At 64.2% G+C, this 111,854-nt stretch carries 111 protein-coding genes (1 of these 111 cut by a window edge); 65 read left to right on the forward strand and 46 right to left on the reverse strand.

The features are described 5' to 3' along the window. The first annotated feature begins 757 nt into the window (after window positions 1-757). Window positions 758-1,537: a mechanosensitive ion channel family protein gene (locus AB7532_RS17955; protein WP_441236095.1), complete on the forward strand. Its 780-nt coding sequence runs from the start codon at window positions 758-760 to the stop codon at window positions 1,535-1,537. 63 nt (window positions 1,538-1,600) lie between these two features. After that, complete coding sequence (locus AB7532_RS17960) at window positions 1,601-2,026, forward strand: GFA family protein (RefSeq protein ID WP_441236096.1); 426 nt, start codon at window positions 1,601-1,603, stop codon at window positions 2,024-2,026. An 18-nt stretch (window positions 2,027-2,044) separates the two neighbouring features. On the opposite strand, the gene AB7532_RS17965 is transcribed toward AB7532_RS17960, so the two are convergent. Both AB7532_RS17965 and AB7532_RS17970 read right to left on the reverse strand, forming a co-directional pair. Beyond that, the gene (locus AB7532_RS17965) at window positions 2,045-2,656 is read right to left on the reverse strand and encodes a CinA family protein (protein WP_441236097.1); all 612 of its coding nucleotides are present in this window, start codon (window positions 2,654-2,656) and stop codon (window positions 2,045-2,047) included. A 3-nt stretch (window positions 2,657-2,659) separates the two neighbouring features. Further along, on the reverse strand, window positions 2,660-3,841 hold the full coding sequence (locus tag AB7532_RS17970; RefSeq protein WP_441236098.1) for a bifunctional 2-C-methyl-D-erythritol 4-phosphate cytidylyltransferase/2-C-methyl-D-erythritol 2,4-cyclodiphosphate synthase: 1,182 nt from the start codon (window positions 3,839-3,841) through the stop codon (window positions 2,660-2,662). A 282-nt stretch (window positions 3,842-4,123) separates the two neighbouring features. On the opposite strand from AB7532_RS17970, the gene dusB reads away from it, so the two are divergent. From dusB to ntrC, 3 genes are read left to right on the forward strand one after another with little or no spacing between them, the layout of a single operon-like run. After that, window positions 4,124-5,125, forward strand: a complete 1,002-nt coding sequence (dusB, locus tag AB7532_RS17975; RefSeq protein WP_441236099.1) for a tRNA dihydrouridine synthase DusB — start codon at window positions 4,124-4,126, stop codon at window positions 5,123-5,125. Beyond that, window positions 5,122-6,297 (forward strand): two-component system sensor histidine kinase NtrB, encoded by a 1,176-nt coding sequence (locus AB7532_RS17980; protein ID WP_441236100.1) that lies wholly within the window; start codon window positions 5,122-5,124, stop codon window positions 6,295-6,297. Before dusB ends, AB7532_RS17980 begins: the two co-directional genes overlap by 4 nt. 9 nt (window positions 6,298-6,306) lie before the next feature. Then, window positions 6,307-7,749: a nitrogen regulation protein NR(I) gene (gene ntrC, locus AB7532_RS17985; RefSeq protein ID WP_008133472.1), complete on the forward strand. Its 1,443-nt coding sequence runs from the start codon at window positions 6,307-6,309 to the stop codon at window positions 7,747-7,749. Window positions 7,750-7,921: 172 nt separating this feature from the next. On the opposite strand, the gene AB7532_RS17990 is transcribed toward ntrC, so the two are convergent. The 8 genes from AB7532_RS17990 to AB7532_RS18025 form a co-directional block, all read right to left on the reverse strand. Continuing rightward, window positions 7,922-8,068: a hypothetical protein gene (locus AB7532_RS17990; protein WP_441236101.1), complete on the reverse strand. Its 147-nt coding sequence runs from the start codon at window positions 8,066-8,068 to the stop codon at window positions 7,922-7,924. Between the two features lie 153 nt (window positions 8,069-8,221). Beyond that, a complete protein-coding gene (locus AB7532_RS17995; RefSeq protein ID WP_441236102.1) occupies window positions 8,222-8,731 on the reverse strand; it encodes an Lrp/AsnC family transcriptional regulator in 510 nt (169 codons plus the stop codon). A gap of 46 nt (window positions 8,732-8,777) precedes the next feature. Continuing rightward, a complete protein-coding gene (locus AB7532_RS18000; protein WP_441236103.1) occupies window positions 8,778-8,930 on the reverse strand; it encodes a hypothetical protein in 153 nt (50 codons plus the stop codon). A 208-nt stretch (window positions 8,931-9,138) separates the two neighbouring features. Further along, window positions 9,139-9,465 (reverse strand): hypothetical protein, encoded by a 327-nt coding sequence (locus AB7532_RS18005; RefSeq protein WP_441236104.1) that lies wholly within the window; start codon window positions 9,463-9,465, stop codon window positions 9,139-9,141. Window positions 9,466-9,474: 9 nt separating this feature from the next. Further along, window positions 9,475-10,290 (reverse strand): MetQ/NlpA family ABC transporter substrate-binding protein, encoded by an 816-nt coding sequence (locus tag AB7532_RS18010; protein WP_441236105.1) that lies wholly within the window; start codon window positions 10,288-10,290, stop codon window positions 9,475-9,477. A gap of 45 nt (window positions 10,291-10,335) precedes the next feature. Beyond that, window positions 10,336-11,679: an LLM class flavin-dependent oxidoreductase gene (locus tag AB7532_RS18015; RefSeq protein WP_441236106.1), complete on the reverse strand. Its 1,344-nt coding sequence runs from the start codon at window positions 11,677-11,679 to the stop codon at window positions 10,336-10,338. Between the two features lie 58 nt (window positions 11,680-11,737). Then, window positions 11,738-12,553, reverse strand: coding sequence for a class I SAM-dependent methyltransferase (locus tag AB7532_RS18020; protein ID WP_441236107.1), 816 nt, complete (start codon window positions 12,551-12,553; stop codon window positions 11,738-11,740). Window positions 12,554-12,674: 121 nt separating this feature from the next. Continuing rightward, window positions 12,675-12,899, reverse strand: a complete 225-nt coding sequence (locus AB7532_RS18025) for a hypothetical protein (RefSeq protein ID WP_441236108.1) — start codon at window positions 12,897-12,899, stop codon at window positions 12,675-12,677. A 26-nt stretch (window positions 12,900-12,925) separates the two neighbouring features. On the opposite strand from AB7532_RS18025, the gene AB7532_RS18030 reads away from it, so the two are divergent. The 5 genes from AB7532_RS18030 (at window position 12,926) to AB7532_RS18050 (ending at window position 18,389) form a co-directional block, all read left to right on the forward strand. After that, the gene (locus tag AB7532_RS18030) at window positions 12,926-14,365 is read left to right on the forward strand and encodes an FAD-dependent oxidoreductase (protein WP_441236109.1); all 1,440 of its coding nucleotides are present in this window, start codon (window positions 12,926-12,928) and stop codon (window positions 14,363-14,365) included. A gap of 300 nt (window positions 14,366-14,665) precedes the next feature. Next, entirely contained in the window at window positions 14,666-15,592 is a 927-nt protein-coding gene (locus AB7532_RS18035) for a TauD/TfdA dioxygenase family protein (RefSeq protein WP_441236110.1), read from the forward strand. Window positions 15,593-15,614: 22 nt separating this feature from the next. Further along, the gene (locus AB7532_RS18040; protein WP_441236111.1) at window positions 15,615-16,673 is read left to right on the forward strand and encodes an ABC transporter substrate-binding protein; all 1,059 of its coding nucleotides are present in this window, start codon (window positions 15,615-15,617) and stop codon (window positions 16,671-16,673) included. Continuing rightward, window positions 16,670-17,530 (forward strand): ABC transporter ATP-binding protein, encoded by an 861-nt coding sequence (locus AB7532_RS18045; protein WP_441236112.1) that lies wholly within the window; start codon window positions 16,670-16,672, stop codon window positions 17,528-17,530. The genes AB7532_RS18040 and AB7532_RS18045 overlap by 4 nt, the downstream gene beginning before the upstream one ends. Next, window positions 17,523-18,389 carry an ABC transporter permease gene (locus AB7532_RS18050; RefSeq protein ID WP_441236113.1) on the forward strand — a complete coding sequence of 289 codons (867 nt, stop codon included), beginning with the start codon at window positions 17,523-17,525 and terminating at the stop codon, window positions 18,387-18,389. Before AB7532_RS18045 ends, AB7532_RS18050 begins: the two co-directional genes overlap by 8 nt. On the opposite strand, the gene epsC is transcribed toward AB7532_RS18050, so the two are convergent. From epsC to AB7532_RS18080, 6 genes are read right to left on the reverse strand one after another with little or no spacing between them, the layout of a single operon-like run. Then, a complete protein-coding gene (epsC, locus tag AB7532_RS18055; RefSeq protein ID WP_441236114.1) occupies window positions 18,386-19,336 on the reverse strand; it encodes a serine O-acetyltransferase EpsC in 951 nt (316 codons plus the stop codon). The genes AB7532_RS18050 and epsC overlap by 4 nt on opposite strands. Before the next feature lie 39 nt (window positions 19,337-19,375). Then, complete coding sequence (locus AB7532_RS18060) at window positions 19,376-19,948, reverse strand: flavin reductase family protein (RefSeq protein ID WP_441236115.1); 573 nt, start codon at window positions 19,946-19,948, stop codon at window positions 19,376-19,378. Between the two features lie 47 nt (window positions 19,949-19,995). Continuing rightward, a complete protein-coding gene (locus AB7532_RS18065; RefSeq protein WP_441236116.1) occupies window positions 19,996-21,228 on the reverse strand; it encodes an acyl-CoA dehydrogenase in 1,233 nt (410 codons plus the stop codon). Window positions 21,229-21,251: 23 nt separating this feature from the next. Next, the gene (locus AB7532_RS18070) at window positions 21,252-22,256 is read right to left on the reverse strand and encodes an NrtA/SsuA/CpmA family ABC transporter substrate-binding protein (RefSeq protein WP_441236117.1); all 1,005 of its coding nucleotides are present in this window, start codon (window positions 22,254-22,256) and stop codon (window positions 21,252-21,254) included. An 11-nt stretch (window positions 22,257-22,267) separates the two neighbouring features. After that, on the reverse strand, window positions 22,268-22,996 hold the full coding sequence (locus AB7532_RS18075) for an ABC transporter ATP-binding protein (protein ID WP_441236118.1): 729 nt from the start codon (window positions 22,994-22,996) through the stop codon (window positions 22,268-22,270). Beyond that, complete coding sequence (locus tag AB7532_RS18080; protein WP_441239302.1) at window positions 22,993-23,739, reverse strand: ABC transporter permease subunit; 747 nt, start codon at window positions 23,737-23,739, stop codon at window positions 22,993-22,995. Before AB7532_RS18080 ends, AB7532_RS18075 begins: the two co-directional genes overlap by 4 nt. Window positions 23,740-24,131: 392 nt before the next feature. Here AB7532_RS18080 and AB7532_RS18085 point away from each other — a divergent pair, with 392 nt between their 5' ends. Then, window positions 24,132-25,223: an LLM class flavin-dependent oxidoreductase gene (locus AB7532_RS18085; protein ID WP_441239303.1), complete on the forward strand. Its 1,092-nt coding sequence runs from the start codon at window positions 24,132-24,134 to the stop codon at window positions 25,221-25,223. A gap of 1 nt (window position 25,224) precedes the next feature. Here the strand turns inward: AB7532_RS18085 and AB7532_RS18090 are convergent, their stop codons facing one another. Beyond that, on the reverse strand, window positions 25,225-26,565 hold the full coding sequence (locus tag AB7532_RS18090) for an LLM class flavin-dependent oxidoreductase (protein ID WP_441236119.1): 1,341 nt from the start codon (window positions 26,563-26,565) through the stop codon (window positions 25,225-25,227). Window positions 26,566-26,633: 68 nt separating this feature from the next. Between AB7532_RS18090 and AB7532_RS18095 the strand changes: the two genes are divergently transcribed. The 5 genes from AB7532_RS18095 to nikE are packed head-to-tail and all read left to right on the forward strand — an operon-like array spanning window position 26,634 to window position 32,029. Then, window positions 26,634-26,900 (forward strand): hypothetical protein, encoded by a 267-nt coding sequence (locus AB7532_RS18095; RefSeq protein ID WP_441236120.1) that lies wholly within the window; start codon window positions 26,634-26,636, stop codon window positions 26,898-26,900. Beyond that, window positions 26,887-28,497: an ABC transporter substrate-binding protein gene (locus AB7532_RS18100; protein WP_441236121.1), complete on the forward strand. Its 1,611-nt coding sequence runs from the start codon at window positions 26,887-26,889 to the stop codon at window positions 28,495-28,497. Before AB7532_RS18095 ends, AB7532_RS18100 begins: the two co-directional genes overlap by 14 nt. Before the next feature lie 3 nt (window positions 28,498-28,500). Next, the gene (locus AB7532_RS18105) at window positions 28,501-29,418 is read left to right on the forward strand and encodes an ABC transporter permease (protein ID WP_441236122.1); all 918 of its coding nucleotides are present in this window, start codon (window positions 28,501-28,503) and stop codon (window positions 29,416-29,418) included. Further along, complete coding sequence (locus AB7532_RS18110; protein WP_441236123.1) at window positions 29,415-30,323, forward strand: ABC transporter permease; 909 nt, start codon at window positions 29,415-29,417, stop codon at window positions 30,321-30,323. The genes AB7532_RS18105 and AB7532_RS18110 overlap by 4 nt, the downstream gene beginning before the upstream one ends. After that, window positions 30,320-32,029: a nickel ABC transporter ATP-binding protein NikE gene (gene nikE / locus AB7532_RS18115; protein ID WP_441236124.1), complete on the forward strand. Its 1,710-nt coding sequence runs from the start codon at window positions 30,320-30,322 to the stop codon at window positions 32,027-32,029. The genes AB7532_RS18110 and nikE overlap by 4 nt, the downstream gene beginning before the upstream one ends. Window positions 32,030-32,037: 8 nt before the next feature. Here the strand turns inward: nikE and AB7532_RS18120 are convergent, their stop codons facing one another. Further along, window positions 32,038-32,991 carry an aliphatic sulfonate ABC transporter substrate-binding protein gene (locus tag AB7532_RS18120; protein ID WP_441239304.1) on the reverse strand — a complete coding sequence of 318 codons (954 nt, stop codon included), beginning with the start codon at window positions 32,989-32,991 and terminating at the stop codon, window positions 32,038-32,040. 237 nt (window positions 32,992-33,228) lie between these two features. Then, on the reverse strand, window positions 33,229-34,086 hold the full coding sequence (locus tag AB7532_RS18125) for a LysR family transcriptional regulator (protein WP_441236125.1): 858 nt from the start codon (window positions 34,084-34,086) through the stop codon (window positions 33,229-33,231). A gap of 111 nt (window positions 34,087-34,197) precedes the next feature. Here AB7532_RS18125 and AB7532_RS18130 point away from each other — a divergent pair, with 111 nt between their 5' ends. Beyond that, window positions 34,198-34,779 (forward strand): DUF4865 family protein, encoded by a 582-nt coding sequence (locus AB7532_RS18130; protein ID WP_441236126.1) that lies wholly within the window; start codon window positions 34,198-34,200, stop codon window positions 34,777-34,779. Next, on the forward strand, window positions 34,776-35,597 hold the full coding sequence (locus AB7532_RS18135) for an acetoacetate decarboxylase family protein (protein WP_441236127.1): 822 nt from the start codon (window positions 34,776-34,778) through the stop codon (window positions 35,595-35,597). Before AB7532_RS18130 ends, AB7532_RS18135 begins: the two co-directional genes overlap by 4 nt. A 57-nt stretch (window positions 35,598-35,654) precedes the next feature. On the opposite strand, the gene AB7532_RS18140 is transcribed toward AB7532_RS18135, so the two are convergent. Further along, a complete protein-coding gene (locus AB7532_RS18140; protein WP_441236128.1) occupies window positions 35,655-37,067 on the reverse strand; it encodes an LLM class flavin-dependent oxidoreductase in 1,413 nt (470 codons plus the stop codon). A 254-nt stretch (window positions 37,068-37,321) separates the two neighbouring features. Between AB7532_RS18140 and AB7532_RS18145 the strand changes: the two genes are divergently transcribed. From AB7532_RS18145 to AB7532_RS18180, 8 genes are all read left to right on the forward strand, one after another. Next, window positions 37,322-38,641: an O-acetylhomoserine aminocarboxypropyltransferase/cysteine synthase family protein gene (locus AB7532_RS18145; RefSeq protein ID WP_441236129.1), complete on the forward strand. Its 1,320-nt coding sequence runs from the start codon at window positions 37,322-37,324 to the stop codon at window positions 38,639-38,641. A 36-nt stretch (window positions 38,642-38,677) separates the two neighbouring features. Next, window positions 38,678-39,475, forward strand: coding sequence for a MetQ/NlpA family ABC transporter substrate-binding protein (locus AB7532_RS18150; RefSeq protein WP_441236130.1), 798 nt, complete (start codon window positions 38,678-38,680; stop codon window positions 39,473-39,475). A gap of 28 nt (window positions 39,476-39,503) precedes the next feature. Further along, on the forward strand, window positions 39,504-39,755 hold the full coding sequence (locus AB7532_RS18155) for a hypothetical protein (RefSeq protein ID WP_441236131.1): 252 nt from the start codon (window positions 39,504-39,506) through the stop codon (window positions 39,753-39,755). 43 nt (window positions 39,756-39,798) lie between these two features. Beyond that, window positions 39,799-40,581: a MetQ/NlpA family ABC transporter substrate-binding protein gene (locus tag AB7532_RS18160; protein ID WP_441236132.1), complete on the forward strand. Its 783-nt coding sequence runs from the start codon at window positions 39,799-39,801 to the stop codon at window positions 40,579-40,581. A gap of 24 nt (window positions 40,582-40,605) precedes the next feature. Then, window positions 40,606-42,234, forward strand: a complete 1,629-nt coding sequence (locus tag AB7532_RS18165) for an FAD-dependent oxidoreductase (protein ID WP_441236133.1) — start codon at window positions 40,606-40,608, stop codon at window positions 42,232-42,234. Beyond that, on the forward strand, window positions 42,231-42,551 hold the full coding sequence (locus AB7532_RS18170; RefSeq protein WP_441236134.1) for a 4Fe-4S binding protein: 321 nt from the start codon (window positions 42,231-42,233) through the stop codon (window positions 42,549-42,551). Before AB7532_RS18165 ends, AB7532_RS18170 begins: the two co-directional genes overlap by 4 nt. A gap of 28 nt (window positions 42,552-42,579) precedes the next feature. After that, entirely contained in the window at window positions 42,580-42,927 is a 348-nt protein-coding gene (locus AB7532_RS18175) for a DUF3088 domain-containing protein (RefSeq protein WP_441236135.1), read from the forward strand. A 129-nt stretch (window positions 42,928-43,056) separates the two neighbouring features. Next, window positions 43,057-43,923 (forward strand): NADPH-dependent oxidoreductase, encoded by an 867-nt coding sequence (locus tag AB7532_RS18180; RefSeq protein WP_441236136.1) that lies wholly within the window; start codon window positions 43,057-43,059, stop codon window positions 43,921-43,923. A gap of 20 nt (window positions 43,924-43,943) precedes the next feature. Here the strand turns inward: AB7532_RS18180 and AB7532_RS18185 are convergent, their stop codons facing one another. From AB7532_RS18185 to AB7532_RS18200, 4 genes are all read right to left on the reverse strand, one after another. Next, window positions 43,944-44,768, reverse strand: coding sequence for an ABC transporter permease (locus tag AB7532_RS18185; RefSeq protein ID WP_441236137.1), 825 nt, complete (start codon window positions 44,766-44,768; stop codon window positions 43,944-43,946). Further along, window positions 44,761-45,576, reverse strand: a complete 816-nt coding sequence (locus tag AB7532_RS18190) for an ABC transporter ATP-binding protein (protein ID WP_441236138.1) — start codon at window positions 45,574-45,576, stop codon at window positions 44,761-44,763. The genes AB7532_RS18185 and AB7532_RS18190 overlap by 8 nt, the downstream gene beginning before the upstream one ends. Window position 45,577: 1 nt before the next feature. Then, window positions 45,578-46,585 (reverse strand): ABC transporter substrate-binding protein, encoded by a 1,008-nt coding sequence (locus tag AB7532_RS18195; RefSeq protein WP_441236139.1) that lies wholly within the window; start codon window positions 46,583-46,585, stop codon window positions 45,578-45,580. 498 nt (window positions 46,586-47,083) lie between these two features. Further along, entirely contained in the window at window positions 47,084-47,266 is a 183-nt protein-coding gene (locus AB7532_RS18200) for a hypothetical protein (protein ID WP_441236140.1), read from the reverse strand. Here AB7532_RS18200 and AB7532_RS18205 point away from each other — a divergent pair. The 6 genes from AB7532_RS18205 (at window position 47,252) to AB7532_RS18230 (ending at window position 52,610) form a co-directional block, all read left to right on the forward strand. Further along, a complete protein-coding gene (locus AB7532_RS18205) occupies window positions 47,252-47,875 on the forward strand; it encodes a helix-turn-helix domain-containing protein (RefSeq protein WP_441236141.1) in 624 nt (207 codons plus the stop codon). The two genes, AB7532_RS18200 and AB7532_RS18205, sit on opposite strands and share 15 nt — an antisense overlap. Then, entirely contained in the window at window positions 47,872-48,294 is a 423-nt protein-coding gene (locus AB7532_RS18210) for a hypothetical protein (RefSeq protein WP_441236142.1), read from the forward strand. Before AB7532_RS18205 ends, AB7532_RS18210 begins: the two co-directional genes overlap by 4 nt. Before the next feature lie 397 nt (window positions 48,295-48,691). Beyond that, window positions 48,692-50,296, forward strand: a complete 1,605-nt coding sequence (locus AB7532_RS18215) for an FAD-dependent oxidoreductase (RefSeq protein ID WP_441236143.1) — start codon at window positions 48,692-48,694, stop codon at window positions 50,294-50,296. Further along, a complete protein-coding gene (locus AB7532_RS18220) occupies window positions 50,293-50,676 on the forward strand; it encodes a 4Fe-4S dicluster domain-containing protein (protein WP_441236144.1) in 384 nt (127 codons plus the stop codon). Before AB7532_RS18215 ends, AB7532_RS18220 begins: the two co-directional genes overlap by 4 nt. A 183-nt stretch (window positions 50,677-50,859) precedes the next feature. Then, window positions 50,860-51,810 (forward strand): NAD(P)-dependent oxidoreductase, encoded by a 951-nt coding sequence (locus AB7532_RS18225; protein WP_441236145.1) that lies wholly within the window; start codon window positions 50,860-50,862, stop codon window positions 51,808-51,810. Between the two features lie 17 nt (window positions 51,811-51,827). Next, window positions 51,828-52,610 carry a class II aldolase/adducin family protein gene (locus AB7532_RS18230; protein WP_441236146.1) on the forward strand — a complete coding sequence of 261 codons (783 nt, stop codon included), beginning with the start codon at window positions 51,828-51,830 and terminating at the stop codon, window positions 52,608-52,610. Here AB7532_RS18230 and AB7532_RS18235 read toward each other — a convergent pair. Together AB7532_RS18235 and AB7532_RS18240 are read right to left on the reverse strand one after the other, a co-directional pair. Continuing rightward, entirely contained in the window at window positions 52,607-53,959 is a 1,353-nt protein-coding gene (locus AB7532_RS18235; protein WP_441236147.1) for an FAD/NAD(P)-binding protein, read from the reverse strand. The two genes, AB7532_RS18230 and AB7532_RS18235, sit on opposite strands and share 4 nt — an antisense overlap. A 156-nt stretch (window positions 53,960-54,115) precedes the next feature. Continuing rightward, window positions 54,116-55,144, reverse strand: coding sequence for a DJ-1/PfpI family protein (locus AB7532_RS18240; protein ID WP_441236148.1), 1,029 nt, complete (start codon window positions 55,142-55,144; stop codon window positions 54,116-54,118). Window positions 55,145-55,211: 67 nt separating this feature from the next. Between AB7532_RS18240 and AB7532_RS18245 the strand changes: the two genes are divergently transcribed. The 4 genes from AB7532_RS18245 (at window position 55,212) to AB7532_RS18260 (ending at window position 58,844) form a co-directional block, all read left to right on the forward strand. Beyond that, window positions 55,212-55,838, forward strand: coding sequence for an MSMEG_1061 family FMN-dependent PPOX-type flavoprotein (locus AB7532_RS18245; RefSeq protein ID WP_441236149.1), 627 nt, complete (start codon window positions 55,212-55,214; stop codon window positions 55,836-55,838). An 11-nt stretch (window positions 55,839-55,849) separates the two neighbouring features. Beyond that, entirely contained in the window at window positions 55,850-56,614 is a 765-nt protein-coding gene (locus AB7532_RS18250) for an MBL fold metallo-hydrolase (RefSeq protein WP_441236150.1), read from the forward strand. 258 nt (window positions 56,615-56,872) lie between these two features. After that, on the forward strand, window positions 56,873-57,826 hold the full coding sequence (locus AB7532_RS18255; RefSeq protein WP_441236151.1) for an aliphatic sulfonate ABC transporter substrate-binding protein: 954 nt from the start codon (window positions 56,873-56,875) through the stop codon (window positions 57,824-57,826). Window positions 57,827-57,881: 55 nt separating this feature from the next. After that, window positions 57,882-58,844 (forward strand): aliphatic sulfonate ABC transporter substrate-binding protein, encoded by a 963-nt coding sequence (locus AB7532_RS18260; RefSeq protein ID WP_441236152.1) that lies wholly within the window; start codon window positions 57,882-57,884, stop codon window positions 58,842-58,844. Between the two features lie 14 nt (window positions 58,845-58,858). Here AB7532_RS18260 and AB7532_RS18265 read toward each other — a convergent pair whose 3' ends face one another. Further along, entirely contained in the window at window positions 58,859-59,773 is a 915-nt protein-coding gene (locus AB7532_RS18265; RefSeq protein WP_441236153.1) for a LysR substrate-binding domain-containing protein, read from the reverse strand. An 89-nt stretch (window positions 59,774-59,862) separates the two neighbouring features. On the opposite strand from AB7532_RS18265, the gene AB7532_RS18270 reads away from it, so the two are divergent. After that, window positions 59,863-60,786: a hypothetical protein gene (locus AB7532_RS18270; RefSeq protein ID WP_441236154.1), complete on the forward strand. Its 924-nt coding sequence runs from the start codon at window positions 59,863-59,865 to the stop codon at window positions 60,784-60,786. Then, window positions 60,783-61,796, forward strand: a complete 1,014-nt coding sequence (locus tag AB7532_RS18275) for a DUF2891 domain-containing protein (protein WP_441236155.1) — start codon at window positions 60,783-60,785, stop codon at window positions 61,794-61,796. Before AB7532_RS18270 ends, AB7532_RS18275 begins: the two co-directional genes overlap by 4 nt. A 19-nt stretch (window positions 61,797-61,815) precedes the next feature. Here AB7532_RS18275 and AB7532_RS18280 read toward each other — a convergent pair whose 3' ends face one another. The 4 genes from AB7532_RS18280 to AB7532_RS18295 are packed head-to-tail and all read right to left on the reverse strand — an operon-like array spanning window position 61,816 to window position 67,050. Beyond that, complete coding sequence (locus tag AB7532_RS18280; RefSeq protein ID WP_441236156.1) at window positions 61,816-63,531, reverse strand: ABC transporter ATP-binding protein; 1,716 nt, start codon at window positions 63,529-63,531, stop codon at window positions 61,816-61,818. Further along, on the reverse strand, window positions 63,510-64,352 hold the full coding sequence (locus AB7532_RS18285) for an ABC transporter permease (protein ID WP_441236157.1): 843 nt from the start codon (window positions 64,350-64,352) through the stop codon (window positions 63,510-63,512). Before AB7532_RS18285 ends, AB7532_RS18280 begins: the two co-directional genes overlap by 22 nt. Beyond that, window positions 64,349-65,359, reverse strand: coding sequence for an ABC transporter permease (locus AB7532_RS18290; protein WP_441236158.1), 1,011 nt, complete (start codon window positions 65,357-65,359; stop codon window positions 64,349-64,351). Before AB7532_RS18290 ends, AB7532_RS18285 begins: the two co-directional genes overlap by 4 nt. A gap of 38 nt (window positions 65,360-65,397) precedes the next feature. Then, complete coding sequence (locus tag AB7532_RS18295; RefSeq protein ID WP_441236159.1) at window positions 65,398-67,050, reverse strand: ABC transporter substrate-binding protein; 1,653 nt, start codon at window positions 67,048-67,050, stop codon at window positions 65,398-65,400. A 451-nt stretch (window positions 67,051-67,501) separates the two neighbouring features. Here AB7532_RS18295 and AB7532_RS18300 point away from each other — a divergent pair, with 451 nt between their 5' ends. The 9 genes from AB7532_RS18300 to hflX all read left to right on the forward strand — a co-directional run bounded on the left by AB7532_RS18300 (window position 67,502) and on the right by hflX (window position 78,430). Beyond that, window positions 67,502-68,431, forward strand: coding sequence for an ABC transporter permease subunit (locus tag AB7532_RS18300; protein ID WP_441236160.1), 930 nt, complete (start codon window positions 67,502-67,504; stop codon window positions 68,429-68,431). Continuing rightward, window positions 68,428-69,156: an ABC transporter ATP-binding protein gene (locus AB7532_RS18305; protein WP_441236161.1), complete on the forward strand. Its 729-nt coding sequence runs from the start codon at window positions 68,428-68,430 to the stop codon at window positions 69,154-69,156. The genes AB7532_RS18300 and AB7532_RS18305 overlap by 4 nt, the downstream gene beginning before the upstream one ends. A gap of 20 nt (window positions 69,157-69,176) precedes the next feature. Further along, on the forward strand, window positions 69,177-70,259 hold the full coding sequence (locus AB7532_RS18310) for an ABC transporter substrate-binding protein (RefSeq protein WP_441236162.1): 1,083 nt from the start codon (window positions 69,177-69,179) through the stop codon (window positions 70,257-70,259). 35 nt (window positions 70,260-70,294) lie between these two features. Further along, window positions 70,295-70,720, forward strand: a complete 426-nt coding sequence (locus tag AB7532_RS18315; RefSeq protein WP_441236163.1) for an OsmC family protein — start codon at window positions 70,295-70,297, stop codon at window positions 70,718-70,720. Between the two features lie 3 nt (window positions 70,721-70,723). Beyond that, entirely contained in the window at window positions 70,724-72,055 is a 1,332-nt protein-coding gene (locus AB7532_RS18320) for an LLM class flavin-dependent oxidoreductase (RefSeq protein WP_441236164.1), read from the forward strand. A gap of 554 nt (window positions 72,056-72,609) precedes the next feature. Further along, the gene (locus tag AB7532_RS18325; protein ID WP_441236165.1) at window positions 72,610-75,039 is read left to right on the forward strand and encodes an ATP-binding protein; all 2,430 of its coding nucleotides are present in this window, start codon (window positions 72,610-72,612) and stop codon (window positions 75,037-75,039) included. 17 nt (window positions 75,040-75,056) lie between these two features. Beyond that, window positions 75,057-76,427 carry a nitrogen assimilation response regulator NtrX gene (gene ntrX / locus AB7532_RS18330; protein WP_441236166.1) on the forward strand — a complete coding sequence of 457 codons (1,371 nt, stop codon included), beginning with the start codon at window positions 75,057-75,059 and terminating at the stop codon, window positions 76,425-76,427. A gap of 348 nt (window positions 76,428-76,775) precedes the next feature. Beyond that, window positions 76,776-77,024, forward strand: coding sequence for an RNA chaperone Hfq (gene hfq / locus AB7532_RS18335; protein WP_007591126.1), 249 nt, complete (start codon window positions 76,776-76,778; stop codon window positions 77,022-77,024). Window positions 77,025-77,035: 11 nt separating this feature from the next. Further along, the gene (hflX, locus tag AB7532_RS18340; RefSeq protein WP_441236167.1) at window positions 77,036-78,430 is read left to right on the forward strand and encodes a GTPase HflX; all 1,395 of its coding nucleotides are present in this window, start codon (window positions 77,036-77,038) and stop codon (window positions 78,428-78,430) included. A gap of 23 nt (window positions 78,431-78,453) precedes the next feature. Here the strand turns inward: hflX and AB7532_RS18345 are convergent, their stop codons facing one another. Both AB7532_RS18345 and mazG read right to left on the reverse strand, forming a co-directional pair. Next, entirely contained in the window at window positions 78,454-78,954 is a 501-nt protein-coding gene (locus AB7532_RS18345) for a GNAT family N-acetyltransferase (RefSeq protein WP_441236168.1), read from the reverse strand. Continuing rightward, the gene (gene mazG / locus AB7532_RS18350) at window positions 78,927-79,745 is read right to left on the reverse strand and encodes a nucleoside triphosphate pyrophosphohydrolase (RefSeq protein ID WP_441236169.1); all 819 of its coding nucleotides are present in this window, start codon (window positions 79,743-79,745) and stop codon (window positions 78,927-78,929) included. The genes AB7532_RS18345 and mazG overlap by 28 nt, the downstream gene beginning before the upstream one ends. 124 nt (window positions 79,746-79,869) lie before the next feature. Here mazG and queC point away from each other — a divergent pair, with 124 nt between their 5' ends. Further along, a complete protein-coding gene (queC, locus tag AB7532_RS18355) occupies window positions 79,870-80,586 on the forward strand; it encodes a 7-cyano-7-deazaguanine synthase QueC (protein ID WP_441236170.1) in 717 nt (238 codons plus the stop codon). Window positions 80,587-80,777: 191 nt separating this feature from the next. Here the strand turns inward: queC and AB7532_RS18360 are convergent, their stop codons facing one another. Genes AB7532_RS18360 through nthA form a run of 3 tightly spaced genes read right to left on the reverse strand, consistent with a single transcriptional unit; the run spans window position 80,778 to window position 82,446 of the window. Beyond that, window positions 80,778-81,155, reverse strand: coding sequence for a nitrile hydratase accessory protein (locus tag AB7532_RS18360; RefSeq protein WP_441236171.1), 378 nt, complete (start codon window positions 81,153-81,155; stop codon window positions 80,778-80,780). After that, the gene (nthB, locus tag AB7532_RS18365; protein WP_441236172.1) at window positions 81,155-81,814 is read right to left on the reverse strand and encodes a nitrile hydratase subunit beta; all 660 of its coding nucleotides are present in this window, start codon (window positions 81,812-81,814) and stop codon (window positions 81,155-81,157) included. Before nthB ends, AB7532_RS18360 begins: the two co-directional genes overlap by 1 nt. Continuing rightward, window positions 81,811-82,446: a nitrile hydratase subunit alpha gene (gene nthA, locus AB7532_RS18370; protein ID WP_441236173.1), complete on the reverse strand. Its 636-nt coding sequence runs from the start codon at window positions 82,444-82,446 to the stop codon at window positions 81,811-81,813. The genes nthB and nthA overlap by 4 nt, the downstream gene beginning before the upstream one ends. Before the next feature lie 121 nt (window positions 82,447-82,567). On the opposite strand from nthA, the gene AB7532_RS18375 reads away from it, so the two are divergent. The 5 genes from AB7532_RS18375 to AB7532_RS18395 all read left to right on the forward strand — a co-directional run bounded on the left by AB7532_RS18375 (window position 82,568) and on the right by AB7532_RS18395 (window position 87,780). Beyond that, complete coding sequence (locus AB7532_RS18375; RefSeq protein ID WP_441236174.1) at window positions 82,568-83,374, forward strand: enoyl-CoA hydratase/isomerase family protein; 807 nt, start codon at window positions 82,568-82,570, stop codon at window positions 83,372-83,374. A gap of 103 nt (window positions 83,375-83,477) precedes the next feature. Further along, entirely contained in the window at window positions 83,478-84,953 is a 1,476-nt protein-coding gene (locus tag AB7532_RS18380) for a DASS family sodium-coupled anion symporter (RefSeq protein ID WP_441236175.1), read from the forward strand. A gap of 230 nt (window positions 84,954-85,183) precedes the next feature. After that, complete coding sequence (locus tag AB7532_RS18385) at window positions 85,184-86,323, forward strand: methionine ABC transporter ATP-binding protein (protein ID WP_441236176.1); 1,140 nt, start codon at window positions 85,184-85,186, stop codon at window positions 86,321-86,323. Then, entirely contained in the window at window positions 86,313-86,978 is a 666-nt protein-coding gene (locus tag AB7532_RS18390) for a methionine ABC transporter permease (protein ID WP_441236177.1), read from the forward strand. The genes AB7532_RS18385 and AB7532_RS18390 overlap by 11 nt, the downstream gene beginning before the upstream one ends. A 28-nt stretch (window positions 86,979-87,006) precedes the next feature. Then, entirely contained in the window at window positions 87,007-87,780 is a 774-nt protein-coding gene (locus tag AB7532_RS18395; RefSeq protein ID WP_441236178.1) for a MetQ/NlpA family ABC transporter substrate-binding protein, read from the forward strand. Between the two features lie 182 nt (window positions 87,781-87,962). Here AB7532_RS18395 and AB7532_RS18400 read toward each other — a convergent pair whose 3' ends face one another. Further along, window positions 87,963-88,946 (reverse strand): helix-turn-helix domain-containing protein, encoded by a 984-nt coding sequence (locus AB7532_RS18400; protein WP_441236179.1) that lies wholly within the window; start codon window positions 88,944-88,946, stop codon window positions 87,963-87,965. Between the two features lie 183 nt (window positions 88,947-89,129). Here AB7532_RS18400 and AB7532_RS18405 point away from each other — a divergent pair, with 183 nt between their 5' ends. Next, window positions 89,130-90,320, forward strand: coding sequence for a serine hydrolase domain-containing protein (locus tag AB7532_RS18405; RefSeq protein ID WP_441236180.1), 1,191 nt, complete (start codon window positions 89,130-89,132; stop codon window positions 90,318-90,320). Window positions 90,321-90,341: 21 nt separating this feature from the next. Then, window positions 90,342-92,330, forward strand: coding sequence for a primary-amine oxidase (locus AB7532_RS18410; protein ID WP_441236181.1), 1,989 nt, complete (start codon window positions 90,342-90,344; stop codon window positions 92,328-92,330). On the opposite strand, the gene AB7532_RS18415 is transcribed toward AB7532_RS18410, so the two are convergent. The 6 genes from AB7532_RS18415 to AB7532_RS18440 all read right to left on the reverse strand — a co-directional run bounded on the left by AB7532_RS18415 (window position 92,327) and on the right by AB7532_RS18440 (window position 98,844). Continuing rightward, entirely contained in the window at window positions 92,327-92,719 is a 393-nt protein-coding gene (locus AB7532_RS18415) for a cupin domain-containing protein (RefSeq protein WP_441236182.1), read from the reverse strand. The two genes, AB7532_RS18410 and AB7532_RS18415, sit on opposite strands and share 4 nt — an antisense overlap. Before the next feature lie 70 nt (window positions 92,720-92,789). Continuing rightward, the gene (locus AB7532_RS18420; RefSeq protein WP_441236183.1) at window positions 92,790-94,241 is read right to left on the reverse strand and encodes an aldehyde dehydrogenase; all 1,452 of its coding nucleotides are present in this window, start codon (window positions 94,239-94,241) and stop codon (window positions 92,790-92,792) included. Between the two features lie 23 nt (window positions 94,242-94,264). Further along, window positions 94,265-94,996: an ABC transporter ATP-binding protein gene (locus AB7532_RS18425; protein WP_441236184.1), complete on the reverse strand. Its 732-nt coding sequence runs from the start codon at window positions 94,994-94,996 to the stop codon at window positions 94,265-94,267. Continuing rightward, window positions 94,989-96,671 (reverse strand): branched-chain amino acid ABC transporter ATP-binding protein/permease, encoded by a 1,683-nt coding sequence (locus tag AB7532_RS18430; RefSeq protein WP_441236185.1) that lies wholly within the window; start codon window positions 96,669-96,671, stop codon window positions 94,989-94,991. The genes AB7532_RS18425 and AB7532_RS18430 overlap by 8 nt, the downstream gene beginning before the upstream one ends. Then, on the reverse strand, window positions 96,668-97,543 hold the full coding sequence (locus AB7532_RS18435) for a branched-chain amino acid ABC transporter permease (protein WP_441236186.1): 876 nt from the start codon (window positions 97,541-97,543) through the stop codon (window positions 96,668-96,670). The genes AB7532_RS18430 and AB7532_RS18435 overlap by 4 nt, the downstream gene beginning before the upstream one ends. A gap of 80 nt (window positions 97,544-97,623) precedes the next feature. Beyond that, entirely contained in the window at window positions 97,624-98,844 is a 1,221-nt protein-coding gene (locus tag AB7532_RS18440; RefSeq protein ID WP_441236187.1) for an amino acid ABC transporter substrate-binding protein, read from the reverse strand. A gap of 201 nt (window positions 98,845-99,045) precedes the next feature. Here AB7532_RS18440 and AB7532_RS18445 point away from each other — a divergent pair, with 201 nt between their 5' ends. The 3 genes from AB7532_RS18445 to fsrB all read left to right on the forward strand — a co-directional run bounded on the left by AB7532_RS18445 (window position 99,046) and on the right by fsrB (window position 103,862). Next, window positions 99,046-99,978 carry a helix-turn-helix domain-containing protein gene (locus AB7532_RS18445; protein WP_441236188.1) on the forward strand — a complete coding sequence of 311 codons (933 nt, stop codon included), beginning with the start codon at window positions 99,046-99,048 and terminating at the stop codon, window positions 99,976-99,978. A gap of 215 nt (window positions 99,979-100,193) precedes the next feature. After that, window positions 100,194-102,509 (forward strand): TonB-dependent siderophore receptor, encoded by a 2,316-nt coding sequence (locus tag AB7532_RS18450; RefSeq protein WP_441236189.1) that lies wholly within the window; start codon window positions 100,194-100,196, stop codon window positions 102,507-102,509. 60 nt (window positions 102,510-102,569) lie between these two features. Further along, window positions 102,570-103,862, forward strand: a complete 1,293-nt coding sequence (gene fsrB, locus AB7532_RS18455) for a siderophore utilization protein FsrB (protein ID WP_441236190.1) — start codon at window positions 102,570-102,572, stop codon at window positions 103,860-103,862. Here the strand turns inward: fsrB and AB7532_RS18460 are convergent. From AB7532_RS18460 to AB7532_RS18470, 3 genes are read right to left on the reverse strand one after another with little or no spacing between them, the layout of a single operon-like run. Beyond that, window positions 103,846-104,766: an SMP-30/gluconolactonase/LRE family protein gene (locus tag AB7532_RS18460; protein ID WP_441236191.1), complete on the reverse strand. Its 921-nt coding sequence runs from the start codon at window positions 104,764-104,766 to the stop codon at window positions 103,846-103,848. The two genes, fsrB and AB7532_RS18460, sit on opposite strands and share 17 nt — an antisense overlap. Next, window positions 104,763-105,935, reverse strand: a complete 1,173-nt coding sequence (locus AB7532_RS18465; protein ID WP_441236192.1) for a M24 family metallopeptidase — start codon at window positions 105,933-105,935, stop codon at window positions 104,763-104,765. Before AB7532_RS18465 ends, AB7532_RS18460 begins: the two co-directional genes overlap by 4 nt. A 50-nt stretch (window positions 105,936-105,985) precedes the next feature. After that, window positions 105,986-106,645, reverse strand: a complete 660-nt coding sequence (locus tag AB7532_RS18470; RefSeq protein WP_441236193.1) for a GntR family transcriptional regulator — start codon at window positions 106,643-106,645, stop codon at window positions 105,986-105,988. Between the two features lie 229 nt (window positions 106,646-106,874). Here AB7532_RS18470 and AB7532_RS18475 point away from each other — a divergent pair, with 229 nt between their 5' ends. From AB7532_RS18475 to AB7532_RS18505, 7 genes are all read left to right on the forward strand, one after another. Beyond that, window positions 106,875-107,894: a TRAP transporter substrate-binding protein gene (locus AB7532_RS18475; RefSeq protein ID WP_441236194.1), complete on the forward strand. Its 1,020-nt coding sequence runs from the start codon at window positions 106,875-106,877 to the stop codon at window positions 107,892-107,894. Between the two features lie 75 nt (window positions 107,895-107,969). Beyond that, window positions 107,970-108,479 carry a TRAP transporter small permease gene (locus tag AB7532_RS18480; RefSeq protein ID WP_441236195.1) on the forward strand — a complete coding sequence of 170 codons (510 nt, stop codon included), beginning with the start codon at window positions 107,970-107,972 and terminating at the stop codon, window positions 108,477-108,479. Between the two features lie 55 nt (window positions 108,480-108,534). Then, entirely contained in the window at window positions 108,535-109,815 is a 1,281-nt protein-coding gene (locus tag AB7532_RS18485) for a TRAP transporter large permease subunit (protein WP_441236196.1), read from the forward strand. A 36-nt stretch (window positions 109,816-109,851) separates the two neighbouring features. Further along, the gene (locus AB7532_RS18490) at window positions 109,852-110,346 is read left to right on the forward strand and encodes a type II 3-dehydroquinate dehydratase (protein WP_441236197.1); all 495 of its coding nucleotides are present in this window, start codon (window positions 109,852-109,854) and stop codon (window positions 110,344-110,346) included. Window positions 110,347-110,361: 15 nt separating this feature from the next. Continuing rightward, window positions 110,362-111,018 carry a hypothetical protein gene (locus AB7532_RS18495; protein ID WP_441236198.1) on the forward strand — a complete coding sequence of 219 codons (657 nt, stop codon included), beginning with the start codon at window positions 110,362-110,364 and terminating at the stop codon, window positions 111,016-111,018. Window positions 111,019-111,047: 29 nt separating this feature from the next. Continuing rightward, the gene (locus tag AB7532_RS18500; protein ID WP_441236199.1) at window positions 111,048-111,836 is read left to right on the forward strand and encodes a sugar phosphate isomerase/epimerase family protein; all 789 of its coding nucleotides are present in this window, start codon (window positions 111,048-111,050) and stop codon (window positions 111,834-111,836) included. A gap of 14 nt (window positions 111,837-111,850) precedes the next feature. Beyond that, on the forward strand, window positions 111,851-111,854 hold the start of the coding sequence (locus tag AB7532_RS18505; RefSeq protein ID WP_441236200.1) for an FAD-dependent oxidoreductase. It continues 1,715 nt past the right edge of the window; 4 of the gene's 1,719 nt are visible here — the first part of the coding sequence; the start codon lies at window positions 111,851-111,853; its stop codon lies off the right edge, out of view.

The following is a 111,854-nucleotide window of genomic DNA, read 5'->3' on the forward strand; positions in this document are numbered from 1 at the left end:
GCCGGCCGCCGCTCACGGTTGCCCGCCCTGCGATGCCCTTCGCGCCGATGCTGCCTGCGTCCACCACGGCTCACCCCGCGTTCGTGACGATCGCGATACGCCCCTCTGACAAGGGGTGAGGTGGCGGGAGAGTGCGGTAAACCAGAATTTCTGTAAAGGCGAATATTTTTGAGCGCACGGGTTGCCCCATGGCTTGGGTGTTTCGCCCGACGGGCAGCACAAGCGCTTGGGATGTGAAGGCATCTGCAAGCAGGCGCATAGCCGATTATTTCAGCGCAGATCGCACGACGGTGACAAGTGCAGTTTGTGCCAAAATGCGCCGAGCTGACGGAACACCCCTGACCGCAAGCGAGACACCTGCAAGGGCTGCATATCATGTCCTATTCAACTACGCTTCGAGTCGGGCGGGGGACGTGTGGAGCGAGATCAGGACAGATGGCACGCTGGAAGCAATCGTGGAGCGAGGACGACCTCAACCGGCTCCGAAAGCTCGCAGGAACCAAGCCGATCACAATAATTGCGAAAGAGCTCGGACGGACCACGGGCACGGTGCTCGCGAAGGCCATTGAGCAGAAACTTCCCGTGATTCATCGCATCGAGCGAACAACGCAGGGGTCGCATTTGCGGTGAATGATTTTGGCGGTTGATCTCCGGCCTTTGCGTCTGCTGCTACCCACGGGCCTGCGACGAGAGGTTCCCTGAGGGATCATTTCGCGCTGCGGCGAGTTCTCTCGGGATTGTCCGGCTTGGAGACCTCATGACCGTCAATTTCGACACTCTGCGCGCATCGCTCATTCTCTATGGGCTGAACGCGATCTACGCGATCCTGCTGCTGGCCGTGGGCTGGTATCTGTCCGGCGCCATGCAGCGCTTCGTCACGCGCGTGCTGAATGTCGGCCACCGGATCGATCCGCTCGTGACCTTGTTCATCTCCAGCGTCACGCGTTATGGCGTGCTCGCGGTGGTCGGCATCGCCGTGCTTCAGTTGTTCGGCATCCAGACCGCAAGTCTCGTCGCCGTATTGGGCGCGACATCACTCGCCATTGGCCTCGCGCTACAGGGCACGCTGTCCAATCTCGCCGCGGGCGTGATGCTGCTGCTGTTCCGCCCCTTCCACATCGGCGACGACGTCGAGGTCGGCGGCAAGGCCGGGAAGGTGAAGTCGCTGTCGTTGTTCATGACCGAACTGGTGGCGCCCGACAATACGCAGATCCTGCTTCCGAACGGGCAGGTCTGGGGCGCGGCCATCATCAATCGCAGCGCCTATCCCGGCACGGGCGAAATCAAGGTGACGTTTCCGGTCAGGGCCGGATCGGCCAACACGCTCGCCGGCCAGATCCTCAAGGAGCTGCGCGACGACCCGCGCATCGACGAACGCGCCGCGCCGTCGGTCAACGTGTCGAAGGTGATCGACGCCGCCGATCCCGCAGCGCCCATTGTGGAGCTGACCGTGAGTGCCAAGGTCAATCCGTCCGATGCCGCGGCAGTCAAGCAGCGCGTGCTCGACCATGCGAGTGCGCTGCTCGCGGCGGCGTGAGGGGGGCTTGGTGATCCTGCGCGGGATATCGTAGAAGTGCCCCGAACAGGAGACACGCGCAACATGGTGGACGACACGAACGTTCGGGCGGGCCAATGCCATTGCGGCGCGGTGCGCTTTGAGGCGACGCTCAGCGACGGCTTCAATTCGATCCGCCGCTGCACCTGCTCCTACTGCCGCATGCGAGGTGCCGTCGTCGTCATGGCGGCAATGGGCGGGATCACGTTCCTCGAGGGCGAGGAAGCGCTCACGAGCTACCGCTTCCACACCGGATCAGCGGAGCACTTCTTCTGCTCCCGCTGCGGAATCTACACGCACCACCAGCGACGATCCGACCAATCTCTCTATGCCGTCAACGTCGCTTGCCTGGATGGGGTAAGCCCGTTCGATTTCGCCGAGGTGCCGGTCATGGACGGCATCAATCACACCAACGACACCGGCAAGCCGACGCGCCGGGCCGGCACGCTCCGCTTCATTCCGTCGGACTGACGATCGTTATGGCCTGACCTAGCTTCGCGGCGACCGCGGCGTCCTGCGCTTCACGGCGTGACGTCGCGGCGAGCGGGTCACGCGGGGACGCAGGCGCGTTGCGGCAGCGGCGCGGCGCGGCTTGGTCTGGGCCTGCGGACCACGCGCGAGATCCATCAGCATGCGCAGTGCCTCGATCACCGAGCGCTGGCGCACGGCGGTCCGGCCGATCGCGCCGAAACGGTGCTCGCGATGGACGATGCGGCCATCGCGGGCTGCAACGGCGAAGTGGACGAGACCGACCGGCTTGCCGGGCGTCGCACCGCCGGGACCGGCAATGCCGGTAATGGCAACCGCGAGATCGACATCGGCACGCTCCAGCGCACCGACCGCCATCGCGGTCGCGGTTTCCTTGCTAACGGCGCCGAAATTGGTGAGCGTGCCGGCTTCGACGCCCAGCATCGCGCGCTTCGCATCATTCGAATAGGTGACGAAGCCGCGATCGATCACGTCGGAGGAGCCGGGGATGTCGGTCAGCGCGCCCGCGACGAGCCCGCCGGTGCAGGACTCGGCGGTGGCGATCGTCAGCTTGCGCATCCGGCACAGATCGAGCAGCGAGCGGGAGAGGGCGCGTGCGTCGCTGCCGGCCATGGCCTAGGCGCTCCAGGGAAGACGGATGGTGGCGCTCGCGGTGGCCGCGATGCCTTCCTCGCGGCCGGTGAAGCCGAGCCGCTCGCTGGTGGTCGCCTTCACCGCGACGCGCGAGATGTCGACGCCGGAGATCTCGGCGATGCGCGCGCGCATGACGTCGCGCAAGGGGCCGATCTTCGGCCGCTCGCAGATCATCGTCACTTCGAGATTGGCAACACGGCCGCCGCGCGCCGTGACACGCTCGATCGCGTATTTCAAAAACTGGTCGGAGGAGGCGCCCTTCCACTTCGCGTCGCTCGGCGGGAAGTGCGAGCCGATGTCGCCGTCGGCGAGCGCGCCGAGGATGGCATCCACCAGCGCATGCAGGCCGACATCGCCGTCGGAATGGGCCAGGAAGCCTTTGGTGTGCGGCACGCGCACGCCGCAGAGCATGAGATGATCGCCTTCGCCGAAAGCATGCACGTCGTAGCCCGTGCCGGTCCTGATGTCGCCGAGCAGGCTGGCCAGGCGCGCTTCCTCGCGGACGAAGTCTTCGGGAGTGGTGAGCTTCATATTGGCAACATCGCCTTCAAAGGTTGCAACCGTCAATCCCGCCCATTCGGCAATCGCGGCATCGTCGGTGAAATCGCTGCGCCCGTCCTTTGCCGCGCGACGATGCGCTTCGAGGATGATTTCGAAGCGAAAGGATTGCGGCGTCTGTGCGATTCGCAGGCGCGCGCGATCCGGCGTGTCCTCGACGTTGCCGTTCTCGCCGGTGACCTTGATGGTGTCGGTGACGGCAATTGCGGGAATCGCAGCGCCGGTGCGGCTCGCCGCCTCGATCGCGCGCGAGATCACGCCTGCCGAGACGAAGGGACGGGCGGCGTCGTGGATCAGGACGATGTCGGGCTTGTGCTTGACGAGCGCTTCCAGACCGGCGAGCACGGAGGCCTGCCGCGTCGCGCCGCCGCTGGTCGGTGCCTCGTGTTTGAGACCTACGACCGCTGCCGTGAACATCGCGCTGTCGTCGGGGTTCACGACCGGCTGCACCGCAAACACATCGGGGTGCTGGCTGAACGCTTCCATGGCGCGATAGATCACAGGCACGCCGCCGATCTCGCGATATTGCTTGGGTCCGCCGGCGCCGGCACGCAGGCCGCGGCCGGCCGCGACGAGAACGACTGCGGTGCGCTGTGATTTCGCCATAGGACTCAAATACTCAGTTGGTGATGATGGAGTCGGGGAGGGTGCAAATTGTTGGAATGCCTCTAGCACGGCAGGCCCGCAAAAAAAGGGGGTTTCCCCGGATTGCGGGATTCAGCATTTTGCTGCACTGCACTTGAAAGATTTGCAGAACTGTCTAAACTGTAGGCATGACGCTTGACTGCACAAGAATTGTGCGCAAGATAGGTCATGGCAGGCGCGATGAGGCCCTGCCTACGCAACGGGACCCCTGTGACCGGCTCGGCAGTATCAGGCTCTAAGCCGTTGAAAATAGGCGATATTGAAATCGCCACCCCGGTCTTCCTGGCACCGATGTCGGGGGTGACGGACTCGCCCGTCCGCAAGCTCGCGGCCGAGCTCGGGGCCGGTCTGGTCGTCTCCGAAATGACGGCCAGCGATGAACTCGCCAATGGCCGCAAGATGTCCCGGTTGCGCTGCGAAGCGACGGGCGTAGGGCCGCATGTGGTCCAGCTCGCTGGTTGCGAGGCTCACTGGATGGCCGAAGGCGCCCGGATCGCGGAAGCGGAAGGCGCCGACATCATCGATATCAACATGGGCTGTCCGGCCCGCCATGTGACCGGCGGCCAGTCCGGCTCGGCCCTGATGCGCGATCTCGACCATGCCGTCAGCCTGATCGAGGCGACGATCGCCGCGGTGAACGTTCCGGTGACGCTGAAGATGCGGCTCGGCTGGGACGACCTCACCCGCAACGCGCCGGAGCTGGCGCGCCGCGCCGAGGCCGCCGGCATCAAGCTCGTGACCGTGCACGGCCGCACCCGCTGCCAGTTCTACAAGGGCGAGGCCGATTGGGACGCGATCCGCGCCGTGCGCGAGGCCATCTCCATTCCGCTCGTCGTCAATGGCGACATCACCACCTACGAGAAGGCGCTCGCGGCGCTGGAGGCCTCCGGCGCCGATGCCGTGATGATCGGCCGCGGCGCGAACGGTCAGCCCTGGCTGCCCGGCGAGATCGGCCGGCGTCTGAAGGGCGGAGCGGCGGAAGCCACGCCGTCGCTCGAGACCCAGCTGCATTATGTCCGCACGCTCTATGACGGCGTCTGTGCGCTCTACGGCCTGCGCGTCGGCCTCAGGCACGCCCGCAAGCATCTCGGCTGGGCGCTCGATGTCGCGGCCGAGACGAGCGGCGTGCCGGTCGAGACGCTGAAGGGCTGGCGCCAGAAGATCCTGACCTCCGAGGATCCGGGCCTCGTCCACCGGTCGCTGCAAGATGCCTTCGACGATTTTGCATGGAGCGCTGCTGCATGAGCTCAGCTGCTGAACATCGCCGGCCGGTTCCGTCCGACAGCGACGCGATCCTGGATGCCTTGCCCAATCCCGTGCTCATGATCGGGCCGGACGGCAAGATCGTCGCCGCCAATATCGCGACCGAAGCCTTTTTCGATATCTCCACGCAGTTCCTCAAGCGGCAGTCGCTGAAGGAGCTGGTGCCGTTCGGCAGCCCGTTGCTGGCGCTGATCGATCAGGTGCGTTCGTCGAACGCGCCGGTGAACGAATACAAGGTCGATCTCGGCACGCCGCGCATGGGCGGCGACCGCCAGGTCGATCTGCATGTGGCTCCGTTGACGGAGCGGCCCGGCCATATCGTGGTGATGCTCCAGGAGCGCTCCATCGCCGACAAGATGGATCGCCAGCTCACCCATCGCAGCGCCGCGCGCTCCGTGATCGCGCTGGCCGCGATGCTGGCGCATGAGATCAAGAACCCGCTCTCGGGCATCCGCGGCGCGGCGCAGCTGCTGGAGCAGCAGGCCTCGTCCGAGGATCGCATGCTGACACGGCTGATCTGCGACGAGGCCGATCGCATCGTGACGCTGGTCGACCGCATGGAGGTGTTCGGCGACGAACGCCCCGTGGTACGCGGCCCCGTCAACATCCATTCCGTGCTCGATCACGTGAAGCGGCTGGCGCAGTCGGGCTTTGCCCGCAACATCCGCTTCGTCGAGGATTACGATCCCTCGCTGCCGCCGGTGCTGGCGAACCAGGATCAGCTGATCCAGGTGTTCCTCAACCTCGTGAAGAACGCCGCCGAAGCGTTGATCGACGTTCCCGATGGCGAGATCCAGCTCACCACCGCGTTCCGCCCTGGCGTGCGCCTGTCAGTCCCCGGTCAAAAAACCCGTGTATCCCTGCCGCTCGAGTTCTGCGTGAGGGACAACGGACCAGGCGTGCCGGACGATCTTCTGCCCAATCTGTTCGATCCCTTCGTGACCACCAAGCAGACCGGCTCGGGCCTCGGTCTGGCGCTTGTCGCCAAGATCGTCGGCGATCACGGGGGCATCATCGAATGCGAGTCTCAGCCGCGCAAGACCACCTTTCGCGTGCTGATGCCGATGTATTCCACATCGGCGAAACATGCCGATCACAGCAGTCGCGACGGCTCTGCCGGGAAGTCGTCGTCTGCATCTCAGGGGGCAAAATGAGGATTAACGATGCCCGCAGGTAGCATTCTCGTTGCTGATGACGATACCGCCATCCGCACGGTTCTCAATCAGGCACTATCCCGTGCCGGCTATGAAGTCCGGCTCACCGGCAACGCCGCAACGTTGTGGCGATGGGTCAGCCAGGGAGAGGGCGATCTCGTCATCACCGACGTGGTGATGCCCGACGAGAACGCGTTCGACCTGCTGCCGCGGATCAAGAAGATGCGGCCGAATTTGCCGGTCATCGTGATGAGCGCGCAGAACACCTTCATGACGGCGATCCGCGCCTCGGAACGGGGGGCGTATGAATATCTGCCAAAGCCCTTCGACCTGAAGGAGCTGATCGCCATCGTCGGCCGCGCGCTGGCCGAGCCGAAGGAGCGGGTCTCGACGCCGGACGAGGACGCCGAGATGGAGGCGATCCCACTGGTCGGCCGCTCGCCGGCGATGCAGGAAATCTACCGCGTGCTGGCGCGCCTGATGCAGACCGACCTCACCGTGATGATCACGGGCGAGTCCGGGACCGGCAAGGAACTGGTGGCGCGCGCGCTGCACGATTACGGCAAGCGCCGCAACGGCCCGTTCGTCGCGGTCAACATGGCCGCGATCCCGCGCGACCTGATCGAATCCGAGCTGTTCGGCCATGAGCGCGGCGCCTTCACCGGCGCCAACACCCGCGCCTCCGGCCGGTTCGAGCAGGCTGAGGGCGGCACGCTGTTCCTCGACGAAATCGGCGACATGCCGATGGAGGCGCAGACCCGCTTGCTGCGCGTGCTCCAGCAGGGCGAATACACCACAGTCGGCGGCCGCACGCCGATCAAGACCGACGTGCGCATCGTCGCCGCGTCGAACAAGGATCTGCGCGTTCTGATCCAGCAGGGCCTGTTCCGCGAGGATCTGTTCTTCCGCCTCAACGTCGTGCCGTTGCGACTGCCGCCCTTGCGCGAGCGCATCGAGGATCTGCCGGATCTGGTGCGGCACTTCTTCACGCTGGCCGAGAAGGACGGCCTGCCGCCGAAGAAGCTCGACACGCTGGCGCTGGAGCGGATGAAGCAGCATCGCTGGCCCGGCAACGTGCGCGAGCTCGAAAACCTCGCCCGCCGCCTGGCCGCGCTCTATCCGCAGGACGTGATCACGGGCTCCGTCATCGACGGTGAGCTCGCGCCGCCCACGGTCAGTCCCGGTGCGGCGGTCCAGCAGGGCGTCGACAATCTCGGCGGGGCTGTCGAAGCGTATCTGTCCTCGCACTTCCAGGGCTTCCCGAACGGCGTGCCGCCGCCGGGCCTCTATCATCGCATTCTCAAGGAGATCGAGGTGCCGCTGCTGACGGCCGCGCTCGCCGCCACCCGCGGCAACCAGATCCGCGCCGCCGACCTGCTCGGCCTCAACCGCAACACGCTGCGGAAGAAGATTCGGGATCTCGATATCCAGGTCTATCGGAGCGGGGGCTAGTCTTCGCTGAAACGGACGGTGGCTCAGCTCCCCCCTACCAAAGTGGGAGCTGAGCCTGTCCGGATCGCGCCGGCCTTTTTGGTCCGCGCGGTGAGCAGAAGTCCGCATCAGGGCGAAATGTTCCGATGGAACATAAGAATTGCTCAGTCGGGCGCCGGGCGTAGTGTCGCACTCACCTGACGAGGCGCGTTGAGACCGGCATCGCGTTGGCGATGTTCGAGAGCGGCGGCTGTACGCCGAGACCATTGACCAACAGATCTGCGGCCACGATCAGCAGCAGCACGGCCGACACCATCATTGCGAGAAAGAACCTATCCATGCCGGTTCAAGCCGGCAGGCCCCGATTCTGTTCCGGGATACCTCGCATCCGCACCGCCCGTGGATGCGTCGGTGCATCGCGGTGGAGGCGCCGCGGAATTGTCGCAATTCGGCAAATTTTACGGGTTTAGAGCAAATTCAACGGCTGCCGCGCCTATCCCGCCGCAATGACCGGGATAGGCAGCGCCGTGATCGACTTGATCTTCTCCATCGCAAAGCGGGAGGTGACGTTCTTGAGCGGAACGGCGTGGATCAGCTTCTTGTAGAACACGTCGTAGCTCTGCATGTCCGGAATGACGACGCGCAGCATGTAGTCGACATCGCCGGCCATCCGGTAGAATTCCAACACCTCGGGCATGGCCCTGACGGCGTCGGCAAAGCGTTTCAGCCAGGCATCCGAGTGATCGGAGCTCTCCACAGAGACGAACACCGAAAGGCCAAGCCCGATCTTGTTCTGGTCGACCAATGCAACCCGTCTCAGGATCACGCTGTCGGCTTCCAGTCTCTGGATTCGCTTCCAGCACGGTGTCGAGGACAAGCCGACGCGGTCCCCGATTTCCGCAACCGAGAGCGACGCGTCTTCCTGGAGAACCGCCAGGATCTTGCGGTCGATGGCGTCGAGACGGCGGCCGGTCTCGGCGAGCTGCAACGCAGCGTCGGTCATGTGCAAAACCTCGGTGTGATGGGTAGTCAGGCGCTCTTGACCGGCGTCAGCCGTGAGGCCCGAACAGGAATATCTCGTAGAGATCGTCCTGCGTGTTGTCCGGGCCATCCGGCCGGGGCTGCAGCGAGCGCTGGAACCATCCGCGTGCCTGTTCGACCAAACGAGCGAATCCTGAATGCAGCGAGATGACGTAGCTCATGTTCACTCCGGACAACGGTGTAGGGCGAGAACCGGCAAAAGCTATCATGGCAGGGATGGCGTTGAACATTGCTACACGCTCGTCGGGATCAGTTTGGTTGAATCGTACTGGCGTCGTCACAAGTGCGCGCGGAAAATTCCACGGCAACTGACGGCGATGGACGATTTTGTTGCCCGTCGCTGGGCGAAAAGCATCGAATGCATTGCTTCTAGTCGGCTGCCAGCAGCGCGAGCACGTCGGCCTGCCTGAGCTGCGGCAGGGAACCGAGGTTCGACGGCCTGCGACAGGACTCGGATGCGGGGTAGAGCATGGGCATGCCCATGCCTCCGGACACGAGATAGGGCAAAACGTGATTGGCTCGTCCGTTCAAATGGGCTCCTGTCGTGATGCCCAGTGCGAACAGGAAGATGATCAGAAAAGCCAGCGAGAGGACGAAACCCTCGTGGAAACGAACCTGGTCCGTCACCGCTCGCGCGTCGATCGCGCGCTCGGAGACGGAGCGGCGGCTGGCCCATTCGAGCGTGAAATCGAACATGCGCTCCACTCACTTCATGTAATCAGGCAGCGTGAACCCGTCATAGAACCGGTCGGCCTTGATCGCTGCCTTGAAGGCGGGCGACTTGTAGCCGGCGACGATGTCCTGGGCCCATTCTGCGTTGGCATTCGCCTTCTTCACGGCGAGGACATTGATGTATGGCGTCGTCATCTTCTCCAGTGCAAAAGCGTTGGTCAGCTTCAGGCCGCTGAAGATCGCGAAATTGCCCTGGACGGCGGCGAAGTCGACATCGTCCAGCGCCCGCGGGGCCTGCGCGGCCTCGAGCGGCACGATCTTGATGCCGCCGGGATTCTTGATGACGTCGAGTTCGGTGACATCGATCGGTTTGCTGTCGCGGATCTCGATCAGGCCGAGATCACGCAGCACCCACAACGCACGCTGCAGATTGACTGGATCGTTCGGCACCGCGACACTGGAACCCGGCTTGATCGGTGTGCCCAGCGGGTGCTTCTTCGAGTAGAGACCCATCGGTGGGGTGGGGACGTGGACGATGCCAGCGAGATCGGTCTTTTGGCGCTCGTTGTAGGAATCGAGGAAGATCGTGTGCTGCATCACATTGGCATCGATCTCGGACTTGAACACGGCGTTGTTGGCCTCGAGCCCAGTCGAAAATTCGACGTAGCGGATCTTGTAGCCCTTCTTCTTCAGCTCCGGTTCGACGCCAATCTTGAATTCGTCGATGTAAGGGCCTGGCACGAAGCCGACCCGCAACTCCGGCTTCGCGGGTTGTTGTGCCGAGACACCTCCGGCGGTGAAGGAGGAGAGAGCCAAGAGTCCGGAGAGGAGAAACAATGCTGTCTTCATATTCACTTGCTGAGCTTGAGTTTTGATAGGTTTGCGGAGGTGGTCTCAGGCGATCGCCTTGACCGCGTTCGAATAGACGCTCGCCGGACGGGCGAGGCCGTAATGCTCGCGCAGCGTCGTGCCGGTGTAGTCCTCGCGGAACAGGCCGCGCCTGCGCAGGATCGGGACGACCTGTTCGGCGAACGCATCGAAGCCGCCGGGCAGCCAGGGCGGCATCACGTTGAAGCCGTCCGCCGCGCCGTTCTCGAACCAGGTCTGGATGTCGTCTGCGATCTTTTCCGGTGTGCCGGCGATGACCCAGTGGCCGCGCGCACCGGCGAGCCGCTGCACGAGCTGGCGTATGGTCGGCTTCTCGCGATCGACGATATCGACCACGAGCTTGAAGCGGCTGGCGACGCCGCGCGCGCTCGCGGTGTCGATGAGGTCGCGGGGGACCGGACCGTCGAGATCGTAACCCGTGAGGTCGAGGCCGATCATCTGACGCAACTGCGTCAGCGAATATTCGGGCTGGATCAGTTCGTTGAACTCGTCCTGAAGCCGGTCCGCCTCGGCCTGCGTGCTGCCGATGAAGGGGCTGATCCCGGGCAGGATCTTGATTTCGTCGGGACCGCGGTCGAAGGCGCGGGCCTGGCGCTTGATGTCGGTATAGAACGCCTTCGCCGAGTCCAGGGTTTGATGCGCGGTAAAGATCGCCTCCGCATACCGGGCGGCGAAGGCGCGGCCATCGTCGGAGGCGCCGGCCTGCACATAGACGGGCCGGCCTTGTGGGACGCGCGAGATATTCAGCGGACCGCGAACGCGGAAATGCTTGCCGACATGGTCGAGCGTATGAATCTTGCTTGTATCGGCGAAGATGCCGGAAGCGGGGTCGTTGACCAACGCGTCGTCCTCCCAGCTATCCCAGAGGCGCGAGATCACGTCGAGATATTCGCGGGCGCGCTCGTAGCGCTCTTGGTGTGGTGGATGTTCGGGGAGCCCAAAATTCTGCGCGGCCTGCGGCGCGCTGGTGGTGACGATGTTCCAGCCGGCACGGCCCCGGCTGAGATGATCGAGCGAGGCAAACAGGCGCGCCAGATTGTATGGTTCGGTATAAGTCGTGGATGCCGTGGCGATCAGCCCGATGCGGCTGGTGACGGCGGCAATCGCAGCCAGCCAGGTGATCGGCTCGAAGCGAAAGCGCTGGGCGTAGCGAACGTTGTCGGCCAGCGCCGGGCCGTCGGCAAAGAAAATGGCGTCGAACTTGCTCGCCTCGGCGCGCTGCGCCAGCTCCTGATAGAAGCTAATGTCGAGAATGCGCTCGGCTGACGATCCCTTGTAGCGCCAAGCCGCCTCGTGATGGCCGCCGGGATAAATGAAGAGGTTGAGAACGAGCTGGCGTTGATTGCTCATGATGCGAAGGTCCGGATGCGATGGGCGAGGGTGAAGCGGCTATTGGAGCAGGGACGTCCTACGATGCTGGCTTGCGCGCGAACGCGAAGCGCAGGTAACGTTCCAGCCGGAGGCCCTCCGGTGTGCGGTTGGCCTCAACCAGCGTGGCGAAGGCGCCCCGGACTGCCGCACGTTCGGCGGAAGAAAAGCCGTCGAGGAAGTTGCCGAAGGCGCTTGCCTCGGACCAGCCGAGCACGGAATCGACAGTGTCGTGCAGATCGACCAGCGAGCGCAGATCGCTTCGGTAATCGGTCAAGCCGGCTCCAGCGAACAGTGCCTCGAGCTCTTCGTCTGTCGCTCCCAATACCCGGAACGACTCGTTGCTTCGATCTGCGAACCCGGCCTGCTCGATTGCCTCGCGCAGCAATGTGCGCGATTGATGCGGTTTCGAGGGATCCTGGATGTTCAGACCGAGCCTGCCGCCTCGCTTCAGGACGCGATGAATCTCCCGCAGGGCGCGCGGTTTGTCCGCGATCCAGTGGAAGACGCTGTTGAGATAGACCACGTCGAACGCCGCATTATCAAAGCGAGCGAGATCTTCGGCGCGACCGACGTCGAAGCTCAAAGTCGTCGTCTCGCGCAGGCGCGCGATGGCGATCCGGTTGTCCAGGGGATCGATGCCGATCACGCGGCCGTCGGGGCCGACAAGCCCGGCGACGAATTCGGTGAGGCGGCCGGTGCCGGCTCCGATATCAAGCACGTGATCGCCGGATCTGATGGCGAGCGGGCCGATCAGGAACTTGCCGTGGTGAAATTGAAGGACGCCAGCCTGCTCGTAGGTGCGTGCAAGCTCAGGTGTATCCTTTTCGAGGCTGATGACGCCAGGCGTCGACATGTGCGTTCCAGAATAGCCAGCAGACAGCAAGTGATGCTCGGTCAGGCCGGACTCTATGTCGCGGACATCGCGAATGTCGATGAAATGAATTTACGTTGTTCGCAGCGATGCGAGCATGAATCTAGCGATCGCGCTGCGGAATGGAGATGAAGCCGCAACGGCGTTGCTCCGTCGCGCCGCTGCGGAAATCGAGTTGCGGTGCGTGTTGACGAATGTCGCATCGAGCCGTCAGCGCGAACGTTTCAACGCGCGGTAACGCTGCGACGAATTCGTTGCGCGGACGGTCAAACAAAGCCAATTCCATTTCATTGACGAAATGCCGATCGCTCTTACGATTTGACAGCATCTGACGCGCTCAACTCCAGGTGCACCATGTTTCAATCGGATATCGACCAACCCGCTCGCGATACCCTGCGCCTGATCGGCCCCGATCCGCAGAATTGGGTCCCGGATCGCGAAGGGATCGATCACAACGTCGCCGTGATCGGAGGCGGGCAATCCGGCAGCGCCTTTGCCTTTGCGCTCCGTCGCGCCGGCATCGGCAAGGTCGCCGTCATCGACGCTGCCAGTGATGCCGCTTCGACCGGTCCCTGGCTCAGCAGCGCGCGCATGCAGAAGCTTCGCACCCCGAAAGGGCTGGCTGGACCCGAGCTTGGCCTGCCCGGGTTGAGTTTTCAGGCCTGGTACGAATCCCGCCACGGCAGAGCAGCCTATGACGCGATTGATCGTATCTCGCGGGTCGACTGGGCCGCTTATCTCGACTGGTACCGCAAGACGCTTGGCATCGAGGTGCGCTACCGGACGCGACTAGTCCGGATCGAACCGGCGGGCGACCATTTTCGGATTCATCTCGACATTGATGGCAGGCAGACGACGGAAACGGCTCGCAAGGTCATTCTCGCCAGCGGTTTCCCGAGCAACGGCGGCCCGATCATTCCCGAGGTGCTCTCGGAAAACCTGCCCAGGGAGCTGTATGCCCATACGCTTGAGCCCATTGATTTCGAAAAGCTGCGGGACAAGTCGGTCGCCGTGATCGGAAGCGCTGCCTCCGCATTTGATGCAGCAGCTGTGGCGCTCGAAGGCGGCGCGCGCGAGGTGCATCTGTTCGCGCGGCGCAACCGGCTTGCCTCGGAGCCGGTCATCAGGACGCGCGGCTATCCCGGTGCCTATGACAATTATGGAGCGCTGCCCGACGCCGTTCGCTGGCATCAAGCCATCCGCTTCCGCCGTGCCGGCTCGACGCCGCCACCTGACGCGGTTACGCGCGCCGTCAAATTTCCGAACTTCAATCTGCATCTCGGAGCCTCGTGGACGTCGGCCAGACCGTTCGGACGACGGCTTCTGGCGACCACAACGGATGGCGATATTGCGTTCGACTTCGTCATCGCGGGCACGGGCTATCAGGTCGACCTTGCCGGGCGGCCGGAGCTCACCGGTTTCGCGGACGAGATATTGCTCTGGCGGGACCGCTTCTCGCCGCCATCCGATCAATCGGATGAAAATCTTGGAGCCCATCCTTATCTCGGCGCTGGACACGAGTTCCTGGAGAAAGAGCCCGGGCGCGCGCCGTACCTGCGCAACATCCATGTCTTCAACCCTGCCGCGTTCGTCAGCTTCGGCCTGCCGATCGGCGACGTTCCGAGCTTCAAGCGGGATATCCAGGGTGTCGTCGCGCGGATCAGCAGGGACCTGTTCCAGGACGATCTGCCGGCACACGAGGCCCGCATCAACGCGTCGATCGCCGATGATTTCGAGCCCGCGCTTTATGCCTCAGCGATCTGGCGTTCGCCGAGCACCGTCGCGGCAGAGTAGGGCAAAGCGCAGATAACAACCGAAGACGTCGTGAAGACAGGTGCAACTGTTTTCCGCGTCGCTCCAACTTTGGAAGCCCTTTCCGAAGACCTTGGGTTAGCATCCTGCGACTGAATACGCGGCTGCACTGATGCAGCCGCCACGGAACATCCCGCCAGACGGGGCCGCCGCCAGAGCTGACTGCGGTCCCGCAAGAGGATCGACTACCATCATCAACCTGTTTTCACTCCGCCATCGCATCAGCGATCGGCGAATGGCGGAGCCTTGTCCAAATCGGATCGCGGTCTTGGGGTAGATGACATGACGGACGCAATCACCATCGACAACGTCATTCCGCGCGCGGACATCGTCAAGCGGTCGGCGCGGATCGGTGCAGAGATCAGGAACATCAGGCTTTCGGGCGATCTGCCGGACCAGACGATCGCGGCGATCAACCAGGTGCTGCTCGAGCACAAGGTGATCTTCTTCCGAGATCAAAATCATCTCGACGATGCCGAGCAGGAGCGCTTCGCGCATCGGCTCGGCAAGCTGGTGCCGCATCCGACCGTCGGGGCGACCAGGGGCACCGCCTCGATTCTCGAGCTCGATTCCGGGCGGGGCGGCGGCCGGGCCGACCAATGGCACACCGACGTCACCTTCGTCGATGCCTATCCGAAGATCTCGGTTCTGCGCGGCGTCGTGATCCCGGAGTTTGGCGGCGACACGATCTGGTCGAACACGGCCACCTCATACCTCGATCTGCCGGCTCCGCTGCGCAAGCTCGCAGACGAGTTGTGGGCCGTGCACAGCAATGCCTACGACTACGCGGTCAAGGCCCGCGCGAGCGAAGCCGACCGGAAGCAGTTCGAGGAGGTCTTCACAGCGACTGTCTACGAAACCGAGCATCCCGTCGTTCGCGTCCATCCCGAGACCGGTGAACGGACGCTGGTGCTCGGCAATTTTGTCCAGCGCTTCGTCGGCCTGTCGAAATACGACAGCCAGAAGCTGTTCGACCTGTTCCAGTCGCACATCACCGCGCCCGAGAACACCGTACGCTGGAGCTGGCGGCAAGGTGACGTGGTGATCTGGGACAATCGCGCGACCCAACATTACGCCGTGAACGATTACGGCGATCAGCACCGCGTGGTCCGGCGCGCCACCATCGACGGCGAGGTGCCGGTCAGCATCGACGGCCGCAGCAGCGTCACCCGCGTCAAAGCGGCGAAGCCCCAGGCGAAGGCCGCCTGAAGCGAGCAATGGAGTGAACACAATGAAGATCACGATCTCAATGTTGCGCCGTCTGGTGGCCGGCCTGCGAGCAAGAGGGCGGCAAGTTGGCCAGGCTGCCATCGGGCTGACGGCTCTTGCCGGCAGTGCCATGGCCGAGCCGCAGCTCGAAAAGACCGAGATCCGCTACCAGGGTTGGGCCGGGCAGGTGACGTTCGTCGAGCTCGCCGACGATCTCGGTTATCTCGCCCCGCTCAAGCTGAAATGGATCGGCAACACCATCAGCGGTCCGCAGGACATCCAGACCGTCGTCACCGGCGATATCGACATCGGCGGTGCCTTCTACGGCGCGATCATCAAGCTGATCGCCGCCAAGGCGCCGATCAAGGCGGTGGTCGGCTATTACGGCTCGGACGACAACACCTACAACGGCTACTACGTCAAGGAAGATAGTCCGATCAAGACCGCGCGAGACCTGATCGGGAAGAAGGTCGCGGTCAATACGCTGGGCGCGCATCTCGAATTCGTGCTGCGCGAGTATCTGGCCCGCAACGGTTTGACGCCGGCGGAAGCCAAGCAGGTGACGCTGGTTGCGATTCCGCCCGTCACCGGCGAGCAAGCCTTGCGGCAGGGGCAGGTCGAGGTGAGCACGCTGAACGGCGTGCTGCGCGACAAGGCGCTCGAGCGTGGCGGCATCCGCAGGCTGTTTGCGGACTCGGACATCTTCGGGAACTTCACCGGAGGCTCCTATGTGCTGCGAGACAAGTTCATCAAGGACAATCCCAACACGTCCCGCAAGCTGATCGAGGGCGTCTCGCGTGCCATCGCCTGGGCGCAGACGACGCCGCCCGAGGAGGTCCGCGCCCGCTTCGAGCGCATCATCGCCGATCGCAAGCGCAACGAGGACGCCACCCCGATCAAGTACTGGAAGAGCACGGGTGTCGCGACCAAGGGCGGCGTGATCAGCGATGCCGAGCTTCAGGTCTGGGTCGACTGGCTGGTCAAGGACGGCCTCCTGAAGCCCGATCAGCTCAAGCCGTCGGATATCTACACCAACGAATTCAACTATTTTCGTCCCGGCAAGACCGCGGAGGCCAAATGACCTTGGCCAAGATCCGCTTCGAGCATGTCCGCAAGGAGTTCCTGGTCCGCGGCAAGGATGGCGGGCCGGCGCAGAGCTTTACTGCGCTTGACGATATCACGCTGGATGTTCGTGCCGGCGAATTCCTGGCCCTGGTCGGGCCGAGCGGCTGCGGCAAGTCGACCTTGCTGGATCTGCTCGGCGGCCTGACGGCGCCAAGCAGCGGACGCATCCTGCTCGATGGCAAGGCCATCGAGGGGCCGGCGCGCGATCGCGGTATCGTGTTCCAGCAATACGCGCTGTTTCCCTGGCGGACGGCCGCGCAGAACGTCGAGTTTGGGCTCGACATTGCCGGCCTGAAGGCGAGGGAACGGCGGGAGAGGGCGCTGCACTATCTCGATCTCGTGAGTCTGTCCGGCTTTGCCGACCGCTACCCTCACGAGCTGTCGGGCGGCATGAAGCAACGCGTCGCGATCGCACGAAGCCTTGCCTACGATCCGGAGGTGCTCCTGATGGACGAGCCCTTTGCCGCGCTCGACGCCCAGACGCGCGAGACGCTGCAAGGCGAGCTGCTGCGAATCTGGCGCAGCACCGGGAAGACCATTCTCTTCATCACCCATGGCATCGACGAGGCCGTCGTGCTCGGTCAGCGCGTGGCCGTGATGACCTCGCGCCCCGGCCGGATCAAGCAGATTGTCGACATTCCCGCCGAGCTGCACAGCGAGACCGAGGACGTTCGCTCGCTGCCCGAATTTGGGCGCGTGCGGCACGAGGTGTGGTCCTTGCTGCGCGATGAAGTGTTGAAGGCGCAAGGCTCCCAAGCGGCGACATCGGGTGGCGAGTGGATCGCCAAGGCGAAGGAGTTGGCCCATGTCTAATCTGGAAATCCTGACGCTGCTGGAGCTGGCCGAGGGGAGTCCGAAAGATCGGGCCAGACAACGTGCCGGTGCGGTCGCGACCGCGACAGGCAGCCTGTTGCGATGGTCCGGCGTCATCGGGCAACGATACCTGTTACTGCTGTTGTTCCTGGCCCTCTGGGAGACGGCGCCGCGCCTGGGTCTCATTGACGTGACCTTCCTGCCGCCGTTCTCCGAGGTGGTCGCCGCTGGCTGGCATCTCGCGCAGACCGGGGAGCTCTATGACGATGTCGGCGCCAGCCTGCTTCGAGCCCTGAGCGGCTTCCTGATTGCCATTGCTCTGTTTGTGCCGTTAGGGGTCTTGACGGGATGGTACGCCCGGCTCGGCGACCTCCTGAACCAGACCATCGAGATCGCGCGCAACACGGCGCCGCTGGCGCTGCTGCCGGTCTTCATCCTGCTGCTGGGGATCGGCGAACTCTCCAAAGTCACCATGGTGGTCTACAGCTGCGCCTGGCCGTTGCTGCTGAACACGATCGCTGCCGTTCGCCAGGTCGATCCGCTCTTGATCAAGTCGGCACGGACGATGGGCGCGACGCCGAGCCAGTTGTTCCGGAAAGTGATCCTGCCGGCGTCGCTGCCGACGATTTTCGTCGGCATTCGGTTGGCGAGCGCCTCGGCAATGCTGGTGCTGGTGGCGTCCGAGATGGTTGGCGCGAAGTCGGGGCTCGGCTATCTCATCATCAACAGCCAGTACAGCTTCCTGATCCCGCAGATGTACTTTGGCATTCTCGGGATCACCGTGATCGGTCTCGCCTTCAACGCGATCCTCGAGGCGCTGGAGCGCCGCCTGATGCGGTGGAAGGCGCCGGCCGTCTAAGCCTGCTTGTTGCGGGCAGTAGCCTGCGTCACGATACTGTTCGGCGGCACGTCCTGGGTCACCCAGACGTTGCCGCCGATCGTCGCTCCCCGGCCGATGGTGATGCGGCCGAGGATGGTCGCGCCGGCGTAGATCACGACGTCGTCCTCGACGATCGGATGCCGGGCGTCGCCCTTGATCAGATGGCCCTCGTCGTCGGTCGGGAAATGGCGCGCGCCGAGCGTCACGGCCTGATAGATGCGGACATTGTCGCCGATGATCGCGGTCTCGCCGATCACGACGCCGGTGCCGTGGTCGATGAAGAAGCCGGAGCCGATGCTGGCGCCGGGATGAATGTCGATGCCGGTGCGCGTGTGGGCGATCTCGGCCACCAGCCGCGCGATCAGCCGCGCGCCGAGCTGATGGAGAATATGGGCCAGCCGGTGGTGGATGATCGCGGTCATGCCGGGATAACCGATCAGGATCTCCGGAAAGTTTCTGGCGGCGGGATCGCCAACGAAGGCGGCGCGGAGATCGCTGATGATCAGGCCGCGCACGTCAGGCAGCTGCGAGGCAAATTTGCGCGTCAGTTCGACCGCATCGTCACGGCGAAAGCCGGCCGTGAGCTCGTCACCGATGAAGAGCGCGGCGCGGTGGACTTGGTCACAGAGGCCGTCAAGCGCGGCGCTGAGACGATTACCGACGAAATAGTCGATATTCTCGCCGTCGAGATCGAACTGGCCGTAATGGCGCGGGAACAGCGCCTCGGTCAGTCCGTCCAGGATCGCCTGGAGTGCTTCGCGTGAAGGAGCGCGGCGGGCCTCGCCGTCACGACGGATGCTATGGGTCTCCTCCCGGGAGACACGGAGCGCGGCGACGAGCCTGCCGAGGTGCCAGCGATTCTGCACCGGGCTATCGGAGTTGCGGGTCTCGTCGTCGGACGGTTCGCGGGGGATCTCGTGTTTCATGCCGCCTCAACCCATCGGATGGAATGCCGAACGATGATGTCACCTGACATGGGCCAGGGGAATACTGATCTCGGCGAGCAGGTCCAGGTCGAAATCGTGCTTGATCTCGATGTATTGGCCGTTCCAGTACACCAGCCCGGACAGCTCGTGCGACAGGTCGAAGCTCAACAGACTGCCGACGATGATCCCGTGCGAATAGCGCTCGATGATCTCCTCGACCCGGCATTCGATGGTTGCGAGCGAGTTGCCGAGCAGCGGGACGCCGGACGTGCCGACAGCCCACGGCACGCCTTCGAAGCGCTGTGGGCCCTTCAGGCGGCTGTTGCTGAAGCGATCGGCCTGTTCCTGCTGGTCGGAGCCCAGGATATTCACGCCGAACACGCCAAAACGTTCGATCAGCGCGAAGGATGACGCCTGCCGGTTGACGCTGATCAGCACCCGCGGCGGGCTCGCGCTCAGCGACGTCAGGGATGTGACGGTCATCCCCGTGATGTCCTCGTCGCGCCCGGCCGTGATGACGCTGACGCCGCCGGCGAGGCGGCGCATCACGGCGCGGAACTGGTGTTCGAGCTCGTTGCTGTCAGTGACGAGATGGACGTCCGACCTTCCCATGCCTGTCTCTCCTTGCGTCGGACCGCCGAATGACGGCGTCTTCCTGTCTAGAAGAAGCCCTTCGCCGGCAATAGCGTGCCGTTGATCTCGTGTTCGCCGATCGAACGCGCCTTGTAGGTGGTGGGATTGTGCGACGAGAGCGTCCGCGCGTTGCGCCAGTGGCGGTCGAAGTTGGTGACCTTCTTGGTGGCCGATGCGCCGCCGACGTCGAACAGGAGGCTGCCGCCGCGGATGGCGAAATCATCGGCGATGATCTTGGCCTTGGCCGAAAGAAGCGCAGCAGTGTGCGCGGCTTCCTCAGCGTTTGCCGCGCCGGCGTCGAAGGCATCGGTCGCGACGTCCAGCGCCTCGGCGGCCGCCAGCACCACCGTCTCGGCCGCAAACGCGCCGCTGGCGATCTGGCCGACGGTCTGCTGAAGCAGCGGATCGTCGGTCGGGATTTCAGTCGGCGCGTAATAGAACGTGCGCTTGCGCGAGCGCACCAGCGCGGTGGCGTCCCGCAAGGTCGCGCGCGCGATGCCCGCCACCACCGCGGTCAGGAACAGCTGGGCGAACGTATTGGAGTAGGGCACGCCATAGCCGGAGCCGGGCTCATCGAAGACCACCTCCTGGCGCCTGACTTTCACGTTGTGGAAGTGCGTCGTGCCGGTCGCCGTGAGCCGTTGCCCGAGGCCGTCCCAATCGTCGACCAGCTCGATGCCTTCGCGCTTGATCGGAACGATCGTGGCGCCGGTCGCTCCGGACGGGTCAGCTGCGCGGACAAGGACGTAGTCGGAGTACAGCGTGCCGGTGCTGTAATATTTGGTGCCGTTCAACAGATAGTCGCCGTTGCCGTCGGGCGTGAACGTCGTGCCCGGCGTGACATTGCCGACGCGCGGGCTTTCAAGCTCGGTGGTGGCGAGCCCGATGATCGCGCCTTCCGCGACAGCCTTTTGCCAATCGCGGCTCTGCTCGTCCTTGGGCGTGCGCACCAGCCGTTCCACCACGCTGAAATGATTGCGCAGGATATGCGCGACATTGGCGTCGGCCTCGCCGAGACGGATGACGAAAGCAAAGAGATCACGGATCGAGCTGCCGGCGCCGCCGGCATTGACGGGAAGCCGCAGCGCGCCGAGGCGGGCGCGGCGAATGAGATCGATGACGTCGAAGGGCAATACGCGATCGCGCTCCCGCGCGCTCGCGCCTTCCGCGATCTGGCTGAGCAGCGCCTCCAGTTCCGGCGAGCCGGTCTTGATCGGTTCGGATGCGTTCAGGGAGGGGGCGGATACGGTTTTGTTCATTGTCTTGGCCTGTTGAGGTGGTCTCAGAGCTGCGCGAGATGATCGGTCACCTTGACCGGCTCGGGCAGAACCTTGCGGGCGACGAGCCAGTCGGCCGCCTTTTGCAGCTCGCTGACGAAGCGCTCGTCGTTGACAGCGAAATAGCGATACTGGCGCTTCAGCGCGATGAACTGGTCGCGGATTTCGTCGCTGTACTTGCCCGCCTTCTGGGCGATGTATTCGGCGTCCTTGCCGTTCTCGGAAATCCACTTCCCTTCGGCGCGGAACGCATCGTTCACGGCGCGCACCAGCGCGGGATTGTCGGTCGCGAATTTACGGGTGGTGAGGTAGGAGGTGTAGTCGATCTGGAATTCGAGATCGCGGCCTTCCAGGAAGATGTCGTGCGCCTTGTATTCGCGCCGGGCGATGTCGACGCCGGGGCTCCACATCGACCATGCGTCGACCTTGCCGGAGGCGAGCGCGGGCGCCGCATCGGGCGGATTGAGATAGACGAACTTGACCTTTGACCGGTCGACGTTGTGCTTCTCGAGCGCCGCGACCAGCAGGAATTCGCCGAGGCCGGAGCGGTTGACCGCGACGGACTTGCCGACGAGATCCTCGATCTTGTCGATGCCGGAACCGTCCTTGGTGATGATCGCCGTGGTGCGCGGCTCGTAGACGACGAACTGCGTGAACACCAGCGGCGAGCCGGCGATGATCGCGGCCAATGCCGGGGTGGTGCTGCCGCCGAAGCTGAAATCGGCGCTGCCGCCGGTGACAGCCTGCAGGGTGGGAGCGTGGTTCGGGAAGGGCCCGAGCCACTCGACCTTGATGCCATCCTTGGCTAGCAGCTTCTCGAACTCGCCGCGTTCCTTGGCGATCAGGTTGAGGCCACTGAGGCCCCAGGTCAGGCGGACAGTATCGGTGGTGCGGCCTGTCGCCGCCTCGGCGAAATCGCCAATGTTCATGCCGGCGAGGGCGCCAATACCGAAGGCCGCGGTGCCAAGGAAGCCGCGCCGGGAGGGTTTGGCGATGGGAGAGTCAGACATAGTGGCCTTACCTAGTGGGAGAAATGAGAATTCACGCCAAGCTCACCGAGGAGCTCGGCACGTGAAATGGGTGTCGAACCGTCGCGCCCGACGCGGTGCTCGAAGGCAATGGCGCCGTTCCGCATCACCAGGATGCGGTCGGCCAGCGCGATGGCTTCGTCGACGTCGTGGGTGACGAGCAGAACGCCTGGCTGATGATTGGCGACCAGTTCGCGAACGAGTTCGTGCATGCGGATGCGCGTGAGCGCATCCAGTGCGGCAAAGGGCTCGTCGAGGAGCAGCAGCTCGGGCTGCTGAACCAGCGCACGGGCAAGTGCGACGCGCTGGGCCTGTCCGCCGGAGAGATTGCGCGGCCAGTCGTCGAGCCGATCGCCGAGGCCGACCTCGGTCAGCGCTTCGGCAGCGCGTTGGCGCGCGTCCGGCGCCTGCAGGCCAAGCGAGACATTTCGCCAGAGGCTGTCCCACGGCAGCAGCCGGTGCTCCTGGAACACCACGGCTGGGCGCCGCGGTGCGACGATGCGACCGCCCTGGATGGAATCGAGGCCTGCCAGCGCCCGCAACAGCGTGGTCTTGCCGCAGCCGCTCTCTCCGAGCAGGGCGACGAATTCACCGCGCTCGATGCGCAGGTTCAGCTTTTCGATGACGACGCGGTTGCCGTAGCGCCGAATGAGATTACTGACGACGACGGCCGGTCCGGTTTCGAACGAGGCGGGCGCCAGCGGAGCGGTGTGAACGTTCATCGTGCCACTCCGTAGTTCGGATGCCAGGCGAGCAGGCGCCGTTCGAGGAAGCGCGCAATACCGTCAGCCGCAACACCGATCAGCGCGTAGATCACGATCGTCAGCACGATCACGTCGGTGCGCAGGAATTCGCGTGCGTCCATGGCAAGAAAGCCGATGCCGGACTGCGCGCCGATGGTCTCGGCTACGACCAGCGCGAGCCACGCTGTTGCCAACGCATAGCGGACGCCGGTCAGGATCGACGGCAATGCGCCGGGGAGGATGATTCGTCGGATCAGCTGAAGCGCGCCCAAGCCCTGGACGCGGCCGAGCTCGAGCAGCTTGGGGTCGACTTGCCGGATGCCGAGCACGGTGTTGATGTAAATCGGGAAGGTGACGCCGAGTGCGACAAGGAAGACCTTCTGCGTCTCGCCGACGCCGAGCCACACGATCACCAGGGGCAGGACCGCGAGGAAGGGGATGGCCCTGATCATCTGTACGCTGCGGTCGATTGCGGCTTCAGCGATCTTCGAGAATCCGACGAGAATGCCAAGCGCAGCGCCAACCGCCGCGCCGATCACGAAGCCCGAGGCAGCACGGAGCAGGCTGACGCCGAGATCGTTCAGGAGTGTTCCGGTGGTCGCAAGCTTGAACGCGGTGCGCATCACCTTGCTGGGTGCCGGAAGCACGTGCGGGGACAGCCATCCGGCTTGCGCAAGCCATTCCCACACGACGACCAGCACGACCGGGGCGAGCCATGACAGGAGCTGAAGGCCGCGCGGGCCAAGCTTGCTGTTTAGCGTTGCCGGAGCGTCCGTACTTTCGCTGCTTTGCGACGACCGCTTGTTGTCGGCGCCAATCGCGGCGCGGTCGATGTCGCTCAGTTCGATATTGCTCAAGACAACAGACCTCGTTTCACGCAACTGCACTTGATGCAGGCGGAGTGACGCCAATGAGTTGCCGTCCCTGCAAAATGTCCCACGAAATCGGGCCGACAGAAATAGAGCGCTATTTCAATTGTGGTTCGCTTCGGAGTGATCCGCTGTCGTTGCAGCGTCGCTGCGCGACAAAGAAAATCTTTTGATACTGGTCTGCTTGATCTTGCGTCAGCCATTGGCGAGAACGCTTGGAGTTGAGAGAGTTACGGGAGAACATGATGACGGTTGCACCGCTCCGCTTCGGCATTTGGGCGCTGGTGCATGGGCCACGTGCCGCGCATCAGGATCCGGAAGAACCTTATGATGCCTCCTGGGAGCGCAATCGGGACCTCATCCTTGCGGCCGAGGAACTTGGTTACGATTCGACGCTGATCGCGCAGCACACGATCAATCCGCATCAGGAGGATCTCGATCAGCTCGAAGCGTGGAGCGCCGCCGCTGCCGTTGCCGCACTGACGAAGCGCATCGAGATCATCGCTGCAATCAAGCCGTATCTCTATCACCCCGTGGTGCTCGCCAAGCTGGCGCTCGGGATCGAGAACATCAGCCGTGGCCGGTTCGCCATCAATCTGGTCAATGCCTGGAACCGTCCCGAGCTGGAGAAGGCCGGGATCGGCTTTCCCGAGCATGATGCGCGCTATGCCTATGGCAAGGAGTGGATCTCCGTCGTGTCCCGTCTGATGGAGGGTGAACGTCTCAGTTTCAGTGGCGATCACTTCAACGTCTCGGATTATGCGCTGCGTCCGACCAGCCTCTACCGCAAGCGGCCTGCCATCTATGTCGGCGGGGAATCCGAACCGGCGCGGGATCTGGTTGCCGCCCATGGCGATGTCTGGTTCATCAATGGCCAGCCGCTCGACGACGTCGCCGGCCTGATTGCCGATGTCGCGTCCCGCCCGCGCGGTTCGGCGCCGCCATTGCGTTTCGGTTTGTCCGCCTTTGTCGTCGCACGCGAAACCCGCGAGCAGGCACAGGCCGCCCATGAGCGGCTGCTCAGCCTTGCTGCCAAGGATGCGCCGATGAAGGCGATTCAGAAGCAGAACACGGACCCGAAAGTCGTGATGATGCAGACCATGCAGAAGACGCCGCGGGTCGGCAGCAATGGCGGCACGGCTGCGGGGTTGGTCGGCAGTTACGACGAGGTCGCAGCACGCATCGAGGCGTTCCATGCGGCGGGGATCGAGCTGTTCATGCTGCAATTCCAGCCTTTCGAGTCCGAGATGCGGCGCTTTGCGGAGGAGATTATCCCCCGCGTCCGGGCGAGACAGTCGACCGGGCCTTCCGAGAAAGTGGCCGGGGCCCAAGGATAAGTCAGGCCGACGCGACTTCCGGCGCTTGCTTTGCGAAGCGGCTCGCCGGCCGAGCCAGACCAAAATGGTCGCGCAACGTCGTGCCCGTGTATTCGGTTCGGAACAATCCGCGCTTTTGCAGAATCGGCACGACGGTATCGACGAAGGTCTCCAGCCCCGTCGGGAGAACGTCCGGCATCAGGTTGAAGCCGTCCGCTGCACCGGCCCTGAACCAGGTCTCGATATCGTCCGCGATCTGCTCCGGCGTGCCCACGATGATGCGATGACCAACGCCGCCGCCGAGGGCGCGGATCAATTGGCGGACGGTGAGATTGCCGCGGCGGGCGATGTTGACGGTCCCCTGGAACATGGTGTGATTGGCGTTGGCCGGAAGTGGCAACGGATCGGGGAGTGGTTTGTCGAGTTCGAGCAGGGCAGGGTCGATCTGGAGCGTACCGGCGAGACGCGCCAGGCTGTATTCGATCGGGACCAGCTCCCAGAGCTCATCCTGCCGCCGCTTCGCCTCGGCCTCGGTGCTGCCGATGACCGTGGCAAGTCCGGGCAGGGTGACGATGGAATCGCCGGAACGCCCATAAGCCGCAGCCCGCGTGCGCAGATCGCGCGCATAGGCGACGCCTTCCTCGATCGACTGCGCCAGCGTGAACACGGCTTCGGCATAGGCCGCGGCGAAGTCGCGTCCGTCATTGGAGCCGCCGGCCTGCACCGTCACCGGCCGTCCCTGCGGCGAGCGCGGGACGTTCAACGGCCCGGCCACCGTATAATGCGGGCCGCGATGCGCGATCGGGTGCACCTTCGACGTGTCGACAAATCGCGCGCTCGCCTTGTCGCCGACGAAAGCGTCGTCCTCCCAGCTGTCGAACAGCGCGTGCACCACCTCCGTGAATTCCTTGGCGCGCTCGTAGCGGGCCTTGTGCTCCAGCGCACCGGTGAGGCCGAAGTTGCGGCTTGAAGCGGCATCTGCGGTGGTGACCGCGTTCCATCCGGAACGGCCGCCGCTGGCATGGTCGAGCGTCACGAAGCGGCGCGCAATGTTGTAAGGCTCGTTATAGGTCGTCGACACCGTTCCGATCAGTCCGACATGCTTCGTCGCGGCCGCCACCGTCGCCAGGATGATGGTCGGCTCCAGCGAGGTGAACGACCGATAGTCGATACGATCGTTCACGGCCGGAGAGTCAGCCAGAAAGATCGCATCCAGTTTCCCGCGTTCTGCGATCTGGGCCACCCGCACATAATGACCGAGATCGTAGAAGGCGCGTGGATCGCTCTCCGGCAGTCGCCAGGCCGACGGATAGACGCCGGAGTGAAGCAGATTGACGTTCAAGCGCAGTTGGCGTGGTGACATGGTGATTCCGGCGTCAGCGTGGGTGTCGATCGCGGTGCGTAACGAGCGGGCAGCATTGAATTGTCTGATTGGCGTTCGACGTCGTCGATTTCATCCACCGCCGGCGCAAGTTATCGAACAATTTTTCAAACTTCATGTGCAGCCGTCGTCGCCATCGTTTGCGTGTTGCGTTTGCGCGCGACGACGAATTACATCGCGATGCAACAAGAGATAACGCCTCGTGCAGATCGGATGAAAGCGCAAACGAACGTCATCCTTCAATTGGTGATGTTCGATGCGTCGATTGCACGGCAGCAGCAGAAACGATTGCGAGTGACGCGGATGAAGAAGAATAATTTGCTGGCGAGCGGCATGGCGATTGCCTTGCTTGCGTCGAATGCGGCGTATGCCGAAGACAAGCCGGTGGCGGGAGGGGCGCTGCGGTGGGGCGTGACGACCGAACCGTCATGCTTCGATCCGCATTACTCGTCACAGCAGGCCGCGTTCTTCGTGTCCCGCAACTACATCGACTCGCTGATCGCCAAAAAGGCGGACGGCACCTTTGCGCCGTGGCTTGCGACCGAGTGGTCGATCTCGGCCGACGGCAAGGAATACACCTACAAGCTCAGGGAAGACGTCGTCTTCCACGACGGCGAGAAGTTCGACGCCGCCGCTGTCAAGGCCAATTACGATTTCGTCAAGAAGCCCGAGAACGCCGTCACTGCTGTGTCGCTGCTCCAGGCCTACGATCATGCCGAGGTGGTCTCGCCCTATGTGGTCAAGCTGCTGCTGGCGACCCCGGATTCGAGCTTCCTGGAATCGACCTCGAACGTGAAGCTTGGCTTGATCTCCCCGAAATCGCTGGCGAAGGGCGATCTCTGCGGCGGTGGACGCGGATTGGCCGGCACCGGACCGTTCGTGTTCGAGAGCTACACGCGCGGTCAGTCCGCGGTGTTCGCGCGGAATGCGGCGTATAATTGGGCGCCTGGCAATGCGGCACATAGCGGCCCTGCTTATCTGGATCGCGTGACGTTCCGCTTCCTGCCGGAATACGCCGTTCGCACCGGCGCATTGACGTCAGGTCAGGTGGACCTGATCGAGGGCGTGCAGCCGACCGATGCGCCGCTGTTCGCGGAGCAGCCGGGTTTCAAGCTGCTGACCGGTCCGTCCGGCGCCAGCACGTCTTTCACCTTCAACATCAACTATACACGGCCGCCTGCAGACGACGTCCGCGTGCGCCGCGCGCTCCGTGACGGCTTCGATCTGGAGCCGATCGTCAAGCAGGTCTATCTCGGCACCGTGCCACGCGCCTGGTCGATCATCGGCCCGGCCAACCCGGCCTACAACAAGGCGCTGGTCGGCTCCTGGGGCAATGACATCGCCGGCGCCAACAAGCTGCTGGATGAGGCCGGCTGGACCGGCCGCGATTCCGATGGCTTCCGTACCAAGGACGGCAAGCGCCTCTCGATCGAAGTCGGCTATCCCCAGCCTTACGTGCGCGACAGCCGCGACATTCTCATCCAGGGTGTCCAGGCCGCGCTGCGCAAGAATGTCGGTCTCGACCTGAACTTGCGCCTTATCACCGCCGGTGAATATGCCAAGAACAACGCCAACGGCACCTGGGTGATTTATCCCAACACGGACAATCCGTCCGATCCTGCCCGTGAACTCTGGGACATGCTGGGATCGAAGGGCTTCCTCTACTCCAACATTCCCAATCCTGACCAGGAGATCACGAGCCAGATCGACGAGTCGCTGCGCACGACCGATCCGGTCCGCAAGCGGCAGCTCACCGATGCGATCCAGAAGCGCGGTGTCGATCAGGCCTTCATCGTGCCGCTGTTCGCGCCGAGCTGGTTCCTAGCGGCGAAGGGCAACGTCAATGGTCTGGGATTCGAGGCCGGCCTCGACTCGCCATCCAGCGCCTATGACTTCTGGATCGCGAAGAAGTAGCCCATGTGGTCCCGCATCATCTCCAGGCTGTTGACCAGCCTGGTGGTGGCCTGGGCGAGCGTGACAGCGACGTTTCTGGCGTTGCACGCTTTACCCGGCCGCATTCAGGATATCCTCGCAGGCGATGTCGAATATCCAGGCTTGCGTGAGGCGATCGCGGCCGAATGGGGGCTCGATAAGAGCCTGCCGATGCAATACTTCGACTTCCTGTCCCGGATCCTGCGCGGCGATTTCGGCACGTCCTATGTGCTGCGCCAGCCCGTGATCGAGGTGGTGGGATCGCAGCTTCTGCCGACGATCGAGCTCGCGCTCTCCGCCGGCGTCCTGGCGATCGTGATTGCCGGACTCATCGCGCTGCTGACCGCAGGGCGAGGGCGGTTCTCGCGGGAGCTGGCCTCGTTCGTGGAGCTGGTGTTCGCCTCGACCCCGGTGTTCTGGCTCGGCATTCTCCTGCTGATGGCGTTCTCGTTCAATCTGCGCTGGTTTCCTGTATCAGGCGCGGAAGGGTGGAATTCGCTCGTCCTGCCGGTGATCACCCTGGCGCTGCCCACCGCCGGCCTGCTGACGCAAGTGCTGCGCGAAGCCATGGAGAAGACGCTCGACCAGCCCTTCGTGACGACCGTGCGGTCGCGCGGCGTCGGCGAGTTCGTCATTCGCTGGCGGCACGTGTTGCGGCATGCCTTGTTGCCGGCGGTAACATTGGGCGGCTGGCTGATTGGCGGCCTGCTCGGCGGTGCGGTCATCACCGAGAAGGTGTTCGGGCGGCCGGGCCTCGGCACGGTGACGCTCGGTGCGGTGCTGACCCACGATGTGCCGGTCGTGCTCACCGTCGTGCTGCTCGCGGCCTTCATTCACGTCGCCGCATCCACGCTGCTCGACATCCTCTATGTGCTGATCGATCCGAGATTGAGGGCTCAATGACCGCGCCGTCGCATCGCTCCTTCGACGCGGCCGTGCCGCTCGAGGCGCCGCAGGACCTCGTCGGCCTCGAGACGCCGCACGTCGCGATCGGCGTTCGCCGCCGGCCGCCGTTCGGGCTCATTCTGTCCGGCGTCTTCGTCGCGCTCCTGATCGCGGCCTCGATCGCGCCCGTGTTGTTCACGCATTTCGATCCGCTCGTCGGCGATTTCAGCGAGGGCCTGAAGCCGCCGGGCTGGGCGCATCTGTTCGGGACCGACCGGCTCGGCCGCGACGTCTTCGCACGCACCGTTTTCGGGACGCGCTACTCGCTCCTGATCGGGTTCGGCGGCGTCGCGGTCGGGCTCGGAGCTGGCATTGTCCTCGGTATCATCGCAGGGCAACGTAATCGCATTCTGGATGAGGCCGTGTCGCGCCTGTTCGACATGCTGTCGTCGTTTCCCGGCGTGCTGCTCGCCATGCTGATCGTGACCTTCCTCGGCCAGGGCATGCTCAACATCGCCATCGCGGTCGGCATCGCCGGCATCCCCAAATTCGGCCGCGTGGTACGGGCGCAGACTCAGCTGATCCGCGATGCCGACTACGTGACGCAGGCCGCAATCTACGGCTTGAGCCGTTGGCAGGTGTTCATCCGGCACGTCCTGCCCAACGTTCTCGTCGCAATTCCGATCATCGCCACCGTCTATATCGGCTCTACGATCCTGATCGTGTCGGGTTTGAGCTTCCTCGGACTAGGACCGCAGCCGCCGACGCCGGAATGGGGCGTGATGCTGGCGGAGAGCCGGGATGTACTACGGGTCGCCTGGTGGCCCGGCGTCTTCCCGGGCCTGGCCATCACTGCGACGGTGATCGCCTTCAGCGTCATCGGCAACCATCTGCAACAGCGATTTGAAGGGCGGCTCGCATGAGCGGCGTAGGTTCGCAGAGCGATTTGACAGCTCCGATCGTGGAGGTCCAGGGGCTGAGCATCGGCTTCGCCGGCGCCAATGGTGGCAGACCGATTGTTACCGATTTCGATCTCACCATAAGGCCCGGCGAATGCGTGGCGCTGGTCGGTGAGTCCGGCTCGGGCAAGAGCATCACCGCGCGCAGCCTGCTCAATCTCGCCGGCGACGGCGCGAGGACGGCCGCGCACCGGTTCGAGATCAAGGGACGTGACGCACGCAGCTTCGGCGAAGCCGACTGGCGCAAGCTGCGTGGGACCGTGACCGGGCTGGTCATGCAGGACGCCCTGGTCTCGCTTGACCCCTTGCGGACGATCGGCCAGGAGGTCGCCGAGGTCATTTCAAGCCATCGCATCCTCACCGATCCCGGCGCGATCCGCGACCGGACGCTGGAAACGCTCGGCAAGGTCGGCATTCCCAACCCGGCCGACCGGGCCCTGCAATATGCGCATCAATTGTCGGGCGGCCTGCGCCAGCGCGCGCTGATTGCGTCAGCCATTGCGGCTGGTCCCGATCTGATCATCGCGGACGAGCCGACGACATCGCTCGATGTCACGGTCCAGGCCCAGGTCCTTCAGGTCCTGGCCGAGCGGATCCGAGAGGGAGCGGGCCTTCTGCTGATCAGTCACGATCTCGCCGTCGTCGCCGGCATCGCCGACCGTGTCATCGTGATGCGCGACGGTCGGGTGGTCGACAGCGGGCCGACCCGCGATGTCCTCACCCGTCCGCGCCATCCCTATACGCGGCAGTTGATCGCAGCGGTTCCGTCGGGGGAGTCGCGCGGATCCAGGCTCGCGTCGGCGAGGTTCGACTCCGGCGCTGCCGATGCAACAACGATCGCCATCGTGCGGGAGCCCCTGCCGCAGCGACAGGCGGCAGGCGAGGTCGTGCTCGAAGTCAAGCAGATCTCGAAGAGTTTCATCGCGCCGAAAGCCGCCGGACGAGCGAAGTCGGTGGTCCTGCAGGATATCAGCTTCGACGTCAGGGCGGGCGAGGTCGTCGGCATTGTCGGCGAATCCGGCTCGGGAAAATCGACCTGCGCCAAGATCGTGCTCGGCCTGCTTCCGCCTGACGACGGCGAGGTCAAATTGCTCGGAGAGCCCTGGTCTTCGGTCGCGGAATCCGGACGCCGCCGGCTTCGCCGCAAGCTGCAATACATCCCGCAGGACGCCCTCAGCAGCTTCGATCCACGCTATCGCGTGAAGGACATCATTGCGGAAAATCTTCCGGGCGCCGACAGCCGCGTCGCGCGCCTGGACCGGATCGTGTCGCTGCTCGAACTGGTCGGCCTGAGTGCCGATCATATCGACCGCGTGCCGCGATCGTTGTCCGGCGGTCAGCGTCAGCGGGTGTCGATCGCGCGGGCGCTGGCGGCTGAGCCGGCCGTCATCGTGTGCGACGAGCCGGTTTCAGCGCTCGACATCTGCATTCAGGCCCAGGTGCTCGATCTTCTCGCCGAGCTCCAATCGCGGCTCGGCACGGCGCTGCTCTTCATCTCGCATGACCTTGGTGTCATCGAGCATCTCTGCGATCGGGTGCTGGTCTTCCAGAACGGCCGCATCGTCGAGCACGGCGCCGCCGAGGCCGTGCTGCGGAATCCGCAGCACGCCTACACGCAGAGCCTGTTGGCGTCCGTACCGGACATCCAGCGCGGGCTGAGTGCGGCTTAAGCCGGAGATCAGGAGCCCTTTGGCGACCAGATCTTGATCGCCGTGGTGTCGATCTTCACGGGGATCAGCCCCTCCGCATGGAACGCATCGGCAATGCGCTGCTGCTCCGACAGGCCCGGGCCGGTGACGGCACCGACCTGATAGGAGCGGTGGCTATTGGCTTCCTCGACGGTTGCGGCGTCGATACCCCAGAGCCCGGCGAGCAATGTGGCGGCATCCTTTGGCTGCGCCTTCACCCATTTTCCCGTCGCGGCGAGCTTTGCGAAGATCACGTTGAGGACCTGATCGTGCTTGTCCGCATAGGCGGCCGATGCGAGGTAATAGCGCTTGTAGCTTGCGAGGCCGTTGCTGCCGTCCGACAGGATCTGGCCCTTTGTCTGATGCAGAGCACTGGTCAGGAAGGGATCCCAAGCGACCCAGGCGTCCACATTGTTGCTGACAAAGGCCGCGCGGCCGTCGGCCGGCGTCAAATAGGCAGGGGTGATATCCTTGAAGCTCAGCCCCGATTTGGCCAGCGCCGCAAGCAGCAGATAGTGGCTGCCCGCGCCCTTGGTCACCGCGATCTTCTTGCCCTTCAGCTCCGCGACGGTCTTGATCGTTGACGATTGCGGAATGACGATCGCCTGCGCTGCCGGCGAGGCCGCTTCCTCCGCGATGTAGGCGAGCTTGGCGCCCGCAGCCTGTGCGAAGATTGGCACTGTGTCGGCGACGTCGGCACCGAAATCGATGCTGCCGATGTTGATGGCTTCCAGCAGCGGCAGGCCGCTGGTGAATTCGTGCCAGGAGATCGTGACGCCGAGCGGAGCCAGCGCCTTCTCCAGTTCGCCGTTGGTCTTCAGGATCGCGGTCAGCGTCGAGGACTTTTGATAGCCGATGCGGATTTCCTCGGACATTGCGGGCCGAGCGGCCGCCAAAGCGAAGAGGCCGAGCGCGGCCGCGGCGAGGACCCGCAGGTGGGACATGAGATGATGCATTTCGGGTATCCTGTTCGCGAAGCTGCCATGTCGTCTCGACCGCGATGGGGGAGGCTGACCATTTGCAATGTGCCGATGAACGGGGACGCCTGGCAATTCCGGAATATGGCGCGGAACGGAACGAACATTCTCCCGTGCGCCGCGAATTAAGAATGGCGTTGTCTTTGCGTCAAGATATCGGGATCATGGGCGCGGGCGTGTTGTGACGCCGCCGCTCGATAGCAATTAATGCTTGGCCGCAGTGGCCCGGATCGCAGCTGCCAGTGTCCTCAATGAATGCTTGGTTGGCTGGTCCCCGGGGCTTGCGTGCATCACGACGTCCCGCGGCGGGAGCGGCGGCAAGCCCAATTGGGAGCCGACATCGATCGTGTCCGCAGGGGCGACGCGGCGCCCGAGCGCTGCGACGGCGAGACCCGCCGAGATCGCCGCGCCGATGGTGGCAACGCCGCCGCCGACGAAGACCTCGGTCCAGGCGATGCCGGACTTGTTGAGGGCGTCGACGGCCATGCTGCGCACGCTGCACGGATCGGCCTGCGTGGCGATCCGCAGAGGCTCTCCGCGGTGGTGCTCAAAATCCGCCGAGGCCATCCAGCCGAAAGTCTCCTTCAGGATGACCTCGCCGCCCCGCCGGCGATTGTCGTGGCGCAGCACGATCGCGGCATCGATCGCACCACGGTCGAACTCGTCGAGCACCTGGCGCGAGGTCGATACGCGGATCTCGAGCACGAGGCGCGGTTCTGCGCTCTTCATTCGGCGTAGCAGGATTGGCAGCTCCGCGCCGACGATGTGATGGCTGATGCCGACGACGAGACGGCGCCGCTCCAGTCCGAAGCTGCCGAGTGCGCCATGGTGTGCGGCAAGCAGCGTGCGCGCGGGGGCAAGGAAGGCATCACCATCTGCGGACAGGCGCACCAGGCGAGGCGTGCGATCGAGCAGCCTTCGCCCGAGTTCATCCTCGAGCCGCTTGATCTTCAGGCTGATCGCCGACTGCGTCGTGTCCATCGCTTCGGCGGCGCGGGTAAAGCTCTTCAGATCGGCAGTCAGCACGAAGGCCTGCACCGCTTCGATGTCCAAGGTCTTCATCTCAGTCATTCCAAATATCAATCACTGAAACATCATTTCATATCGTTTTTGAATGATCAACCAGCGGCTATCTATTCTCCCGGGCTGAAGTTCAACGAAGAGACATGCCAGATGACGATCGCTCACTACATCCATCGCCTGCCTGCCGATTACGACATCGGAATCATCCGCAGCCGCGCCAGAGACCGCGGAGCGCTGTGGAACGACGTGCCCGACTTGCACTTCAAGGGCTTCCTGCTCCGCGAGCGCGGCCGCTTCGGCGCGATCGCAAGCAGCTATTCGTCACTCTATCTCTGGCGAACCGATGAAGCCTTCCGCAATTTCCTGGTGAACGGCCGTTACAAGATCGTCACCGACAGCTTCGGCAGGGCCGACATTCAGACGCGCTTCTCGCTCGACGCGCGGCGCGGCCGCGCCAGCGACGCCCGCTTCATCACCAGGCAGGAGTTGAGCATTCCGCTTGATGCCGATCTGACCGCGGCCTTCGCTGCCGAGATTGCGCGTAATCGCGAGGTGGCCGGGCGGCCTGGAACGGTGGCCGCCATCGTCGGCGTCGATCCGCAGAGCTGGACGTTCACGCGTATCCAGCTGTCCGAGCGTGAACCGACCGGGGAGGGCGATGCCGTCGCCTATGAAGTCTTGCACCTGGCAAGGCCGCTGCTGGACTCGCTGCCGTCGGCGGGGGCTCGATGAGCTATCGGTTCGAACCCGGACGCATCTACCGGATGCCGACCCATTTCGGGCCGGCACCCGGGCCTCGCCAGTTGCCGGCCGGCGTTGTCGGGGATCGAACGAAGAGCCCGCGCCGGCTCTCGGTTGCGGCGAGCTTCCTGACTGACGAGGCGATGCTGCAGCGACATTTGCCGGAGGGCTTTTCGCTCGTCGGCGATCCCGTCGTCACGGTGGAATTCCACTATATGACGGAGATCGATTGGCTTGCAGGTCGCGGCTACACCATGATCCATGTCAGCTGGCCTGCGCGCTTCGACGGCATGCGGGACCATGCGGCGGGCCGTTTCCTGGCCGTCGTCTGGGAGAGCCTCGCCGATCCCATCATCACGGGGCGTGACGAGATCGGGCATCCCAAACTCTATGCCGAGGTCGACGCTCCCCGGCAAAGCGAGGGTGTCCAGCTCTGCACCGCCGGGTGGATGGGGTTTCGCTTCCTAGAACTCTCTGTGGCCGATCTGCGCCCTGCGACTGCCGCGCAGGCGCCAGCCCCATCCGATGGGACGTTGATGTTGAAATATGTGCCGCGCGCGGGCGCCTGGGGCGAGCATGAACTCTGCCAGGTGACCCTGACGCCGTCTGAAGACCCCGACTACGTTATTGAAGCACGGCAGCTCGGGCACGGTGCCGTGCGTTTCCATCGCGCCGCTTGGCGTGATCTGCCGACCATGTATCACGTCGTGAACGCATTGGCAGAACTGCCTGTCATCGAGCCGCGCGGCGGCCGGGTGCAACATTCGCGGGGCGGAAAGCCGTACCTTGACCAGAGGATATTGTCGTAGAGAACCGCTTCGATTGCGGCACGCGATGCCAAACAACGCCGCGCGTCGATCGGACGGCTACCCGGCCGCGTCGACCTGGCGAAGATCTGCGGTCCTGGACGGCAAATGCCGGAAGCCCGCACCGGGATGCGTGCGGTGTAGCCGCGGGCCACGTCCCGCGAACAGCTTTTCGCGCAGCGTTCCCTCACGATAGGCGGTCTTATACACGCCGCGTGATTGCAGCTCGGGTACCACGAGATCGACGAACGCATTGAGCGATTCCGGCGCGACCAGGCGGAACAGGTTGAAGCCGTCGACATCGGTCTCGTCCGCCCAGGCGATCAGCTCGTCAGCAACGTCCTGCGGCGAGCCGACCACGAAGGGGGACCGGGCGCCGGCGCGGCTCAGCCTTGCGAGGTCGCGGACATTGACCGGCCGGTCGCTCCGCACCGTGAAATTCTCGACCATCGATTGAATGGCGTTGCTCTCGACGTATTCGATCGGCTGATCCGGCCGGTAGGTCGAGAAGTCAATGCCGGTCCAGCCTGACAACAGAGCGAGCTGGCCGGTCTGGTCGACATGGCGCGCGTAGTCGTCGAGCAGATCGTTGGCCTCGGCACGCGTCGGTGCCACGATCACGGTCGCGCCGGCAAACAGGCGGATATCGTAGGGATCGCGGCCGAAGCCCTTGGCCGCTTCCCGTATCTCGCGCACGGCGCGCGCAAGGATCGGCCTGGTCTGGCCGTTGAGAAAGATCGCCTCCGAATGTTGGGCCGCGAAAGCGCGGCCGCGCCGCGATGTGCCGGCCTGGTACAGAAGCGGCGTCCGTTGCGGCGAAGGTTCTGCGAGATGGATGCCGTCGACCTTGAAGTAGGGGCCCTCGTGCAGCACGCGGTGGAGCTTCGCGGGATCGGTGAAAATACGGCTGCCGCGATCGCGGCGGACAGCGTCGTCCTCCCAGCTTCCTTCCCATAGCTTGTAGGTCGCGGTGAGAAAATCTTCGGCCGCATCATAGCGATCATCGTGGGCGCGGCCGGCCGGAAGCCCCATGCCGCGCGCGCCGCTGTCGAGATAGCCGGTGACGATATTCCAGCCGATCCTGCCATTGGTGAGGTGGTCGAGCGTCGAGAACGTGCGGGCCAGTTGATAGGGATGCTCGAACGTCAGGTTCGACGTGATGCCGAAGCCGAGATGCTTTGTGACCAGCGCCATGGCCGACACGAGCAATGTCGGGTCTGCGTTCGGGAGTTGAACGGCGTGCAGGACGGCGGCATCGGCGTTGCCGCCATACACGTCATACACGCCGAACACATCCGCCAGGAAAATGCCGTCGAGCAGTCCGCGCTCCGCGGTTCTGGCGTAGTCGACCCAATAGTCGAGCGTGTTGTAGTCGATGGACGCATCGCGCGGATGCGACCAAAGGCCCGCCCAATTGTGGCTCGGCGCCGTCATGTTGAAAGCGTTGAAGCGCAGCTCGCGCGGTCTCGTCATGGTCCGGTCCGATCGTTCATTGCGGAGTACATTCGCTCCGCGCGGCGAGTTTTTAACATTTTGCGCTAGCGAGTTTGTTTCCAATTCAGCGAAGGACTGGAAAGAAACGCGTCGCGAAGCCGTGACGATGCAGCACGCGTATCGCTATTTTCCTGAAGCGCTCGACAGCGGCAGAATCCGACCGCATCATTTTCGTCGACAAGCACGGCTTGCCGCGTATCACGCGCGCTCTCGATATCGAAAGGGAATTGCAGATGGCGTTGGAGACCCGGAATTTCGAGACGCTGGCGTTACACGGCGGGTCGTACCGCACCGATCCCGCCACGGGCGCGGTGGCCGTTCCGATCTACCAGACCACGTCATTTCAGTTCGAAAACACCGATCACGCCTCGCGCCTGTTCGCGCTCGAGCAGCTGGGTCCGATCTATACGCGCATCGGCAATCCGACGCAGGACGCGTTCGAGACCAGGCTTGCCGCATTGGAGGGCGGGGTAGCGGCACTTGCAGTCGCCTCAGGGCAAACCGCTTCGGCGTTTGCGCTCTTCAACGTCGCGCAAGCCGGCGACAACATCGTGTCCTCGACTGATCTCTATGGTGGAACCTGGACGTTGCTGTCGCAGACCCTGAAGCAGTTCGGCATTGAGGTTCGGTTCGTCGATCCCGCCGATCCCGAGAACTTTCGCCGCGCGACCGACGCCAAGACGCGGGCCTATTTCGGCGAAACGCTCCCGAACCCCAAGCTGAATGTATTTCCCATCAAGGAGGTCGCGGATATCGGCCGCTCGCTCGGCGTGCCGCTGATCCTTGACAACACGGCTTCGCCGCTGATCGCGCGCCCGTTCGAACACGGCGCCGCGGTGGTGGTCTATTCGACGACAAAGTACATCGGCGGCCACGGCACCGCGATCGGTGGCGCCATCGTCGATGGCGGCAATTTCGACTGGGCGGCGCATGCCGAGCGCTTCCCGCTGCTGAACGAGCCCGACGAGGCCTATCACGGCGCGATCTGGACCGAGGCGGCAAAACCGCTCGGCCCGATCGCCTACATCCTGCGCGCGCGCGTCAAGCTGCTGCGCGATCTCGGCGCGTCGATTGCACCGCAAAACGCTTTCCAGTTCATCCAGGGCCTTGAGACCCTGCCGCTGCGCATCCGGCAGCACAATGAGAACGCGGGGAAGGTTGCGAATTTCCTGGCCAAGCACGCATCGGTCTCAAACGTGATCTTCCCCGGCCTGCAAAGCGGGGAGAACCGCCGCAGGGCCGACGCCTATTTGAAGGGCGGGTATGGCGGGCTGGTCGGCTTCGAGCTCAAGGGGGGCATCGAAGCCGGCCGGCGCTTCATTGACGCGCTGAAGCTGTTCTATCACGTCGCCAATATCGGCGACGCCCGTTCGCTGGCCATCCACCCGGCCTCGACGACGCATCAGCAGTTGACCGCGGCCGAGCAGCTCGCCGCTGGCGTCACGCCCGGCTACGTCCGACTGTCGGTCGGCATCGAGCACCCCGACGACATCCTGGCCGATCTCGGTCAGGCGTTGGCACAGGCCGACGCCGGCGCGCGCAAAGCCGCGTGAGACACATCCTCTGATTTGAAACGGGAACTTGAGACAATGAGAATCCTTCGTCGTACCGCCCAGGCCGCAGGTCTCTGGCTTGCATTCGCCGCGGCGGCCTTCGCCGGCGAACCGCTGAAGATCGCGACCAGTGCCGGCCCGGTTGGGCAACTGGCCGCTTTTGCCGCCAAGCTCGCCAAGGAGAAAGGGCAGGACGTCAAGATCGTCGAGCTCTCGGACTGGGTGGCATTGAATGAGGTCGTGAACAGCGGCGAGGTCGACGCCAATCTGTTCCAGCATGCGACCTATCTTGCGCTTCAGAACAAGCAGCGCGGCTTCAACCTGGTGCAGGCCGACAAGGTCGGCGTGATCGCACCGGTCGGCCTGTTCTCGAAGAAGATCAAGAAGCTCGACGAGATCAAGTCGGGCGACAGCGTCGCCATTCCGAACGAGCCGCTCAACGGCGCGCGCGGGCTGATCCTGCTGGAGCGCGCCGGGCTGATCAAGCTCGCGCCCGGCAAGGGCTTTTCGGTCAGCAAGTTCGACATCACCGACAATCCCAAGAACCTGAAAATTGTCGAGCTGGATCCCGCGCAGACCTATCGCTCACTCGACGACGTGACGCTGGCGCTGGTCAACATCACCTATCTCATTCCGGCCGGCGGCGATCCCAAGTCCGCACTGATCATCGACCGCACTGTCGACGAAGGTCTCGTGCTGCGCTTCACGGCCAGGCTGGACAAGAAGGACGATCCCCGCCTGAAGGCCTTCATCCAGGTGTTCAATTCGCCTGAGGTGAAGCAGTTCATCGAGGAGAAAATTCCGGCGTTCATTCCGGCGGGGTTCGGCAGCTAGGTCAGCGCTGGCGCAAGGACATGATGCCATGATCTATGTCGTCGACGTCGATCACATAAGCCTTGCGTTTGCCGCTCGTAGCGAGACGCAGGCGGCAGAAATTGCTGGCTCGCGACAGTTTGCTCGCGCGATCGGACGGCCTTGCACGGACCGACAAGGCGTGAGGGCGTCAACCCATCAGTTGCGCGTGGCGACCGCTCAGGAACAGGGCGTCTTCCACGACATGTCCGCCGAGTTCGCAGATGCCCAGGCGGATATCCTGGTTGCCCGTGTCGGGTAGCCGTCCCAATCAGACATTCCGCTTGAACAGGAGAACGTAGATCATGAAGCGCCGCTTGTTGCCGTTGATGGCCGCCCTTGCTCTGTTTGCCGCGCCGGCTTCCGCGGATCAGAAGATCAAGGTCGGGATATCGGGCGGCGATGCCGAGATCATCTGGGCCAAGGTCAAGGAGATCGCCGCCAAGGACGGTCTCGATGTTCAGGTCGTCGTCTTCAACGACTACCTCTTGCCAAATGCCGCACTGGACGTCGGCGATCTCGACGCGAACGCTTTCCAGCACAAGCCGTTCCTGGACAATCAGATCAAGGCGAGAGGATACAGGATCGTCGCCGTCGGCGAGACAATCGTGGCGCCGATCGGTCTTTACTCGCGGAAGGCCAAATCGGTTGCCGAGATCAAGGACGGCGCCTCGATCGGCATCCCAAATGATCCGTCGAACGGCGGCCGTGCCCTGCGACTGCTTCAGGCGGAGAAACTGATTGAGCTCAAGGACGGCGTAGGAATCCTGCCGACCGCGCTCGATGTGACCGGAAATCCCAGGAAGCTGAAGATTCGTGAAATCGATGCCGCTCAGCTGCCGCGCAGCCTCGACGATGTCGATGCCGCCGTCATCAACACGAACTATGCCGTTCCGGCCGGCCTCATTCCGGGCAAGGATTCCATTGCGATCGAATCCTCGGTCAACAATCCATACAACAACTTCATCGCCGTTCGCGAGAAGGACAAGGATACTCCCTGGGTCGCGAAGCTGGTGCGCGCCTATCAGAACGATACGGTCCGCCAGCTCATCAAGGACAAATTGCCAGGACAGATACCGGCGTTCTGAACAGCTTCAATCCGGAGACGAGCGATGACGAATCCATCTGGCCGTGCCGAAAAACTGTCGAGCTCGGCAGGATCGATTGTGTTCGACGCCGACGTATTGGTGCTCGGCGGCGGACCGGCGGGTACCTGGGCCGCAATCAGCGCCGCCGAGCACGGCGCCCGCGTCGTGTTGGTGGACAAGGGCTTTTGCGGTACGTCCGGCGCCACCGCGGCGGCCGGCACCGGCGTGTGGTATGTCGACCCCGTTCCCGAACGCCGCGAGGCTGCGATGGCCAGCCGCGAGAAGCTCGGCGGTTATCTCCAGGACCGCCGCTGGATGACACGCGTGCTGGACCGGACCTACGTCCAGAGCAACCGGCTTTCCGATTGGGGTTATCCTTATCCTGCCGATGAGGACGGCAAGCCGCAGCGGAATTCGCTCCAGGGCCCCGAATATATGCGGCTGATGCGCAAGCGGACCAAGCAAGCCGGCGTCACCATCCTCGATCATTCGCCGGCGCTCGAGCTGCTGGTTGATGGCGACGGCGTGGTTGCCGGCGCCGCGGGCCTGCGTCGCCAGAAGGGGGATCGTTGGGCGGTGAACGCCAAGGCGGTGGTGATCGCCACCGGCGGATGCGCCTTCCTCAGCAAGACGCTTGGCTCGAATGTGCTGACCGGCGACGGCTATCTCCTCGCCGCCGAGGCGGGCGCGGAATTCACCAGCATGGAGTTCTCCAACGCCTATGCGATCTCGCCGGCGTTCGGCTCCGTGACCAAGACCCTGTTCTACAGCTGGGCAAGCTTCACCGACGAGCAAGGCAGCGTCATTCCAGGTGCGTCCTCGAAGGGTGGTCGTTCCGTGATCGCACGCGCGCTTCGCCAGGGCCCCGTATATGCCCAGCTCGACGAGGCCGATGCAGACACCCAGCAGCACATGCGCGTGTCCCAGCCGAACTTCTTCCTTCCGTTCGACCGCACCGGTATCGATCCCTTCACGCAACGTTTCCCAATCACGCTGCGACTCGAGGGGACGGTTCGTGGCACGGGTGGTCTGCGGATTGTCGACGACAGTTGCGCGACCACCGTGCCGGGTCTCTATGCGGCCGGAGATGCGGCAACCCGCGAGCTGATTTGCGGCGGCTTCACCGGTGGCGGCAGCCATAACGCCGCCTGGGCGATGTCGTCAGGGTATTGGGCGGGTGAGGGCGCCGCCGAGTTTGCGCGCCAGCTGGGCACCACTGTCGGGCGATCGGCTTTCCGGCGCGGCACCGTTGGACTGCGCTCAGGCAATGGTCGACCGTTGCAGGGCGGAGCGCTTGCGCGGAGCGTTCAAGACGAGGTGTTTCCTTACGAGCTGAATTATTTCCGCGAGGCCGGGCGCCTGGGCGGGGCACTCGGTCGGCTGGATGCATTGTGGGCAGAAGCGTCGAATGCGGATGCTCCTGACGAGCAGGAGTTGCTGCGTGGGCGCGAAGCGGCCGCCATGCTCGCGACAGCGCGCTGGATGTATCGCAGCGCGCTGGCGCGCCAGGAAAGCCGGGGAATGCATCGCCGCGACGATTACCCCGAGCAGGACGACCGCCACCTCCATTTGGTGACGACCGGCGGGCTCGACGACGTCTGGACATCGGCGCGTCCGCTGGCGTCTGCACAATATTCGGAGGCTGCGGAATGATCGAGGTCATCGACGCCGAGAGCTGCACGGCGTGCGATATCTGCGTCAGCGTGTGCCCGACGAATGTCTTCGACAAGACCGACGGCATCCCGACGATCGCCCGCCAGGGCGATTGCCAGACCTGCTTCCTGTGCGAGCTCTATTGCCCCGAGGATGCGCTGTTCGTCTCGCCGTTTGCCGATGCGCCGCAAGCGGTCGACGTGGCGGCGCTGAAGGAAGCCGCCGTGTTGGGAAGCTATCGGCGTGCCGTCGGCTGGGTCGACGAGAGCCGGCACTTGCGGGCGGCCGATCGAAGCTATCGGCTGTTCGGCCACTAGAAGATTATGTCGGCTCCGGAGAACGACCATGAGTGGAGATCGCCTGTTCCTGCTCAAGCCGGGATTTGAAGATCCGGAGCAGCCGGGACGCTTCTTCGTCTGCCCGCATTGCAATGCGATCGAGGGATTGCTGGCGTCGTTTCCCGGGCTCGCAACACAGATCGAGGTGCATCGTTTGCCGTTTGCGCGCCCGCGAGCAGAACTCGTCGAAATCCTGGGCGAGCAGCATCAAACGCTTCCGATTCTGGTCTTCGACGAAAGCCGGCCGGTGCCTGAGGACGCGGACGTCGCCAACGGTCGGCGTTTCATCGATTCGTCGGAGCGAATCCTCCGCTATCTCGCCGATCGCTATGCATTCCCGCATGTCCACCAATAGAAGACTTCCATGAGATCGCCATCGATCTGAAGCGTGCTACCATCATCAGGTCCATTACTGATCCGGCAAAGTTCGCCGATCATGTGGTGGTCGATGTCGAAGCGTGATGCCGGTTGACAGGAGAAGTTCGTGAGTGACGCCAAGTCCAGCCTGAAAGTGGTCCCCGGACCGTCCAGGATCGATGCCGTGACGCAGGCGTTGCGGGCGCGGTACGGCAACGATGGGCCCGAGATCGGCGATGCGTGGAACGGCGTGCTGGCAAACCTGCTCGCGCATCGCTCGGTTCGGGCCTATCGTCCCGATCCGGTGCCACCGCGCACGGTGGAAACTCTGGTGGCGGCCGCTCAATCGGCCCCGTCCTCGTCGAACCTCCAGACCTGGAGCGTCGTCGTGGTGGAAGACCAGGCTCGCAAAGCGCGTCTCGCCGAGTTCGCGGGCGGTCAGAAGCATATTGTCGAGGCCCCGCTGTTCCTGGTCTGGCTGGCCGACCTCTCGCGGGCCGAGCGGCTGGCGAAACGATCTGAACATCCGGACGATGGCTTGCCGTTTCTCGAGACGTTCCTGGTGGCCGTCATCGACGCCGCGCTGGCCGCGCAGAACGCGGTTGTTGCCGCCGAGTCGCTCGGCCTTGGGTCGGTCTATATCGGCGCGATACGCAACAAGCCCGGTGCGGTCGCCGAAGAGCTGGGATTGCCCCCGAATGTGGTCGCTGCCTTCGGCCTGTGCATCGGTTATCCCGACGCGGCAAGGCCCGCGCAGGTCAAGCCGCGCCTGCGTCAGGATGTCGTGATCCATCACGAGCGCTATTCCGATGCGGGCGACGAGACCGGCATCGCGGCCTACGACGCGACGATCCGCGGCTTTCAAGCCGGCGAAGGCCTGCCTGCGATCGGCTGGGTCGAGGCCGTGCTGAAGCGGCTCGGCTCGGTCCGCTCGCTGAATGGCCGGGATCGCCTCGTGGAAGAGGTGCGCGCGCTGGGATTTCCGCTCAAATGAGCTGAGAGGTCAGCCGCGCCCTAGGTTTGCACCTGGCCCCAGCGCTGCACCGTGATCCGCGTGAGAGTTCGAAAGATCACGCCCTCGACGAGGAGACCGATCAGGATCACCGTGAGCAATCCGGCGAAGACGCTCGCGGTCTCCAATTGCGCGCGGTTGGTGTAGATGAACCAGCCAATTCCGCCGGAGCGCGCGCTGACGCCGAACACGAGCTCGGCCGCGATCAGTGTGCGCCAGGCGAAGGCCCAGCCGATCCGCAGGCCCGACAGGATCTGCGGGAACGCCGCAGGTACAAGAATCTCCGCGACGAACCGCCCGCCCGACAGGCCGAGATTGCGGCCGGCCATGCGCAGGGTCGGCGGCACCGCGAGGAAGCCGCCATAGCAGGCGAGGGCCACCGGCCATAGAACCGAATGCACGATGACGAAAACGAGGCTGGGCGTTCCCACTCCGAACCACAGCAGCGCGATGGGAAGCAGCGCGATGGCGGGAAGCGGGTTGAACATCGATGTCAAAAGGCCAAGGGCCTCGTTCCCCCAACGCGACAGGGCCGCAAGCGTGGTGAGTATTGCCGCGATCGCGACGCCGATCGCGTAGCCGGTGACGAGAACCCGCAACGACGTCAATGTCCGATTGGGTAGCTCGCCCGAAAGGATCGCCGACCAGAGCGCCGACAGGGTCGCGCCAACGGTGGGCAGCAGGAGCGCGTTGTCGAGCCAGCGCGCATAGAGTTCCCAGGCCAGCGCAAAGCCGGCGAGGATGACGACACGCCGCCAGGGCGTTCCTTCAAATGCACGCCGCAGCGCCGGCGAGCGAACGAGTTTTGGGGCTGCGATGTCAGACATGGTCGACTTTCGGAGCAGAAAACACGGTCTCCTGGATTTGCCGTTCCAGTTCAGCGAAAGCTGCGGTGCCGCGAACACGGACCTCCGGCTGAACGCCGAACGTGGCGGCTAGACGTCCCGGGTGCGGCGTCAGGGCCAGGATGCGGGTGCCGACGCGGATGGCCTCGTCGATGCCATGGGTGACGAACAGGGCGGTGTTTCCGGTTTCCTCGCACAGCTTCAGCAGTTCGTCCTGCATCTGCCGCCGCGTCAATGCGTCGAGCGCGGCGAAGGGCTCGTCCATCAGCAGCAGCGCCGGCTCCAGCGCGAAGGCGCGCGCGATCGCGACGCGCTGCTTCATTCCGCCTGATAGTGTGTGCGGAAAGGCATCGACGAAATTCTTCAATCCGACGCGCTCGAGCCAGCGACGCGCGATGCCCTCCGCGTCCCGCCGCGACGATGATTTTCCCCGCTCCAGGGCATAGCGGACATTGCCGAGCACCGTGCGCCACGGCAGCAACTGGTCGAATTCCTGAAATACGGTCATGCGGTCGGGGCCAGGCGCCCCGATCCGTCGGCCATTCATCCGAAGCTCGCCGGCACTCGGCTTGAGGAAGCCGCCGACGGCACGCAGCAGCGTGGACTTGCCGCAGCCCGACGGACCCAGCAGCACCAGCCGTTCGCCGGCCGAGATCGTGAAGCTGACGTCCTCGACCGCAGTGAGAACGCCGTCCGGGGTTGGATAGCTGATGCTGACGTGATCGAGTTCGAGCAACGCCGACGATGCGCCGCCGTCGACGAGGCCGGTCAGCCGCGGAGCGACGTTCATGTCAGCTTCCGGGCTTTTCTCCGAGGCCGGACCAGAACAGATCCCGCCACGATGCCGGTGCCTGTTTGATCAGGCCGACCTTGGCCTCGAAATCCGCGAACTTCTGGGCGCCTTCCGGAGCCGTCGTGAAGTTGACGTCCTTGTCGCGAATGATTGCCTCGACGAAGTCAGGCGCGAGCTTCGAACCTTCGGCCTTGATGTAAAGCGCGGCGGCTTCCTTCGGATTGGCCTTGATCCATTCGTTGGCGCGGTCGAGACCGCGGACAAACGCCTGGATCGTCTTGGGATTGTCATTGACGAATTTCGAGGTGGAATAGACCACGTTGAAGGTGTGGGGACCGCCGAGCACGTCGTAGCTGTTCAGGACCTGATGCACCTTGCCGCTGGCCAGTTGCTGTTGCGAGAACGGCGGCGAGGTGAAGTGGGCGGTGATCTCGGAGCGTCCCGACAGGATCTGCGCCGTCGCGTCGGGGTGAGGCATGCTGACGGTGAGCTCGTCGAGCTTGTCGTATTTGCCGAATGCCTTGTCCGCCGCCATCTGCAGGACGATCGGCTGGAAGCCGACCTTGACCGAGGGAAGTGCGATCCGGTCTTTCTCGGTGAAATCCGCCAGCGTCTTGATGTCAGGGTTGTTGGTGGTCAGGATATTGGCCATCGAGCCCAGCGCGGCGATGCCGATGATCTTGGCGGTGGTTCGGGTCTTGTCCCAGGTGAGGATCATCGGCGTGATGCCGGCTGTCGCAAAATCCAGGCCGCCCGAGATCAGCGCTTCATTCATCGCCGCCGCACCGGAGAGCCGTAGCCATTCGATCTTCGGCGGCGTGATCCCGAGCGCCTTGGCTTCCTCCTCGATCAGTCCCTTTTCGCTGGCAACGATGAGCGGAAGATAGGCAATGCCGAATTGCTGGGCGATGCGAAGCTGGTCCGTCTCGGCGCGAGCCGCGTTGACGCTGCTTGTCGCGACGATCAACGCGAGCGCGGCCACAAAAAAGGGCTTGGAAGTCATCATTCTGTGTCTCTCGAGTTCACATTCTGTCGGCCGCCGCATGAGATCGTTCCGGCCGTTTGAGGTCACATGTCAGGAATTCCGACAGCCGGTCCAGTGAACTGATGTCACGGCGCGATCTTCGAAAGAAATGCGCTGAGCTGGCGGCGTTTCGCAGGCGTCCTGTTCTCCCATCGTCTTGCGAATGAGGACGTGTTTTCTCGGGCTGACAATGTGATTCCCGCCATTTGGAGCGCGCCTTGAAGCCGCGGGAGCAAGGGCGCATGGAGCGATCAATCGTGCGACCGCCATACGTACAGGGAAAGGAGCTCGGCGCTAAAGGATGCGCGAATTCGAGAAGCCTTTGCTACACGGCCGCGCTTGACAGGCCTCGTGTTGTTTTGTTCGGCGACAGCTTGCCGGATGCCATGACGGAACTAGGATGTTGCGCATCGCAATCGAACGCGGATCAGACAAGGTGACAGAGCCCACGAGTTCAGCACGGATTATCGATCTGGCTGCCTATCGATCGGAGCGGAGCAGGCAACAGGCTGCAGCTTCGAGCACGCCGTTGCCGAGCTTCGGCATGAGCCCCTTCGCGACAGGAGCTCCCATGCCGCTCTGCTGGTTCTGGCCGACCTGGGTCTGGATGCCGGTGCCGGTCATGTCGCCAGTGCGGTGGGATGCTTCATGAGCGGCGGACACGTCGCCTCGTCACCGGACACGAACGCATCATCCTCCAACGACCTTGATCTGCCGGTCGTCCTCGGCCGCAATCTGCGGCGCCTGCGGACCAGCCAGGGGCATTCGCTCGAGCGGCTCGCCAAGCAATCCGGGGTGAGCCGGGCGATGCTCGGCCAGATCGAGACCGGGAAGAGCGTTCCCACGATCGCGCTGCTGTGGAAAGTCGCAAGCGCACTTCACGTCCCCTTCGCCAATTTGCTCCAGACTGAGGCGCCCCGCGGGCCAAAGGTCCTGCGTCGCAGCGATGCAAAGCTGCTGACGTCCAGCCAGGGACAGTTCACCTCGCGTGCGCTGTTTCCCTTCGACGGCAATCATCAGGTCGAATTCTACGAGCTGAAGATCGGTCCGCTTCACCGCGAAGCGGCGGAACCGCATGCGCCGGGGACGCGTGAGAATCTCTTTGTCGCCAAGGGCGTGGTCGAGATCACGGTCGGGCTCGACAAGCCGCAGACGCTGACGGAAGGCGACGCCATCCTGTTCGATGCCGATGTGCCCCACGTCTACAAGAACCTGATCGCGGGCGAAGCGGTTCTCTACCTCGTCATGACCTACGCGGAGCCTGCCGGTTGAAAAAGCAAAGGCCGGCGCAAGGCCGGCCCTTCGTCGATCGTTCCCGGGAGAGCGATCAGGCGGCCTTCATCGGCATGCACATCATCATCATGCCGCCGCAGCACATCATCATGGGCATGCCCATCTGCATCATGCTCATCATGCTCTCGCAGGATTTCATGAACATGTCCTTCATGGACGGGTCCATCGGGGTCATCTCGCAGGTCATGCCGGCGGGGGTCATGGTGCACTTGACCTGGCAGGGCATCATCATCGGCATGCCCATCATGTTCATCATCGGCATCATGTTGCCGGCCATTGCGGGGTTCATCATGCCGCCCATCATCATCGGCATGGGCATCATCTGCATTGCTGTGTTCATTTTGTCGTTCTCCGGGATCAGAGCAGGAAGCTCTCGTTTGCGTTGCCATTGGAGATAAATTGAGCTGCTGCGGATGTGAATCGTGAAATGTTCGTCTCGCGCGCTTTCGTCCAAGAAGATGGAAGCGATGCAAGGATGAGAGGCTTGCCGGCCTGACATAACGGATAAGCATCCGTAATATTGGAGATGCCGCCGGCGTCGGGTCGTTGATCTCCGGAAAATGCCGTCGCGTCCGCGGTGACGTCGGGAGAAGTCTGTTCTCCGTCGAAACAACCGTCTCGCCAGTATCAGCCATGACGACACGAGTCCTTCGCGGCGAGTGCCGAAAAGAGTTTTGCCTTTCATTGACGCGCGCACCGCCCGGCCCAAACATGTCGCGATAGGCGTCGTCTTCCTGCACCCGGTCTTCCCGAGGTGCGGACGAATTGCGGTGATGTTGCCCAGAGGCAGGAACAATGGCTTCGTCGTCCCTCGAAGAGCTGTCGATCGCGACTGATGTGCTGATCGTCGGCGGTGGAATGGCCGGCGCGTGGGCGGCGGCTTCGGCCGCGCAGGCCGGTGCGCGGGTCGTCCTCGCGGACAAGGGCTATTGCGGCACCAGTGGCGTCACCGCCGCGGCGGGGCCTGGCCACTGGTGGGTCCCGCCGGATCCCCCGGCGGCACGAGATGCTGTTGTCACCAACCGCGTCGCCGCCGGCCTCAGCCTTGGCGAGGCGGAATGGATGTATCGCATCCTGGACCAGACGTGGCGCACGCTGCCGACGCTCGCCCGCCATTACAAATTCGAGGCGGACGACGAAGGGCGGGTGAACTACCGCGCGGTGCGCGGCCCGGAATACATGCGGGCGCTCCGCCAGCATGTGCTGAGCCATGGCGTCACTGTTCTCGATCATTCGCCCGTTCTCGAGCTGCTGGCGCGCGCCGACGGATCGATCGGCGGCGCACGTGGCTTGCGCCGGCAGGATGGCGGGCGGGCCTATCGGATCGAGGCCGGCGCCGTCGTGCTCGCCGCTGGCGGGACCAGCTTCCTGTCACACCTTCTGGGATCGCAAACCAACACCGGCGACGGCTATCTCATGGCGGCCGAGGCGGGCGCGGAGATGTCCGGCATGGAGTTCACCGCCGCCTACACCATTGCACCGGCGCATTCCACCATGACGCGCAGCATGGCGTATGCCTTTGCGAGCTATTTCGACGGAGATGGGAACGAGCTCGACCTGCCATTCGGTCCGGATCAAACCGTCCGCCTTGCGCGGGCTTTGCAACGCGGGCCAGTCTACTGCTCGTTGGACCGTCTGCCCGACGACATCAAGGCGAGGCTGCATACGATCTCGCCGAACGTGCCGCTGGTGTTCGACCGCTGGGGCATCGATCCTTACCGCGAGAGGTTCGAAGTCACGCTGCACAATGACGGCACCATCCGCGGGATCGGCGGCGTACGCGTGCATGATACGGATGGCGCGACATCGGTGCCGGGATTGTTCGTCGCCGGCGACAACGCCTCGCGCGAGAAGGTGGCCGGCGCGATCTCTGGCGGCGGTAACGTCAATTCGGCCTGGGCCCTGTCTTCAGGCGTGTTCGCAGGGCGGGCGGCGGCGCGCGTGGCGCGCAGTGCGAAGGGGCGCGCCGCCGAACTCCGGCCGCTTGGCCGGACCGGGCTTCGTCCGCTGGGACAATCGAAGGCGGTCGATGTTGCCGCGGCGAGAGCCGGTGTGCGTGCCGAGATGCATCCGTTCGACAAGAATCTGTTCCGTACTGGAGCCGGGCTTGCGGCCTCGTCGCGCGAGCTCGAGGATCTATGGCGCGAGGTGGCGGATCACGGGCAGGACGGCACGCTCGCGCTGCGTGAGACGGCGGCGCTGCTGGCAACGGCGCGCTGGTCGGTGGCCACGGCGGCAGCGCGCAAGGAGAGCAGGGGGCTTCATCGTCGTGAGGACTATCCCGCACAGGATCCCGGATTGGCCGCGCGCCTGCTCAGTGGCGGACTGGATCGAGTCTGGGTGGCGCTCGACCGTCCAGCCGCAACCAACCGACCCGATCAGCTCGAGGTGGCATCATGATCGAACTCATCGTCGCCGAGCGTTGCACGGATTGCGGAGCCTGCATCGAGGTCTGTCCGGCCCATGTGCTCGACCGCGGCCATGCCGGCCTGCCGGTGCTCGCGCGCGTCGAGGATTGCCAGACCTGCTTCATGTGCGAGCTCTATTGCCGTGCAGACGCGATCTATGTCGCGCCGGATTGCGATCGCCGCGTCGCAGTGAGCACGGAGGATGTGCTGGCGTCCGGGCGGCTCGGCCAATACCGCAAGCATTCCGGCTGGGATGAATGGGCGGAGCAGTTTCCCAACGAGCAATGGCTGATGGAGACCGTGTTTCGCCGCGCCGGCGAAGCTGCGGCTCAGCTGAAAGCGAAGCAGGCTGACGTCACCGGCGGGACGTAACGTGGCCGCGCGCAGAGACGAATTCTTATGCTGCGTGGAGAGCTGTCATCCTGTTGTTGCCCGATGCCGGTGATCTTTGAAAAGACTATCTTGCTTCGAGCGCCTAGCATGTCCGCATCAATGCCATCATGAACGCGTGACATGAACACTCCCCGAATTGAAAGCAGCCGCGCATCCACTAGCGTGCGATCACCGATCATCGTCAATCAGCTTGGTGCCGAGGTTCGTGCCGCGCTGGCCGATCATTGGTCACGACCGCTGATCATGGATCATCCCGTCGATCGCCCGGCGTGGGAGGTTGCACCCGAGGCCGATGTGCTGCTGACCCGTCCTCTGGCGGGCTGGCCCAAGGCGCCCACGGACAAGCCTGCGGGATGGCCGTTCGGCTTGCGCTGGATCCAGACCGCATCGACGGGCGTCGATTTCTTTCCGGCGTGGCTGCTCGACGGTCCCGTGGTCACGGTCGGCCGCGGCATCTCCGCCGATCCGATCGCGGAATATGTCCTCGCGGCAATTCTCGGCTTCGAAAAGCGTATCCACCACATCCGGCCACGCAATCGCGCGGAATGGAAGATCACCCCGCTGGGCTCGCTCAGCGGCAAGACCATCGGGATCGCGGGCTTCGGCGCGATCGGCCGCGCCGTCGCCGAGCGCGTCAAGCCGTTTGGCGTCAACATCAAGGTCTTGCGGCGGTCGGCCTGGCCATACGTTCTTCCGGGTATCCAGCCCGTGGATAGTATCGAGGAGCTGGTCGAGATTTCCGATCATCTCGTCCTGGCGCTGCCGGCAACGACGAAGACGGCCCGCCTGATTAACGCCGACGTGCTGGCGCGAGCGAAGAAATCGCTGCATCTGATCAACGTCGCGCGCGGCCGGATCGTCGATCAGTCCGCGCTCTTGCAGGCGCTCGACGAGGGCCGGATCGCCGGCGCCACGCTCGATGTGACGGATCCCGAGCCGCCGCTGGATGGTGACCCGATCTACGACCACCCCAAGATCGTCCTGACCCCGCACGTGTCGTGGACGGGTGGTGAAGACGTCAAGCGGCTGGCCGACAAGACGCTTGTGAACCTCGACGCCTATGCGCATGGCGTGCCGTTGGCCGATGTCTTCGACAAGAACCTCGAATACTAGAAAAAGGAACCTATGCCATGAACAAGGTCGTCGAGAAGCCCAGGAAATATTCGCTGGTCGAGCGTACGCCGGCGGCGTCGTTTGAGGAAGAAAGGCTGCACCGCAAGCAGCGGCTCGCGGCTACGTTCCGGCTGTTCTCGCGTTATGGCTTCGATCAGGGCCTCGCGGGCCACGTCACCGTGCGCGATCCGGAGTTTCCCGAGCGGTTCTGGATCAACCCGCTGTCGAAGCATTTCAGTCAGATCAAGGTGTCCGACCTTCAACTCGTCGATCACGATGGCAACATCCTGATCGGCGACAAGCCGATCAACCAGGCGGGCTTCGTGATTCATTCGGCGATCCACGCCGCGCATCCGGAGGTGATCGCGGCGGCCCACACCCATTCCACTTACGGCAAGGCCTGGTCGGCGCTGGGCCGCCTGCTCGATCCGCTGACGCAGGATTCCTGCGCCTTCTACGAGGACCATGTGCTGTTCGATCCGTTCTCCGGCGTCGTGCTGGAGGCGGAAGAGGGCCGCAAGATCGCGCAGGCACTGGGATCGAAGAAGGCTGCGATCCTGCAAAACCACGGCCTGCTCACGGTCGGACCGACCATCGAAGCCGCGGCCTGGTGGTATATCGCGATGGACAATGCCGCGCGCGCCCAGTTGCTTTCTGAAGCCGCCGGCACGCCAAAGCCGATCCCGCATGAGATCGCCAGCCTGACCTCGCGGCAGGTCGGCACGCATAAGGGCGGCTATTTCAGCTTCCAGCCGCTGTGGGACTGGATCACCGAGGCGGAGCCGGACCTGTTCAACTAGGGATCACGGTTCCTGATCCGGGCTGCCAGCTCCGCGCATTGCTGGCGGATGTCGGGGACGGCGATGATCTCCCAGAATGCGGCCCGCGTGAGCGGGCCTATGGCGTAAAGGCGTCGCGATGGCGATCCCAGTCGATCGACGATCGCGCAGTCCGGCGTGACGTCGATGCCGATCCGCAACGGGTCGATGCGGGCATGGCCGGCATCGAGCAAGCTGCGGACGGCCGGGTTGCTGCTGGCGCCGGGGTCTCTCACGATGCCGGTACAGTCGACGATCGCTCCGATCTCGAGCTCCGAGAGTTCACTCCGGCCGCGCCGGCGGTAGCGGACGAGGGCACGGTCCGTGTTCGGAACGACGGTGACGAGCTTGCCCGGGATCACGGTCAGGCGTCCGGTCGAAAGCGCCTCTGCGATGCGGGCCTCGACCTCAGGTGCCGTGCGATGGCGATGGACGTCCCACCAGGCGCGCGCGTGCTCCAGGAATCGACGCCGGGATTCCGGCGGAAGCTCCTGCCAGAGCCGCTGGGTGAAAGGCCTGACGGCATCGATCGCGCTCCGCCAGTCGCCACCTTCGGCGACATGAATAGCGATACGGCGGCGAAACCAGCTCAGCAACACGCCGATCCGCGCGCCGAACGGGATTTCGCCCTCGCCAAGCCGCATCGCCTCGACGCGGCGATGAGCGCGCGGGAGCAAGCCGCGGCGGGACATGGCAACGATCCGCCCCTGATGACCGTGCCGCAGCAGCGACAACACATAGTCGACCATCGAGAGCCCGGTGCCGAGGATCAGCACCGTTGCGTTGCTGTCGATCCCGGCATCGGCAGGCGACGCCCAGGGATCGGCGTGCCGAGGCAGGCGCGAAGCTGCGGCGTCATGGCCGGTCGCGAGAACGGCCAAGGTGCCTGTGAGTGGCGCGCCCTCCGCGAGCGCGACCGTCACGCCGGATGCATTCTCCTGAATGGCGATACATTCATCCCGGATGATGGTGAGACCCTGCGCTCCGTCGCGTGCCTTCAGCGGCGCGATCAATTCGGCAAGGTAGTCCCCATAGGTCTGTCGCGGAACGAAGCAGTAGGGATCGGGACATTGCGGCCCGCCGGGCCGTGCGCACAGCCATGTCCAGAAATGTTCGGGATCGTCGGGCAGCGCGCTCATGTTTGAAACGCGTACGTTGAGGAGATGCTCGGGATTGCCTGCATGATAGGCAAGGCCGCGACCGATCTCGGAGCGCTTCTCGATCAGCGTGACGCGGAAATTGGGCGGAGACGTCTTCAGTAGCTGAAAGGCCAGCAGGACACCGCTGGCGCCGCCGCCTATGACGATCGCGTGCCGCCCCTCCGGACCCATCGTGCCGCCCCCCGTTATGATTGGCTGGTCAACGTCGCAGGACTGCGATTGGTTCTACGCCGCAAATGCGATGATAGTCGGACGATGGCGACATTTTTCTCTTGGCGCGGTAAGCGGAGATTATTTGCTATCAAGACCGCGCAAGACGGAATTATTTTATCTTCCGATCGAGCTCCTGCGCAGCGGCGCCCGAAAAGCAGCGCGATACAGTGCAGGGCTTGTGCCAAGGCGCGCTCTGAAGTGGTGCCTCATCGTGTCCGCCGAGCCGAAGCCGGTTTCCGTCGCAACGCTCTCGACCGGGAGCCGCGTTCCCTCCAGCAGCTCGCGCGCCTTGGCCACGCGCGCCTGTACCACCCACTCTCCTGGTGACATCCCGGTGGCATCCTCGAACCGGCGGATGAACGTGCGGCGACTCATCCCGGCCTGCGATGCCAAATTGGCAATGGTCAGGTCGCGGTCGAGATGGCGTTGGGCCCAGACGAAGACCGAGGCGAGGACATCGCCTTCGGCCTTTCGCACCGGCTGCGGAATGAACTGCGCCTGTCCGCCGTCGCGATGCGGCGCAATCACGAGCCGCTGTGCGATACGATTGGCGATCTCGGCGCCGAAATCCCGACGCACGATGTGAAGGCATAGATCGAGCCCGGCGGCACGACCGGCCGAGCTCATGACATTGCCGTCCTCGACATAAAGCACGTTGGCGTCGACCTGGGTGAGCGGATACCGCCGCGCAAGGGTCTCGGTGTGCGCCCAATGCGCGGTGGCGCGCCGACCGTCGAGCAGGCCTGCCGCGGCAAGGATGAAGGCGCCGGCACAGATCGAGGCCACCCGCGTGCCCCGCTTGTGCGCGCGCCTGAGTGCGTCGAGCAGCAACGGAGGCGGGGAGTCCATGATATCGAGCGAGCCCGGCACGATGATCGTATCGGCGCGGGACAATGTCCGCAGTCCCTCGTCAACGACGACCTTGAGGCCGTTGTTGGCCTTCAGGGGCTTTCCCGGTCGTTCCGAACAGATCACGACACGGTACCAGTCGGTCGCCATGCCAAAGACTTCGACCGCGAGGCCGAGCTCGAATGCGTTGACCCCGTCATAGGCGAGCACGGCCACGGTTTGCTTGCGCCGGGACGTTTCGGACCTGCGCGGCGAGGGGGCATTGTTTGGCATTATTTTCACGATAACCGGCATTCGTGCCACTGGTCAATCGGTCGGGCAGGCCTCAGCTTCGTCGTCGGCTTGAGGAGCTTGTCATCTGATGCTCGATGATCTGACTTATCTTGGCGGCGCGGATGACCTGCGACCGCCTTATGCGCAGCCCTCTGCGCTGGTTCGCGCCAAGCAGCTCGACCGGCTCGACGGGCATTGCTGCCGGTTCATTGCGAAGTCGCCGCTCGTGATCATCGGTTCGTCGCACCCTGACCGTGGCCAGGACGTAAGTCCGCGCGGCGATGCGCCGGGTTTCGTCCGCATTCTCGATCCGCAACATCTGGCCATCCCGGATCGGCCCGGCAACAATCGTCTCGACACGATCGAGAACCTCTTCGCCGAAGCATCCATCGGCCTGTTGTTCGTCATTCCCGGCATAGATGAATTGCTTCGGGTCAACGGAACGGCACGCCTGACACGCTCTCAGCCCTTGCTGGATCAGATGGCGGTGCGCGACAGGGCGCCGAAGCTCGCGATCATCGTCACCGTTCAGGAGGTATTCCTCCATTGCAGCAAGGCGTTCAAGCGCGCGCGGTTGTGGAGCGACGACTATCGCCTCGATCGCGCCGAGCTTCCGACGCTCGGACGGATGCTGGCCGACCAGACGGGATCAGGCACCAGCGCGGCCGATATCGAGGCCCGCATCGACGCCGATGCACGCAACAATCTCTATTGAAGGAAATCACGATGAAACTCACGCTCCTGCGCAATGCGACGCTGAAATTGGACATTCTGGGCAAGTCGCTGCTGATCGATCCGTTCTTCGCGCCGAAGGGTTCCAGGCCGTCCTTTACCGGGCGAGCCCCCAATCCGCTGGTCGAGCTGCCAATCAGCCCGGAGGCGATCCTCGATGACGTCGAACTCGTCATCGTGTCGCATCTGCACGCCGACCATTTCGATCCCGTTGCACAGGAGCTGGTGCCGAAACATCTGCCGCTGATCTGCCAGCCCGGCGACGAGGACAAGATCCGCTCCTACGGCTTCAGCAACGTCACGCCTCTCGTCGACACCTTTGTCTGGCAAGACATCCGCTTCCAGCGACGCGAGGGTAGCCACGGCCTTGGGCCGGTCTTGCAGAAGATGGGCTCAGTGATGGGCTTCACGATCACGGCAAAGGACGAGCCGTCGCTGTATTGGGCCGGCGACACCGTGCTGTACCCGGCGGTCGAGACCATCATCGCGGAAAGCCGGCCGGACATCATCGTCATCCATCCCTGTGGCGCGAAATGGGATGGCGACCTCATTACGATGGACGCGGCGCAAGCGGTCGCGACGTGCCGGCTCGCGCCCGGCGCCGTGGTGATCGCGACACATATGGACTCCCTGGATCATGCGACCGTGAGCCGGGTCGACCTGAAGCAACACGCCGGGGACCATGGAATCGGGCCGCAGCAGCTTATGATCCCGCAGGACGGCGATTGTCTGGTGCTGCCGGCCGGTCAACTTACATAGAGCGGCAGGTCGCGCGGATTGCGTCGGCGCTTTTCCGCATCGCGATGTGCGGCTGCCGGATCGTTGCCGCACGCTATGCAAATTGCGTCCTGAATTCATTTCGGGGGAGGATCGCCTTCGTCAGCGGCCAAATTTGGAATTCAAATGAGATCGCGCGCCGATATATCGTCGAGCGATACGTCAGTTGCGCCTGGTCGGCATGCCTCGCGCATTCGTTCCCGTCCGGGGAGGGGTGACGTTGCGACAAGGGGCAGCAGCATGATCGATCGTCGGCAATTCCAGTTATTCGCGGCCAGCCTCGTCTTCGGCGGGGCCGCCGTCACTTCGGCTGCGCGCGCCGATGGCAAGGCATTTCGAATTGCATTCCAGAAGGGCGCTGGGAATCTGATCTTTCTGAAGGAACGCGGAATCCTCGAGCGCAAGCTCTCGCCGCTCGGCTGGTCCGTCACCTGGACCGAGTTTCAGGCCGGGCCCCAGCTTCTCGAAGCCCTCAATGTCGGAGCTGCGGATTTCGGACTCGTGGGCGAAGCGCCACCGATCTTCGCCCAGGCGGCCAATGCGAATATCGTCTACGCTGGCTACGAGCCCGCGTCGCCGAAGAACGAGGCGATCATCGTCCCCAAGGACAGCACGATCGCGACGGTCAAGGACCTCACGGGCAAGCGCGTCGCGCTCAACAAGGGTTCGAACGTCAACTATCTCCTGGTTCGGGCGCTGGAAGCCAACGGCCTTGAGTACGGCGACATCACGCCGGCTTACCTCGCACCGGCGGATGCACGGGCGGCATTCGAGCGCGGCGCGGTGGATGCCTGGGTGATCTGGGATCCCTATTATGCGGCCGCCGAGCTCAGCCTTGGTGCAAAGAAAATCGTCGACGGAACCGACCTCGCACCAAACGTCTCCTTCTACATGGCCTCGCGCCCTATCGCCGAGCAGAATTCGGCAGTGCTGAAGGCCGTACTTGCAGCGGTCGACGAAATCGATGTCTGGATCCGGGACAACCGCAAGCAATATGCGACGGAGCTTGCCCCGAAGGTCGGCCTTCCCGTCGAAGTGATCGAGCGTTCGGTCAACCGCGCCGAGCCGGGCGCCCGGCCGATCGATGCCGCAACGCTCGAGGGCCAGCAGAAGATCGCAGATGCGTTCGCGAAACTGAAGCTCATTCCCAAGTCGGTGAACGTCACCGATGCGGCCTGGAAGGTCGGACAGTAGCGCCGGTCGCTTCCGTCACCGACAGAACGCCGTTTGCACCGAAAGGAAATTTGACATGTGGATCAAGAAGCGCCGTTCGTTGTGGGTCGCGATCGCACTGATCGCCGGGATCGTTTCGAACTTGCCGGCACATGCGGCCGACAAGGTCGTCCGTATCGCGCACCAGAAGCTGAGCACGCTTGCCCTCTTGCGCTCGACCGGCCAACTCGAGGACAAGCTCAAGGCGCTTGGTTACAAGGTGACCTGGACGGAATTTCCGGCCGGACCTCAACTGCTCGAAGGCCTGAATGTCGGCGCGGTCGATTTCGGCCATACCGGGGAGGCGCCGCCGGTGTTTGCACAGGCAGCCGGTGCTCCGCTTGTCTATGTTGGCAACGAGCCGAGTTCTCCCACCAGCGAAGCCATTCTCGTGCCTGACAACAGTGCCATCAAATCGGTGGCTGACCTCAAGGGCAAGCGGGTCGCCCTCAACAAGGGCTCCAATGTTCATTATCTCCTGGTCCGGGCGTTGGAGCAGGCCGGGCTGCAATACAGCGAGATCACGCCGGTGTTCCTTACGCCTGCGGATGCGCGGGCTGCGTTCGTCGCAGGCTCGATCGATGCATGGGTGATCTGGGACCCGTTCCGCGCCGCCGCCGAGGCGACTGCCAATGCCCGCACGCTCAAGGACGGGACGGGACTCGTCGCAAACCATGAGTTCTACCTGTCATCAAAGACGTTCGCGGCCGAGAACGCGCAGGCCGTTGCCGCAATTCTTGCGGCGGTGGGCGAGGAGGGTGAGCGGATCAACGCAAATATCCCGGCGGTGGCCGCCCAGTTCAGCCAGGCGGTCAGCATCCCCGCGCCGATCCTCGAGACGGCCCTCAAGCGCACGTCGTTCGGTGCAAAGCCGATCAGTGCTCAGGTCGCCGCCGATCAGCAGAAGATCGCCGACGCATTCTTCAAACTGAGCCTGATCCCCAGAGAGATCAAGATCAGTGACGCCGTGCCGCCCGGTGTCGTGGCGGCAGGCCGATAGTACCGGCCCTCTCGTCAGAGCTTCGTGCCGACACGAACGACCAGTTCGATGAACCAGCGCAGCGCCGGGTCGGTGATGGCATGGCGCGTGTGGAGAAGGTCGATGGGGAACACCTCCACGTCGTAGGGAAGCGGAACGACGTGCACGCCTGCGGATGAAGCGAACCGGCGGGCGATGCGCTCGGCCATGGTCGCCACGAGGTCGGTGCCGGCGACTGCAAACGGCACGGCGACGACATGGGCCAGCGTAACCGCCGTGCGCCGCTTGCGTCCGTGCCGGGCCAGCATGGTATCGATCGCGCCGGGAAGCCCGTCGCCTCCCGCTGACGAGAACAGCGCATGGGGAAGGCGGGTGTAGTCGTCTTTGGTCAGCTGGACTTTCTGCCTGGCGCGCTTGGCGTCGCGAATGCAGACGAAGTGCTCCTCGAACAGCGTGGTCCGGGCGATGCGCGCGGAAGCCGGAAGATGGCCGCCGATCAGCGCGTCGACGTCTCCGTGCTCGAGGTTCGCGACGCTGACGGCCGCGTCGATGATGGGACGGACCACGAGATCGATACCGCGCGCCTCCCGCCGCAGCGCCGCGACCAGAGGCGGGACGACGACGAGGTCGCCATAGTCGGTCACCGCGATCGACAGGCGCCGGCTGGCTGTCGCGGGATCGAAGCCTGATCCGGGCGCCAGCACGCCCCGGATTTGTCCCAGTGCGTCGCTGATCGGCCGGGCCAGCGACAGCGCCTTGGCCGTCGGCTGCATGCCGGACGCCGAGCGCACGAACAGCTCGTCGCCGAACAGCGCCCGCAGGCGCGTCAGCACGCTGCTCATGGACGGCTGCGCCAGGCCGATGCGCGCGCCGGCGCGGGTCACGTTACGCTCGTCCATCAGTGCCTCGAAGGCGACCAGGAGGTTGAGATCGACGGAAGCTAAATTCATGTGAGCAATGATAGGCATACTAAAAATCGATTTCAAGAATGTCGCCGGAAGTGGTCTATTCGGGCGAACGAACCGATTGGACGGGGCGCATGCGATCCTCACTCCTGCGCCTCATCCCGCGCGGACCGACATTGCTGGTGTTCGGCGTCCTGCTCGGGCTTGTCTGTCCTGCTCTGGCGGATCTCGCGCGCCCCCTGATGCCGGCCACGATCTTCGTGATCGTGCTCGGCACGCTGCTGCGGATCGATGGCCAGGCTGTCGTCGCCGCGCTGCGCCGGCCGTCGCTGTCCGTGTTGTTGCCGGCCGTCGTCATGGTCGCCTGTCCGTTGGCGATCGGCGCGGCTGGTCAAGCTCTCGGCCTTGATCCGGAACTCGCGCTTGCGATCGTGCTCGCCGTGTCTGCGCCGCCGTCCAGCGGCACGGCCGCGGTCGCCCGCATGCTCGGGCTCGACGGCGCGGTGCCACTCGTCGTGACCGTCCTCTCCATGGTGCTGGCTCCGGTCACCGTGCCGCTTCTTGCCGGCTGGTTCGGCGGGCTCGAGATCAGCGCGCTTGAGCTTGCGCTTCGGCTGGCGCTGTTGATCGGCAGCGCGGAGGGCGTTGCCTTCCTGCTCCGCCGGCATGCGGCGCCGGTTCTGGCCGCCCATGGCGGCCTCGTCGACGGCATCATCGTTGCGGCGCTTCTTGTCTTCGCAGTGGCGACCATGGCCGGCATTCGGACGCAGATCGCCGTGGATGTGCAGACCGCAATGTTCTGCGCCGCGCTTGCGTTCGCTTGCAACATCGCCCTCCAAATTGCCGGTAACGCGTTGTTGCCGGGAACACTGCCCGAGCGCCTGACGGTCGGGCTCATTCTCGGCAATCGCAATGTCGGGCTGGTCTGGTCGGCGCTCGGCGCTGCCGCTTCGCCACGCATGGCTCTATACTTTGCCGCGACCCAGTTTCCGATCTACATCCTGCCGCGCCTAATCGAGACTTTGATTGGCCGTCACAAACAGAAGGCCAAAGCATGACCACGTCCCGTCTCACCCGCGAGCACGCTGCGCAGTTCGCCGGTATCGCGCTCGGCCATGTCGGGCGCGAATACCCCAACAATGTAGACCACGCGCTTGCCGAAGATTCGGACGCCCGCACGCCGAGCCAGCTGCACCCGATCTTCTATGGCAGCTACGACTGGCACTCCTGCGTCCACAGTTACTGGATGCTGGCGCGGCTGCTCCGGCGCTTTCCGGATATCGCGGCGGCGCCCGACATTCGCACGCTGTTCGATGCGCAGTTCGTCCCCGACAAGGTCGCTGCCGAATGCGCCTACTTTGCCCGCCCGACCGCCCGCGGTTTCAAGCGGCCCTATGGCTGGACCTGGCTCTTGAAGCTGGCGACCGAGCTGTCGCTCCAGGCGGACGATCCCTGGGGCCGCAATCTCGCGCCGCTGGCCGAAATCATCGCTCAGCGCTTTCGCGACTTCCTGCCGTTGTCGTCTTATCCCGTGCGGGTCGGCACGCATTTCAATACAGCATTTGGCCTGCGCATGGCCGCCGACTACGCCGATGTCAGCAAGGACGAAGCACTGGCGAAGCTGCTGCGTGAAACCGGCCTGCGCTGGTATGGCGAGGACCGCGATTGCCCGGCCTGGGGCGAGCCGAGCGGCGACGATTTCCAGTCCTCGGCCCTGATCGAGGCCGAGTGCATGCGGCGCCTGCTGCCGCCGGACCAGTTCTTGCCCTGGTTCGACGGGTTTTTGCCGCGTCTCGCTGAGAGGCAGCCGGCAACGCTGTTCCGTCCCGCGATGGTCGCCGACCGCACAGACGGCAAGATCGCCCATCTCGACGGTCTTAATCTCAGCCGGGCCTGGTGCTGGCGCTCTCTCGGTGGCGCCTTGCCGGCAAGCGATGCGCGGCGCGTGATTGCTCACGAGGCAGCGCAAGCGCATTTGGCCGCGGGTCTTCCCCATCTTGCCAGCCACTACATGGGCGAGCACTGGCTCGCGAGCTTTGCTGTTCTCGCGCTTGATGACGAGGCGTGAGCGATGCTCTCCGCCGCGATCACTCGGCGGCAACGATCAACTGAGGCCGTGGCTCCGGCACGTGCCCGACACTGGCGCCACCCGACGGGATCGAGGCCAGCAGCGACCTGGTATAGGGCTGCCGGGGATCGTCGAAGACCTCGGTGACGGTCCCGTGTTCGACAATGCGTCCACGGTGCATGACCGAGACGGTGTGGGCGAACTGGCGTACCAGGGCCAGATCATGGGATACGAAGACATAGGTCAGGCCAAGATCGGCCTGCAGCGAGAGCAGGACCTCGATGATGTCGGCCTGAACGGTGACATCGAGCGCGGAGGTTGGCTCGTCCAGTACGATCACGTCGGGCTTGAGGACCAGCGCGCGAGCAATCGCCACGCGCTGGCGCTGGCCGCCTGACAACGCTCCGGGCCTGCGGCCGATCAAGTGCTTGCCGAGCCCGACGTCGGCTAGAGCCTGGTGGACGCGCTCGTCGCGCTCCTTGCGCGATCCGATTTCGAACCGGTCGAGCGGCTCGCGCACCAGCCGCTCGATCGTCCAGGTCGGGTCGAGCGAGGTGAACGGATTCTGATAGATCAATTGAAGGTGACGCCACGCCGCGCGCAGCGACTGTGGCGAACGCTGGCTAATCTGTTCGCCGGCGACCGCGATCGTACCGGCGTCTGGCTGCTCGAGCCCGAGCAGCAGCCGGATCGTCGTCGTCTTGCCCGAGCCCGACTCGCCCACCAGTGCATGCGTGGTGCCGGCGGCAACGGCGAACGACACGTCGTCGACGGCGGTCAGTCTTGTCCCATCGACGGCAAAACTCTTCGTGACGGCGCGGACCTCGATCTTTGGTGCCCCGCCAGTTTTCGCTTTGCGAAAGCCCGGATCGCGCAGCCCGGCGTAACGGTCGGGGTTCAGCGCCGGGACATCGGCGTGCAGCTTCCTCGCGTATGGGGAACTCGGCGAAGCGAACACTGTTGCGGTCTTGCCGGCCTCCTGGACGACGCCGTCCTTGAGCACCACCAGCGATTTGGCCCGCTCAGCGGCGATCGCGAGATCGTGGGTGATCAGCAGCAGGCTGATCTTGAGCTCTTGCTGCAATCGCGAGAGTAGGTCGAGAATCCGCTTCTGGATCGTGACGTCGAGCGCTGAGGTCGGCTCGTCTGCGACCAGCAGTGCCGGGCGCGGGAGAACGGCTAGGCCGATCAGCACGCGCTGGAGCATGCCGCCGGAGAGCTGGTGAGGATAGGAATCGTAGACGCGCTGCGGATGATCGAGCCCGACCTGCGCGAATGTCTCCAGGATGAGTTGCTTACGGATCTTCCCGACGCGCTCGTCGAGCAACGCAGCCGCCTCCTGCGCTTGAACGCCGATCGTGCGTACCGGGTTGAGCGAATTTGCGGGATCCTGTGGGACGAACCCGATGGCCCGTCCCCGCAGCGGCCGAAAGCCGCGCTCGGATATCCCCAGCACTTCCTGACCGTCGAAGACGATCCGTCCGGTGGCGCGCCCATTGCCGGGGAGCAGTCGCAAAACGGCGCGGGCAATCGTCGATTTGCCCGAGCCGGATTCCCCGATGAGGGCGAGGCTCTCGCCGCGGCCGAGTTCGAATCCCACATTGGTCACGACCTGGTTCGGGCCGTAGGAGACCGATAGGCTGTCGACCCCGAGCAACGGAATCGAGCGCAGCGGGAGCGGCGCGATGAGTTCGGCCCGGGCAAAGGTGGAAGTCAGTCCGTCTTGCGGAGCCATCGGCTGATCCTGTTCACGGAGAGGACGGTCGCGATCGTGACGAAGGCGGGCGCGTAAACCAGCCACGGCCATTTGAGATAGTCCTTCCCGATCGAGATCAGCAGGCCCCAATCGGAGGCGGGCGGCGGGTCGCCGTAGCCGAGGAATGCAAGGCTTGCGATGACCAGGATCGAGAGGCCGAACTGGAGCACGGCGAGCGGCAATATCGAGCGCGATGCGTTCGGCAGCACATGCCGCAACAGGACGTGCCAGCGCGAGCCGCCCAACAGGAACGAGGACTCGACGAAGGTCGCCTGCCGCGTCTTGATCACCTCCGAGCGCATCACCCGGGCGAACACGGCCACGGCCGAGATGCCGGTCGCGATCGCCGCGTTGGTCGTGTCGAAGCCAATCGCGGTGACGACGATGACGGCCAGCAAAAAGTTCGGAATCGCCAGCAACACGTCGACAAGGCGCGCGAATACGATATCCACCCAGCCACCGAAGAAGCCGGCCAAAAGACCGATGAAGCCACCGGCGACTGCGGCGATCACGACGGCAATAAGTGCGCTCTGCACCGAGGACGCCGTGCCATACACGACGCGGGTATAGAGATCACGGCCGAGATGATCGGTCCCGAACCAGTGCCCGGCGCTTGGTGCGAGCAACTTCTCGGCGGGAACACCATTGAACGGGTTCTGGCTCGTGAACCGGCCCGGCACGAGCGACCAGGCGATCACGAGTGCGATGACTGCAAACGAGAGCACGACGCTCGCGGGTACGCTCAGGGATGTCAGCCAGCCAGTCGCCGATGCCCGTGGCGCAGTGGAGAGGCTGCTCATGATGTCGCCCCCTGGGTTACTGCGGCGGAGCTGTCCTCAGCGGTGCTCGGGCGTTGCCTCACGCCGCCATTGAGTTTCACGCGGGGATCCAGCAAGGGATAGACGAGGTCGGCGATCAGATTAATGAGCACGAAGACCACCGCCGCGAGCGAAACGACCGCTTGCAGGACGGGGAGGTCCTGCGTGCTCACCGAACGCTGCACCAGGCTGCCGATGCCGGTTCGTCCGAACACCGTCTCGGTGATCAGCGAGCCGCCAAGCAGCTCACCGATGGTGAGAGCGATGATGGTGACGACCGGGAGCGAAGACGGCTTGAGCAGATGCTTTGCGAACAGACGAGCCTGCCCGAGACCGCGGCCGCGTGCGACAGCGGCATATTCCTGACCGGACTCGTGGTCGAGGTTGGCGATCAGAACCTCCGCGATCTGTGCGGAGATGGGAATGCCGAGCGCGATGGCGGCAAAGAAGGTCGCCCAGAAACTGTTTGGATCGATCACGCGGAACAGGCCGAGCTGGAAGCCGAAGGCGTGGATCAGCACCAGGCCGATCACGAAGTTCGGCACCGACAGGAACAGCGACGGGAAACCACGCAACAAACCCTGGCCGAAGCGTTTGGGAAGGAACTGGGTGCCATAGGCGATCGTCACCGCCAGCAGCAGCGCGACTGCGAAGCCTGCGGAGGCAAGGATCAGCGTCGAGGGGAGAACCTCGGCGATCAGCGTCGTCACGGGTCGGCTCGACCGCATCGACAGGCCGAAATCGCCGGTCACGAAATGGGTCAGCGAGGTCCAAAGCTGGACCAGGATCGGCCGGTCTAGGCCTTGGGCGGCGATGATCTTCCTAATTTCGTCTTCGGTGAATCCGTTCTGGGGATCGCGCAGGACGTTGGTGATGGGGTCGCCCGGCAGGATGCTGACGACCACGAACGTGAAGATGTAGGCGAGCAGGATGACGACGAGGGCCTGGGCGAGGCGCTTTGCGGCATAATGGAAGTACGCGCTGTTCATGCCGCTCGCCTCGTCGCGTTGCTCAGTTTCACGGCGCGCTACTCGCTGATCGACGCCGTGTAATAGCTGGCATAGGCGATACCGTTATAGACCTCACCCTTGAGCTTCGACGACTGCACGTAGATGCGCTGGACAATCTGCGTGCGTGGAATGAAGTAGCCTTGCTCCAGTACATATTTTTGCAGCTCGTCGAGCAGGGGCGCGCGGATCTCGGCGGTACTTGCGCCGGCGATCGTGTCGCGCAGCTCGTTCAGCTTCTTGTCGCTTTCGCCGAGGGCAAACCAGTCCTCGCCATTGTTGGCGTTGGTGAGAATGCTCGCCACCGTGCCGGCATCGATGAAACTGCGCGTCACCTCGTAGGCCGGAACGGCTGGACCCCCAAACCTGACCTTCTCGCCGAAGGTGACGACGTCGTAGGCCCGGATGTTGACCTTCCAGCCGATCTTGCCGAGCTGCTGGGCGATCAGCTCGTCGATCGCCTTCGATGTCGCGAGATAAGGATTGGAGTTGAGCGTCAGCGTCAACGGCTTGCCGTCCTTGGTGCGGATGCCGTTGCTGCCCTTGGTCCAGCCCGCTTCGTCGAGCAGCTTCTCGGCCCTGCCGGGATTGTAGGCGAGCAGGGCGCTTTGGTCGGTCGCACCGGGGACATTGCTCTGGATGAAGGACGTCGCGAGCTTCCAGTCGGGCGTGTAGACGGTGTCGATGATCTCCTTCCGGTCGATGCCGGCCTGGAAGGCCTGGCGCACCTTCACGTCGTTGTACGGCTCCAGCTTGGTGTTGATGGCGAGGCCGTTGACGAAGCCGAGATAGCGCGGGGTTGCGATCGTAAAGCCGGCGTCCTTGAGGGATTTCAATTCCTGCGGAGACGGGCTGTAGGCGACATCGGCCTGACCGGACTGGACCGCGGCGACCCGCAGCGACGGTTCCGAGACAAGCTTGTAGGTGATCGAATTGAGATGGGCCGGGCCGGTGTGGCCGACCGCCGCCGGACCCCAATTATAGTCCTTGCGCTTCACCAGCTTGACGAAGTCCCCTTCCTTCCAGGACGCGACCACATACGGTCCGCTGCCTGATGTCTTGCTGAGGTCGGCTTGCTGCGTGGCGGGCTGCGCGATTGTCTTCGGCGAGATGAGAATGGAGCCGTGATAACCGAGGGTCGGAATGAAGCCGAGTGTTGGCGCCTTGAAGAAGACCTTCACCGTCGCGGCGTCGACCGCCTCGGCACGGGTATAGGTCTTCGGGAACAGGCCGATTGGATTGATGCCTTCGTTCTTGCGGCCGGCGTACCAGATGTCGAGGTTGGCGACGACGGCCGATGCATCGAGCGGTGTGCCGTCGGAGAAGGTCACGCCTTTCTTGAGATGGAGCGTGAACTGGGTGGCGTCCTCGTTCTGCTCCCAGCGCTCGGCGATCCAGGGGCTGACCTTTCCGTCGGCGTCGACATAGACGAGCTTGTCGGTGACGTGGCCCCAGATATGGCCCTGGAAGCTGGAGATGGCGCTGTTGTTCGGGATCCACGTGCCGCCAAGTGAATCGATCAGGAAGGTGATGTCGCCGCCGTCGCGCGGGCCGCCGGCACTTTGAACCGGAGACAGGCCCGCCATTGCCGTCAGGGCAACGGCCGCCACCATCGAGGTCGCGGCCAACAGGCGACGCCGGGAAAGAGAGCGCGAAGAAAGGCGTGCGGTCATGGATAGCCCCTGATGATTGCTGGCGCCGATCGCGTCACCGTTTCCCGGAGATGCTTTGGCACGATCGGAGTTTGCGCTCAGGAGAAGCGAAACGAAGATAACTGGCCATTCCAAATTTGGCGTGAGACGGACAACAAATGCGTCGGCAGTGGGGCCATGTGCGCAACAGCCGTTTTGTCTTTCGTGCGATCGTGGTCCGCTGAGGACCAAAAACGCATCAATTGCGACGTTCGATCACACGCTATTCGATTTCAGCTTCGAGATCGTCCTCTTCAAGTGCGTCAACTCGCGCAGGGCGGCGTCGGATTGAAAGGACATTCTGCAAAATCCCGCGCGCGGTAGAACGGCACCAATGCCCGCGACCGAAGAACGAATTTTCCTACCATCGAATTGCGCGCCGGAGTTTGCGAAGGTGGCGCCGTCTCAGGTGAGACGGAGCAAGTTCGATTTCATGACGGATGCGTCGCTACTTTCCGGGCCTGCCGATGCAAAGGCGGCGCCTGCAGCCGGTCGCACGGAACCATTTTCGCGCGCCGGCGCGCCCGTGGTGACGGTGGTTGCCGACGTTGCGCGCCTGTCCGAGGCTGCGGGATCGCGCCGGCGGGGGCTCGCATGGCGCTCGGTCGTGCTGCCCTGGCTTCTGCCATTCGGCCTGCTGCTGGTCTGGCAATTCCTCTCGGTGACGGGGATCGTGTCCACGGCGATCGTGCCGGCGCCGTCCGATATCTGGGACGCTGCTCGGCAACTGGCCGCGCGCGGCGAGTTGCAGCACGACATTCTTGTCAGTCTGCGCCGGGTTGCGATCGGCTTCAGCATCGGTGCGTTCGGTGGATTGCTGTTCGGCCTGGCCGTAGGGCTGTTCGAGCCGCTGCACGATCTGTTCGATCGGTCGCTGCAGATGATCCGGACCATTCCGCATTTGGCCTTGGTGCCGCTGATGATCCTCTGGTTTGGAATCGGGGAGGAGCCGCGGCTCATTCTCGTCGCGATGGGATCGCTCTTCCCTGTCTACATCAACACGCTCGGAGGCATCTGCAACGTCGATCCCAAGCTGGTCGAGCTTGGAAGATCCTACGGCCTTGGCCGCGCCGAGCTTGTCTGGTCCATCATTCTGCCGGCGGCGCTCCAGCCGATCCTGGTCGGCATGCGCTATGCGCTCGGTGTCGCCTGGCTCACGCTCGTGGTCGGTGAAACCATCGCCTCTCGGGATGGCGTTGGTTACCTCGTGCAAAATGCCCGCGAGCTGCTGCGCATCGACATCATCGTGCTGGCCATCATTCTCTACGCCATCGCAGGCTGGCTGTCGGATCTCGTCACGCGCCTGATCGAACGGCGGCTGCTGCGCTGGCATCCGAATTATGCGGACAGGGTGAAGGCATGAGCGGAGCCAGCGTCAGCCTGCGTTCGGTCGGCAAATCATTCGCCGGCCGCACGGTCCTTGACGGCGTCGATCTCGACATCGCTGCCGGCCAGTTCGTCTCGATCATCGGGCCCAGCGGCGCCGGCAAGTCGACGCTGCTGCGTCTCGTAGCAGGCCTGGATGCCCCAACGCGTGGTCGCATCGAGCTCCGCGCGACGGGCCACAAGGCAGACGTGCGGCTGATGTTTCAGGAGGATCGCCTGCTGCCGTGGCGGACCGTGCTCGGCAATGTGTTGCTGGGCGTCAAGGGCAGGAAGCAGGATGCCGGGAGCATTCTCGAGGCGGTCGGATTGCAGGGGCGCGAAAGTGAATTTCCGATCGGGCTGTCCGGCGGCCAGCGTCAGCGTGTGGCGCTGGCGAGAGCGCTGATCCACGAGCCGGATTTGTTGCTGCTCGACGAGCCGTTCGGAGCGCTCGACGCCATCACCCGGGCTGCGATGCAGTTGCTGCTTGAACAATTGCTGGTCGCGCGGCCGCGCACCGTCGTCCTGGTCACGCATGACGTCGAGGAAGCGTTGCTGCTCTCCGATCGCGTGCTTCTGGTCAAGGATGGCGGCATTGCGCGCGATCTGATCTTCGACCAGCCGCGTCCGCGGCATCGCGGCGATCCAATGCTGTCGGCTCTGAAAGAAGAGCTGCTCGACGGTCTGCTGACGGCCGAACGCGATTTGGCTGCCGTTGCATAACAAGATGAAAGGATGACGATATGACTTTGAGGGGTTCGATGCGCGGTGGCGCGGATATCTCGCGGCGCACGGTGCTGTCGATCGGGGCGGGACTTGCCGCAGCGGCGACAGGCGTCAGCGGATCGTTGCGCGCGAATGCCGCCGATGCCGTGCCGTCGCAGCTGACCGTCGCGGTGATTGGCGACGGCCGCACCGGCGTCTGGGCATCGCTGCGGGCGGGCGTGGGTGGCCGCAATCTCGAGCAGGAGCTCGGCACCAAGATCGTCTGGCAACCCGGTTTCACAGCATCGTTGCCGGTGATGGAGGCGATCAAGGCCGGCTCGGTCGATTTCACCTTTGCGACCGCAACGGCGGTCGTGAATGCCGTTCCGGCGCGTGTTCCGATCGTGCCGCTCGCGGCTTACCCGTTGCCGGTCGACGAAGTGGACTTCCTGGTGCAGGCGAACTCATCGATCAAGACCGCGGCCGACCTGAAAGGCAAGAAGATCGCCCATCAGAACGGCACGACGGGGACTTACAGCCTGATCAAATATCTGGAGACAGCAGGCCTCAGATTGTCTGACGTCCAGGCAGTGAGCCTGAGCGGGGCGGACGCGTTCACGGCCTTCGCGCAAGGTAGCATCGATGGCTGGATTCACTGGCAGCCGGCCACCGCGCTGGCACTGACGAAGCTTGGCAGCAAGGCGCGTCTGCTTCCCGACGTGAAGACCTATGACTACGCCTTCTACGTGGCGCGGAGTGAAGTCGCGGTGAAATATCCGCAACTCTTCGCGAAATTCGTGAAGATCATCCGGGAGACCCAGGCCTATATCTATGCGCATCCGGCTGAGTCCGTTGCGCTGTGGGCGTCGCAAGGCGGCTTTCCGCCGAACGGGACCGAGCAGGCGGTCTACGAAAAGCTTGTCCGCGATGCCAGGCTGTCGGAGTCGACTGCCGTCGTGCTCAAGCCGGTCGATGAAGCGGCGGCAACATCGACCCAGGACCTCGCCGACAATTTTCACGCGCTCGGCGTGCTTCCGAACAAGGTCGACGTCAAATCCTTCCTGCTCGGCGCGCAGTTCGACGCCGCCAAGAAGGCCGTGGCGTCGGAGCTCGGCGCGTAAGCAGCGACGCCTGAACCAGCAACAGAGACATCCTCATGAACGCATCAGCCGGCGAGACGGTGTCGATCACCTCCGCCACCATCGGCCAGTTCGGCCGCTATTTGCTCAGCGCTGGAACCAACCATTTCATCTCGGACCAACGTGTCGCCGTCGGCGGTCCCGGCGAGGCGATCAACGCCGGTGAATTGCTGCTGTCGTCGCTCGGCAGCTGCTCGCTCGGGCTGATCCAGAAGACGGCGAAGGAGCAGGGGATCGTTCTGCGCGAGGCTGGAGCCGAAGTCTCGTTCCGGCGTCACGCGACCGATCCGACCCAGTACGAATGGATTCAGATCGTGGTGCGCCTGTCCGGCGTGACGGCGGCCGAAGCAGAAAAGCTGGTCGCCGGCTTCACCGCCAATTGCCCGATCTACAACACGCTGAAGCGCGGCGGTCCCGTCGAGATCTCCTGGACTGTGAGCTGATCCATGCCTGACAAGAAACTGCACCTTGCCGCCTTTGTCTCTGCGGGTCCCGTCTCCGGCAGCCACGCCGGATGGCGTCATCCGGAAGCGGACGGCGATCTACTCTCCGCTTCCTACTATCAGAACATCGGGCGGTTGCTGGAGCAGGGACGTTTCGATCTTCTGTTCATTGCCGACATCCTGGCGATCCCGGATACGCTGGGCGGCAGCCTCGATAGCCAGCTTCGCTACGGCGCGCTGGGTGCGTTGCGGCTTGATCCCCTGGTGGTGCTCTCGATCATTGCGGGTGCGACCAAGCATCTTGGTCTTGGTGCGACCATTTCGACGACCTACGCTCAGCCCTATGTGCTCGCGCGGGCGCTCGCGACGCTCGATCATCTCAGCGGCGGGCGCGCCGCCTGGAACATCGTCACTTCGTTCCAGGAGGCAGAGGCGCGCAATTTCGGCCTGACCGAGCAGCTCTCGCGCGAGGGACGCTACGAGCGCGCCGACGAGTTTCTTGAAGTCGTGACCAAGCTGTGGAATTCGTGGGAGGACGGTGCGCTCGTCCGGGATCGCCAGACGCCGCTATTCGCCGACCCTGCGCGTGTCCACCGGATCGACCATTCGGGCAAATGGTTCAACGTGCAGGGCCCGCTCAATGTCAGCCGGCCGCCGCAAGGACGCCCCGTCTTCATCCAGGCCGGTGCCTCCGATCGCGGCCGCGATTTTGCGGCGCGATGGGCCGAAATCATCTTCGTGACACCGGGCTTGATCGACGTCGCGGTCGAATTCCGTAAAGACCTGCGCGCCCGCGCGGTCCGTTTCGGCCGTGACCCCGATACGATCAAGGTGCTGCCCGGCATCGTCCCTGTCATCGGCGACTCGGAGAAACAGGCCAAGGCGCTGCACGACCAGCTCCACGAATTGTCGCATCCCGAGTCCGGTCTCTCGACACTGTCCTATCACCTCGGCGTCGACCTCTCGCGCTTTCCGCAGGATCAGGTCCTGCCCGAGAATCTCGACGTTCCCGGTGTCGAGGGGCACTATCGCGAAGTCTCCGAACTGACGCGACGCTCAGGCTTGAGCCTTGCCGAGCTTGGACAGCGCTATGGCGCGGGGAGAACCACCAGCGGCTTCGCCGGGACGCCAGGTACGGTGGCTGATCGCATGCAGGAGTGGTTCGAGGCCGGCGCCTGCGACGGCTTCATGTTGCAGGTCCCTTATCTTCCGGGCGGCCTGGAGGAATTGGTCCACGGCCTCGTGCCGGAGCTGCAACGTCGCGGCCTGTTCCGCTTGGAGTACGACGGTTCGACTCTGCGCGATTCGCTGAGATTGCCGCGTCCGGCGGGATGATTTGCGAAATTTCTCAAATTCGGGCGCTTTCCTTAAGCGGAGATATTCCTTGGGCGCGCTCCAGCGGGTCAAGGACCGCATCGAACGGTTCAATGTGATGGCCAAGTGTCGTTCTCCGCGCACAACGGCCCGCATTGCGGATCGACCGAACCGGCCGGTCCTTATATCCGCAGCCCACGGCAGGTGCGGCGCCACCGGTTGGAGGAACGCAACGATCTAAGTCGGCGGCTGTTCGGCTGATCGGGCGACCTTGCCGTGGAGAAGGCCGGCTCAGTCCTCATTCCCGTCACGATAGCGGTTCACTAAAATCGACAGTAAAGCGGGGCGGTTCCCGCCGCGCTGACCAAGGACAAGCCCGACCAAGACCCCAGTCAGAACAGCCATCGAATCCCAACTCCCCCGCGTTTGGTTAATCGTGGCCAAAAGAAGAAGTTGAATTTAGTAAGTTGCTGAGATTACGTGACTATTTGACACTGTAGTGTCTCGGCAACAATGTGGTACGAATACATCAGTACCCGCCCAGGGCGGACCCGTTTTCAGCACCCATTGCCGGAATGACCAGCGCAGACACCTCGGCCGCACACTTCGACACGGCCCTAGCGGAAGAGCCCCGGCGTTGGTCGGTGCGGCGCTGGCTGGCGCCGTTTGCCGTGGTCCTGGCGCTGGGATCTGCCTTCCTGACGTTTGTCGTCCTGACCGGCCTCACCACGATCGAGCCGACGCCCGAGATCGTCCGCTCGTTCTACCTGATCAACGCGGCCACGATCCTGCTGCTGGTCGGGATCATCATCCGCGAGCTCTGGCAGATGATCGTGGCGCGGCGGCGGGGCAGGGCGGCGGCGCGCCTCCACGTCCAGATCGTCAGCCTGTTCTCGATCGTGGCCGTGCTCCCGGCGGTGCTGGTCGCCGTCGTCGCCAACGTCACCATCGAGCGCGGCCTCGACCGGCTGTTCTCCGGGCCGACCAAGGAGGTGATCCAGAATTCGCTGACGATCGCGCGCGCCTACATGCAGGACCATGCGCAACTGATCCGCGGCGACATTCTCGGCATGGCCAACGACATCGCGCACGCCCGCCCGCTCTACGACCAGGACCGCCGCTCGTTCCGCGAGCTGCTGACCTCCAGCGCCGGCTCCCGCAATCTGCCGGGCGCGATGATCATCGACAAGAACACCAACATCCTGGAATCGGCCGACACCGGCATGCGGCTGGCCTATTCGCCGCCGGCACCGGACTTCCTCAGCAACGTCAACGAATCCGAGCCTGAGATCGCGGTGCTGCCGGATGCGAGCTTCGTGGCTGCCGTGATCCGCCTGCGCGCCTTCAACGACACCTTCCTCTACGTCGCGCGGCCTCTGGATCCGAATGTTGTCAATCAGCTCAAGCAGACCGAGGTCAGCGTCGCCGAATACTCCCAGATCGAGTCGCGGCGGCTCGGCATCCAGGTCGCCTTCGCGCTGATGTTCGCGGTGATCGCGCTGACCATTCTGATGGCCTCGGTGCTGATCGGCCTCAACTTCGCCAACTCGCTGGTGTCGCCGATCCGGCGGCTGATGAACGCGGCGCATACGGTCTCGACCGGCGATCTCAATGTGAAGGTGCCCGTGCATCAGTCGGAAGGCGATCTCGCCCAGCTGGGTGAGACCTTCAACAAGATGACGCAGGAATTGCGCAGCCAGCGCGACGAGCTCGTCAACGCCAGCGATCTCATCGACAGCCGCCGCCGCTTCATCGAAGCCGTGCTGTCCTCCGCGAGCGCCGGCATCATCGGCGTCGATACGTCAGGCAGCGTCGGCATTCTCAACCGCTCCGCCGAAAAGCTGATCGGGCACTCCGAGGCGGAGACGCTCGGCCATCCGCTCTCCGACGTGCTGCCCGAGCTCGAAGAGATGATGAAAACGGCGCGGGAAGGCACCCAGCGCCTGGTGCAGGGCCAGATCACGATCACGCGCGACGGAGAGGAGCGGAATCTCTCGGTTCGCGTCAGCGCCGAGAAGACCAGTCAACCGCGCGACAGCTACATCATTACGCTCGACGACATCACCGAACTCGTTTCGGCGCAGCGCACCTCGGCCTGGGGCGACGTGGCGCGCCGCATCGCTCACGAAATCAAGAACCCGCTGACGCCGATCCAGCTCTCCGCCGAGCGCATCCGCCGCAAATTCGGCAAGGCCATCACCGAGGCCAAGGACAAGCAAATCTTCGAGCAGTGCACCGACACCATCGTGCGCCAGGTCGACGATATCAGGCGTATGGTCGACGAGTTCTCGCGGTTCGCGCGGATGCCCAAGCCGGTCATGGAGGGCGAGGACGTCATTGACGCCGTGCGGCAGGCGGTATTCCTGATGAAGGTCGCCCATCCCGAGATCGATATCGAGACGGAGTTCAAGGAAGATCCGCTGCGCGCCCAGTTCGACCGGCGGCTGATCTCCCAGGCGGTGACCAATATCGTCAAAAACGCCACCGAGGCGATCGAGCAGGTCTCGCCGGAAGAGCTGGGTAAAGGTCGGATCGATGTCGTGGTCTCGCGCGAGGGCGAGGACGTGCTGATCGACGTCGTCGACAACGGCATCGGCCTGCCCAAGGTCGCGCGCTCGCGCCTGCTGGAGCCCTATGTGACCACACGGGCCAAAGGCACCGGCCTTGGGCTGGCAATCGTCGGCCGCGTGCTGGAAGACCATGGCGGGCGGATCGAGCTGAAGGACGCTTCCGACTTCCGCGAGGGCCAGCGCGGCGCCTGGATGCGGATGCGCTTTGCGGTCTCCGGGCAACCGGCGAAGGCGGAGGGGGCCGAGCAGGCCCCGGTGGCCAAGGACGTCACCGCGGAAGCCGTGACGGAGCCGGCGAATGACGCGGCCGGAGCACAGGCCAGCGAGCCGGTCAAGGACGCGGCGCGAGAAACAAAAGAGCCGGCGGCCGAAACCAAAGAGCCGGCTGAAAAGACCAATGATTCAACGAAAATCGAAGCCTCAACAGGCAGCTGACAAGACAGGCGCGACCCATGGCAAGTGAAATTCTGATTGTCGATGACGAGGCCGATATTCGCGATCTCGTCGCGGGCATTCTCGAAGACGAGGGTTTTGTCACGCGGACCGCGCGCGACAGTGACTCTGCGCTCGCCGAGATCGCCAACCGCAGGCCGCATCTGGTGTTCCTCGACATCTGGCTCCAGGGCTCCAAGCTCGACGGCTTGCAGTTGCTGGAGCAGGTCAAGAAGGACAATCCCGACCTGCCGGTCGTGATGATCTCCGGCCACGGCAATATCGAGACCGCGGTCGCAGCCATCAAGCGCGGCGCCTACGACTTCATCGAGAAGCCGTTCAAGGCCGACCGGCTGATCCTGGTCGCCAACCGCGCGCTGGAGAACTCGCGGCTCAAGCGCGAGGTCAAGGAGCTGAAGCAACTCGCGCCGAGCGCAAGCTCGCTCGTCGGCCGCTCGCCCAGCATGAACCAGTTGCGCCAGACCATCGACCGCGCGGCGAAAGCCAATAGCCGCATCCTGATCGTCGGCCCCGCCGGCGCCGGCAAGGAGCTGACGGCGCGCACGCTGCATACGGCCTCGGGCCGCGCCGACGGCCCGTTCGTCGTGATCAATGCCGCCGCGATCACGCCGGAGCGCATGGAGCACGAGATGTTCGGGATCGAACAGTCCAACGGCGAGCATGCGCGCAAGCCCGGTGCGCTCGAGGAAGCTCATGGCGGCACGCTGTTCATCGACGAGATCGCGGACATGCCGCGCGAGACCCAGAACAAGATCCTGCGCGTGCTGGTCGAGCAGTCGTTCCAGCGCGTCGGCGGCACCTCAAAAGTGCAGGTCGACGTCCGCATCATCTCGTCCACCGCACGCAATCTCGAAGAGGAGATCGCGGCCGGCCATTTCCGCGAGGACCTCTATCACCGCCTCTCGGTGGTGCCGATCCGCGTGCCGGCGCTCTCGGAGCGGCGCGAGGACATCCCGGAATTGATCGACTATTTCATGGAGCAGATCTCGGCCGGCAGCGGTCTGCCCAAGCGGCAGATCGGGCAGGACGCGATGGCGGTGCTGCAATCGCATGTCTGGCCGGGCAATGTGCGCCAGCTCCGCAACAACGTTGAGAGAGTCATGATTCTGGCCGCGGGTGGTCCGGAGGTCATCATCACCGCCGACATGCTGCCGCAGGATGTCGGCTCGATGGTGCCGGCGATGCCGACCAGCAACAATGGCGAGCACATCATGGGGCTGCCGCTCCGCGAAGCCCGCGAAGTGTTCGAGCGCGACTATTTGATTGCACAGATCAGCCGTTTCTCAGGAAATATTTCTCGCACGGCTGAGTTCGTTGGCATGGAACGGTCGGCATTGCATCGCAAGCTGAAGGCGCTCGGCGTCGGCTAGAGCGCCTTCACGGGAAACGGCATACCGGCTCGCATACAGAATGCGGCTTCCGTCACAGGAATCTCCGGCCCGATTTCAATCGGATCGGGAATGACTCTCGCGCCGCGACGTTGCGGCCGGACGTCAGGGAAAGGCGAGGAAAATCATCGATTTCCGTAGTTTTTCGGGGCAATTCGGCTCGGCCTGCCGCGTGAAGCGGCTTGCCTAATAAGCCGTCCTGCCCTCTAATCGAACGGCTGTTCCTCCGAGGGGGATCTCATGAGGAACGGCAACCGGATGAGACCCCGTATTCTCAAAAGCGGGGCGCAACCGGCGCAATAAAAAGAAACTCAAAGCGAGAAAAAAACAATGGCGGCAGACCGCGCACAAAACCTACAGGACACCTTCCTCAATCACGTTCGCAAAACCAAGACGCCACTGACGATCTTTCTGGTCAACGGAGTGAAGCTCCAGGGCATCGTGACCTGGTTCGACAATTTCTGCTTGCTGCTTCGGCGCGACGGTCATTCGCAGCTTGTCTACAAGCATGCGATTTCGACCATCATGCCGGGCGCTCCGATCCAGTTGTTCGAAGGCGGCGAGGATCAGCCGGCTTGAGAGTGATCTGATTGGAACCCCGGAATTTCGACGGGGAGGCCGACCGTCCGCGGTCGGCAGGGGCCAAGCAAACGGGGCGGGTGCTTGTCATCGGCCCCTACTTGCGGCTGCGTGCGGGAAGTGCCGACGCGCAATCGGAAAGTCATGCCTCGCCTGGTCAAGTCCAGCGCGACGCCGAGGCCCGGCTCGATGAAGCCGCGGGCCTCGCGCGCGCGATTGACCTCGTCATTGCCGACGCCATCATTGCACCGATCAACCAGATCCGCCCGGCCACCTATATCGGCAAGGGCAAGGTCGAGGAGATCGCCGCGCTTGCCAAAAGCCTCGACGTCGAACTCGTTGTGATGGATTGCGCGCTGGCGCCGATCCAGCAGCGCAATCTCGAGAAGGAATTGCAGGCCAAGGTGCTCGACCGCACCGGCCTGATCCTCGAAATCTTCGGCCGCCGCGCCAAGACCAAGGAAGGCTCGCTCCAGGTCGAGCTCGCGCATCTCAACTACCAGCGCTCGCGCCTGGTGCGTTCATGGACCCATCTGGAGCGCCAGCGCGGCGGCTTCGGATTCATGGGTGGCCCCGGCGAGACCCAGATCGAAGCCGACCGCCGCCTGATCCAGGAGCGCATCTCCAAGCTCGAGGGCGAGCTGAAGAAGGTGCAGGCGACGCGGCGCTTGCATCGCGCCGGACGCCAGCGCGTGCCGTATCGGGTGGTGGCGCTGGTCGGCTACACCAACGCCGGCAAGTCGACGCTGTTCAACTGCCTGACCCGTGCCGACGTGCAGGCCGCCGACATGCTGTTCGCCACGCTCGATCCGACGCTGCGTGCGCTCACGCTGCCGCATGGCGGCAAGGCGATGCTCTCGGACACGGTCGGCTTCATCTCGAACTTGCCGACGCAGCTCGTTGCCGCCTTCCGCGCCACGCTGGAGGAAGTGCTGGAAGCCGACGTCATCCTGCATGTGCGCGACATCTCGCATGACGATGCCGAGGCGCAGCAGAGCGACGTCGACGCCGTGCTGCGCCAGCTCGGTATCAACCCTGATGATTCCGGCCGCATCATCGAGGTCTGGAACAAGATCGACCGTTACGATTCCGAACAGCGCGAAGAGCTCCTGAACATCGCCGCGCGCAGGCCGGAGGATCATCCGGCGATGCTGGTATCGGCCGTGTCGGGCGAGGGCGTCGACGCGCTGCTCGCGGCGATCGAGGAACGCCTCGCCGCGAAACGCACCACGCTCGATCTCTCGATCGATGCTGCGGACGGCGCCGGCATCAGCTGGCTGCATCGTAATTCCGAGGTGCTGGCGAAAGAGCTGCACGATGGTCGCTTCGACATGACCGTGCGGGTCGACGAGACCAAACGGGATATCGTGGTGAACAGGTTCGACGCCGTGCCGCGCGTGGCCTGATCTGAAGCCTTCGGGCCAACCGATCAAGTCATCAGATCGAGACGCATGAACTGGTTGTGCGGGCTCGCCTGATAATCCGCGAACGGCTCACAGGATACGAAGCCGGCACTTCGGTAGAGTGCGATCGCCGGCGCATGGAGTGTCGCCGTGCCCGTCTCCAGACTGAGACGCGCATATCCTCGCTTGCGGCCTTCAGCAATGATGTGGTTCAGGATCGTGCGCCCGGCTCCCGTCCGACGCGCCGATGGCGCGGCGCGCATCGACTTCACCTCGCCATGCGTCGTGTCCAGCTGTTTCAGAGCACCGAAGGCAGCCAGCACGCCGTCCTGCCACGCCGTCCAGAACGTCACGGATGCAGCCGAAAGACCGCTGGCGTCCAATGCCTGCGCGTGCTCGCCCATGACGCTGCGGAGTTCTTCCAGATGATGTGCCAACAAGTCGGCGACGTGCGGCGCCGTTGGGTCGTCCTGCCTGATGTCCACTGGCTGCCCTCGCATCAGGTCGCCGTCTTCGCCGCGTTCCACAGCGCGTCCATCTCCGCGAGCGATGCCTGCTCGAGCGTACGGCCCTGCGCCTCCAATGAGCGCTCGATATAGGCAAACCGCCGCTCGAATTTCGCATTCGTCGCGCGCAGTGCGGCCTCCGGATCGGCGTCGACATGGCGGGCGAGATTGACGAGCGCGAACATCAGGTCGCCGGTCTCTTCCGCGATCTCCTGCTTGTCGTTGCGGTCGAGCGCGGCCTCGATCTCGTCGGCTTCCTCGCGGATCTTCTGCAACACCGCGCGCGGGTCGTTCCAGTCGAAGCCGACGGTTGAGGCCTTGCGCTGCAGCTCCATGGCACGCGTCAGCGCCGGCTGGCCGGCCTTGACGCCCGACAGCAGCGATTTGTGCACCGGCGCTTCCTGCGGCGGTCGCCGCGCGGCGCGCTCGGCCTTCTCTTCGGCCTTGATGCGGTCCCAGACGTCCTTGACGTGGTGCGGCGTGAGATTGCCGTCCTTGTCGGCGAAGACATGGGGATGCCTCCGGATCATTTTTCGCGTGATGGCTTCGACGACGTCTCCAAACGCGAACGCGTTCTGCTCCGACGCCATCTGGGCGTGGAACACGACCTGCAGCAGGAGGTCGCCGAGTTCTTCGCGCAGATCGTCGAGATCCTCGCGGTCGATCGCGTCGACCACCTCGTGGGCCTCTTCGATCGTGTAGGGAGCAATCGTCGCAAAATTCTGCTCGAGGTCCCAGGGGCAGCCGGTCACCGGCGTGCGCAGCGCCGCCATGATCTCGATCAAGCGGGAAATGTCGCGGGAAGGGGTCATTGCGGGCAGTCTCCTGGGTCTCAAGCCTTATGCCAAAATGAGCCCGCCGTTCCCAGCGTGGCGCAGCGGAACGGGCCGATTTCCACCGATTGGCTGACAGGCTCCACAGTGCTAAAGCGCGGCCATGAGTGACGCATTTTCATCACAAACCGCGCTGGTGCTGTTCTCCGGCGGCCAGGACTCCACCACCTGTCTCGCCTGGGCGCTGAGCCGCTTTGCGCGCGTGGAGACGCTGGGGTTCGAGTATGGCCAGCGCCACGCCGTCGAGCTTGACTGCCGCGACCGGCTGTTCGACGGCATCAGGGGCCTGCGTGCTGATTGGGCCGCCAAGCTCGGCGAGAGCCATACGCTGTCGATCCCGACGCTGGCCGCCGTGTCCGATACGGCACTGACGCGCGACGTCGCGATCGCCATGGGCGCCGACGGCCTGCCCAACACCTTCGTGCCCGGACGTAATCTCGTGTTTTTGACGTTCGCCGCGGCGCTGGCCTACCGGCGCGGCATCACCCACATCGTCGGCGGTATGTGCGAGACCGACTATTCCGGTTATCCCGATTGCCGCAACGACACGATCCAGGCCATGCAGGCCGCGCTCTCGCTCGGCATGGCGAGAGCTTTCGAGTTGCATACGCCGCTGATGTGGATCGACAAGGCGGCGACGTGGCAGCTCGCGCACGACCTCGGCGGCGAGGGGCTGGTCGACCTCATCCGCGAGCAGTCACACACCTGCTATCTCGGCGAACGCGGCGCGCAGCATGACTGGGGCTACGGCTGCGGCGAGTGCCCGGCATGCAGCTTGCGGGCGAAGGGGTGGCGGGAGTTTGTGGCGGGGCGCAAATAGAGCGCTCCGATCTCCGTCGTTACCGTCGTCTCCGCTGTCATCACCCGCGAAAGCGGGTGATCCAGTATTCCAGAGGCGTTCGTGGGATACGGAGAAGCCGCGGCGTACTGGATTCCCCGCTTTCGCGGGGAATGACAGTGTTGGTTGGCGTAGGAGCGTCGGCAAACAAGGCGCTAAGCGGCCAACACTACCTAGCCAAAATCCTCTTCCCGCAACTCGATCGGCTTGCCATGCGGGGTGCGATCCGCCGCATGGTCCCAGGCGTCGCGGTAACGATGCAGGGTTTCCGTCGAGGCGACGCCTTTGCTGGCGACGAGTCCTTCCAGCGTCGCGAGCCAATGCAGGTAATACGTCTCCCCCGTATCGGGATCGCCCGCGGCCTGTGCGCGCTTGATCTCGGAAGCGAGGGCTGCGGCCCATTCCGGCCAGGTGAAGACGCCGCGGTCGTGCAGCGTCAGCGCAATCGCAAACGCATGCGCCTCCCAGGGCGCGCGGAACACCGGGCCGTCGTCGTCGCGCGGAATGCTCGGGATGGCCGCGGTCGCCGCGGCCGCAGCATTGCTGCTCATTACGCCGGGTCCAGGTAAGGCTCGAACGCGTCGATCGAGACCTTCAGGGTCGGATCGCCGTCCGCCCCCCAGAGATCGCGGCCTTCGAACACGACGGTGTAGAGCCATTGCGGGTTCTCGCCGAGCTCCATCGCCGCTGAATCCGGAAACACGTGGCAGCCATGGTTCAGCTCGACCACACCGACATGGCCGCGGACATAGCGCGGCAGCCGCGTATGGGTCGTGGGGTGAATGTTCTTGGCGCGCACGCGGTCACCGATGTTGAATTTCGCCGGTGCAGGCGCCGTGCGGCCGAACTTGCCGCGCACCATGATGCGCTCGACCTGGGTGAGATCGAACTTGCCGTGCTTGAGCGCCTTGCCGGGCTGCATCGCATGGCCGGCGGCGACCTCCTCACGCGTGAGGTAGCCCTTCTCGACCAGCATCTCCTCGAGCCCGAGAAACCATTTCTTGTAGTAGGAGCTGGAGAGATACACGTGCGGGGGCAGCGTCTCGCGATAGAAGCGCGAGGTGTCGATGTTGAAGGCGCCGGCCGCGCCCATCGCGCGCACCATGGCAAGAACACGCGACTCCCATTCCTCGTGAAACATCGGCTCGTTCGGCTCGGCCTCGACCTTGCCGAAGCCGTCCATGCCGCCCATGTCGTGGACGCCGTTCATGACGGCGCTCCGGGCGCTTTGGCAAAGCCGGTACCGATCATGGAATCGCGCGTGACCAGCTCGGCGAGTTGCTCCTCGCTCCATCCGTCCGTGCCCGCGGGCCGCATCGGGAGCACCAGGAAGCGCGTCTCGGCGGTGGAATCCCAGACCCGGATTTCCATGTCCTTCGGCAGGCTGACATCGAAATCGGCCAGCACGCCGCGTGGGTCTTTCACCGCGCGCGAGCGGTAGGGCGAGGCCTTGTACCAGACCGGCGGCAGGCCCAGCATTTCCCAGGGGTAGCAGGAGCACAGCGTGCACACGACCATGTTGTGCCGCGCAGGCGTGTTCTCGACAACGACGAGATGGTCGCCGACGCGGCTGACATGGCCGAGCGTGCCGATGGCCTTGGAGCCATCCTCCAGCAGCGCCTGCTTGAAGGCCGGATCGGTCCACGCCTTGGCAACGACGCGGGCGCCGTTATGCGGGCCGATCTTGGTCTCATAAGCCTGGATGATGGCATCGAGCGCGGCCGGCTCGACATAGCCCTTCTCCGTCAGAATCGTCTCGAGCGCGCGCACGCGCAGCTCGGTCTCGGACAATTCCGAATGATCGTGATCGTGGTGATGATGGTGGTCGTGATCGTGGCTCATGGGGCCAAAGATAGGCGCAATGGTCCCTGCCTGTCGAGTATGCGTTGCGGCGCAACGGGGTCCCATATTCGTGAGGCCGGGTGTAGGCTGGCGTTGCTGCAAAGCAGATTGGGAGACGCTCGTGACGGATTACGTGAAGATCGAGAAGGGCCTCGGGCCGGAGGGGCGGATCGCGGTGGTGCGCTTCGACCGCGGCGACGGCATCAACGCGCTCTCGCCCGAGGCCCTGCGGCAGTTGACGGCGGCCGCGCGCAGCTTCGAGGATGATGCCGAAACCTCCGTCGTGGTGTTGACCGGCAGCACGAGCACGTTCAGCGCCGGCTTCGATCTCAAGGATGCCGAAGGGCGCTCGCGCAAGGAGATGGATCTCGGCACGCTGCGGCGGCATCTCAAGCTCGGACCGCGCCTGACCCACGCCTGGCAGGAGATGGAGCAGATCACGATCGGCGCGATCGAGGGCTTTTGCGTCGGTGGCGGCGTTGCGCTCGCCGTGGCGCTCGACTTCCGCATCATGGGCCGGGACGCGCATCTGCGCGTGCCCGAGATCGGGCTCGGCATGAACATGAGCTGGCAGAGCATTCCGCGCATGCTGCATCTGATGGGGCCGGCCCGCACCAAGCAGGCGGTCATTCTGGCCAATGACCGCATCAGCGCAGACGAGGCCTATGAATGGCGCCTGGTGGAGCAGGTGGTCGATCCCGGCCATGCGTTCGATGCCGCGATGGAGCTTGCACGCAAAGTGGCCGCGCAGCCGCCGGTTTCGGTCGCGATGACGAAGCTGACGGTCAACCGGCTCACGCATGCGCTGGACGATCTCGCCAGTCACATGGACGTCGACCAGTTCGCGCTCGCCGGCTTCAGCGAGGACCACAAGGAGGGGGTGGATGCGTTCCTGACGCGACGCAAACCGCGCTTCAGGGGGCGGTAGAACCCATTGATAGCGTCGCCGACAGTCCGTATACGCCGCGCTGGGACAATAGCAGGCTCGGTCAACGAGCCGCATGACGCGACGACAATCAGGGGGAGGGTCCATGACCGCCAGTTCTCAGGCGCCGGAAGCAAAAGGGTTTCGCTGGAAGCTGATCGCACCGCTCGTGGTGTGGCTGGCGATCTATCTGTGGCCGGTGCCGACGGGCCTCAACGTCAACCAGTGGCACTATTTTGCCGTGTTCGCGGCGGTCATCACCGGGCTCATTCTGGAGTCGATGCCGGTCGGCGCGGTCGGCTTTATCGGCCTGACGGTGGCAGGCGTCGCCGGTTATATCGACGCCGATCCCGGCAAATCGCTGCGCTGGATGCTGGCAGGCTTTGCCGAGAGCACGGTGTGGTTGATCGTCGGGGCTTTCGTGTTCTCGATCGGTTACCGCAAGAGCCAACTCGGCCGGCGCATCGCGCTGGCGCTTGTGCAGAAGCTCGGGCGGAATACGCTTGGCCTGGGTTACGCGGTGGCGATGTCCGACTTCCTGCTGGCGCCGGCGACGCCGTCCAATACCGCGCGCAGCGGCGGCATCGTCTATCCCATCATCAGCAACATTCCCCGCATCTACGGCTCCGAGCCCGGGCCGACTGCCGGCAGGATCGGCACCTATGTGATGTGGACGGCATTCGCCGCGACCGCGATCACCAGCTCGCTGTTTTTCACCGCGCTTGCACCGAACGCGGCAGCGCTGGCGATCGCCAAGAAGACCGCCGGTGTTGAGGTGAGCTGGGCGCAATGGTTCATCGGCTTTGCGCCGCTCGGCATCCTCCTGATGGTCGTCGTCCCGCTGCTGAGTTACATCGTGTGCCGGCCGGAGGTGAAGCGCAGTCCCGAAATATCCGAATGGGCGGCGAAGGAGCTCGCCGAGATGGGCCCGATGTCGCGCAACGAGTGGATCATGCTGGCCCTGATCATCCTCGCGATGTTCCTGTGGATCGCCGGCTCCAGCCCGGACATCCACGTGCCGCTATTGGGCTCGAACTTCGTCAACGCCACCACCGTCGTCTTCATCGTGATCTCGCTGATGCTCGTGACGGGCGTGATCGAGTTTGCCGACATCGTCAGCGAGAAGAGCGCCTGGGAGGTGTTCTTCTATTTCACCTCGCTGCTGACGCTGGCCTCGGGCCTCAACGAGATCGGCTTCATCAAATGGTTCGCGACCGAATACGCCAAACCGCTCGCGGGTCTGTCGCCGTCGACCGCGATGCTGTTGCTGGTCGCGCTGTTCTTCTGGATCCACTATTTCTTTTCGAGCATTACCTCGCATGCCGCTGCCGTGCTGCCGGTGGTGCTCGCGGTCGGATCGGGCATTCCCGGCCTGCCGGTCACGACGCTTGCGATGCTCTGCATGTATTCGCTCGGCCTGATGGGTGTGATCTCGCCATACGCGACGGGGCCCGCGCCGATGTATTTTGGGAGCGGCTATATCGGGAAGAGGCAGTTCTGGGGCTTTGGGCTGCTATTCGGGCTGCTGTATTTCGCGGGCCTGCTGATGATCGTGATGCCTTGGTTGAATATGGTCCGGTGAGCCGGGCAGGAGGCTGATACCCCCGGCGAAGGGAATATTCTTCTCCGGAGAGGGATTGGGGAAACTTCATCCACCCCCTCCCAAATATCTGAAATTGCAAGAAAGACCTGAAAAGGCGATGGTGCGTGCTGCAGTGCAGCGCACATCACGGCGCGGTCTCTGTTCCCCGTCGCTGAATGCGACCTGGTTCCCGTGCGCCTCCCGGCGGGCGAGCCGGCGAATTATTGTGCATGAAGGCCGCTTCCATGAACGCCCACCAATCGCTCGCGATCGGACAGCCGCTCGAAACGCTTGAAGCGATTTCACCTGCCGCGGCTGAATCGGACGCTATGGTTCGTTTCGAAGGCATCTCGAAGATCTATCCGGCCTATCGAAACAAGCCCGGCGTCAACGCGCTGCAGGACATCGACTTCGCGATTCCGCGCGGCTCCATCACCGGTGTGATCGGCCGCTCCGGCGCCGGCAAGTCGAGCCTGGTCAGGCTCATCAACGGGCTGGAGAAACCGACCACCGGCCGCGTCATCGTCGACAACAGAGATATCTCGGCACTGGCCGGCCGCGAGCTGCGGCTGGCGCAGCGCTCGATCGGCATGATCTTCCAGCACTTCAACCTGCTGTCGTCGCGCACCGCGGCCGACAATATCGCGCTGCCGCTTGAAATCGCGGGCTGGGCCAAAGCCGATATCAAGAGCCGCGTCGCCGAGCTGCTCGACCTGGTCGACATCGCTGACAAGCACGACCGCTATCCGTCTGAGCTTTCCGGCGGCCAGAAGCAGCGCGTCGGCATCGCCCGCGCACTGGCGACGCGGCCGGACGTGCTGCTGTCGGACGAGGCGACCTCCGCGCTCGATCCGCAGACCACACGCGCCATCCTCGATCTGCTTGCGAACATCAATCGCGAGCTGGGCGTGACCATAGTGCTGATCACCCATGAAATGTCCGTCGTCCGCCAGCTCGCCAAGGAAGTGGTGGTGTTGGATGCCGGCCATGTCGTCGAGAGCGGCCATGTCGCCGACATTTTCACGCACCCGAGGCATCCGATCACGCAGTCCTTCCTCGCCGAAGCGATCGGCGACAGCCTGCCGGTCTCGCTGGCGAGCCGGATCGTCACGGAGCCGTCCGCTGGCGGACAGGCCGTGATCCGCGTCCAGGTGCGCGGGGCAGGGGCCGGCGACACGGTGGTGGCGCGGCTCGCACGCGAGCTCGGTCTCGACGTGGCGTTGTTGTCGGCGCGCATCGACGAGATCGGCGGCCAGCATGTCGGCTCGCTCACATTAGGTATTCCCGGTGGCGAGGACGCGGTGACGCGAACGCTGGCCTGGCTGTCTCAATATCAATTCTCGGCGGAGCGTCTCGGCTATGTCGCCTGAACTCATCAACCTGATCATCCAGGCCACCGGCGAAAGCCTGTACATGGTCGGCATCGCGGCGCTGCTCGGCACCGCCTTCGGCCTGCCGCTCGGCGTCTTTCTCGCGACCAGCCGCAAGGGGGAGCTGTTCTCTGCGCCCGCCATCAACCGCGTGCTCGGCATCGTCGTCAATGCGACGCGGTCCACGCCGTTCATCATTCTGGTCGTCGCGATCATCCCGTTCACGCGGCTCGTGGCCGGCACGTCGATCGGCTCGACCGCGGCGATCGTGCCGCTGGTGATCGCATCGACGCCGTTCATCGCGCGCCTCGTCGAAGCTGCGATCCGTGAAGTCGATGGCGGCCTGATCGAAACCGCGTCCTCGTTCGGCGCTTCGCCGATCCAGATCGTGCTCAAGGTGCTGATCCCGGAGGCATTGCCGGGCCTGCTGCTGGCGCTGACGCTCGCAGTGGTCAGCCTGCTCGGTTACTCCGCCATGGTCGGTGCTGTCGGTGGCGGCGGCTTGGGCGACCTCGGCATCCGCTACGGCTACCAGCGTTTCATGCCGGAGATGATGCTCGCCGTCGTCGTCGTGCTGATTGCGCTGGTGCAGCTCGTGCAGAGCGCGGGCGACTATCTGGCACGCCGGGTCAATCGCCGGCTCCGGCACCGCTAATTCAAACTTCCTGACACTGGAGACTTCCATGCGCTTTCTCGCAACCCTTGCGGCTGCAGCCTTGCTTGCGACCACGGCTCACGCCGAAACCATCCGCGTCGGCGTCACCGCCGGTCCCCATGCCGAGATCCTCGATGTCGTGAAGAAGGTCGGCGCCGAACGCGGCCTCGACATCAAGGTGGTCGAATTCACCGACTACGTGATCCCGAACCAGGCGCTAGCGCTGAAGGACCTCGAGGCCAACTCGTTCCAGCACGAGCCGTATTTGAAGAACCAGCTCTCCAAGACCGGCTGGAAGATCGTCAAGGTCGCGAACACGATCGGCTCACCCCAGGGCGTCTATTCGCAGAAATACAAGAAGCTCGCCGACCTGCCGGAAGGCGCCCGCGTCGCGATCGCCAACGATCCCACCAACGGCGCCCGCGGCTTGATGATCCTTGCGCTGCACGGCGTGATCAAGCTGAAGGACGCGAACAACGTCGCGTCGACCATCGCGGACATCACCGACAATCCGAAGAAGCTCCGCTTCGTCGAGCTCGATGCCGCCCAGCTTCCACGCGCGTTGCAGGACGTCGACGTCGTCTCGATCAACAACAATTACGCCGTACAGGCCGGCCTCAATCCGGCGACCGACGCGATCGCCCGCGAAAACCCTGATGGCCCCTGGGTCAACATCCTCGCCGTCCGCGAGGAGGACAAGGACAAGCCGTGGGTGAAGCAGCTGATCGAGGCCTATCACTCGGACCAGGTGAAGGCGTTCCTGGAGACGCGCTTCAAAGGCACTTATCTGCCGACCTGGTAACATGCCCGGCCTACATGGTTCGAGACGCCCGCTCGCGCGGGCTCCTCACCATGAGGGTCTGATATCTCTCGCCGCCAAACGCGACCTCATCCTGAGGGCCTGCTGAAGGCAGGCGTCTCGAAGGATGGCCGCAAGCGACGTGCTCGCCACGTCTTCATCCCGGCCAAGGGTCGGAACGCGCGTCAGGCAGCGAGCCTGGCGCGCCGCAGCGTTTCCGAGGGCAGCTCGGAGAAGTGGCGCTTGTAGTCCAGCGAGAACTGGCTGAAGTGCCAGATGCCGTGCTGCACGGCGACGTCGTAGACCGAGCTCCCGGTACCGCGCTTGAGGTCGCGCCGCACGCGGTTCAGACGCATTGCGCGCCAATAGTGCATCGGGCTCGTGCCCACGACTTCCTGGAAGCAATAGCCGAGCTTGCGCGGGCTGGCGCCGACCGCCTTGCAGACCTCCAGTAGCGACAGTGCGCGCTCGCCGCTGCCATGCATCAGTTCGCGGGCGCGATCCACGGTGCGCTTGCGCGCGGCGGAGCTGCGGCCGGGATCGCTGGTGCGCGCCGTCGGCAGCATGTCCATGATCTCGACGAGGAGGGCGTCTTCCAGGGCCTGCCTTGCGTCCGGATCGTCGAAGTTTTCAGGGGCGGCCGTGATGGTCTCTTGAATGGCGGCCAGATGCGCGCGCAGCCGCGCGACCGGTGCTTCCGCCGTCTCGATCATCCGCAACTGGTGCCAGACGGCGCGCGGCAATTCGATATCGAGCCGGGCGGCAAGCTCCGCGATCAGCACCGTGCTGGCGACGACTCCGCGCAGCTCGAAGGCCTTCGGTGTGCACATGTCGATCTCGGCGTCGATGCTGGCGAGCACGCGGGCGCCCCTGGCGCTGGTCCCGTTGCAGCTGATTTCGCCTTGGCCGTCCCAGGGCAGGCCGATGCCGAAGCTGTCGGCACCGAGCTGGCCGTATTGGCGTACCTGCTGGCTGGTGATTTCGCGGAACACTTCGAGCCGGGGCAGGGAGAGTTGCGTAAAGCTGCCCCGAAAAGCGCCGGCGCTGATCTGGTCGTAGCTCAGCCGCCAGCGGCCGAGCGTGGCGCAATGCTCGTCGACATCGGTGCTAACAGCCTGGAGCAGGCTGCCAGCCGATTCTTGAATCGGAAGAGTTGCACTTAAGGCCATGACAGCACGTCAGAATTCTCCAGCCAAATAGCTGGCAAGAACCACGCCAGACTGGCACGGCCATGGGCCGTGTCCAGCAAAATATTGCTGGATCTCGATAACGTCCGATCCAGCCTTCCGTGCAGTCTTCCTCCCCAGCCGTTCCCGACACCGGGGTTGGGACGGCTTGGCGGAGGGATCGAGATGCGACCGACGGACATCATGCGCGGCAGCCCGCCCGCACCCGAGGCTCAGGTGACCCGCGCCAACTGGCGCAGCTTTCCTGCGATCCGCTGGGGCTTCACCCACACCCGCGAAGTGCTGCCGACCGCCGAGGTCCGCCGGTCTGCGCAGCCGACACCGATGCCGAGCGCGCCACGCGAGCTGTCAAAGCTCGGCTTCACCGCGCCGGACGGCAAGCCGACCACGATCGAGGCCACGCTGCGCGAGACCTTCGCCGATACGCTGCTTGTGATGCACCGGGGCACGCTGATCCACGAATGGTATGGCGACGGCATGAGCGTGACGACGCCGCATCTGATCTGCTCGATCAGCAAGGCGGTGGCCGGCACACTCGGTGGCGTGCTGGCAGCGCGCGGCTTGCTCGATCCGGATGCGAGGGTGGTGCGCTACGTGCCGGAGCTGGAGGCGTCCGTCTATGGCAGTTGCACTGTGCGCAACCTTCTCGACATGGCCGTGGCGATCCAGTTCGAGGAGGACTACGAGGATCCCGCCGGCGACGTCGCCCGCTATCGCTTCTCCTCGGGCTGGGACGTGCCGCCGCCGGGCGTCGAGGCCGGGCATCAGCGCGCCTATCTCACCACGCTGCGCGGCACCGGCAAGCCGCACGGCAAGGTGTTCCACTACGTCTCGACCAACACCGAGGTCCTCGGCTGGGTCTATGAGCGCGCCTGCGGAATGCCTTACCACCGCATCCTCTCCGACTATCTCTGGCAGCCGATGGGAGCCGAAGAGGACGGTTCGCTCACGCTCGACAGCCATGGCATGGGCCGCATCGCCGGCGGCCTCTCGGTCACCGCGCGCGATCTCCTCCGCTTCGGCGAGATGATGCGCAATCGCGGCGTGGTCGAGGGACGGCAGGTCGTGCCGGGCTGGTGGATCGACGACATCCGCGAGAATGGCGATCCCAAAGCCTGGGCTGACGGCGACCTCGCCGAATTCTTCCCCGGCGCGCGCTATCGCAGCAAATGGTTCACGATCGACCCGGCGCGCAATGCACTGACCGGGATCGGCATCCACGGCCAGCACCTCTATGTCGATCTCGACTCCGACACCGTCATCGTCAAGCTCGCGACGCAGCCGAAGGCGATGGACGTCCCGATCGACCAACGCTGGTTCGCCGCCTTCCGCGCCATCACCACGCATCTCGCCTAGCACTGACCTCCGGACATCATCATGCTCGATACCGTCAAAGCCAAATCGCCAGCGCAGACCGCCGCGCTGCATCCGCTCGATCCCCTGACCGCGGACGAGATCACTGCGGCCTGCACCCTGGTGCGCACGGCTGCGACCTCGCCCGAGAATTGCCGCTTCCCGACGGTGCGGCTGGAGGAGCCGACCAAGCAAGAGCTGGCTGCGGGCGGAACGCCGCGCCGCGCCTTCGCGCTGACGCTGGACGTCACCACGGGCGAGGCGATCGAGCACATCGTCGATCTCGCCCGCAACGAGATCGTCGGCCGCAAGATCATTCCGAACCGCGAGGCGCCCTACGGGCAGCCGCCGGTGATGCTGGAAGAGTTCTTCAAGTGCGAGGCGGTGGTGAAGGCCGATCCCGGCTGGCGCGCGGCGATGGTCCGGCGCGGGCTCACCGACAAGGAGATCGAGCTGGTTCAGGTCGATCCGTTCTCCTCGGGCTTCTTCGATTTCGAGTATGAGCGCGGCGCCCGCATCGTGCGTGCCGTCAGCTTTTTCCGCGAGCACCTTCAGGACAACGGCTATGCCCATCCGATCGAGGGCGTCGTCGCCGTGGTCGACCTCATCGGCGGCAAGGTCATCGACCTCACCGACGCAGACCCGATCGTGCCGATCCCGCGCAAGAAGCGGAACTACGGCGCGCATGAGGTCACGAGCCCGCGCACCGACATCAAGCCGCTGCATATCGAACAGCCGGAGGGTGCGAGCTTCAAGGTCGACGGCTGGAAGGTCGACTGGCAGAAATGGAGATTTCGCGTCGGCTTCACGCCGCGCGAGGGCCTGGTGCTGCATCAGCTCGCCTATCAGGACGGGACGCGCAAACGTTCGCTGATCCACCGCGCCAGCGTCACCGAGATGGTGGTGCCCTATGCCGATCCGACGGAGAACCATTTCTGGAAGTCGGCGTTCGATGCCGGCGAATACGGGCTCGGCATGCTCGCCAATGCGCTGGAGCTCGGCTGCGACTGCCTTGGCAACATCCACTATTTCGACGTGCCCGCCGCGGACAACAAGGGCGAACCCTTCGTCATGCAGAACGCCATCTGCATGCATGAAGAAGACTACGGAATTGCCTGGAAACATTACGAATTCCGCAACGGCCTGTTCGAGGTCCGGCGCTCGCGGCGGCTCGTGATCTCGTTCTTCGCGACCGTCGGCAATTACGATTACGGCTTCTACTGGTATCTGTACCAGGACGGCACGATCCAGCTCGAGACGAAACTCACCGGCATCATCCAGACTGCCGCCGTGCTATCAGGCGAAAAGTACAAATGGGGCGGCATGGTCGACGACAATCTCGGCGGTCCGACGCACCAGCACTTCTTCAACGTGCGCATGCACATGGATCTCGACGGCGGCGGTAACACCGTCACCGAGCACGACTTCGTGCCGCGGCCCTGGGGCCACGACAATCCGCATGGCAACGCCTTCGACACCACGACGCGGGTGCTGTCGCGCGAGCGCGATGCGGCGGCGATCGCCAATGGTGAGACCGGGCGGTTCTGGAAGATCAGCAATCCCAACGAGACCAATTCGGTCGGCAATGCGCCGGCCTACAAGCTCGTGGTCAATCCGAGCCCGCTGATGCTGGCGCAGGAGGGCAGCTATGTGCGCAAGCGCGGCGGCTTTGCGACGAAGCATGTCTGGGTCACGGCGTTCGATGCGGCGGAAAAGTACGCCAGCGGCGATTATCCCAACGTCCATGCCGGCGGCGACGGCCTGCCGCGCTACGCAGCCCAGAACCGCAACATCGAGAATACCGATATCGTGCTGTGGCACTCGTTTGGCCACACCCATATCTGCAAGCCCGAAGATTTCCCGATCATGCCGGTCGAATATGCCGGCTTCATGCTGAAGCCGACCGGCTTCTTCGCGGCCAATGCCGCCGGCGACATCCCGCCGGAGCGTAACAGCCGCAGCGTGCTGGCGGGCGAACAGAAGGATGCCGGCGGCTCGTGCTGTAAGATTTAGGCCGTCGGCGGATAATAGAGAAACTCGATCATCAGGCAGCCGTCACGGGTGAAGAACGGTCCATGCGCGACATGGGCCGGCCGCACGGCATAAGTGCCGGCCTCCAGCAGCTGTTCTTCCTGCGATGCAGTGCCGATCGACAGCGTGCCCGACACCAGGAAGACCTCCTCGCACCAATCATGCGAGACCGGATGTTCCACCGACGCGCCGGCGGCCCAGCGCGACAGGCGGGTTACCGCGCCCGTCTTGCTCGGGTGATCGAAGCGGCCGGACAGGATCTTTTCCTCGACGCCGACATAGCCGGGGATGGCGCGCCAGCCATCCGCGGCCAGCGCGTTGAAAAACTCCCGGTGGTCCTTCATGAACCGACCGAAGCCGGGCTCCGCCATGTCTTCATCCCCCAAACTGACTCGGAAGCGAGCCTATCGCAGACACACGACGTTTCCCACCCAGTGCCGATCAGAACGGATAGTGCCGCGGGCCGGTCTGCAACGTGATCCAGCGCAGCTCGGTGAATTCGTCGATGGCGGCCTTGCCGCCGAAGCGGCCGTAGCCTGATGCCTTGGTGCCGCCGAACGGCATCTGCGGCTCGTCATGCACCGTCGGGGCGTTGACGTGGCAGATGCCGGCCTCGATCCGTTTGGCAACGGCCAGTGCCCGCGCGATGTCGCGGCCGAACACGGCGGAGGAGAGGCCATATTCGGTGTCGTTGGCGACGCGCACGGCCTCGTCGACCCCGCTGACGCGCACGACGGTCACGACCGGGCCGAAGCTTTCCTCGCCATAGATACGCATCGCGGGGGTGACGTGATCGACGATCGTCGCCGGCATGATCGTGCCGCTGCCGTGTCCGCCGGCGGCAACCACCGCGCCCTTAGCGACGGCATCGTCGATCAGGCCGCGGACGCGATCGCAGGCGGCGCCGCTGACCAGCGAGCCTAACACGACATTGCCCTTGCGGGGATCGCCGAAGGGAAGACCGTTCGCTTTCGCAGCGAATTTGGCGATGAAGGCATCCGCGACCTTGTCGTCGACGACGATGCGCTCCGTCGACATGCAGATCTGGCCCTGGTTCATGAAGGCGCCGAAGGCAGCCGCGTTCACGGCGGCGTCGAGGTCGGCGTCGTCAAGAATGACGAGCGGGGCCTTGCCGCCGAGCTCCAGCAGCGCACGCTTCAAATGCTTTGCGCAAGCCAGCGCGATGAGGCGGCCGACCCGGGTCGAGCCTGTGAAGTTAACGCGGCGGACGGCGGGATGCGCGATCAGCGCCTCGACTACGGCCTGCGCATCCTCCGGCGCGTTGGTCACGACATTGACGACGCCATCGCCGAGGCCGGCTTCAGCGAGGCAGCTTCCGATCAGCCGGTGCACGCCCGGGCTCATCTCGGAGGCCTTCAGCACCACCGTGTTGCCGCAGGCGAGCGGCATCGCGACCGAGCGCACGCCAAGGATCACGGGCGCGTTCCACGGCGCAATGCCGAGCACCACGCCGACCGGCTGGCGGAAGGCCAAGGCGAGATTGTCCGGCTTGTCGGTCGGAATGACTTCACCGGAAATCTGCGTCGTCATGGCGGCGGCCTCGCGCAGCATGCCTTCGGCCAGATGCACGTTGAAGCCGGCCCAGCCCGCGGTGGCGCCGGTCTCGGCCACCATCAGCGCGGTGAATTCCGGCGCCCGGCGCGCGAGGATGTCGGCGGCGGCGCTGAGCCGCTTGCGGCGCTCGGACGGGCCGAGCTGCGACCAGGCCGGGAAGGCGGCGGCCGCAGCGTCGGCGGCACGCATGGCATCCTCGATCGAGGCCGCCGCCACGGTTGTCGCGACCTCGCCGGAGATCGGGTTGTGGCGCTGGAAAGTGCGCTGATTGCTGGCCGCCTGGTCCTTGCCGCCGATGAGAAGGTCGATTGCGTTCATGGCGCTCTCCATGGGTTGGGTGACTATTGTGATGGCGATGCAGTGCGCGCCTTGCCGAGATAGGCGCGCTGGATCTCGGGATCGTTCTTCATCGCGGCCGCCAGTCCGCTGCCGGCGTTGCGGCCGGACTCGATCAGGTAGACGCGGTCGGCGATGTCGAGGCTTGCGCGTGCGTTCTGCTCGACCAGCAGCACACTGAGGCCATCGGTGCGAATTTGAGAGAGTGCACGGAACACCTCTCGGCTGAGCAGCGGCGACAGGCCGAGCGAGGGTTCGTCGAGCAAAAGGAGTTGCGGGTTCGACATCAGCGCGCGGCCGATCGCGACCATCTGCTGCTCGCCGCCGCTCATGGTGCGGACAGCCTGGCGCATGCGCTCGGCCAAGCGCGGGAACAGGTTCAGGATTTTGGCAAGCCGGTCCGCTTCGCCTGTGCGCGCACGGGCCGGGTAGGCGCCGAGCTGCAAATTCTCGGCAACCGTCAGATCGCCGAAGACGCCGCGTCCCTCGGGCACAAGCGCAATGCCACGCTCTACGATCAGGTGAGCCGGCAGCTCGCCGACGCTCTGTCTGTCGAAGCGGATCGTCGCGCCCGGCGCGGGCTTCACCAGGCCTGCGATGCTCTTGAGCAGGGTCGATTTTCCGGCGCCATTGGCGCCGAGGATGGCGACGATCTCGCCCTGATTGATTCCGAGCGCGACGTCGGCCAGCGCCTGGTGCTTGCCGTAGAAGTGGGAGAGTGCGGCGACCTCAAGCATCGTCGCCTCCGAGATAGGCGGCGACGACCTTCGGATCGGACAACACCTCGTCCGGCGCACCGCGCGCGATCACGCTGCCGGCATTCATGACGATGCAGTGGCCGCAAAGCGCGCGGATCGCGTCCATGACATGCTCGACCATGATAATGGTGAGGCCGCGATCACGCAGCTTCGCGATCAGGGCGATGCCGGTCTCGAGCTCGCTCGGATTGAGCCCTGCCAGCCATTCGTCGAGCAGCACGAGGCGCGGCTGCAGCGCCAGCGCGCGGGCAAGTTCGAGCCGTTTCTGGTCGATATAGGTCAACTCACCCGCTTGCGTCTCTTGCATGGCGCCGAGCCCGACCAGATCGAGCAGCTCGCGGCCGGTCTCGTCCGAAGCTCCTGACGGCGCGGGTGCACCGGAAAACAGCCGCGCGGCCGCGACGTTTTCCGCAACGGTCAGGTCCGGCATCACGCGGACCAATTGGAACGTGCGGGCAAGGCCAAGGCGCGCGATCTGGTGCGCGCGCAGGCCGTTGAGGACGGTGCCGCTGAACCGGATCGTGCCTGACGAGGGCCGCAAGGCCCCGGACAGCGTATTCAGGAGCGTCGTCTTGCCGGAGCCGTTGGGTCCGATGATGCCGACGATCTGGCCCGGCGCGACCGTGAAGCTGACGCCATCGACCGCGCGCAATCCGCTGAATGATTTGCTGACGCCTTCGACCCCGAGGAGCGGTGCATCCATCGAGCGGGCGGAGGCGGCATTGGGACGACCGGCCGGGACGCGCCAGCGCCCGACCCCGAACAGGCCGATCACGCCGTTCGGCAGCAGCATCACGATGAGAACGAAGATGACGCCGAGCACGATGCTGAAATGGTTGGGCAGCGTCGCGGTCAAAACCTCGAACAGCAGCACCAGCGGGATGACGCCGAGCACGGGCCCGAACAGCGAGCCGGCGCCGCCGAGCAGGGCCATGATCACGACCTGGAAGGAGATCGTCGGATTGAAGGCGATCGCGGGATCGATATAGGTCCAGCGCGGCGCCATCACCGCGCCGGTCATCGCCATGAAGGTCGCGCTCAGGATGAACACGCCGAGCTTGACCCGCGTCGCATCGATGCCGGAATGACTGGCCGCGGTCTCGTCGGCGCCGATGGCGCGCAGGGCCAGCCCATAGCGCGAGCGCCCGAGCCACCAGCCGACCAGGAAGACGAGCGCGGTGAGGGCGAGGAGCTGCCAGTAGAGAATGTCCTGTGTCACCGCGCTGAAGAGATAGCGGCCGACCGATTTGTGGATGTTGACCTCGTACCAGATCACGAGCTGCCGGATCAGCTCGGCAAGGCCGAAGGAGAAGATCACGAAATAGATGCCTGATAGCCGCAGCGTCGAAAGCCCGGTGATGGCGGCGGTGAGCGCACCGACGCCGGCCGCGGCCAGCACCACGACCGGCCAGGGCATGGTCTCGCCGAGCACCGCGGCGGTGTAGGCGCCGAGGCCGAAGAAGGCGACCGTCGCAAGCGAGACGTAGCGGGTGGGACCGGAGAACATCGCCCACGCCGTCGCCAGGACCGTGAAATAGAGAACGCTGATGCCGAGCGCGAGATAATAGCCGTTGACGTAAAGCGGATAGGCGACGACGGCCGCCGCCAGGACGGGAGCGACACCCCATAGCAGCAGGCGGAGAGACTCGGTCATGACGCAGCCCTCCCGAACAGACCCGTCGGCCTGATCAGGAGCACACCGAGGAACAGCGCGTAGGTCGCAGCCAGCGTCAGCCCGGGATCGACCAGCCGCGCAACCGCGGTTTCGACCACGCCGAGCAGCAGCCCTGCGACCAGCGCGCCCATCACGTTGCCGACGCCGCCCATGATGACGACGACCAGCGCCTTCATGGTGAAGACCACGCCCATCGCGGCGTTGAAGGTGAGGAACATGCTCACGAGCACGCCGCCGATGGCGACGAGGCCGCCGCCGAAGGCAAACGCAAATCCTGACAAGGCCGCGACGTCGATGCCGACGAGCCGCGCGGCGTTAGGGTCGACCGCAATCGCACGGACGGCGGTGCCGATCCGCGTACGGGTGAGGGCGAGATACACGGCGCCGCCGACCAGGGCTGCAAACAGCAGCGCGACGAGGCGATTGACCGCCAGGGTCGATCCCATGATCGTCAGCGGAATCGAGAGATAGCTGTAGCTGTAATACTGACCGCCGAACGCAACCAGCATGGCGCCCTGGATCACGAACAGCACGCCGAAGGTGACGAGGATGCTGTCGATCTCCTGCGCGCCCCGGTCCTTGCCCCGCCGCATCAGCCGTTCCAGCAGGAAGCGATACAGCAGCCAGTTCAGCACCATCGCGACCGGCACGGCCAGCAGCAGCGCTGCGAGCGGGCTCAACCCGAGACCGCTGTAGAGCGAAAATGCGCCGAAGGCGGCCGCGACCAGCGACTCCCCGTAAGACAGGTTCATGATCCGCGCCACGCCATATTGCAGCGTCAGCCCGAGCGCGATCAGCGCATACATGCCGCCGAGCACGAGGCCCGGCAGGACGATGTCGACAAGCAGCATAAACGATGTCCCTTAGAGCGGACGGCAGGCAGGCCTCGCGACGCAAGGACTGCCGGCCAGCCTTACTGTCACCGCGGCCTTTATTGCCATTGCGCCTTAGGCACGACCGGTGCACGCGCGCCCGGAAGCGAGGCGGGCGCGAGCGCGTAGAACTCGCCGTTCTGCCACTGGCCGACGCTCCAGACTTCCTGGAGCAGGCCGTCCTTCAGCTTGACCTTGCCGATGATGGTGTCGAACGTGCCCGCGCGGATCTCTGCAGCGACCGCGGCGCGATCGAGTTTGCCGACCTTCTCGATCGCCTGCTGAAGCACCTGAAGGCTGGCATAGGTGATCGAACTCGCCCAGCGGTCCGGCTCCTTGCCGGTCGCGGCTTTGTGGCGCGCGAGGTAGTCCTTCAGTTGCGGCGAGTCCGCGTTCCAGCCGCCGATCCCCATCACACCGTCACTGTTGGCGGCGAACTTGCCCTTGTAGAGCGGAAAGGCCGTGCCGACGCCGACATAGAAGATCTTCGGATTGAATTTCAGGAGCTGCGCCTGCTCGGTCAGCGCGATCGTATCCGGCGGATAGCTGAAAGCGATGAACGCATCCGGATTGGACGCGATCGCGTCCTTCAGCAGAGGCTGAAGATCCTGCGACCCCATCGGATAGGTCTTGTCGTAAGCGATCGTAAGGCCGTGCTTCTTGAAAGCCTCGCGGCCGGCGGCGGAGAGCTCGATGCCGAACTGGTCGGCGACGCTGACCATGGCGACGGTGCCGCCGATCTTGCCTTCGCTCTTCAGCTTGCCGAGCAGATCGGCCAGCGCCTCGGAGATCTGCGCGGACGTGCCGAGCCAGAACGTCGCATTCGACCAGCGTTTTGCGAGTTCCGGCGCCTTGTCGGTGACCGAGGTGACGGCGAGATGAGGATAGCCGAGACGATTCAGCGTCGGGCCGACTGCGAGGTTGAGGCCCGTGCTCCAGGGCGACAGAATGAAATCGACCTTGTCCTGATTGGCGAGACGCTCGATCGCCTTGACGGCTTCCTCCGAGCTGCTGCGGTCGTCGTATTCGACGATTTCGATCGGCAATTTCTTGTCGCCGAGCTTGATGCCGCCGGCGGCATTCACGTCCTTCACCCACAGCTCGTAATTGGGCAGGGTGGTGATGCCGGCACCGCCGGCATAGGGACCGGTCTTGGAAATGGCATAGCCGATCCGGATTTTTTCCTGCGCATCGGCCGTGGACGCAAAGGTCGCCAGACCTGCGGTGAGCGCGGCCAGGCCGGTGACGCGCAGCAACGTTCGACGGTTCGCCGAAAACATGTCGATCCTCCCTCGTGTTTCACTCAAGCGATGGTTCGCAAGCGGTGTGAGTGGTCGTGTCCTCATCGTCCCGATTTCTTGTCGGCGCGGCTTCATCGAAGCCAGCCGTGACCGGGGCTTGACCTAGCAAGCACCTCGGGCTTTGTTCGCACAATGGACAGATCCGGCGAAAGGTTGGACGTTTCCGGTCGTGGGGGCCTGGTGCGTCGAGGCGTCGCGGGCACCGGTCCGACGCCGGCCGCATCAACGAGCAGCGCGGCACCCGTCGGCGCCGAGCTGATCGCTTCGCACTATGTTGCGCGGCGCTGGATGCTGACGTCGAAAGCCGCGCGGCCGTTCATCCATCTGCTCTGTCTTCATGGCGGAGCGGCTGCCGAGGTCGGCCAGGCCGGACGAGTGACGACGCTGGCCGGGCCCGCGATGGCCTGGCTCCCGGCGGGATCAGCCGACTATCTGGAGGTCTCGGCCGGGGCGACGGCAGAGCTGCTGCAATTACGCACGGGCGTGTGGCATCGCTATCTTCCGCCCTCGGCCGAGCCTGCCTATCTCGCGCTCGAAGGCGCCGGCGGCATCATGACGCTGCCGATCGAGCCTGATCTCGCGACCACGATGTCGCGTTCCATTGCGGCGATCGCCGCCGAAATTGTTTCGCCTGCACGCAGTGGCGCGGCGTCGATCATGTCGGCGGAACTCACACTGTGCGTGCTGCGCTTCTGGCGTCTGTTCGCCGGCGACCACGACCGCGACGAGGAGGGCAGCAGTGCAGAGATCCTGAGCCGGTTCCGCAGGCTGCTCGAGGAGCGCTATCACCAGCATCTGCGCGTCAGCGACTACGCCAGTCTTCTCGGCATGACGCCGGATCGCCTGCACGCACTCTGCAGCCGGGAGCTGAACCGTTCGCCGAGCGAGTTGATCCAGCAGCGCGTCGTCAAGGAAGCAGCAAGCCGGCTCGAGGCCGGCACCGTCGCCGTCAAGCAGATCGCATTCGCGCTCGGCTTCAAGGACACGGCGTATTTCAGCCGCTTCTTCCGCAAGCACACCGGCGAGGCCCCCGGCGTGTGGCGACGACGTGTCGCCGCGCGCGTGAGAGCCGGACGATCGAGGCCGACGCTGAACTTTGCCGATTGGCCGTGACCGCGATCCGGTGATCGCGCGTCGCAGACAAACGAGAGCTCCGCTTATTTGGAATCATTCCAGCAGGAAATGCACTGAAACAAATGCGCGCGCATGAGCGCATTCGTCGCACATGCCGCGCACAGGTCTGGAGACATTCTAATGCAGTTCCTATCGCACTGAAAATGTCCCTGCGTTAGGGCGAGAGTCCAAAAATCATTCCGGCGAAGCCGGAGGTGCGTGGGGCTCCGACTGACGTGACAGACTTCCAACTTCATTTGCGTTCCAGGACGCGTCTTCGACATCTTCAAGTGCTCTTCTGCGGCGCCGTCAGCACATTAGCCCTCACAATTCCCGTCGCGCCGGTGCAGGCGCAGACTCAAATTCCCGCAGTATCGGTGGAAGCGCCAACCCAGCGCGCGCGCCCCGCGACGACTTCAACGCGGCGAGCTGCGACGACGCGCACCGCACGCGCCGCCCGGCGCTCTCCGGCGCAGCAGGCCGAGCCAAGCCAGTCGTCCTCAACCAGTCGCAACGCGGGTGAGCGCGCCAATGGTCCGGTCCGCGGTTTCGTCGCCACGCGGAGCGGCACGGCCACCAAGACCGACACGCCGCTGATCGAAACGCCGCAGTCGGTGTCGGTGATCACCACCGACCAGGTCCGGAACCAGGGCGCGGTCTCGATCGGCGAGGCCTTGCGCTACACCGCGGGCGTCAGCGGCGACGTCAATGGCGGCTCGGACACCCGATTCGGCGGCCTCCAGATCCGCGGCTTCGACATGACCATGCCGGGCCTCTACATCGACGGCCTGCGAATCCCATCGAGCAATTACGTGCATTTCAACGGCCTCGATCCCTACGGGGCCGAACGCCTTGAGGTGTTGAAAGGACCGTCGTCGGCGATGTACGGCGGCAGCGGCACCGGCGGCCTGCTCAACTATGTGACAAAACTGCCGACCGCGCAGCAGTTCGGCGAGGCCTCGATCTCCGGCGGCAGCTTCAACCGTTATCAGGGCCAGTTCGACATGGGCGGTCCGGCCAACAAGGAAGGCACCGTGCTGTGGCGCCTGACCGGCGTGGTCCGCGACGGCGAAACGCAGGTCGACTTCACCAAGGACAATCGCGTCTTCATCGCGCCGGCCGTCACCATCAAGCCGAACGAGGACACGACGATCACGTTCCTCGCCAACTACCAGCGGGACCGGGCAGGGTGGGGCCTCCAGTTCCTGCCGGCCTCGGGTACGGTCTGGCCGAACAACGGCCGCACCATCCCGGTCTCGTTCTTCGCGGGCGTGCCGGGGTTTGACGCCTACAACACCGAGATCGCGACCGTCGGCTACCAGCTCTCGCACGACTTCAACGAGTACCTGACGTTCCGGCAGAACCTGCGCTACGCCTACCAGCACAACGAGGAAAAGGTCTTCTACGGCGCCGGCTACACCGACGAGGCTGCGGGTGACTACGCGCGCGTCGGCAGCTACAGCAACTCGTACATCAACTCCTTCGCGGTGGACAATCAGCTCCAGGGTAAGTTCACCACGGGTTTCCTCCGTCACACGGTTTTGGCCGGCATCGACTATCGCAACACCGACTTCCGCGACACCGCCTTCAGCGCCACGACCTCGTCGCCGACAGTCAACGTGTTCAATCCGGTCTACAGCTACGACTACGCCATCGGCGCCATGACCGACAACACAGGCGTCAAGCAATCGCAGGTCGGCCTTTACTTGCAGGACCAGATCAAGCTTGGCCGGCTCTCGTTCCAGCTCGGTGGTCGCCAGGATTTCGTGACGACGAAAGTCAACGCCGACCTCTTCAACACCTCGGCCTCGACCGACGCCTCGGCCTTCACCGGCCGCGCCGCCGTGATGTACAATTTCGACAACGGCATTGCGCCGTATTTCAGCTACTCGGAATCGTTCCTGCCGGTGCTGGCGACGACATCGACTGGCGGACTGCTGAATCCCGAGACCGGCGTCCAGTACGAGGTCGGCGTCAAGTACCAGCCGCTCGGCTGGAATGCGCTGTTCACGATCGCGGCCTTCGACCTGACGCGAGACAACGTCGTCGTCTATCCGCCTCCGACCTACATTGCATCGCAGATCGGTCAGGTGAAGTCGCGCGGCATCGAGCTGGAGGGCACCATGTCGCTCGCCGACGGCTGGAATTTGCGCGCCGCCTATGCCTATGTCGACGCCATGCTGTCGCAGGACCCGGTCAATCTCGGCAAGGCTCCGCCGACGGTTCCGCTCAACCGCGCTGGGCTGTGGAGCGACTACACGCTCCAGAGCGGCCAACTCGCCGGGCTTCAATTCGGCGGCGGTGTCCGCTATGTCGGCGCGACCTGGGGCGACGACGCCAACACGTTCAAGGTAGGATCCTCGACCGTGCTGGACGCGCTGCTCGCCTACACCCGTGACAATTGGCGCCTGTCGCTGAACGTCACCAACCTGACCGACCTGCGCTATGTTGCCGCCTGCTACGGCGCCGCGTCAGGTTGCTTCTACGCCGAAGGACGCAAGGCCATCGGAAAGCTGACTTACCGTTGGTGAGTTCAACGCAATGATGCGTCCGGCAATGGGGAGCCGGACCCGTGAAGTGAGACCTGAGCGATGAGAGCAATATTCGGCAAGCTGCATCGCTGGGCGGGACTGCTGACGGCCGGCTTCCTCTTTTTCTCCGGCATCACCGGCGCGATCATCTCCTGGGACCATGAGATCGATGACGTCCTGAACAGCCATTTGTTCGACGTCTCGACCAAGGGCCCGGCGATTCCCTCGATCGAGCTCGCCAAGATGATCGAGCAGCGCGATCCCCATGCGCGCGTCGTCTACCTCTTCATGACGCCGGAGGAGGGCCACTCGCTGTGGTTCTTCGTGATGCCGCGGATCGATCCGGCGACCGGCAAGCGCTTCGCGATGGACTACAACCAGGTCTTCCTCGATCCCAACACGGGCGTCGAGCTCGGCCGGCGCTATTGGGGCGCGGTGTGGCCGGTGACGCGCGAGAACTTCGTCTCGTTCCTCTACAAGCTCCACTACACCATGCACATCCCGGAGTTCTGGGGCAGCGATCGCTGGGGCATGCGTGTGCTCGGCATCATCGCCATCATCTGGACCATCGACTGTTTCGTCGGTTTCTATCTGACGCTGCCGTCGCGGCGGAAGGCGAAGGCTGCGCGGGCGCCCCAGGTCACGCGCCAGCTCGAGCGCGGCTTCTGGGCGCGCTGGGCGCCGGCCTGGACCATCAAGACTTCGGGCAGCGCTTACCGCATCAATTTCGATATCCACCGCGCCTTCAGCCTGTGGACCTGGGGCCTGCTGTTCATCATCGCCTTCACAGCGTTCTCGCTGAACCTGTATTTCGAGGTGTTCTCGCCGATGATGAAGATGGTGTCGAACTATACGCCGACGCCCTATGAGCAGCGGCCGTACCGCGGTCTCGACGATCCCATCGAGCCGAAGATGACCTTCGCCGAGATCGCCGCGCGCGCTGCCGCCGACGGCAAAGCGCGCGGCTGGACGATCCCGGTCGGCGCCATCACCTATGGCCCGGCCCACGGCGTCTACGCCGCACATTACTTCCATCCCGGCGACGATCACGGCGCCGGCGGCGTCGGCCCGGCGCAGCTCTATTACGACAGCGAGGACGGCCGTCCGATCGGCGAGCGGCTGCCCTGGGTCGGCACCGCCGCCGATATCTTCGTGCAGGCGCAATTCCCGCTGCATTCCGGCCGCATCGTCGGACTGTTCGGCCGCATCCTGATCTCGATCATGGGCCTCGTCGTGGCCGCGCTGTCGGTCACCGGCGTTGTGATCTGGTGGCGCAAGCGCCGCGCCCGCGTCCGCGTGCGTGAAACCGCCGCGGTCCGCCTGGGCCGGCAGCAGCTCACGCCGGCGGAGTAGGGCTGCGTTGATCGATCAGGAACCGGTGTTCCGGCAGCCCCTGCGCGACGCCATGTATGGCGAGGAGATGACCGGCCTGAGGCTCGATGCTGAGCTGCTGCTCATCCAGAAACTTTCGGGCCGTCGTCACGAACAGCGTCTTCAGATCGTTCCCGCCGAAGCACAGGCAGGTCGGATTGGTCACAGGCAGCGGAATGACCGTGTCGATTGTCCCGTCCGGCCGGTAGCGCGCCACCCGGCCGCCCGAGAAGAACGCCGTCCAAAGCCCGCCGGCAACATCGACGCACGCGCCATCTGGCCTCTCCCCGGAAGCGCTGTAGTCCGCGAACAGGCGCCTGTTGCGGATCACGCCGTCGTCGAGATCGAAGTCGAACTGCCAGGTGCAATATCGCCGCGTGTCCGTGAAATAGAGCGTGCGATTGTCCGGCGAGAACGCAATCCCGTTGGTGACGATGACGTCGCCGAACATGCGCGCCACCTGACCGTCCCCGGTCACGCGATAGAGCGAGCCGTTCGGCCGATGCAGCTGGTTGTCCATGGTGCCGATCCACAGGCGGCCGCGTGCATCCACGCGTCCGTCATTGAGCCGGTTGTCCAGGCCGCTTTCGACCTCACAGAACGGGGTGGGAGGAACGTCACCGGGCAGCCGACGGGAGAGACCCAGATCCCGTGCAAGCAAGTGCGAGCCCTCCGTGGTCAGGGCCTGACTGCCGAGGAATTGGCAATCGTAGGACGTGACGTGATGGGCGCCGGTGGCCGGATCGAAGGACTGATGAAGCCGACCGTCGATGTCGATCCACCACAGCTTGCGGGACCGGTCACACCATAACGGCGTCTCGCCGAGAATATCGGCGCTGGCGACCGCGGTTTCGATACGGTGCGCGGGAATCAGATCCGGGGTCATTCCGGAATCCTGTTCCAGCCGCGCGCGCCATCGCCAAAGGCCTGATAACCGTCTGCGGTCACGGCGATCGTATCCTCGAGCTTGATAAAACCCCGCCGCGCATGGGGCAGCGTGGTTTCGATCGAGATGACCATGCCGGCCTCCAGAGGCGCATCGGCGTCGTCGGCCGGATAGGGAATGGGGCCGTTGGCGGTCAAGCGCGGCGCCTCGTGGCTGACGATGCCCATGCCGTGAGCGACGAAATGCATCTGCTTGCCATGGCGCGACCTTGCCAGCGCTTCATTCGCCGCGATGTAGATCTCACGGCCGCTGAGACCAGCCCGTATCGGCGCGCGTGCCGCCTGCTGGATCGCTGCGATTTCTGCAAGAAGATCGACAAGCTCCGTGTCGGGCACCCCATGCACGGCCATCCGGCAGAGATCACCGATATAGCCTCCGTAGTTCCCGCCCGAATCCAGTGAGACGATGTCGCCGGGCTCAAGACGTTGATCGGAGGGAGCACGGTTGAGACTCGTTCCGACCGTCACCAGGGCGTACTCAAAGATCATGTCGCGGGACAGTTCGGCCCGCCGCAGATGATCGATGATCTCGCGCTTGCTCTGGCCGGCGCGGGTGCGGTTGACCGCGTCCATCATCGACGCGACCACCCGCTCGGACGCCTCGCGGAGGATCTCCAGCTCGGCCGCGGACTTGATCGATCGCAATTTCTCGAGCGGGCGCATGGCCTCGACGAGCTGACAAGCGGGAAGCTCCCTGCGCAACACGTCCGCCGCATCGGCCGGAAGGAAGGACATTTCGACGCCGATTCGAAGCGCAGGCGTGGCGACGGCCTTCACATGCGCAAGCGCGAGCGTCATCGCCTCGACCGAGGTCGACGATCCGAACACGACCGGCGGCAGCCAGTATCCGGCGCTCGTCCTGTTCTGGACGCTGTCCCGCTCGTTCCGGTTGGCGATATAGGCCGATTTGTCCGGTGCGCCCTTCACGTAAACGAAGATGGGCAGATAGCGGCTGACGCCGATGGCTTCCATGTAGTCGAACTGGAAGTGATAGTAGCCGCCGAGAAGATACTGGATGTTGTGCTTCGAGGTCACGATCAGGACGTCGATGCCTGACGCATCGAGCAAGCCGTCGAGCCTGGCCGTGGAGAATGGAATTTTGGCGTGCATTGATCGTTCTTCTTCGTCGACGACTTGATCTTGCTGGCAGGCGAGGGCGGTCAGCCGTCCTTCCAGGAGGACAGGGCATGCGCGACGCAGCCATTGATGTGGTCCGTGAGGACCGTCCGCGCGCTCTTGATGTCCCGCTTCAGGGCGCTCTCCAGCAACGCCTTGTGCTGGTTGATCGTCTCCGCGCCGCGATAGCGCAGCGCATAGCGGAAATATTTGTCGAACACGATCGCATGGGTATGCATCAGCTCGCGCGAGCCGCAAGCAGAGATCAGAGCCTGATGGAATTCGCCGTCATAGCGCTTGCGCAGCTCGGGATCGTCACCCTCGGCAAGGACGGTGCGTTCGGTCGCCGCCAGCTTGTGATGGGCGGACACCACGCGGCCCTCCCACTCGACGTCGCCGGCACGGAAGGACTCGGCCATTGCATGATGCTCGAGCAGGATGCGCAGATCGGCGAGTTCGCGCAAATTCTGGATCGAGATCGGCGCCACCTCGAATCCACGCTGGCCTTCGGCGACCACGAAGCCTTCTGACGTCAGCCGATTGAGGATCTCGCGCAGCGTCGAGATGCTGACGCCGTAATCCTCCTTCATGGCATCGAGCTTGAGCCGGCCGGCAGGCGTCAGCACGCCGAAAATGATGTCGGAGCGAATGCGCCGATAGCCGCTGTCGCCGGCCGACAGAGCCCGTTCCTCAAGTGCCGCCATGCCCAGTGATCCCGCTTGTCCCGATCGTCCGTCCTCTTCGAGGCGGCCGAACCATCAACGTTCCCAGCAATATAGCAGAACTCAGATATCTGACGTCTAGATAAATCTCATATGAAATCGATATTGTCCTTTGACATGGAAATATATGTATGATGTGTAAATAAGCGGAGGGTACGGAAAACAGGGGCTTAAAGCCGCCGTTCGTGCCCTAGGGAACAGGGAGGAAACGATGAGCTTGTTGGTACGGGCGCTGTCTGCGACGGCGATCTGCGTGGCGCTGACGGTCGGCGCATCCGCCGCCGATGATATTCAGGAGCGGACGATCCGGTGGGGTCACCTGAACAACACCGATCACCCCGTCAGCTTCGGTGTGCAGAAATTTGCCGAAATCCTGCTCGCCAAGAGCGGGGGCAAGATGAAGGTCCGCGAGTTCGCGGCCTCGCAGCTCGGCAACGAGTTGCAGCAGCAATCCGCGCTGCGCGGCGGCACCCAGGAGATGCTGTCGGCCTCGACGACGTCGCTCGCGACCGTCGTTCCGGAATTCGGCCTGATCGATTTCCCGTTCCTCTTCAACACGACCGAGCAGGCCGACGCGCTCGCGACCGGCAAGTTCGGCAATGCGATGATCGATACGCTGCCGTCAAAGGGGCTGATCGGTCTCGGCTATTGGGGCCTGGGCTTCCGCAACGTCACCAACAGCACCCGCCCGATCACCAAGCTCGAGGACTTCAGCGGCCTCAAGCTGCGCGTGATTCCGAACCCGGTCTATCTCGAAAGCTTCAGCGCCTTCAAGGCCAACCCGGTCCCGATGGCCTTCGGCGAGCTGTATTCGGCGCTGGAGACCCGCACCGTCGACGGCCAGGAGAATCCCTACACGGTCATTCTCTCCAACAAGTTCTACGAAGTGCAGAAATACGTGTCCGCCACCAATCACACCTTCACGCTGAACATCATTCTGGTGAGCAAGGCGTTCTGGGACAAGCTGTCGCCGACCGAGCAGAAGCTGATGCGCGAGGCTTATGCGGAAAGCCGCGGCTACCAGAAGGAGCAGACCCGGCTTCAGACCGAAAAGGCCCTGGCGGAATTGCAGGCCAAGGGCATGCAGTACAATGCGATCGCTCCCGAGGAGACCGAGCGCATGCGCAAGGCGGTGCAACCGGTTGCGGACAAGATTTCCGCCAATCTTCGCCCCGAGACGGTGAAGCTTTTCAATGACGAGGTCGAGCGCATCCGCAAGGACGTGAAGTAGCCGACGTCTCGATCACGCAGGCGGCGGGGCCGGCCGATGGCCGGCTCCCATCTCTCATTTGCCCGGACGTCACGCATGGCGCGAGCTCTCGATCTCTATTGCACATTCCTCAAGGCCGTCATTGCCGCCTGTCTTGCGGTCATGGTGGTGCTGGTGTTCGGCAACGTCGTGCTGCGCTATGGCTTCAATTCCGGCATCACCATCTCCGAGGAGCTGTCGCGCTGGCTGCTGGTCTGGCTGACCTTCCTCGGCGCCATCGTCGCGATGCGCGAGCATGCCCATCTCGGCGTCGACACCCTGATCCGGAAGCTGCCGGCTTCCGGCAAGCGGATCTGCTTTGTCCTCAACTACTGCCTGATGCTGTTTGCCGACTGGCTGCTGCTGTCCGGCAGTTGGCGGCAAACCATCATCAATCTCGACGACCGCGCGCCGGCCACCGGCCTTTCGATGGGCATCTTCTACGCGGTCGGCGTGATCTTCGGCGTGTCGACCGCCGTCATCCTTCTCTACGATTTGTACCGCGTGATCAGCGGGCAGGCGAGCGAGGAGGACATGGTGGCCGTCAGGGAATCGGAGGAGCAGTGATGTCCTCCGTCGCCGTCACGCCCGTTCATTCCCTTCGCGTTACCCGGATCATGCCATGACGATCGCCGTCTTCACCTTCTCGCTGCTCGGCGCCATGGCACTGGGCATGCCGATCGCATTTGCGCTCCTCATCTGCGGCGTCGCCCTGATGAGCACGATCGACATGTTCGATGCCCAGATCGTGGCGCAGAACGTCATCAACGGCGCAGACAGCTTTCCGCTGATGGCGATTCCCTTCTTCATGCTCGCCGGCGAGATCATGAACAAGGGAGGGCTGGCCAAGCGCATCGTCAATGTCGCGCTCGTTGCGGTCGGGCACTTCCGGGGCGGCCTCGGCTACGTGACCATCCTGGCGGCCTGTATCCTGTCGTCCCTGTCCGGGTCGGCGGCCGCCGATGCTGCCGCGCTCGCGGCGCTGCTGGTGCCGATGATGGTGGCTGCGGGGCACAAGAAGACCTACGCGGCGGGTCTCGTGGCGGCCGGTGGCGTCATCGGCCCCGTCATTCCGCCCAGCATCGGTTTCGTGATCTTCGGCGTCGCCGCCAACGTGTCGATCTCAAAACTGTTTCTCGCCGGCATCGTTCCCGGCCTCCTGCTCGGCCTGGGCCTCTGCGCCGCCTGGTACTGGGTCGTGCGCAAGGAGGATCTGACGCCGCCGCCGCGGGCCTCGCTGCGCGAAATCCTGCACGCCATCATCGACGGTTTCTGGGCGCTCATGCTGCCCGGGATCATCATTGTCGGACTGCGCTTCGGCATCTTCACGCCGACCGAGGCGGGCGTCGTCGTCGCCGTCTATTCGCTGTTCGTCGCGACCTGCATCTATCGCGAGCTGAAATGGTCGCAACTCTACGCGGTTTTCGTGTCGTCGGCCGTGACGACGAGCGTCGTGATGTTCCTCGTCGCCGCGGCGCTGGTGTCGTCCTGGCTGATCACGGTGTCGGAAATCTCCGCCCAGGTCGTCGATCTCCTGAAGCCCTTCATGGGCAACAACACGATCCTGATGCTCGCCATCATGGTCGTCGTGGTGGTCGTGGGAACGGCGCTCGACATGACGCCGACGATCCTGATCCTGACGCCGATCCTGATGCCGATCATCAAGGCCGCGGGCATCGATCCCGTCTATTTCGGCGTCCTCTTCATCATCAATAATTCCATAGGCCTGATCACGCCCCCGGTCGGAATCGTGCTCAACGTCGTCTGCGGCGTCTCCAGGATCAGCATGGAGGATATCATCAAGGGCGTCTGGCCCTTCATGATCGCCCAACTGATCGTCCTGTTCGCGATGGTGCTATTCCCGGGGCTGGTGACGATCCCGGCGAAATGGTTTGCTGGTTAGTCGCGCAAGCGTTGGCAACGGATACGAGGAACGACAATGGCCGCCAAAATCATGATCCTCAATGGACCCAATCTCAATTTTCTCGGCATCAGGGAGCCGCACATCTACGGCCGGACCACGCTGACGGAGATCGAGGCGAGCTGCCAGGCGCTCGCCGATCAGCTCGGCGTCTCGATCTCGTTCCACCAGTCCAACATGGAGGGCGAGCTCGTCAATTGGGTCCAGTCCGCCCATGGCAGTGCGGATGCGATCATCATCAACCCCGCGGGCTATTCCTTCACCTCGATCGCGCTGATCGATGCGCTGAAGATTTTCGAAGGCGTGAAGATCGAGCTGCACATCTCGAACATCCACGCGCGCGACGAGCTCCATCGCCACTCGATCACGTCGAGTGCCTGCACGGCGGTGATTTGCGGTTTGGGTCCTTACGGCTATCTCGCTGCGATGCTGGCGGCCGTCCAGAAGCTCGGACAATTGCCTGACACGATCCCGCCGGCCCTGCACGGGCTTGCGGCCGCCGGCAAGGCATAAGCAGGGGAGAGCGGGATGCGTGGCGCGGGATTTCTCGCCATCTGGAGCGACGTCGAGGCGCACGACCTGACCGATTACCGGCACTGGTTGACGCGCGAGCATACCACCGAGCGCGTGACGACAAGGGGTTTCCTGGCAACGCGTGTGTTCCGCGCGGCAAGGGACGACATCAACCGCTTCTTCATCCTGTACGAGCTCGATGCGCCCGAGGTCCTCGACGGCGAGGCCTATCTGGCGCGCCTCAACGCGCCGACGCCATGGTCGCAGCGGATCATGCCGAAGCTCGGCAATTTCATGCGCGGCGGCGGCGTCATGGTCGCGCGGGCAGGGCGGGGCGAGGGGGCCACGGTCATGGCGCTGCGGATCGAGACCGTGCCCGGCGACCCGCAAAAGTTGGCTGAGGCACTGGTTGCGTGCGACGGGGTCGCCGCCGTGCAGATCGGGGCGACCGACGAGGCGCGGACTTCGGTGAAGACGACCGAGAAGGGCATGCGCAAGGACGAGGGCTTTTTCGCCGGGCTTTTGCTGATCGAGGCGCTCGACACGGCCTCGTTGCGAAGCGCCCTGCACCAGGCGCGCGCGCTTGCCCCTGACATCCTGGGCCGGGCGAGTGAGGCGGAAGTCTATCAGGGCATGTTCGCACTCGACGCCCGCATCGCGGATTTCGGCTGATGGCGGTTTTCTCGCTGGCCGCGCTGACCGTGCTCGATCTCGCGCCGCCCGAGATGATCGAATTGGCAGCCCGCTGCGGCTATGAAAAAGTCGGGCTCCGATTGCTGCCCGCGACGCCTGGCGGGATAGCCTATCGCCTGATGGACGACGCGCCGCTCCTGCGGGAGACACTTGGACGGCTGCAGTCGACGGGCGTGACCGTCGCCGATCTCGAAGTCGTTGCGTTCAGGCCTGAAACGGACGTCGCGTCTTTCGCGCCCTTCTTCGAGACGGGCGCGCGCCTCGGCGCGAAACACATCCTCGTCGCGGCCTACGATCCTGATCTGGCGCGGTTCTCGGATCGCTACCGGCGGTTCTGCGAGGCGGCAGCAAGCCATGGTATGACGTCGGATCTCGAATTCATGCCATGGACCAGCGTTCCCGACCTGACGACTGCCATACGGATCGTCGCGAAAATCGATCATCCCGCGGCCGGCATTCTCGTCGATGCGCTGCATTTCGATCGATCGCAAAGCACGCTTGCTGATCTCCGTACCATCCCGGCTGAACGGCTGCACTACTGGCAGCTCTGCGACGGCCCGGCCGAACGGCCGGCGACGACGGAGCAGCTGATCCATGCCGCGCGCGAGGAGCGGCTGTTTCCGGGCGAGGGCGGCATCGATCTCGTTGGACTGACGCGGGCGATGCCGGACAACCTGACCATCAGCATCGAGGTCCCCACCGTTCAGCTGGCGAAAACCGTCGATGCCGAAACGCGCGCGCGCCGGGCGCTCGCGGTGGGGAGAGCGGTGATCGAACGAGCGCGCGCCGCTTCGTGAGAGAAGGGGGCGGGATGC

Source organism: Bradyrhizobium sp. 930_D9_N1_4 (genome assembly GCF_052076015.1).
Lineage (GTDB): Bacteria > Pseudomonadota > Alphaproteobacteria > Rhizobiales > Xanthobacteraceae > Bradyrhizobium.

Excerpts from the sequence above, each read along its gene's own strand:
- epsC (WP_441236114.1), bottom strand. The coding sequence starts at position 19,336 with ATGAAACACGAGATCCCCCGCGAACCGTCCGACGACGAGACCCGCAAC.
- AB7532_RS18440 (WP_441236187.1), bottom strand. The coding sequence starts at position 98,844 with ATGTTTTCGGCGAACCGTCGAACGTTGCTGCGCGTCACCGGCCTGGCC.
- AB7532_RS18410 (WP_441236181.1), top strand. The coding sequence starts at position 90,342 with ATGCTCGATACCGTCAAAGCCAAATCGCCAGCGCAGACCGCCGCGCTG.
- AB7532_RS18285 (WP_441236157.1), bottom strand. The coding sequence starts at position 64,352 with ATGAGCAGCCTCTCCACTGCGCCACGGGCATCGGCGACTGGCTGGCTG.
- AB7532_RS18140 (WP_441236128.1), bottom strand. The coding sequence starts at position 37,067 with ATGACGAGACCGCGCGAGCTGCGCTTCAACGCTTTCAACATGACGGCG.
- AB7532_RS18325 (WP_441236165.1), top strand. The coding sequence starts at position 72,610 with ATGACCAGCGCAGACACCTCGGCCGCACACTTCGACACGGCCCTAGCG.
- AB7532_RS18035 (WP_441236110.1), top strand. The coding sequence starts at position 14,666 with ATGACGGACGCAATCACCATCGACAACGTCATTCCGCGCGCGGACATC.
- AB7532_RS18170 (WP_441236134.1), top strand. The coding sequence starts at position 42,231 with ATGATCGAGGTCATCGACGCCGAGAGCTGCACGGCGTGCGATATCTGC.
- AB7532_RS18395 (WP_441236178.1), top strand. The coding sequence starts at position 87,007 with ATGCGCTTTCTCGCAACCCTTGCGGCTGCAGCCTTGCTTGCGACCACG.
- nthB (WP_441236172.1), bottom strand. The coding sequence starts at position 81,814 with ATGAACGGCGTCCACGACATGGGCGGCATGGACGGCTTCGGCAAGGTC.
- queC (WP_441236170.1), top strand. The coding sequence starts at position 79,870 with ATGAGTGACGCATTTTCATCACAAACCGCGCTGGTGCTGTTCTCCGGC.
- AB7532_RS18430 (WP_441236185.1), bottom strand. The coding sequence starts at position 96,671 with ATGACCGAGTCTCTCCGCCTGCTGCTATGGGGTGTCGCTCCCGTCCTG.
- AB7532_RS18020 (WP_441236107.1), bottom strand. The coding sequence starts at position 12,553 with ATGTCGACGCCTGGCGTCATCAGCCTCGAAAAGGATACACCTGAGCTT.
- AB7532_RS18060 (WP_441236115.1), bottom strand. The coding sequence starts at position 19,948 with ATGGGAAGGTCGGACGTCCATCTCGTCACTGACAGCAACGAGCTCGAA.
- AB7532_RS18485 (WP_441236196.1), top strand. The coding sequence starts at position 108,535 with ATGACGATCGCCGTCTTCACCTTCTCGCTGCTCGGCGCCATGGCACTG.
- AB7532_RS18435 (WP_441236186.1), bottom strand. The coding sequence starts at position 97,543 with ATGCTGCTTGTCGACATCGTCCTGCCGGGCCTCGTGCTCGGCGGCATG.
- AB7532_RS18100 (WP_441236121.1), top strand. The coding sequence starts at position 26,887 with ATGAAGAAGAATAATTTGCTGGCGAGCGGCATGGCGATTGCCTTGCTT.
- AB7532_RS18480 (WP_441236195.1), top strand. The coding sequence starts at position 107,970 with ATGGCGCGAGCTCTCGATCTCTATTGCACATTCCTCAAGGCCGTCATT.
- AB7532_RS18220 (WP_441236144.1), top strand. The coding sequence starts at position 50,293 with ATGATCGAACTCATCGTCGCCGAGCGTTGCACGGATTGCGGAGCCTGC.
- AB7532_RS18110 (WP_441236123.1), top strand. The coding sequence starts at position 29,415 with ATGACCGCGCCGTCGCATCGCTCCTTCGACGCGGCCGTGCCGCTCGAG.
- AB7532_RS18215 (WP_441236143.1), top strand. The coding sequence starts at position 48,692 with ATGGCTTCGTCGTCCCTCGAAGAGCTGTCGATCGCGACTGATGTGCTG.
- AB7532_RS18030 (WP_441236109.1), top strand. The coding sequence starts at position 12,926 with ATGTTTCAATCGGATATCGACCAACCCGCTCGCGATACCCTGCGCCTG.
- AB7532_RS18275 (WP_441236155.1), top strand. The coding sequence starts at position 60,783 with ATGACCACGTCCCGTCTCACCCGCGAGCACGCTGCGCAGTTCGCCGGT.
- AB7532_RS18185 (WP_441236137.1), bottom strand. The coding sequence starts at position 44,768 with ATGTCTGACATCGCAGCCCCAAAACTCGTTCGCTCGCCGGCGCTGCGG.
- AB7532_RS18240 (WP_441236148.1), bottom strand. The coding sequence starts at position 55,144 with ATGCCGGTTATCGTGAAAATAATGCCAAACAATGCCCCCTCGCCGCGC.
- AB7532_RS18085 (WP_441239303.1), top strand. The coding sequence starts at position 24,132 with ATGACGGTTGCACCGCTCCGCTTCGGCATTTGGGCGCTGGTGCATGGG.
- AB7532_RS18305 (WP_441236161.1), top strand. The coding sequence starts at position 68,428 with ATGAGCGGAGCCAGCGTCAGCCTGCGTTCGGTCGGCAAATCATTCGCC.
- AB7532_RS18005 (WP_441236104.1), bottom strand. The coding sequence starts at position 9,465 with ATGTTCGATTTCACGCTCGAATGGGCCAGCCGCCGCTCCGTCTCCGAG.
- AB7532_RS18120 (WP_441239304.1), bottom strand. The coding sequence starts at position 32,991 with ATGTCCCACCTGCGGGTCCTCGCCGCGGCCGCGCTCGGCCTCTTCGCT.
- AB7532_RS18015 (WP_441236106.1), bottom strand. The coding sequence starts at position 11,679 with ATGAGCAATCAACGCCAGCTCGTTCTCAACCTCTTCATTTATCCCGGC.
- AB7532_RS18160 (WP_441236132.1), top strand. The coding sequence starts at position 39,799 with ATGAAGCGCCGCTTGTTGCCGTTGATGGCCGCCCTTGCTCTGTTTGCC.
- AB7532_RS18260 (WP_441236152.1), top strand. The coding sequence starts at position 57,882 with ATGTGGATCAAGAAGCGCCGTTCGTTGTGGGTCGCGATCGCACTGATC.
- AB7532_RS18405 (WP_441236180.1), top strand. The coding sequence starts at position 89,130 with ATGCGACCGACGGACATCATGCGCGGCAGCCCGCCCGCACCCGAGGCT.
- AB7532_RS18250 (WP_441236150.1), top strand. The coding sequence starts at position 55,850 with ATGAAACTCACGCTCCTGCGCAATGCGACGCTGAAATTGGACATTCTG.
- AB7532_RS18470 (WP_441236193.1), bottom strand. The coding sequence starts at position 106,645 with ATGGCGGCACTTGAGGAACGGGCTCTGTCGGCCGGCGACAGCGGCTAT.
- AB7532_RS18150 (WP_441236130.1), top strand. The coding sequence starts at position 38,678 with ATGAGAATCCTTCGTCGTACCGCCCAGGCCGCAGGTCTCTGGCTTGCA.
- AB7532_RS18205 (WP_441236141.1), top strand. The coding sequence starts at position 47,252 with ATGAGCGGCGGACACGTCGCCTCGTCACCGGACACGAACGCATCATCC.
- AB7532_RS18475 (WP_441236194.1), top strand. The coding sequence starts at position 106,875 with ATGAGCTTGTTGGTACGGGCGCTGTCTGCGACGGCGATCTGCGTGGCG.
- AB7532_RS18025 (WP_441236108.1), bottom strand. The coding sequence starts at position 12,899 with ATGCTGTCAAATCGTAAGAGCGATCGGCATTTCGTCAATGAAATGGAA.
- ntrC (WP_008133472.1), top strand. The coding sequence starts at position 6,307 with ATGCCCGCAGGTAGCATTCTCGTTGCTGATGACGATACCGCCATCCGC.
- AB7532_RS18125 (WP_441236125.1), bottom strand. The coding sequence starts at position 34,086 with ATGAAGACCTTGGACATCGAAGCGGTGCAGGCCTTCGTGCTGACTGCC.
- AB7532_RS18315 (WP_441236163.1), top strand. The coding sequence starts at position 70,295 with ATGAACGCATCAGCCGGCGAGACGGTGTCGATCACCTCCGCCACCATC.
- AB7532_RS18105 (WP_441236122.1), top strand. The coding sequence starts at position 28,501 with ATGTGGTCCCGCATCATCTCCAGGCTGTTGACCAGCCTGGTGGTGGCC.
- AB7532_RS18270 (WP_441236154.1), top strand. The coding sequence starts at position 59,863 with ATGCGATCCTCACTCCTGCGCCTCATCCCGCGCGGACCGACATTGCTG.
- AB7532_RS18010 (WP_441236105.1), bottom strand. The coding sequence starts at position 10,290 with ATGAAGACAGCATTGTTTCTCCTCTCCGGACTCTTGGCTCTCTCCTCC.
- AB7532_RS17965 (WP_441236097.1), bottom strand. The coding sequence starts at position 2,656 with ATGGCCGGCAGCGACGCACGCGCCCTCTCCCGCTCGCTGCTCGATCTG.
- AB7532_RS17995 (WP_441236102.1), bottom strand. The coding sequence starts at position 8,731 with ATGACCGACGCTGCGTTGCAGCTCGCCGAGACCGGCCGCCGTCTCGAC.
- AB7532_RS18155 (WP_441236131.1), top strand. The coding sequence starts at position 39,504 with ATGATCTATGTCGTCGACGTCGATCACATAAGCCTTGCGTTTGCCGCT.
- AB7532_RS17960 (WP_441236096.1), top strand. The coding sequence starts at position 1,601 with ATGGTGGACGACACGAACGTTCGGGCGGGCCAATGCCATTGCGGCGCG.
- ntrX (WP_441236166.1), top strand. The coding sequence starts at position 75,057 with ATGGCAAGTGAAATTCTGATTGTCGATGACGAGGCCGATATTCGCGAT.
- AB7532_RS18235 (WP_441236147.1), bottom strand. The coding sequence starts at position 53,959 with ATGGGTCCGGAGGGGCGGCACGCGATCGTCATAGGCGGCGGCGCCAGC.
- fsrB (WP_441236190.1), top strand. The coding sequence starts at position 102,570 with ATGAGAGCAATATTCGGCAAGCTGCATCGCTGGGCGGGACTGCTGACG.
- AB7532_RS18290 (WP_441236158.1), bottom strand. The coding sequence starts at position 65,359 with ATGAACAGCGCGTACTTCCATTATGCCGCAAAGCGCCTCGCCCAGGCC.
- AB7532_RS18040 (WP_441236111.1), top strand. The coding sequence starts at position 15,615 with ATGAAGATCACGATCTCAATGTTGCGCCGTCTGGTGGCCGGCCTGCGA.
- AB7532_RS18135 (WP_441236127.1), top strand. The coding sequence starts at position 34,776 with ATGAGCTATCGGTTCGAACCCGGACGCATCTACCGGATGCCGACCCAT.
- AB7532_RS18130 (WP_441236126.1), top strand. The coding sequence starts at position 34,198 with ATGACGATCGCTCACTACATCCATCGCCTGCCTGCCGATTACGACATC.
- AB7532_RS17955 (WP_441236095.1), top strand. The coding sequence starts at position 758 with ATGACCGTCAATTTCGACACTCTGCGCGCATCGCTCATTCTCTATGGG.
- AB7532_RS18265 (WP_441236153.1), bottom strand. The coding sequence starts at position 59,773 with ATGAATTTAGCTTCCGTCGATCTCAACCTCCTGGTCGCCTTCGAGGCA.
- AB7532_RS18245 (WP_441236149.1), top strand. The coding sequence starts at position 55,212 with ATGCTCGATGATCTGACTTATCTTGGCGGCGCGGATGACCTGCGACCG.
- AB7532_RS18385 (WP_441236176.1), top strand. The coding sequence starts at position 85,184 with ATGAAGGCCGCTTCCATGAACGCCCACCAATCGCTCGCGATCGGACAG.
- AB7532_RS18000 (WP_441236103.1), bottom strand. The coding sequence starts at position 8,930 with ATGAGCTACGTCATCTCGCTGCATTCAGGATTCGCTCGTTTGGTCGAA.
- AB7532_RS18400 (WP_441236179.1), bottom strand. The coding sequence starts at position 88,946 with ATGGCCTTAAGTGCAACTCTTCCGATTCAAGAATCGGCTGGCAGCCTG.
- AB7532_RS18495 (WP_441236198.1), top strand. The coding sequence starts at position 110,362 with ATGCGTGGCGCGGGATTTCTCGCCATCTGGAGCGACGTCGAGGCGCAC.
- AB7532_RS18175 (WP_441236135.1), top strand. The coding sequence starts at position 42,580 with ATGAGTGGAGATCGCCTGTTCCTGCTCAAGCCGGGATTTGAAGATCCG.
- AB7532_RS18460 (WP_441236191.1), bottom strand. The coding sequence starts at position 104,766 with ATGACCCCGGATCTGATTCCCGCGCACCGTATCGAAACCGCGGTCGCC.
- AB7532_RS17990 (WP_441236101.1), bottom strand. The coding sequence starts at position 8,068 with ATGGATAGGTTCTTTCTCGCAATGATGGTGTCGGCCGTGCTGCTGCTG.
- AB7532_RS18045 (WP_441236112.1), top strand. The coding sequence starts at position 16,670 with ATGACCTTGGCCAAGATCCGCTTCGAGCATGTCCGCAAGGAGTTCCTG.
- AB7532_RS18090 (WP_441236119.1), bottom strand. The coding sequence starts at position 26,565 with ATGTCACCACGCCAACTGCGCTTGAACGTCAATCTGCTTCACTCCGGC.
- AB7532_RS18310 (WP_441236162.1), top strand. The coding sequence starts at position 69,177 with ATGACTTTGAGGGGTTCGATGCGCGGTGGCGCGGATATCTCGCGGCGC.
- AB7532_RS18070 (WP_441236117.1), bottom strand. The coding sequence starts at position 22,256 with ATGTCTGACTCTCCCATCGCCAAACCCTCCCGGCGCGGCTTCCTTGGC.
- AB7532_RS18050 (WP_441236113.1), top strand. The coding sequence starts at position 17,523 with ATGTCTAATCTGGAAATCCTGACGCTGCTGGAGCTGGCCGAGGGGAGT.
- AB7532_RS18465 (WP_441236192.1), bottom strand. The coding sequence starts at position 105,935 with ATGCACGCCAAAATTCCATTCTCCACGGCCAGGCTCGACGGCTTGCTC.
- AB7532_RS18280 (WP_441236156.1), bottom strand. The coding sequence starts at position 63,531 with ATGGCTCCGCAAGACGGACTGACTTCCACCTTTGCCCGGGCCGAACTC.
- AB7532_RS18360 (WP_441236171.1), bottom strand. The coding sequence starts at position 81,155 with ATGAGCAGCAATGCTGCGGCCGCGGCGACCGCGGCCATCCCGAGCATT.
- nthA (WP_441236173.1), bottom strand. The coding sequence starts at position 82,446 with ATGAGCCACGATCACGACCACCATCATCACCACGATCACGATCATTCG.
- AB7532_RS18230 (WP_441236146.1), top strand. The coding sequence starts at position 51,828 with ATGAACAAGGTCGTCGAGAAGCCCAGGAAATATTCGCTGGTCGAGCGT.
- AB7532_RS18165 (WP_441236133.1), top strand. The coding sequence starts at position 40,606 with ATGACGAATCCATCTGGCCGTGCCGAAAAACTGTCGAGCTCGGCAGGA.
- AB7532_RS18065 (WP_441236116.1), bottom strand. The coding sequence starts at position 21,228 with ATGAACAAAACCGTATCCGCCCCCTCCCTGAACGCATCCGAACCGATC.
- AB7532_RS18380 (WP_441236175.1), top strand. The coding sequence starts at position 83,478 with ATGACCGCCAGTTCTCAGGCGCCGGAAGCAAAAGGGTTTCGCTGGAAG.
- nikE (WP_441236124.1), top strand. The coding sequence starts at position 30,320 with ATGAGCGGCGTAGGTTCGCAGAGCGATTTGACAGCTCCGATCGTGGAG.
- mazG (WP_441236169.1), bottom strand. The coding sequence starts at position 79,745 with ATGACCCCTTCCCGCGACATTTCCCGCTTGATCGAGATCATGGCGGCG.
- AB7532_RS18075 (WP_441236118.1), bottom strand. The coding sequence starts at position 22,996 with ATGAACGTTCACACCGCTCCGCTGGCGCCCGCCTCGTTCGAAACCGGA.
- AB7532_RS18295 (WP_441236159.1), bottom strand. The coding sequence starts at position 67,050 with ATGACCGCACGCCTTTCTTCGCGCTCTCTTTCCCGGCGTCGCCTGTTG.
- AB7532_RS18415 (WP_441236182.1), bottom strand. The coding sequence starts at position 92,719 with ATGGCGGAGCCCGGCTTCGGTCGGTTCATGAAGGACCACCGGGAGTTT.
- AB7532_RS18490 (WP_441236197.1), top strand. The coding sequence starts at position 109,852 with ATGGCCGCCAAAATCATGATCCTCAATGGACCCAATCTCAATTTTCTC.
- AB7532_RS18190 (WP_441236138.1), bottom strand. The coding sequence starts at position 45,576 with ATGAACGTCGCTCCGCGGCTGACCGGCCTCGTCGACGGCGGCGCATCG.
- hfq (WP_007591126.1), top strand. The coding sequence starts at position 76,776 with ATGGCGGCAGACCGCGCACAAAACCTACAGGACACCTTCCTCAATCAC.
- AB7532_RS18255 (WP_441236151.1), top strand. The coding sequence starts at position 56,873 with ATGATCGATCGTCGGCAATTCCAGTTATTCGCGGCCAGCCTCGTCTTC.
- AB7532_RS18420 (WP_441236183.1), bottom strand. The coding sequence starts at position 94,241 with ATGAACGCAATCGACCTTCTCATCGGCGGCAAGGACCAGGCGGCCAGC.
- AB7532_RS18390 (WP_441236177.1), top strand. The coding sequence starts at position 86,313 with ATGTCGCCTGAACTCATCAACCTGATCATCCAGGCCACCGGCGAAAGC.
- AB7532_RS18300 (WP_441236160.1), top strand. The coding sequence starts at position 67,502 with ATGACGGATGCGTCGCTACTTTCCGGGCCTGCCGATGCAAAGGCGGCG.
- AB7532_RS18195 (WP_441236139.1), bottom strand. The coding sequence starts at position 46,585 with ATGATGACTTCCAAGCCCTTTTTTGTGGCCGCGCTCGCGTTGATCGTC.
- AB7532_RS18425 (WP_441236184.1), bottom strand. The coding sequence starts at position 94,996 with ATGCTTGAGGTCGCCGCACTCTCCCACTTCTACGGCAAGCACCAGGCG.
- AB7532_RS17970 (WP_441236098.1), bottom strand. The coding sequence starts at position 3,841 with ATGGCGAAATCACAGCGCACCGCAGTCGTTCTCGTCGCGGCCGGCCGC.
- AB7532_RS18145 (WP_441236129.1), top strand. The coding sequence starts at position 37,322 with ATGGCGTTGGAGACCCGGAATTTCGAGACGCTGGCGTTACACGGCGGG.
- AB7532_RS17980 (WP_441236100.1), top strand. The coding sequence starts at position 5,122 with ATGAGCTCAGCTGCTGAACATCGCCGGCCGGTTCCGTCCGACAGCGAC.
- AB7532_RS18320 (WP_441236164.1), top strand. The coding sequence starts at position 70,724 with ATGCCTGACAAGAAACTGCACCTTGCCGCCTTTGTCTCTGCGGGTCCC.